This window comes from Rothia nasimurium, assembly GCF_928381415.1.
Taxonomy (GTDB): Bacteria; Actinomycetota; Actinomycetes; order Actinomycetales; family Micrococcaceae; genus Rothia; species Rothia nasimurium_H.
Genome location: NZ_CAKMSF010000003.1, coordinates 55,865 through 169,301, shown reverse-complemented (window position 1 = coordinate 169,301; position 113,437 = coordinate 55,865). Strand labels below are relative to the sequence as shown.

At 61.2% G+C, this 113,437-nt stretch carries 104 protein-coding genes and 1 tRNA gene (2 of these 105 cut by a window edge); 47 read left to right on the top strand and 58 right to left on the bottom strand.

Features of this window, described 5'->3' with window-relative positions:
• Both L7A20_RS04370 and rarD read left to right on the top strand, forming a co-directional pair.
• Nucleotides 1-1,346: the 3' portion of a DUF6882 domain-containing protein gene (locus tag L7A20_RS04370; RefSeq protein ID WP_237222536.1), read on the top strand. 46 nt of this gene lie to the left of the window's left edge; the window shows 1,346 of its 1,392 coding nt (coding positions 47-1,392); its start codon lies beyond the left edge, outside the window; its stop codon occupies nt 1,344-1,346.
• Between the two features lie 144 nt (nt 1,347-1,490).
• Nucleotides 1,491-2,459: an EamA family transporter RarD gene (gene rarD, locus L7A20_RS04365; protein ID WP_237222535.1), complete on the top strand. Its 969-nt coding sequence runs from the start codon at nt 1,491-1,493 to the stop codon at nt 2,457-2,459.
• 110 nt (nt 2,460-2,569) lie between these two features.
• On the opposite strand, the gene L7A20_RS04360 is transcribed toward rarD, so the two are convergent.
• The 3 genes from L7A20_RS04360 to L7A20_RS04350 form a co-directional block, all read right to left on the bottom strand.
• The gene (locus L7A20_RS04360) at nt 2,570-3,331 is read right to left on the bottom strand and encodes an amino acid ABC transporter ATP-binding protein (protein WP_237222534.1); all 762 of its coding nucleotides are present in this window, start codon (nt 3,329-3,331) and stop codon (nt 2,570-2,572) included.
• A gap of 30 nt (nt 3,332-3,361) precedes the next feature.
• On the bottom strand, nt 3,362-4,156 hold the full coding sequence (locus L7A20_RS04355; protein ID WP_237222533.1) for an amino acid ABC transporter permease: 795 nt from the start codon (nt 4,154-4,156) through the stop codon (nt 3,362-3,364).
• Nucleotides 4,157-4,294: 138 nt separating this feature from the next.
• Entirely contained in the window at nt 4,295-5,065 is a 771-nt protein-coding gene (locus tag L7A20_RS04350) for an ABC transporter substrate-binding protein (protein WP_237222532.1), read from the bottom strand.
• Between the two features lie 99 nt (nt 5,066-5,164).
• Here L7A20_RS04350 and L7A20_RS04345 point away from each other — a divergent pair, with 99 nt between their 5' ends.
• From L7A20_RS04345 to L7A20_RS04330, 4 genes are all read left to right on the top strand, one after another.
• Nucleotides 5,165-5,923 (top strand): demethylmenaquinone methyltransferase, encoded by a 759-nt coding sequence (locus L7A20_RS04345; RefSeq protein ID WP_423817424.1) that lies wholly within the window; start codon nt 5,165-5,167, stop codon nt 5,921-5,923.
• A 99-nt stretch (nt 5,924-6,022) separates the two neighbouring features.
• Nucleotides 6,023-7,063, top strand: a complete 1,041-nt coding sequence (locus L7A20_RS04340; RefSeq protein ID WP_237222643.1) for a polyprenyl synthetase family protein — start codon at nt 6,023-6,025, stop codon at nt 7,061-7,063.
• A 141-nt stretch (nt 7,064-7,204) separates the two neighbouring features.
• A complete protein-coding gene (locus L7A20_RS04335; RefSeq protein ID WP_237222531.1) occupies nt 7,205-8,821 on the top strand; it encodes a sodium-dependent transporter in 1,617 nt (538 codons plus the stop codon).
• A 1-nt stretch (nt 8,822) separates the two neighbouring features.
• Entirely contained in the window at nt 8,823-8,987 is a 165-nt protein-coding gene (locus L7A20_RS04330) for a methionine/alanine import family NSS transporter small subunit (protein ID WP_237222530.1), read from the top strand.
• A 210-nt stretch (nt 8,988-9,197) separates the two neighbouring features.
• On the opposite strand, the gene menD is transcribed toward L7A20_RS04330, so the two are convergent.
• Together menD and L7A20_RS04320 are read right to left on the bottom strand one after the other, a co-directional pair.
• Nucleotides 9,198-10,925: a 2-succinyl-5-enolpyruvyl-6-hydroxy-3-cyclohexene-1-carboxylic-acid synthase gene (gene menD, locus L7A20_RS04325; RefSeq protein WP_237222529.1), complete on the bottom strand. Its 1,728-nt coding sequence runs from the start codon at nt 10,923-10,925 to the stop codon at nt 9,198-9,200.
• Nucleotides 10,926-11,024: 99 nt separating this feature from the next.
• On the bottom strand, nt 11,025-12,080 hold the full coding sequence (locus tag L7A20_RS04320) for an o-succinylbenzoate synthase (protein WP_237222528.1): 1,056 nt from the start codon (nt 12,078-12,080) through the stop codon (nt 11,025-11,027).
• A 218-nt stretch (nt 12,081-12,298) separates the two neighbouring features.
• Here L7A20_RS04320 and L7A20_RS04315 point away from each other — a divergent pair, with 218 nt between their 5' ends.
• Complete coding sequence (locus L7A20_RS04315; protein WP_237222527.1) at nt 12,299-13,852, top strand: phosphatase PAP2 family protein; 1,554 nt, start codon at nt 12,299-12,301, stop codon at nt 13,850-13,852.
• A gap of 115 nt (nt 13,853-13,967) precedes the next feature.
• Here the strand turns inward: L7A20_RS04315 and L7A20_RS04310 are convergent, their stop codons facing one another.
• Nucleotides 13,968-14,882, bottom strand: a complete 915-nt coding sequence (locus L7A20_RS04310) for an MBL fold metallo-hydrolase (protein WP_237222526.1) — start codon at nt 14,880-14,882, stop codon at nt 13,968-13,970.
• A 159-nt stretch (nt 14,883-15,041) separates the two neighbouring features.
• Here L7A20_RS04310 and gluQRS point away from each other — a divergent pair, with 159 nt between their 5' ends.
• The 7 genes from gluQRS (at nt 15,042) to L7A20_RS04275 (ending at nt 23,024) form a co-directional block, all read left to right on the top strand.
• Nucleotides 15,042-16,028, top strand: coding sequence for a tRNA glutamyl-Q(34) synthetase GluQRS (gene gluQRS / locus L7A20_RS04305; protein ID WP_237222525.1), 987 nt, complete (start codon nt 15,042-15,044; stop codon nt 16,026-16,028).
• An 8-nt stretch (nt 16,029-16,036) separates the two neighbouring features.
• A complete protein-coding gene (locus L7A20_RS04300) occupies nt 16,037-16,975 on the top strand; it encodes an EamA family transporter (protein WP_237222524.1) in 939 nt (312 codons plus the stop codon).
• Between the two features lie 225 nt (nt 16,976-17,200).
• Nucleotides 17,201-18,700, top strand: a complete 1,500-nt coding sequence (gene putP / locus L7A20_RS04295; protein ID WP_237222523.1) for a sodium/proline symporter PutP — start codon at nt 17,201-17,203, stop codon at nt 18,698-18,700.
• 191 nt (nt 18,701-18,891) lie between these two features.
• Nucleotides 18,892-19,845 (top strand): 1,4-dihydroxy-2-naphthoyl-CoA synthase, encoded by a 954-nt coding sequence (locus L7A20_RS04290; RefSeq protein WP_237184975.1) that lies wholly within the window; start codon nt 18,892-18,894, stop codon nt 19,843-19,845.
• A 235-nt stretch (nt 19,846-20,080) separates the two neighbouring features.
• Nucleotides 20,081-20,335: a type II toxin-antitoxin system Phd/YefM family antitoxin gene (locus L7A20_RS04285; protein ID WP_237222522.1), complete on the top strand. Its 255-nt coding sequence runs from the start codon at nt 20,081-20,083 to the stop codon at nt 20,333-20,335.
• Nucleotides 20,336-20,343: 8 nt separating this feature from the next.
• Complete coding sequence (locus tag L7A20_RS04280) at nt 20,344-20,601, top strand: Txe/YoeB family addiction module toxin (RefSeq protein WP_237222521.1); 258 nt, start codon at nt 20,344-20,346, stop codon at nt 20,599-20,601.
• 218 nt (nt 20,602-20,819) lie between these two features.
• Nucleotides 20,820-23,024, top strand: coding sequence for an acyltransferase family protein (locus L7A20_RS04275; protein ID WP_237222520.1), 2,205 nt, complete (start codon nt 20,820-20,822; stop codon nt 23,022-23,024).
• A gap of 73 nt (nt 23,025-23,097) precedes the next feature.
• Here the strand turns inward: L7A20_RS04275 and L7A20_RS04270 are convergent, their stop codons facing one another.
• Together L7A20_RS04270 and L7A20_RS04265 are read right to left on the bottom strand one after the other, a co-directional pair.
• Nucleotides 23,098-23,325: a hypothetical protein gene (locus L7A20_RS04270; protein ID WP_237199593.1), complete on the bottom strand. Its 228-nt coding sequence runs from the start codon at nt 23,323-23,325 to the stop codon at nt 23,098-23,100.
• A gap of 3 nt (nt 23,326-23,328) precedes the next feature.
• Nucleotides 23,329-23,505 carry a hypothetical protein gene (locus tag L7A20_RS04265; protein WP_237222519.1) on the bottom strand — a complete coding sequence of 59 codons (177 nt, stop codon included), beginning with the start codon at nt 23,503-23,505 and terminating at the stop codon, nt 23,329-23,331.
• A 106-nt stretch (nt 23,506-23,611) separates the two neighbouring features.
• Between L7A20_RS04265 and L7A20_RS04260 the strand changes: the two genes are divergently transcribed.
• Both L7A20_RS04260 and L7A20_RS04255 read left to right on the top strand, forming a co-directional pair.
• A complete protein-coding gene (locus tag L7A20_RS04260; protein ID WP_237222518.1) occupies nt 23,612-24,877 on the top strand; it encodes an AMP-binding protein in 1,266 nt (421 codons plus the stop codon).
• 90 nt (nt 24,878-24,967) lie between these two features.
• Nucleotides 24,968-25,885, top strand: a complete 918-nt coding sequence (locus L7A20_RS04255) for a 1,4-dihydroxy-2-naphthoate polyprenyltransferase (protein ID WP_237222517.1) — start codon at nt 24,968-24,970, stop codon at nt 25,883-25,885.
• Here L7A20_RS04255 and L7A20_RS04250 read toward each other — a convergent pair.
• Nucleotides 25,882-26,166 carry a DUF4229 domain-containing protein gene (locus L7A20_RS04250; protein ID WP_237222516.1) on the bottom strand — a complete coding sequence of 95 codons (285 nt, stop codon included), beginning with the start codon at nt 26,164-26,166 and terminating at the stop codon, nt 25,882-25,884. The two genes, L7A20_RS04255 and L7A20_RS04250, sit on opposite strands and share 4 nt — an antisense overlap.
• Before the next feature lie 118 nt (nt 26,167-26,284).
• Here L7A20_RS04250 and L7A20_RS04245 point away from each other — a divergent pair, with 118 nt between their 5' ends.
• The gene (locus tag L7A20_RS04245) at nt 26,285-26,680 is read left to right on the top strand and encodes a PLD nuclease N-terminal domain-containing protein (RefSeq protein WP_237222515.1); all 396 of its coding nucleotides are present in this window, start codon (nt 26,285-26,287) and stop codon (nt 26,678-26,680) included.
• Between the two features lie 76 nt (nt 26,681-26,756).
• Here the strand turns inward: L7A20_RS04245 and L7A20_RS04240 are convergent, their stop codons facing one another.
• From L7A20_RS04240 to L7A20_RS04185, 12 genes are all read right to left on the bottom strand, one after another.
• Nucleotides 26,757-27,818, bottom strand: coding sequence for a hypothetical protein (locus L7A20_RS04240; RefSeq protein WP_237222514.1), 1,062 nt, complete (start codon nt 27,816-27,818; stop codon nt 26,757-26,759).
• Between the two features lie 37 nt (nt 27,819-27,855).
• The gene (locus L7A20_RS04235) at nt 27,856-28,173 is read right to left on the bottom strand and encodes a PadR family transcriptional regulator (protein ID WP_237185002.1); all 318 of its coding nucleotides are present in this window, start codon (nt 28,171-28,173) and stop codon (nt 27,856-27,858) included.
• 361 nt (nt 28,174-28,534) lie between these two features.
• Nucleotides 28,535-29,626 (bottom strand): c-type cytochrome biogenesis protein CcsB, encoded by a 1,092-nt coding sequence (gene ccsB / locus L7A20_RS04230; protein ID WP_237222513.1) that lies wholly within the window; start codon nt 29,624-29,626, stop codon nt 28,535-28,537.
• Nucleotides 29,627-29,706: 80 nt separating this feature from the next.
• Nucleotides 29,707-31,311, bottom strand: coding sequence for a cytochrome c biogenesis protein ResB (gene resB, locus L7A20_RS04225; RefSeq protein ID WP_237222512.1), 1,605 nt, complete (start codon nt 31,309-31,311; stop codon nt 29,707-29,709).
• Nucleotides 31,312-31,358: 47 nt separating this feature from the next.
• Complete coding sequence (locus L7A20_RS04220; RefSeq protein ID WP_237222511.1) at nt 31,359-32,111, bottom strand: cytochrome c biogenesis CcdA family protein; 753 nt, start codon at nt 32,109-32,111, stop codon at nt 31,359-31,361.
• Nucleotides 32,104-32,712, bottom strand: a complete 609-nt coding sequence (locus tag L7A20_RS04215; RefSeq protein ID WP_237222510.1) for a TlpA family protein disulfide reductase — start codon at nt 32,710-32,712, stop codon at nt 32,104-32,106. Before L7A20_RS04215 ends, L7A20_RS04220 begins: the two co-directional genes overlap by 8 nt.
• Before the next feature lie 49 nt (nt 32,713-32,761).
• Nucleotides 32,762-33,448 carry a histidine phosphatase family protein gene (locus L7A20_RS04210; RefSeq protein WP_237199603.1) on the bottom strand — a complete coding sequence of 229 codons (687 nt, stop codon included), beginning with the start codon at nt 33,446-33,448 and terminating at the stop codon, nt 32,762-32,764.
• 53 nt (nt 33,449-33,501) lie between these two features.
• A complete protein-coding gene (locus L7A20_RS04205; RefSeq protein ID WP_237199604.1) occupies nt 33,502-33,756 on the bottom strand; it encodes a glutaredoxin family protein in 255 nt (84 codons plus the stop codon).
• Nucleotides 33,757-33,872: 116 nt separating this feature from the next.
• Nucleotides 33,873-33,971, bottom strand: a complete 99-nt coding sequence (locus L7A20_RS04200; RefSeq protein WP_005504750.1) for a 30S ribosomal protein bS22 — start codon at nt 33,969-33,971, stop codon at nt 33,873-33,875.
• A gap of 236 nt (nt 33,972-34,207) precedes the next feature.
• The gene (locus L7A20_RS04195) at nt 34,208-35,458 is read right to left on the bottom strand and encodes an FCD domain-containing protein (protein WP_237222509.1); all 1,251 of its coding nucleotides are present in this window, start codon (nt 35,456-35,458) and stop codon (nt 34,208-34,210) included.
• 50 nt (nt 35,459-35,508) lie between these two features.
• Nucleotides 35,509-36,393, bottom strand: a complete 885-nt coding sequence (locus L7A20_RS04190; RefSeq protein WP_237222508.1) for an ArsR/SmtB family transcription factor — start codon at nt 36,391-36,393, stop codon at nt 35,509-35,511.
• 147 nt (nt 36,394-36,540) lie between these two features.
• The gene (locus L7A20_RS04185) at nt 36,541-37,692 is read right to left on the bottom strand and encodes an acetoin utilization protein AcuC (protein ID WP_237222642.1); all 1,152 of its coding nucleotides are present in this window, start codon (nt 37,690-37,692) and stop codon (nt 36,541-36,543) included.
• A 310-nt stretch (nt 37,693-38,002) separates the two neighbouring features.
• On the opposite strand from L7A20_RS04185, the gene L7A20_RS04180 reads away from it, so the two are divergent.
• A complete protein-coding gene (locus L7A20_RS04180; protein WP_237206373.1) occupies nt 38,003-39,352 on the top strand; it encodes a TrkH family potassium uptake protein in 1,350 nt (449 codons plus the stop codon).
• Nucleotides 39,345-40,022 (top strand): potassium channel family protein, encoded by a 678-nt coding sequence (locus L7A20_RS04175; RefSeq protein ID WP_237185019.1) that lies wholly within the window; start codon nt 39,345-39,347, stop codon nt 40,020-40,022. Before L7A20_RS04180 ends, L7A20_RS04175 begins: the two co-directional genes overlap by 8 nt.
• 445 nt (nt 40,023-40,467) lie before the next feature.
• Here L7A20_RS04175 and proC read toward each other — a convergent pair whose 3' ends face one another.
• From proC to L7A20_RS04145, 6 genes are all read right to left on the bottom strand, one after another.
• On the bottom strand, nt 40,468-41,319 hold the full coding sequence (gene proC / locus L7A20_RS04170; RefSeq protein ID WP_423817426.1) for a pyrroline-5-carboxylate reductase: 852 nt from the start codon (nt 41,317-41,319) through the stop codon (nt 40,468-40,470).
• Between the two features lie 195 nt (nt 41,320-41,514).
• Nucleotides 41,515-42,330 (bottom strand): sugar phosphate isomerase/epimerase family protein, encoded by an 816-nt coding sequence (locus L7A20_RS04165; protein WP_237222506.1) that lies wholly within the window; start codon nt 42,328-42,330, stop codon nt 41,515-41,517.
• A 2-nt stretch (nt 42,331-42,332) separates the two neighbouring features.
• On the bottom strand, nt 42,333-43,319 hold the full coding sequence (locus L7A20_RS04160; RefSeq protein ID WP_237222505.1) for a Ppx/GppA phosphatase family protein: 987 nt from the start codon (nt 43,317-43,319) through the stop codon (nt 42,333-42,335).
• A 74-nt stretch (nt 43,320-43,393) separates the two neighbouring features.
• Nucleotides 43,394-46,219: a type I DNA topoisomerase gene (topA, locus tag L7A20_RS04155; protein WP_237222504.1), complete on the bottom strand. Its 2,826-nt coding sequence runs from the start codon at nt 46,217-46,219 to the stop codon at nt 43,394-43,396.
• Between the two features lie 137 nt (nt 46,220-46,356).
• Nucleotides 46,357-46,776 (bottom strand): pyridoxamine 5'-phosphate oxidase family protein, encoded by a 420-nt coding sequence (locus L7A20_RS04150; protein ID WP_237185028.1) that lies wholly within the window; start codon nt 46,774-46,776, stop codon nt 46,357-46,359.
• Nucleotides 46,777-46,785: 9 nt separating this feature from the next.
• Nucleotides 46,786-48,426 (bottom strand): DUF7059 domain-containing protein, encoded by a 1,641-nt coding sequence (locus L7A20_RS04145; protein WP_237222503.1) that lies wholly within the window; start codon nt 48,424-48,426, stop codon nt 46,786-46,788.
• 40 nt (nt 48,427-48,466) lie between these two features.
• On the opposite strand from L7A20_RS04145, the gene L7A20_RS04140 reads away from it, so the two are divergent.
• The 3 genes from L7A20_RS04140 to L7A20_RS04130 are packed head-to-tail and all read left to right on the top strand — an operon-like array spanning nt 48,467 to nt 49,409.
• Nucleotides 48,467-48,784, top strand: coding sequence for a thiamine-binding protein (locus tag L7A20_RS04140; RefSeq protein WP_237185031.1), 318 nt, complete (start codon nt 48,467-48,469; stop codon nt 48,782-48,784).
• Complete coding sequence (locus tag L7A20_RS04135) at nt 48,784-49,224, top strand: pyrimidine dimer DNA glycosylase/endonuclease V (protein ID WP_237185033.1); 441 nt, start codon at nt 48,784-48,786, stop codon at nt 49,222-49,224. Before L7A20_RS04140 ends, L7A20_RS04135 begins: the two co-directional genes overlap by 1 nt.
• A gap of 44 nt (nt 49,225-49,268) precedes the next feature.
• On the top strand, nt 49,269-49,409 hold the full coding sequence (locus tag L7A20_RS04130) for a hypothetical protein (protein WP_237185034.1): 141 nt from the start codon (nt 49,269-49,271) through the stop codon (nt 49,407-49,409).
• Between the two features lie 121 nt (nt 49,410-49,530).
• On the opposite strand, the gene L7A20_RS04125 is transcribed toward L7A20_RS04130, so the two are convergent.
• From L7A20_RS04125 to L7A20_RS04115, 3 genes are read right to left on the bottom strand one after another with little or no spacing between them, the layout of a single operon-like run.
• Nucleotides 49,531-50,064 carry a GyrI-like domain-containing protein gene (locus L7A20_RS04125; RefSeq protein ID WP_237222502.1) on the bottom strand — a complete coding sequence of 178 codons (534 nt, stop codon included), beginning with the start codon at nt 50,062-50,064 and terminating at the stop codon, nt 49,531-49,533.
• The gene (locus tag L7A20_RS04120; protein ID WP_237185037.1) at nt 50,061-50,945 is read right to left on the bottom strand and encodes a rhodanese-related sulfurtransferase; all 885 of its coding nucleotides are present in this window, start codon (nt 50,943-50,945) and stop codon (nt 50,061-50,063) included. The genes L7A20_RS04125 and L7A20_RS04120 overlap by 4 nt, the downstream gene beginning before the upstream one ends.
• A 49-nt stretch (nt 50,946-50,994) precedes the next feature.
• A complete protein-coding gene (locus L7A20_RS04115; RefSeq protein WP_237185039.1) occupies nt 50,995-51,435 on the bottom strand; it encodes a pyridoxamine 5'-phosphate oxidase family protein in 441 nt (146 codons plus the stop codon).
• Between the two features lie 178 nt (nt 51,436-51,613).
• Here L7A20_RS04115 and L7A20_RS04110 point away from each other — a divergent pair, with 178 nt between their 5' ends.
• A complete protein-coding gene (locus tag L7A20_RS04110; RefSeq protein WP_423817425.1) occupies nt 51,614-54,187 on the top strand; it encodes a DEAD/DEAH box helicase in 2,574 nt (857 codons plus the stop codon).
• 30 nt (nt 54,188-54,217) lie between these two features.
• On the opposite strand, the gene L7A20_RS04105 is transcribed toward L7A20_RS04110, so the two are convergent.
• The 6 genes from L7A20_RS04105 to L7A20_RS04080 all read right to left on the bottom strand — a co-directional run bounded on the left by L7A20_RS04105 (nt 54,218) and on the right by L7A20_RS04080 (nt 57,938).
• Nucleotides 54,218-54,592 carry an Rv3654c family TadE-like protein gene (locus L7A20_RS04105; RefSeq protein WP_237185041.1) on the bottom strand — a complete coding sequence of 125 codons (375 nt, stop codon included), beginning with the start codon at nt 54,590-54,592 and terminating at the stop codon, nt 54,218-54,220.
• Nucleotides 54,589-54,969 carry a TadE family type IV pilus minor pilin gene (locus L7A20_RS04100; protein WP_237222501.1) on the bottom strand — a complete coding sequence of 127 codons (381 nt, stop codon included), beginning with the start codon at nt 54,967-54,969 and terminating at the stop codon, nt 54,589-54,591. Before L7A20_RS04100 ends, L7A20_RS04105 begins: the two co-directional genes overlap by 4 nt.
• Before the next feature lie 113 nt (nt 54,970-55,082).
• Entirely contained in the window at nt 55,083-55,295 is a 213-nt protein-coding gene (locus L7A20_RS04095) for a DUF4244 domain-containing protein (protein ID WP_237194936.1), read from the bottom strand.
• A 332-nt stretch (nt 55,296-55,627) separates the two neighbouring features.
• Complete coding sequence (locus L7A20_RS04090; RefSeq protein ID WP_237222500.1) at nt 55,628-56,101, bottom strand: type II secretion system F family protein; 474 nt, start codon at nt 56,099-56,101, stop codon at nt 55,628-55,630.
• On the bottom strand, nt 56,101-56,817 hold the full coding sequence (locus L7A20_RS04085; protein WP_237222499.1) for a type II secretion system F family protein: 717 nt from the start codon (nt 56,815-56,817) through the stop codon (nt 56,101-56,103). Before L7A20_RS04085 ends, L7A20_RS04090 begins: the two co-directional genes overlap by 1 nt.
• A complete protein-coding gene (locus L7A20_RS04080) occupies nt 56,817-57,938 on the bottom strand; it encodes a TadA family conjugal transfer-associated ATPase (RefSeq protein WP_237222498.1) in 1,122 nt (373 codons plus the stop codon). Before L7A20_RS04080 ends, L7A20_RS04085 begins: the two co-directional genes overlap by 1 nt.
• Before the next feature lie 113 nt (nt 57,939-58,051).
• On the opposite strand from L7A20_RS04080, the gene L7A20_RS04075 reads away from it, so the two are divergent.
• A complete protein-coding gene (locus L7A20_RS04075) occupies nt 58,052-59,821 on the top strand; it encodes a bifunctional 3'-5' exonuclease/DNA polymerase (RefSeq protein WP_237222497.1) in 1,770 nt (589 codons plus the stop codon).
• A gap of 1 nt (nt 59,822) precedes the next feature.
• Here L7A20_RS04075 and L7A20_RS04070 read toward each other — a convergent pair whose 3' ends face one another.
• Both L7A20_RS04070 and nth read right to left on the bottom strand, forming a co-directional pair.
• Complete coding sequence (locus tag L7A20_RS04070) at nt 59,823-60,581, bottom strand: NUDIX hydrolase (protein WP_237222496.1); 759 nt, start codon at nt 60,579-60,581, stop codon at nt 59,823-59,825.
• Nucleotides 60,574-61,476, bottom strand: coding sequence for an endonuclease III (nth, locus tag L7A20_RS04065; protein WP_237222495.1), 903 nt, complete (start codon nt 61,474-61,476; stop codon nt 60,574-60,576). Before nth ends, L7A20_RS04070 begins: the two co-directional genes overlap by 8 nt.
• 180 nt (nt 61,477-61,656) lie before the next feature.
• On the opposite strand from nth, the gene acs reads away from it, so the two are divergent.
• The 3 genes from acs (at nt 61,657) to L7A20_RS04050 (ending at nt 65,565) form a co-directional block, all read left to right on the top strand.
• Entirely contained in the window at nt 61,657-63,594 is a 1,938-nt protein-coding gene (acs, locus tag L7A20_RS04060; RefSeq protein WP_237222494.1) for an acetate--CoA ligase, read from the top strand.
• Between the two features lie 222 nt (nt 63,595-63,816).
• Nucleotides 63,817-64,272: a type II 3-dehydroquinate dehydratase gene (gene aroQ, locus L7A20_RS04055; protein ID WP_237222493.1), complete on the top strand. Its 456-nt coding sequence runs from the start codon at nt 63,817-63,819 to the stop codon at nt 64,270-64,272.
• Nucleotides 64,273-64,281: 9 nt separating this feature from the next.
• Nucleotides 64,282-65,565 carry an APC family permease gene (locus tag L7A20_RS04050; protein WP_237222492.1) on the top strand — a complete coding sequence of 428 codons (1,284 nt, stop codon included), beginning with the start codon at nt 64,282-64,284 and terminating at the stop codon, nt 65,563-65,565.
• On the opposite strand, the gene L7A20_RS04045 is transcribed toward L7A20_RS04050, so the two are convergent.
• Nucleotides 65,562-66,734 (bottom strand): MarP family serine protease, encoded by a 1,173-nt coding sequence (locus tag L7A20_RS04045; RefSeq protein WP_237222491.1) that lies wholly within the window; start codon nt 66,732-66,734, stop codon nt 65,562-65,564. The two genes, L7A20_RS04050 and L7A20_RS04045, sit on opposite strands and share 4 nt — an antisense overlap.
• A 369-nt stretch (nt 66,735-67,103) precedes the next feature.
• Here L7A20_RS04045 and L7A20_RS04040 point away from each other — a divergent pair, with 369 nt between their 5' ends.
• Nucleotides 67,104-67,781 (top strand): Crp/Fnr family transcriptional regulator, encoded by a 678-nt coding sequence (locus tag L7A20_RS04040; protein ID WP_083091991.1) that lies wholly within the window; start codon nt 67,104-67,106, stop codon nt 67,779-67,781.
• 110 nt (nt 67,782-67,891) lie between these two features.
• Here L7A20_RS04040 and L7A20_RS04035 read toward each other — a convergent pair whose 3' ends face one another.
• From L7A20_RS04035 to L7A20_RS04020, 4 genes are all read right to left on the bottom strand, one after another.
• Nucleotides 67,892-68,953 (bottom strand): hypothetical protein, encoded by a 1,062-nt coding sequence (locus tag L7A20_RS04035; protein ID WP_237222490.1) that lies wholly within the window; start codon nt 68,951-68,953, stop codon nt 67,892-67,894.
• 2 nt (nt 68,954-68,955) lie between these two features.
• Nucleotides 68,956-69,912: an NUDIX hydrolase gene (locus L7A20_RS04030; protein ID WP_237222489.1), complete on the bottom strand. Its 957-nt coding sequence runs from the start codon at nt 69,910-69,912 to the stop codon at nt 68,956-68,958.
• Nucleotides 69,905-70,381 carry a RidA family protein gene (locus L7A20_RS04025; protein ID WP_237194960.1) on the bottom strand — a complete coding sequence of 159 codons (477 nt, stop codon included), beginning with the start codon at nt 70,379-70,381 and terminating at the stop codon, nt 69,905-69,907. Before L7A20_RS04025 ends, L7A20_RS04030 begins: the two co-directional genes overlap by 8 nt.
• A gap of 83 nt (nt 70,382-70,464) precedes the next feature.
• The gene (locus L7A20_RS04020; protein ID WP_185174154.1) at nt 70,465-70,671 is read right to left on the bottom strand and encodes a DUF4177 domain-containing protein; all 207 of its coding nucleotides are present in this window, start codon (nt 70,669-70,671) and stop codon (nt 70,465-70,467) included.
• Between the two features lie 121 nt (nt 70,672-70,792).
• Here L7A20_RS04020 and L7A20_RS04015 point away from each other — a divergent pair, with 121 nt between their 5' ends.
• The 6 genes from L7A20_RS04015 (at nt 70,793) to L7A20_RS03990 (ending at nt 78,463) form a co-directional block, all read left to right on the top strand.
• Entirely contained in the window at nt 70,793-72,922 is a 2,130-nt protein-coding gene (locus L7A20_RS04015; protein ID WP_237222488.1) for a transglycosylase domain-containing protein, read from the top strand.
• Nucleotides 72,923-72,954: 32 nt separating this feature from the next.
• Nucleotides 72,955-73,884, top strand: a complete 930-nt coding sequence (locus L7A20_RS04010; RefSeq protein WP_409348804.1) for a metallophosphoesterase — start codon at nt 72,955-72,957, stop codon at nt 73,882-73,884.
• A gap of 43 nt (nt 73,885-73,927) precedes the next feature.
• Entirely contained in the window at nt 73,928-75,802 is a 1,875-nt protein-coding gene (locus L7A20_RS04005) for an ABC transporter ATP-binding protein (protein ID WP_237194965.1), read from the top strand.
• The gene (locus tag L7A20_RS04000; RefSeq protein ID WP_237222487.1) at nt 75,799-77,616 is read left to right on the top strand and encodes an ABC transporter ATP-binding protein; all 1,818 of its coding nucleotides are present in this window, start codon (nt 75,799-75,801) and stop codon (nt 77,614-77,616) included. Before L7A20_RS04005 ends, L7A20_RS04000 begins: the two co-directional genes overlap by 4 nt.
• 65 nt (nt 77,617-77,681) lie before the next feature.
• Nucleotides 77,682-77,758 (top strand) — tRNA-Pro (locus L7A20_RS03995).
• A 144-nt stretch (nt 77,759-77,902) separates the two neighbouring features.
• Nucleotides 77,903-78,463 (top strand): NADPH-dependent FMN reductase, encoded by a 561-nt coding sequence (locus tag L7A20_RS03990; protein WP_237222486.1) that lies wholly within the window; start codon nt 77,903-77,905, stop codon nt 78,461-78,463.
• 88 nt (nt 78,464-78,551) lie between these two features.
• Here the strand turns inward: L7A20_RS03990 and L7A20_RS03985 are convergent, their stop codons facing one another.
• Nucleotides 78,552-80,705: an MMPL family transporter gene (locus L7A20_RS03985; RefSeq protein WP_237222485.1), complete on the bottom strand. Its 2,154-nt coding sequence runs from the start codon at nt 80,703-80,705 to the stop codon at nt 78,552-78,554.
• Between the two features lie 9 nt (nt 80,706-80,714).
• Complete coding sequence (locus L7A20_RS03980; protein WP_237222484.1) at nt 80,715-81,728, bottom strand: hypothetical protein; 1,014 nt, start codon at nt 81,726-81,728, stop codon at nt 80,715-80,717.
• Nucleotides 81,729-81,842: 114 nt separating this feature from the next.
• Between L7A20_RS03980 and L7A20_RS03975 the strand changes: the two genes are divergently transcribed.
• Nucleotides 81,843-83,204 (top strand): cation:proton antiporter, encoded by a 1,362-nt coding sequence (locus L7A20_RS03975; protein ID WP_237222483.1) that lies wholly within the window; start codon nt 81,843-81,845, stop codon nt 83,202-83,204.
• Nucleotides 83,205-83,282: 78 nt separating this feature from the next.
• On the opposite strand, the gene L7A20_RS03970 is transcribed toward L7A20_RS03975, so the two are convergent.
• The 3 genes from L7A20_RS03970 to L7A20_RS03960 are packed head-to-tail and all read right to left on the bottom strand — an operon-like array spanning nt 83,283 to nt 86,351.
• Nucleotides 83,283-83,924, bottom strand: a complete 642-nt coding sequence (locus L7A20_RS03970; protein WP_237222482.1) for a LutC/YkgG family protein — start codon at nt 83,922-83,924, stop codon at nt 83,283-83,285.
• Entirely contained in the window at nt 83,924-85,549 is a 1,626-nt protein-coding gene (locus L7A20_RS03965) for a LutB/LldF family L-lactate oxidation iron-sulfur protein (protein WP_237222481.1), read from the bottom strand. The genes L7A20_RS03970 and L7A20_RS03965 overlap by 1 nt, the downstream gene beginning before the upstream one ends.
• 4 nt (nt 85,550-85,553) lie before the next feature.
• Entirely contained in the window at nt 85,554-86,351 is a 798-nt protein-coding gene (locus L7A20_RS03960; protein ID WP_237194982.1) for a (Fe-S)-binding protein, read from the bottom strand.
• Nucleotides 86,352-86,868: 517 nt separating this feature from the next.
• Between L7A20_RS03960 and L7A20_RS03955 the strand changes: the two genes are divergently transcribed.
• Nucleotides 86,869-88,563, top strand: coding sequence for an L-lactate permease (locus L7A20_RS03955; protein ID WP_237222480.1), 1,695 nt, complete (start codon nt 86,869-86,871; stop codon nt 88,561-88,563).
• Nucleotides 88,564-88,686: 123 nt separating this feature from the next.
• A complete protein-coding gene (locus tag L7A20_RS03950; protein WP_237194991.1) occupies nt 88,687-89,445 on the top strand; it encodes a FadR/GntR family transcriptional regulator in 759 nt (252 codons plus the stop codon).
• On the opposite strand, the gene L7A20_RS03945 is transcribed toward L7A20_RS03950, so the two are convergent.
• The 3 genes from L7A20_RS03945 to L7A20_RS03935 all read right to left on the bottom strand — a co-directional run bounded on the left by L7A20_RS03945 (nt 89,442) and on the right by L7A20_RS03935 (nt 92,903).
• Nucleotides 89,442-90,368: a phosphoribosylaminoimidazolesuccinocarboxamide synthase gene (locus L7A20_RS03945; protein WP_135012541.1), complete on the bottom strand. Its 927-nt coding sequence runs from the start codon at nt 90,366-90,368 to the stop codon at nt 89,442-89,444. The genes L7A20_RS03950 and L7A20_RS03945 overlap by 4 nt on opposite strands.
• 85 nt (nt 90,369-90,453) lie before the next feature.
• Nucleotides 90,454-91,734: a phosphoribosylamine--glycine ligase gene (gene purD / locus L7A20_RS03940; RefSeq protein WP_237222479.1), complete on the bottom strand. Its 1,281-nt coding sequence runs from the start codon at nt 91,732-91,734 to the stop codon at nt 90,454-90,456.
• Nucleotides 91,735-91,979: 245 nt separating this feature from the next.
• Nucleotides 91,980-92,903, bottom strand: coding sequence for a DUF559 domain-containing protein (locus L7A20_RS03935; RefSeq protein ID WP_237222478.1), 924 nt, complete (start codon nt 92,901-92,903; stop codon nt 91,980-91,982).
• Nucleotides 92,904-93,252: 349 nt separating this feature from the next.
• On the opposite strand from L7A20_RS03935, the gene L7A20_RS03930 reads away from it, so the two are divergent.
• The 8 genes from L7A20_RS03930 to purM all read left to right on the top strand — a co-directional run bounded on the left by L7A20_RS03930 (nt 93,253) and on the right by purM (nt 103,193).
• Nucleotides 93,253-93,960 (top strand): TetR/AcrR family transcriptional regulator, encoded by a 708-nt coding sequence (locus L7A20_RS03930; protein ID WP_237194998.1) that lies wholly within the window; start codon nt 93,253-93,255, stop codon nt 93,958-93,960.
• Between the two features lie 38 nt (nt 93,961-93,998).
• Nucleotides 93,999-97,046, top strand: coding sequence for an MMPL family transporter (locus tag L7A20_RS03925; RefSeq protein ID WP_237222477.1), 3,048 nt, complete (start codon nt 93,999-94,001; stop codon nt 97,044-97,046).
• 149 nt (nt 97,047-97,195) lie between these two features.
• Nucleotides 97,196-98,194: an asparaginase gene (locus L7A20_RS03920; RefSeq protein WP_237222476.1), complete on the top strand. Its 999-nt coding sequence runs from the start codon at nt 97,196-97,198 to the stop codon at nt 98,192-98,194.
• Nucleotides 98,194-98,589 (top strand): sterol carrier family protein, encoded by a 396-nt coding sequence (locus tag L7A20_RS03915; protein WP_237222475.1) that lies wholly within the window; start codon nt 98,194-98,196, stop codon nt 98,587-98,589. Before L7A20_RS03920 ends, L7A20_RS03915 begins: the two co-directional genes overlap by 1 nt.
• A 91-nt stretch (nt 98,590-98,680) precedes the next feature.
• Nucleotides 98,681-99,769, top strand: a complete 1,089-nt coding sequence (locus L7A20_RS03910) for an Abi family protein (RefSeq protein WP_237222474.1) — start codon at nt 98,681-98,683, stop codon at nt 99,767-99,769.
• Between the two features lie 26 nt (nt 99,770-99,795).
• On the top strand, nt 99,796-100,167 hold the full coding sequence (locus tag L7A20_RS03905) for a hypothetical protein (protein ID WP_237222473.1): 372 nt from the start codon (nt 99,796-99,798) through the stop codon (nt 100,165-100,167).
• Nucleotides 100,168-100,322: 155 nt separating this feature from the next.
• A complete protein-coding gene (purF, locus tag L7A20_RS03900; RefSeq protein WP_237222472.1) occupies nt 100,323-102,050 on the top strand; it encodes an amidophosphoribosyltransferase in 1,728 nt (575 codons plus the stop codon).
• Nucleotides 102,051-103,193, top strand: a complete 1,143-nt coding sequence (purM, locus tag L7A20_RS03895; protein ID WP_237222471.1) for a phosphoribosylformylglycinamidine cyclo-ligase — start codon at nt 102,051-102,053, stop codon at nt 103,191-103,193.
• A gap of 79 nt (nt 103,194-103,272) precedes the next feature.
• Here purM and L7A20_RS03890 read toward each other — a convergent pair whose 3' ends face one another.
• From L7A20_RS03890 to clpB, 7 genes are all read right to left on the bottom strand, one after another.
• Nucleotides 103,273-104,511 (bottom strand): bifunctional glycosyltransferase family 2/GtrA family protein, encoded by a 1,239-nt coding sequence (locus L7A20_RS03890; RefSeq protein WP_237222470.1) that lies wholly within the window; start codon nt 104,509-104,511, stop codon nt 103,273-103,275.
• Nucleotides 104,512-104,516: 5 nt separating this feature from the next.
• Nucleotides 104,517-105,548 carry a phosphodiester glycosidase family protein gene (locus L7A20_RS03885; protein WP_237222469.1) on the bottom strand — a complete coding sequence of 344 codons (1,032 nt, stop codon included), beginning with the start codon at nt 105,546-105,548 and terminating at the stop codon, nt 104,517-104,519.
• A 200-nt stretch (nt 105,549-105,748) separates the two neighbouring features.
• On the bottom strand, nt 105,749-106,087 hold the full coding sequence (locus L7A20_RS03880) for an endonuclease domain-containing protein (RefSeq protein WP_237185106.1): 339 nt from the start codon (nt 106,085-106,087) through the stop codon (nt 105,749-105,751).
• Between the two features lie 960 nt (nt 106,088-107,047).
• Nucleotides 107,048-107,254, bottom strand: coding sequence for a DUF3073 domain-containing protein (locus L7A20_RS03875; protein ID WP_237206020.1), 207 nt, complete (start codon nt 107,252-107,254; stop codon nt 107,048-107,050).
• Nucleotides 107,255-107,571: 317 nt separating this feature from the next.
• Nucleotides 107,572-107,895, bottom strand: coding sequence for a carbohydrate-binding domain-containing protein (locus L7A20_RS03870; protein WP_237222468.1), 324 nt, complete (start codon nt 107,893-107,895; stop codon nt 107,572-107,574).
• 471 nt (nt 107,896-108,366) lie between these two features.
• Nucleotides 108,367-109,299, bottom strand: a complete 933-nt coding sequence (locus L7A20_RS03865; RefSeq protein ID WP_237222640.1) for a Sir2 family NAD-dependent protein deacetylase — start codon at nt 109,297-109,299, stop codon at nt 108,367-108,369.
• 165 nt (nt 109,300-109,464) lie between these two features.
• Nucleotides 109,465-112,053, bottom strand: a complete 2,589-nt coding sequence (gene clpB / locus L7A20_RS03860) for an ATP-dependent chaperone ClpB (RefSeq protein ID WP_237222467.1) — start codon at nt 112,051-112,053, stop codon at nt 109,465-109,467.
• A gap of 221 nt (nt 112,054-112,274) precedes the next feature.
• Here clpB and L7A20_RS03855 point away from each other — a divergent pair, with 221 nt between their 5' ends.
• Entirely contained in the window at nt 112,275-113,117 is an 843-nt protein-coding gene (locus L7A20_RS03855) for a hypothetical protein (protein WP_237222466.1), read from the top strand.
• 35 nt (nt 113,118-113,152) lie between these two features.
• A protein-coding gene (locus L7A20_RS03850; RefSeq protein ID WP_237222465.1) for a glutamine amidotransferase crosses the window boundary here: on the top strand, nt 113,153-113,437 show its beginning. The gene runs 432 nt beyond the window's last position; the window shows 285 of its 717 coding nt (coding positions 1-285); its start codon is at nt 113,153-113,155; its stop codon lies off the right edge, out of view.

Below are 113,437 nucleotides of genomic sequence, written 5' to 3'. Positions count from 1 at the left end.
CCACCGAGTACCAGGCCCGTCTTGCTGAAATCAGCGGCGGCGCAGAATGGACGGTGGATTTCTCTGCACCGTCATTCACCCTCCAGTCTGATGCTTCCGTAAGCCTCACCCCCTACCTGCTGGGCACCGAATCTGAGAACCGCGGTTCCTGGATTTGGTCGTGGCAGGAGCTCGGTCACTTCCCCGACCGCGTCGTTTCGGCAGCAATCCAGGCGCGTGAAGGCGGAGCGAAGCACAGCATCTCTGAGCTCACCACCGATGAGCTCCCCCTCGACTCGGGTCTGGCCCGCAAACTGACCCTGGCCTCCAAGGCGCTGACCGGCGTCTACGCCCACTACCCCGTGACTGCCGGGGCAGGCGTCCGTGCCTGGATTCTGCTCGATGGCAGCCAGCTTGAACTTGAGGCTCCCACCGTCAACCGTATGGGCCAGGTGATGGCGCAGGCCCTGCAGACCGGCACCGCCGTGAACCACCTGCGCGCCGTAGATTCCTACGCCAAGCTGCGCGGTGCCCACATTGCCTGGGACACCGAGGCAACCGCCGTCATCACCGCTTCGGACGGCGCCCTGCGCCTCTGGTTCGACAACGGCAAGATCTCGGGTATCGAGGCTGCTGAGCCCCAGGCTGGGGCCGACGAGCTGGCTCGCCTGGCTCAGAGCGCCCGCGACCTGCGCGAACAGCTTGCTGCTGAGCGTCAGGGCATCGAAGCAGTAGCAGCCCAGGAGGCCGCTGCCCAGGTCGCAGCCCGCGAAGAGGCTAACCGCCTGGCCGCTGAAGAAGCTGCCCGCGAAGACGAAGCCCGCGCCGAAGCTGCCCGCGCAGCCGAGGCTGAAGCTCTGGCCGCTGAACAGGCCGCCATCGAAGCTCGCGAGGCTGAAATTGCTGCCGCTGAAGAGCGCGCTGCAGCTGAAGCAGCTGAGGCCGAGCGTCTCGAGAAGGAACGCGCCGAGCAGGCAGCTCGCGAGGAAGAGGTCGAAGGTACCATCACTACCGACCGCGTCTACCCCAACGCCGAGCAGCCCTACGACCGCGAGCCTGCCGAGGACGCCCGCCCCGGCCGCGTCACCACCAGCGCTATCGCCGACGAGGACATCGTGCGCGATGAGCATACTCAGGTAGAAGAGCCCGCAGCGTCCTCTATTGCCGCCGAGCAGGTTATCGAAGAAGCTGAGACCGATCAGGCTCCTGCCGGTTACGAGCAGGTTGATGAACCTGCCCGCCCTGCCTCAGAGATTCGCCTGGCTGGCCAGGCCCCCGACCTTGAGGCTGAGCGCGCAGAAGCTGCGACCAAGCCCAAGCCTAAGGAAGAAAAGAAGGGCTTCTTCAGCCGCTTCTTCGGCCTCTAGGCCCTCGCATAGAGCACCTGTCAGTGGCTACCCGGTCTACCGGGTAGCCACTTTCTCGTAGCGCCACCGGCCCGCCTCGCTGCAGGCCGCAGGCGCCCACCACTCCAAGCACCCACCACCGAGAGAAGCACGAGGAAGACAGCGGTGAGCACAGCCAAAAACGAGCAGGTAGTAGGCGGCCTCTACGCCTTTTTCTGCTACCTGATCTGGGGGCTCTTCCCCCTCTACTTCATGCTGACAGCACCAGCCACTCCCCTAGAAATTGTGGCGGGCCGGGTACTCTTTTCGCTGGTCTTCTGTTTAGCCCTGCTCCCGCTCACCCGGCAGGTCAAAAACCTGCTGACGGTGCTAGGCAACCTGCGCCAGGTCGGCCTTCTACTGGTCGCTAGCTTGCTTATCTTCGGCAACTGGCTGCTCTACGTCATTGCCACCACCAGTAACAACGTCATGGAAGCCTCCCTGGGCTACTACATCAACCCCATTGTCTCGGTCGCCCTAGGCGTCGTCTTCCTGGGTGAGCGCCTGCGCCCCCTCCAGTGGGCCGGTATCGGTGTTGCTGCGCTCGCGGTGCTGGTGATGGTGGTCTTTTACGGCTCAGTCCCTTGGCTGGGCCTGGGGTTGGCTTTCACTTTCGGCTTCTACGGGCTGGTCAAGAAACGGATTGGGGCGGTGCCGGCCCTGGTCTCTTTGACCATGGAGACCCTGCTCCTAACCCCGCTGGCAGCTGTGCTGATGTGGTACTTTGCGCACAGCGGTCAGCTTACCCTGCTGACAGAAGGCCCGGCCCATTTCTGGATTCTGGTAGCCAGCGGCGTCCTCACGGCAGTGCCCCTGCTTCTCTTTGCGGGAGCCGCTGCCCGCGTCCCGCTCTCTGTGCTGGGCATGGTGCAGTATGTTGGCCCTACCCTGCAATTCCTCGTTGCCCTGTTCGTGACCCAGGAACACCTCTCAGCAGGCCGCTGGGCAGGCTTCGTGCTGGTGTGGGTCGCCGCGGCCTTCTTCATCACCGACTCCCTGCTCACCCAGCGCAGGGTACGTGCCCAGCAGCCGTCCGCCGAGGTCCCTTCTCCCGATACCAACACAGGTATGCTGCCCCAGATCAAGAACGACTAGGCAAGGCCCAAGTCGGCTGAGACAGCTCCACAGAAAAACAAGCACATAAAAGCAGCCCAGGCCCGCAATCAAGGGGTCTGGGCTGCTTTTATGCTCTGGCGGTGCTGAACCTACTGGGCGGTGGGGTTGAGCACGCGGGAGAGGAAGAGCTGGGTGCGCTCGTGCTGGGGGTTGCCGATGACGGCGTCGGAGGGGCCCTCTTCGACGACCACGCCGCCGTCCATGAAGACCACGCGGTCAGCCACATCGCGGGCGAAAGCCATCTCGTGGGTTACCACGATCATGGTCATACCCTCGGCAGCAAGCTGGCGCATGATGGAGAGCACGTCGCCCACGGTCTCGGGGTCAAGAGCACTGGTGGGCTCGTCAAAGAGCATGAGGGCGGGGTTCATGGAGAGAGCGCGGGCGATAGCGACGCGCTGCTGCTGGCCACCGGAGAGCTGGTCGGGGTGGCGGGCTGCCTTATCGGCCAGGCCTACCTTTTCGAGGTTGGCCAGGGCGATTTCTTTAGCTTCGGCCTTAGAGCGCTTGAGCACCTTGACCTGGGCAACGGTGCAGTTTTCGAGCACGGTCAGGTGGGGGAAGAGGTTGAACTGCTGAAAAACCATACCCACGGAGCGGCGCATGGCGTCGATATCAACATCGGGGTCGGTCACCGAGTGACCGGCCACCTCGATGCTGCCGGAGTTAGGGGTTTCGAGCAGGTTGACGCAGCGGAGCAGGGTGGACTTGCCCGAGCCGGAGGGGCCGATCAGGCAGACGACCTCGCCGGGGGCTACCGACATGTCGATGCCCTTGAGCACTTCGACGTCGCCGTAGGACTTATACAGGTTGGTGATGGTGACGGACGCTGGTGCGGTCTGGAGAGTCATGGCTGGTTCTTCCTGGGGTAGGTGGGTGCTTTACTTGCGGGAGCGGGCCTTGGCGCGCTTTTCGAAGTGGCGGGCGAGGAAGCCCAGCGGGACAGTGATAATCAGGTAGCAGGCGCCTGCCAGGACGAGCGGGGTGAGGCCCGCACCGGAGCCCGAGATGCCCTCACGGCCGAACTTGGTCAGTTCGTACTGGGCTACCGACATACCGAGCAGGTAGACCAGGGAGGAGTCCTTGGTGAGCAGGATAATCTCGTTGGTGAGCGGGGGCAGGACGATGCGGAAGGCCTGGGGGATGATAACGGTGACCATGGCCCGGGTGTGGCTCATACCCAGGGAGCGGGCGGCCTCGTACTGGCCCTTGGGCACAGCTTCAAGACCGGCACGCAGGACCTCACCGATGTAGGCCGCTGAGACCATGCCCAGGGCTAGCATAACGGTGACGTAGTTGTTCAGGCGCAGGCCAAAGGCCAGGGGAATACCGTAGCCGAAGGCAATGAAGACCAGAAGGGCGGGCAGGCCGCGGAAAAGCTCAATGTAGATGGAGGCTAACCAGCGATAGGGGGCAACTGAGGAAATCTTCATCAGGGCCAGCAGGACACCGCCAGCTAGACCCACCACGAAGCCCAGAGCCGTATAAATCAGGGTGTTCTTGAGGGCTACTGTGATGATGTTGGGAAACTGCTGAGCAATAATCTCGGGGTTGAAGGCCTTATCGCGCAGGGTGCCCCAGTCGGCCAGCACAATGACAAGAAGTGCGATGATGGCCAGCAGGGCGTACTGAGCGTAGCGGGCGTAGGTTTGTTTCTGCCGGGTCGACAGGGCCATGGGTGGTTTTCCTTTGCTTGTGCCGGTTGCCCGGGCATAGGTCTTCGAGAACTAGATGAACGGGGAAGGGGTAGGCTGCGCCTGCGCTAGCCTACCCCCGTTGGTGAGCTTGGGTTTATGCTAACCCTCTGGGCCCGATTACTGGGATACGCCCAGGTACTTCTCGCGCAGATCTGCCAGGCGGCCGTCCTCTTCCATCTTCTGGAGGGTGGCGTTGGCTGAATCCAGCAGGGCGGTGTTCTCGGTTGCTACGGCACCGGCAATCTGCTCGCCGGTCTCGATTTCCTGGACCACGGAGAGGGAGGAGTCTGAGGTCAGCATTTCAGAAAGAACAGTGATGTTACCGACGATGGCATCGACCTGGCCGGTCTGAACTGCCTGGAGCAGCAGGCCGTTGTCCTCGTACTGAACGGTGTTGGCGCCAGCTTCCTGGGAGTACTTTTCACCGCTGGTTGCCTGCTGAACACCGATGTTGCGACCAGAGAGGTCAGCATCGCTCTTGATGTCGGAGCCAGCGGGAACGAGGATCGCCAGGTTGTCATCGACGTAGGAGTCGGTGAAGTTCATGACGGTCTTGCGCTCATCGGTGATGGTGATACCAGAGAGGGCAATGTCGCACTGGTTCGATGAAAGAGCTACGCCCGATTGGATGCCCTCGAAGCTGGTGGTGAACATTTCGGCTTCGACGCCCAGGTCTGAGGCGATAGCTGCTGCGATGTCGGCATCCAGACCAACGATCTTGCCGTCTTCTTCGTATTCGAAAGGAGCGTAGGGAGGGTTGGTGCAGACAGTCAGCTTGCCCTCTGAAACCAGGGAAACCCCTGACTCGGTGGTAGCGCCGGTTCCGGAAGAACCGCAAGCGGTGAGCATCAGAGCAGCGGCTGCAAGTGCGAAGGGGGCCTTCTTCATGGTGTACCTCGTATCTAAAACTGTGTAGGTGCGATGTGCTTTGAGCTTTATTCTGCCCCGCTATGCGTAAAAATGCAAACCTATGCATGAATATTCATTATGAATTTTTCACACGCCCCCAAGGTGAGCTTTAGCGGCAAACATGACAAAATAGGCAGGGTGAACCGAGCAGACCTTAACAAAAAGACCACCGACATCTCATCCATGTTCGATCAGGTAGCCGAACGCTACGACCTGATGAACGGCATTATGTCGCTGGGCCAGCACATTTACTGGCGTAAACAGACCGTCGCCGCTGTGGACGCCCGCCCCGGCCAGAAGGTGCTTGACGTCGCCGCCGGAACCGGCACCTCGTCCGAACCCTTTGCCGACGCCGGTGTTAAGGTCATCGCCGCTGACCTCTCCGAGGGCATGCTGGCCGTAGGCCGCCGCCGCCGCCCCGACATCGAGTTCGTCCAGGCAGACGTCACCGCCCTCCCCTTTGCTGACGAAGAGTTTGACGCCGTCACTATGAGCTACGGCCTGCGCAACGTCGCCGACTACCCCCAGGCCCTGCGCGAGCTCTACCGCGTGACCAAGCCCGGCGGACGCATCGTCATCAACGAGTTCTCCACCCCCACCTTCGCCCCCTTCCGCGCCATCTACCGCAACTACATCATGAAGCTGATTCCACCGATTGCGCGCAAGGTCTCTTCTAACCCCGAAAGCTACGAATACCTGGCTGAGTCCATCCTGGCCTGGCCCGCCCAGGACGAGCTGGCCCGCCACTTCACCGAAGCAGGCTGGCAGAACGTTCAGTACAAGAACCTGACCGGCGGCATCGTAGCCCTGCACCGCGCTTATAAGCCCGAGCAGTAAACCCGGTAGACTTACACCAGCAGCTTGCCGCGGCTCTGGGCCGCAACCACCCACCGAAGAAATGTGAAAGACACCGTGACTGAACCCACCAGCTCCCCTATGAGCGTTGAAGCGCTCATGCCCGAAGCTGACTTCAACCTGCCCAAGGGGTTTGAACTCATTGCGCAGGACGCTGAACTCGGCCCCAAGATTCTTGAGGCCCTTTCTGAGGTTGAGCAGCGCCTAGAACGCGCGGTTGCCCAGACCAATCACCTGGCAGACGTAGCCTCCCGCCACCTGCTTTCTGCCGGTGGCAAGCGGGTGCGCCCCCTGCTCACCCTGCTGGCTGCTGAGGCCGGTGGTGGCATCAACGACCGGGTCATTGACGCGGCTGTTGTCGTTGAGCTGACTCACCTGGCCACCCTCTACCACGACGACGTTATGGACGACGCCCCCAAGCGCCGCGGTGTAGATACCGCCCAGAACATCTGGGGCAACTCGGTCGCTATTCTGACCGGCGACCTCATCTTCTCCCGCGCCTCCCTGATTGTTTCCGAACTGGGTGGCCGCGCTCTAGCTGTTCAGGCCCAGACCTTTGAACGCCTGGTACTGGGTCAGCTCTTTGAAACCACCGGCCCCGAGAAAAACGAAGACATTCTTAGCCACTACATTAAGGTCATCGAGGGCAAGACCGGCTCCCTCATCGCGGCAGCAGGCTCCTACGGCACTATCCTGTCTGACTCCCCCGAGGCAACCGTGCAGATGCTGGCCCGCTACGGCGAGCTGGTAGGCGTAGCCTTCCAGCTGGCCGACGACGTCATCGACGTCACCAGCTCGGGTGCGGCATCCGGCAAGACCCCCGGCACCGACCTGCGCGAGGGCGTCCCCACCCTGCCCACCATCCTGCTCGACCGGGCTGCCGCAACCGGCGACCTGGAAGCCCAGCACGTCCAGCAGCTGATTCAGGGCGATCTCACCAGCGACGAGGCTCTAGCCGAAGCCGTTGCAGCGCTTTCGGCCCACCCGGTCACCGCAGAAGCCTGGGAGATTGCCTATCAGTGGGCTGATGACGCTATCGCAGCCATCGAGCCCCTGCCCGACTCAGTGGTCAAGGAAGCCCTCAAGTCCTTCGCTCACGCCGTCGTCCACCGCGACGCCTAGAGCTAATCCCGGCGGGAAAACCGCCGGGATTTTTTTACCCAATTTTCTATCCACTATTTGAGATTTATTTATCACTTGCTAGCCTGAACCCACATACTACAAAAGATTCATTCACACTTAGCCCTGCGGAGGACTACTCACATGAGTTCAAACCCCACCTCGGCGCCCAAGAAACGCGAAGGCTTCTCAAGCCGCAAGGTCTTCATCTTTGCAGCTATCGGTTCAGCCGTTGGCCTCGGTAACATCTGGCGCTTCCCCTACGTCGCCTACGATAACGGCGGCGGCGCCTTCATGATCCCTTACCTGGTCGCCCTGCTGACCGCGGGTCTGCCCTTCCTCTTCTTTGACTACGTCATCGGTCACCGCGCCCGCGCGTCCTCTCCCCTGGCCTTCCGCCGCCTGAACCGCAAAACCGAGTTTATCGGCTGGTGGCATATGGGCATCAACTTCATCATCGCTATCTACTACGCAGCGATCCTCGCCTGGGCCGCCCGCTACTTCATCTACTCCTTCACCCATGCCTGGGGTGACGACCCGCAGACCTTCTTCTTCGCGGACGTCCTGCAGCTGGCTGACCCGGTCGCTCTCACCTTCGACTTCGTGCCCGGCATCCTCTACCCCCTGATCGGTATCTGGGTACTGCTGGCCCTCATCATGTCCCTGGGCGTACAGAAGGGCGTGGGCCTGGCTAACGTCTTCTTCATCCCCGTGCTGGTCATCATGTTCCTGGTTATGGTCGGCTACTCCCTGACCCTGGACGGTGCGATGACCGGCCTCGATGCCCTCTTCACCCCCGACTGGGCCGCTCTGACCGAGCCCGGCGTTTGGGTTGCAGCCTACGGCCAGATTTTCTTCTCCCTGTCCATCGGCTTCGGCATCATGATCACCTACGCCTCCTACCTGAAGAACAAGACCAACCTGACCGGATCCGGCGCGGTTGTGGGCTTCGCTAACTCCTCCTTCGAGCTGCTGGCCGGTATTGGCGTCTTCGCAGCCCTGGGCTTCATGGCAACCGCCGCTGGCACCCAGGTCTCCGAGGTCGCAACCTCAGGTATTGGCCTGGCCTTCATCGCCTTCCCCACCATCATCTCCCAGGCCCCCGGCGGCACCCTGATCGGTGTACTCTTCTTCGGCTCCCTGCTCTTTGCAGGCTTCACCTCCATGATCTCCATCGTTGAGGTAATCGTTGCCGGTGTTGAAGACAAGTTCAACCTGGGCCGTGTACGCTCCACCCTGCTGGTTATCGCTCCCATCGCGGTGATCTCCACCCTGCTCATGGCCACCACCTCCGGCCTCTACGTCCTGGATATCCTGGATAACTTCGTCAACCAGTTCGGCATCCTCGCCGCAGGCCTGGTCTCCATCTTCGTGGTTGCCTACCTGCTGCGCGCCCTGCCAATCTTCCGGGACCACCTCAACGAGCGTTCCTCCTGGAAGATGGGCAAGCTCTGGATGATCCTGCTGGCAGGCGTCACCCCCCTCATCCTGGGCTACTCCCTGATCAACACCTTCATCGGCCTGATCAACGAACCCTACGAGGGCTACCCCGACCAGATGCTCAACATCTTCGGCTGGGGCATGGTCATCGCCCTGCTGGTCGTAGCTATCATCATCTCCATGCTGCCCTGGTCTAAGACCTCCCGTGCAGCGCTGACTCCCCCGGCTCCCCCGGTTGCAGGCGGCAAGGTCGTCCACGGCCACGTAGACGCTACCGCCCAGTCGGCAGCCCAGTCAGCCACCGAAAAGGAAGGTGCCTAGCATGAGCTCCATCGCCATCGTTATGCTGATTGTTTCCATCGCCCTCATCTGGGGAGGCCTGGGCCTGGCCCTGGTTCAACTCTCCCGCAACCCCGACGAGTCGGGTAGCGAGGTAGAGACCGACGAGACCGCAGTTCCCTGGGCCTCCGAAACCGCCCAGAAGTAACCGGCTCTCCGCAGAGAAAAGCCCCTCCACACGCAGGTGTGGAGGGGCTTTTGCGTTAAGATTCAGCGCAGACGGGCGCCCGCAGGCTCGTAGCGAAGCTGCTGGCACCGGGGCTGGCGTGAATCGCTTGTGAGCGTCAGCGAACCAGCGAGAGGGTCGGCAGCGAGCATGAGCCTGCGGGCACCCGAGCCACGCCACTGCTAGAAGACCCTACGGCCGCACCACTCTGACGCTGATTCCGTTCTCGCCCCAGGCTGCTGCGAGTTCTTCGAGCTGGGCGGTGTGCGGGGTGGTGAAGAAGCGGCGGACGGCCGGGGCAAATTTCTCGTGCTGGGCTAGGTGGCCGTGCTCCAGGGTGGAGAAGATACCTCCTCCGCGGTCATCGTACACCCATACCTCGACCTGGGGTTTGCGCTCTAGCGGGCCGATGTTGAGAGATCCGGTGTCGTGGAGGAAAGTCAGGTCGCCTAGGAGTACTCGGACTGGGCGGTTGAGGGCCAGGGAGATGCCGGATGCGGTAGCGATGGTTCCGTCGATACCGGCGAGCCCGCGGTTGGCAAAGACCAGGGGGGAAGCTGCCAGGGAGGGGGCGATAAGGTCTAGATCGCGGATGAGATTAGATGACCCTACGACCAGTACCGAGTCATCATCAAGACATTCGTTCCAGGCTCTTTCGGCAAGGGCATAGCCTGCAGTGCGGTCGGCAGATTCAGCCCCGGGGTGATCGCCGGTTGTGTAGGTTCCTGCGTTGTAATCAGCTACTTGCTGGTTCAGGGCATGGGCCAGTTCTTGCCCGGCGTCGTTCCAGGAGCCTGCCCAGTCGTTCCCCTCTCGGGTGGTGGCTCTCTGGCTGGTGCCTGCGAAGTCGGCCAGTTCAACCAGGGTTGTCACTTCGTGTACATCTAGGGCTCCGGGTTCGTACCAGGGGGCAGGATGCGGCGTGTAGATGGCCCGCTTCACGGCTGGGTTGGCGAGAAGGGTGGCGATCGGGCGGGAGAGGGTGGGGTGACCGAAGATAACGGCCCGCTCAATCTGCCGCCCCAGGTCACCTGCTAGCACCTGCCGGTAGACGGGCACAGCCAGGGGCGAGAAGCGGGCATTCGATGAGGGCTCAGCCAGCAGGGGCAGACCCTGCTGCTGGGCGAAAGCCTGGGCGATGGGTCCTGCACCATCACCGGCAATGACGACGGTGCGGCGGGCGGTACCGGCGCCGTCCGTCCGCCTGGCTCCCTCGGTGGTGCCTGCGCGTAGCCAGCTAGCTGCGCTGGGGTCGGCGGGAGGTAGCGGGGTTGCAGGTGCCGGTGGGTTCTCAGCCAGTGAGCGCGCCCAGCGTTCTAAAATCTGCTGGTCAAGGGGGCTGGGGATGAGCGGGGTGTCAAGGGCCAGGTTAATCTGGACGGGGCCCTGCGGGGTGCTTGCGGGGGCATCCCAGTTGTCTGTTGAACGCCCGGTCAGGGCAGCGAGCGCCGCGTTGAGCTGGGCGCTCTGGGGGTCAGCGGGGTCGGCCGCGTAGTTTTCTAGGGTGCAGGACGCCCGGGTGTGGGCCGACGCTATATTGCGCTGGTCGGTGGTTTGGTTGGCCCCGGTGCCCTGGAGCCGGGCAGGGCGGTCGGCTGAGAGCAGGGCCAGGGGGACGCCAGCGTGGTAGGCCTCCATGAGGGCAGGTAGGCATTCGCCCACAGCGGTACCGCTGGTGGTGACCATGCCAACCGGCTGGCCACTGGCCTTGGCCAGTCCCAAGGCGGTGAAGGCGGCACTGCGCTCGTCGATACGCACGTGGGCCTCTAGTACCCCAGCCTGGTCTAGGGCTGCTAGGGCGTAGGCCAGGGGGGCGGAGCGTGAGCCCGGGGCTAGCACGACATGGCGCATGCCTGCCCGTACCAGGGTGTCGAGCACAGAAATTGCGGTCACGAATGAGGGGGAAGGTGCATCAGTCACCCCACCAGTTTACTCGCTGCGCTCAGCGCTGGGGCCAGGCCGGTTTTCCGCCAAGACCTTCTAGGAGGCAGGGCAGGCTTCGGTGGGCTAGGGCGGGCCCTAAGCTGCCGCCTGGTCTAATAGGCGGTAGCAGGCCTCGATACGGCGGTGCCACCAGGCGGTGCGTTCGGGGCTGGCTGCTGCCTCTTCGAGGAGCCGGGGGTCAGGGGCGATATCGCGCAGGGGCAGGTAGCCGTCTCGGGCTACGAGGGGGCTGGGGGTGACGTCCTGAGCCAGGAGGGAGACCGTGCCCAGCCCGCACCCGTAGGGCAACTGGGGCAGGGCAGCGGCTAGAGCCGCGCCGGTACGAATACCCACCGAACTTTCAAGAGCCGATGAGACAACCGCAGGTAGGGCGGCCTGCTCCACTAGCTCTAGGGCCCGTCTGACTCCTCCCAGGGGTGCGGCCTTAATAATCATCAGGTCAGCTGCTCCCAGGCGGGCGACCCGTAACGGGTCATCGGCCTTACGCACTGCCTCATCGGCGGCGATCAGTAGAGGGTTACCCCGGGCTCGCAGTGCCTCGCGTACCCGGGCCAGGCCCTCGATACCCGGCACAGGCTGCTCAGCGTAGAGCAGGTCGTAGTCGGATAGCTCATTGAGGGCGCGGACGGCCTGGGCCTCGGTCCAGCCGCCGTTCGCATCAATCTTCAGTCTGGCGTCTGGGCAGGCCGCGCGGACGGCCGCTACCCGGGCCAGGTCCTGGGCCAGGGATTCTTCAAAGGGCAGCCCGGCCTCAGCCACCTTGATTTTGATTTCCCGCACCTGCCCCTGGTAGCGGGCTAGCACGTCCTCTACCGCCTGAGCAGGCACCGCGGGCACCGTAGCATTGAGCGGAATGCTGGTACGCAGCGGTTGCGGGTAGGGCAGCCAGGCCGCCTCGATAGCGCAGGCTAGCCAAGCGGACGCCTCCACGGGCTCATATTCGAGGAAGGGGGCAAACTCGCCCCATCCTTCCGGCCCCTGAATCAGAGCGGTTTCACGTAGGCTGACACCGCGGAACTTCACCCGCATCGGCAGGGCTACTACACGGGTCGCCGACAAGATTTCTTCAAGCGGGGGCAGGGGAACGTTAAGGGGCAGGGGAACGTTAAGGGGCAGGGCGCTAGCTGTCATGTCTTCTAATCTACTCTTCTACCGCTTCTGCGGGGCTGTGTTCAGGTGCTCGCGCAACATTAGGGGTTCTCTCAGGAAAGTCCCATGTGAGTTTGTCACAATGGCAATGCAGGCTGAGCCTGTTCATCTCTAGCAGGGTCTAGGGCTGAAATAAGAGGCACGGCTTGGTAGGCTCGTTGACGTGTCTACACGCAGCAGAAAGGTCTTTAGGGATAACTGTGAGTTTTGAGAAGCGCGATTCTAACGCTGTTTCTGGCGCACCCGACGATGCCACCGAGGTGCTCATACCCCAGGCCTACGACGATCGCACGGTTGCTCTTCCCCTTCGCCCCGGTGAGGACGCTACAGAGGTACTTCCGACTTCCCAGGCCCGAGCTACTTTTACGGACGATGACGCCACCGTAGTTCTTGCTGCCTCTACTCGCCCCCTGCCTGCACCTGGGGCTGCATCTAAATCCGCTTCAGAAGCTGGCTCCGACCCTACCCAGCTCCTAGAAACCCAGCCTTCATCCCGGGCAGCTTTCCATTCGGAGCCCCAGGGTGAGGCTATCAAGGCCAAGCTCCAGGCTGGTGCCGCTAGTAGCCTTGCAGCTGCTAAGACCGGTTTTGCTGCCGCCCAGACCGCAGCTCAAGAGGCAGCCCATAGAGTCAAGAAGGAACGCGCCGCCCGCGCCGCGGCCAAAGCCCGCGCCCAGGCTGCAGCCCCGCGTCCGGAGGCCGTCACCGCCCACCGGGTGCCCCAGGCCACCTATGGTGCCACTGCTGCCAGTACGCAAGGACGCCCCCGCCCCGGCTACCCGGCGCAGGCCCAGCCGGGCTACGGCCGTCCGCCCTACCAGCAGGCCCACTCGGGTGAGGACTCCCCCTCAGGCCGCTTGCATATGCTGACTCCCTCCCATATTCGGCAGACCCGACCCTCGCTCTGGACACTTATCCAGCACTTCTTTGCAGCAGGAACCCTCTTCTGCCTTCTGGTTGCGGCCTTTGTTTTCTTTATTACGACTCCAACCGGCCAGGAGCTCGATGAGATTTCCTTTCAGGAATTCTCCTACCAGTTCATGACCTACACCCAGCAGACCTCTACCCTGCTGGACTTTATCCCCACAGCTGCCGGTATTACCGCTGCTATTGGTCTCTTATTTGTGCTGCTGTGGAAGCACCGCTTTGTGCCTGCCCTGGTCGGCATCGCGATTGCTGCGGGGGCTAATCTGACGACCCAGCTGCTGAAGAACTACATCATCGTCAAGCCCAATCTGGGTATTCAAGAAGCGCTGGGTAACTCGGCGCCCTCCGGCCATACCACCTTTGCTGCGGCTGCAGGTCTGGCCCTCTTCCTAGCCTCCCCCAAGCGTTTCCGCCCCACCGTAGCGCTCATCAGCATGGTCTTTACGGTAGCGGCCGGTTACTCCACCGTAGTCAACGGCTGGCACAGGCCCGCCGATGTGGTCACCGCGATTCTAGTTACCGGGCTCTGGGGCGTACTAGGTCTGGTTATTCTGCGCTTCATGCGCTCCGAAGAACTCGATATGAGCGACACCCAGCGATCAGGACTGATTCTGGTTCCCCTGCTTTCTATCTCGGGATTCTTCTCGGGTTTCTGCGCTCTGGCCCTCTACTGGGTGACCTACACCAACCCGATTCCCGGCTCTGCCTTTATGGCAGCCATCTGCCTCATCGGGGCGGTAGCGGCGCTGACCACCAGCACCCAGGTGGCCCTCTTGCGCCCCCAAAATAAGAAGCGCAGCGCCTACCGCAGGGTCTGGGCCTACTAGTAGCAACCGCCTGGCCCCAAAGGCGAAGAATTTCAAAGACAAAGGGTTGCCCAGCTCAACGCTGGGCAACCCTTTTACTCGTCTACGAGCGGGAGCCTGACGGGTAGGAGGAAACCTAGCCCTGCCCCAGGGTGATGGGACCGGTGAGGCCGGACGCTGCATCCCCCTCGAAGGTGACGGTGGAGAGCCCCTGCCCCTCAGCCTCACGGGCTTCAAGCTTCATTAGGCGGTCAAGCAGAATACGGGTGGACCCGCCCGAATAGGGCAGCTGGTACATGGAGGCTGTGGTGGCCCCCTTGACCTTCTTCAGGGCAGAGTCAGCAATTTTCTGCACGGCATCTTCCATGGTGTCGGCCATGCGCTCGATAAAGGTGCTCTCTACCGGGGTGCCGTGACCGGGAACGAAGATACGGTAGCGGTCTAGCCCTGCCAGAGTTCGCAGGGTGCTGACCCAGAGTTCGGGGTAAGAATCGTCAAAAGCGGGGTCTGAGCCCTGCTCGATGATGTCACCGGCAAAGAGCACGTCGTCGACACCCACCAGCACGTCTCCGTCGGTGTGGGCCAGGCCCAGGTACATGAGGGTCACGGCCCGTTGTCCCAGCTCTACTCGGGTAAAGGCCGGGCGGGTGCCGTCACCGGGCAGAAAACGGGTGGGGACCACAAGCTCGGTGTTGGGGCCCTGCTGGTGGGCCATCTCAGGTTCTAGGACTTCAACGTAAAGACGCTGACGGTCACCGTAGCTTTCAATGGCCCGGGCAGCGCGGGGGTGGGCCCAGATATCGGTCACCCCGTCGGCTGCGAACACGGCATTGCCCATAAAGCGGTCGAAGTGCGCGTGGGTGTTGACCGCGACCAGGGGCAGGTCGGTGACCCGGCGGACCGCTCTTAGAATCTCAGCGCCCTGACGGGGCCCGGCACCGGTATCAATCACCATAGCCTTCTCTGCGCCCACGATCAGGCCGGAGTTAAGACGGTAGTTATCCGTTGAGATCTGATAGATACCATCGGCAATTTCAAGAGTTCTAGCCATACTCTCTAAGGTACTGGACTCAGGCAGGTGAGCAGCCTGTTTAAACCCCACTTGCGGGGTTATTTCTTGCCACACTGCACTTTTTGACAGCTCTCTGCCTACTCAGCGCAACCTTCTGTCATATTGCAAAAGCCTGTGAGCTACTAGACTAGAGGGGTGATGTCTTCTACTTCCGCCCCCGTTTCGCCCCCGTCCGCTCCTCTGCCCTGCGGCCGCTATGCGCCTTCCCCCTCGGGTGATCTGCACCTGGGCAACCTGCGCACCGCCCTACTGGCCTGGATGATGGCCCGTACCGCGGGAGGCCGTTTTGTGATGCGGGTGGAGGATTTAGACCGGGTCAAGAAGGGGGCAGCAGAGCGCCAGCTGGCCGACCTTGCTGCCCTGGGCATCGACTGGGACGGGGAGGTGCTCTACCAGTCCACCCGCCTAGCTGCCTATGCGGACGCCCTCGCCCGCCTGCGCGAGGCAGGGCTGGTTTACGAGTGCTACTGCACCCGCAAAGAAATTCAGGAGGCCTCCAGCGCCCCCCACGGGGCGCCGGGCGCCTACCCCGGCACCTGCCGTAACCTCACCGCAGCAGAACGTGCCGAGCGCAGGCAGCTGCGGCCGGCGTCCTTGCGCCTGAAAGCCCAGGTGAGCGAATGGACTGTCACCGACCGTTTCGCCGGGGAATACACCGACGCGGTCGACGACTTTGTACTGGTGCGGGCCGACGGGGTCTACGCCTATAACCTGGTCTGCGTAGTCGATGACGACTACCAGGGAGTTACCGAGGTAGTGCGCGGCGATGACCTGCTGCCCTCCGCACCCCGCCAGGCCTACCTGGCCCAGCTCTTGGGGCTGCCTGTACCCACCTATGCCCATGTGCCCCTAGCCCTGAACACCGAGGGCAAGCGCCTGGCTAAACGGGACGGGGCCGTGACCCTCGCCGAGCTCACCGCCGCCGGGGTCAGCACCGACCACATCATGCGCATGATTGCTGCCTCTATTCCGCTGCCCCCGCTCACCGGGGCGAGCGCTGGCGAAAGCGGCCCCCACCTGCCCGAAACCGCCGCTGAGATGCTCTCTGTCTTCAGCCCAGACCGTATCAAGCAGGCCCCCTGGACGGTGGTAGACCCGCTGCTTGAAAGCACCTGCGGGCTTTAGGAGGTGCTGTGAACCTCGCTGACCGCATACCGGCCGAACGCCGGGGCACCGCTGCCCTGCTTCTGATCCTCACTGGCTCCCTGGGTATTCAGATTTCAGCTGCGATTGTCTCGGTGCTCTTTACCAGCGTTGGCCCCACCCAGGTCGCCGCCCTGCGTGCTCTGATTGCCGCTGTGGTCCTGTGGGCGCTGGTGCGCCCTAACCCCCTTGCCCTGCGGCGGCGGGACCTTCCCCAGGTGCTGGTCTACGGGCTGGTGCTGACCCTGATGAGCGTCTGTTTCTACAACGCGGTGCACCATATTCCTTTGGGCGTGGCGGTGACCTTTGAATATCTGGGTGCCTTTGTGGTGGCTCTGCTCGGTGTGCGGCGCCTGCGCGACGGGCTCATTGCCTTTTTCGCCCTGGCCGGGGTTGTGATGATTGCAGGGCCTACCCTCGCGGGGGACGCCCACCCCATCGGCTTTATCTGGGCCCTCGGGTCAGCCGCCTCAATGGCCGGCTACACCATCTTCTCGGCCCGCATGGGTTCAGCGTCCGCCGCAACCAGCGGCCTGCGCGGCACCACCATGTCCCTGGCTTTTTCGGCTCTCATCCAGCTTCCCCTATCGGTGCCCGCCATGGCGGGGCTGGATGCGGACGACTGGTTCAAGCTGGCTCTCTCCGCCATCGTGGGCGTAGCCCTGGCCTATTCTGCCGATAACATCGCCGGGCAGCTGACCAGCGCCGCCGTCATCGGGGTACTTTTCTCCATCGACCCCGTCGTAGGGGCCATCGTGGGCACCTTCATGCTGGGTGAAGTGCTCTCTGTCTGGTCTTACCTGGGCATTGTGCTCATCGCTGCCTCCGGTGCCTACATCGTCTGGCGTACCAACAGGTCAGCCATCGCGGTAACCCTGCATACATCAGCCCTACCCGTGATAGATCCGCGCACTCAGGGGCACTCTTAAGAAAAGCTCACCGTTTTTGTACGAAGATTCTAAATAGCTTCAGGCGGCGAGATAGTCTCACCCAGACCCTCAGGGTGTAAGCTAACGCACAGACCAAAACGTGTGCCTCAGCAAATACCTCAAGTAATCTAAACAGGATACTTTAGAGAAACTGCATATAAGGGAAGGTGCGCCGACGCACCCACCCCAGCCCGCACGCCCTCGCCTACAACCCAAGGGGAGCTCATGAGCAACACCACCTACCAGCTGATAGCCCTGGCTATCTACTTCGCCGCCATGGTCGGCATCGGCATCTGGGCCAAGTCCAAGAACAACAACCTCGACGACTACGTGCTCGGCGGGCGCTCCCTCTCCCCCACCGCAGCGGCCCTCTCAGCGGGTGCCTCGGACATGTCGGGCTGGCTCCTCATGGGCCTACCCGGCGCCCTCTACATCACCGGCCTGGCTGAAGCCTGGATTGCCATCGGCCTAACTGCCGGTGCCTGGCTCAACTGGAAGTTCGTGGCCCCCCGCCTGCGCGCCTACACCGAGGTCTCCCGCAACTCGGTGACCGTCCCCTCCTTCTTCCACAACCGCCTGCGCGACCCCCGCGGTATCATCCGCATTTTTGCCGCCCTGGTCATCCTAATTTTCTTCACCTTCTACGTCTCTTCCGGCATGGTGGCCGGTGGCGTCTTCTTCCAGTCCTCCTTCGGCGGTAACTACCACACCGGCATGCTGCTGGTCGCCGGCATCACCGTCGCCTACACCCTCTTCGGCGGCTTCCTGGGTGCAACCTACACCGACGTCGTCCAGGGCCTGCTCATGCTCACCGCTCTGATTGTTCTGCCGATTATGGCCCTGGTTTACGTCGGCGGCTTCTCCGGCCTTGAAACCACTATCGAGTCCGTCAACCCCACCGCCCTCTCCTTCTTTGCGGGCACCACCGTGTTGGGCATTCTTTCCTCAGCTGCCTGGGGTCTGGGCTACTTCGGCCAGCCCCACATCATCGTGCGCTTCATGGGCCTGCGCTCAGCCCAGGACGCTACCGCAGGTCGCCGCATCGGCATCACCTGGATGATTGCCACCCTGGTCGGTGCCATGAGCGCCGGTCTTATCGGCATCGCCTACTTTGCCCGCCACCCTGAAGCCACCCTGACCGACACCACCAATGCTGAGTCAGTCTTCCTGGATATGTCCCAGATTCTGCTCCACCCCCTGCTGGCCGGGTTCGTACTGGCAGCGGTACTGGCAGCTATTATGTCGACCCTTTCCTCCCAGCTGATTGTCTGCTCATCTGCCCTAGCTGAAGACCTCTACAAGCTCACCAGCGGCGGCAAGGAACTCTCAGACGCCAAGGGCCTCTGGCTGGGCCGCGCGGGCGTGCTGATTGTCTCTGTCATCGCAGGTCTGCTGGCCTGGAACCCCGACTCATCCGTGCTCTCCCTGGTCTCCTTCGCCTGGGCTGGATTCGGTGCCGCCTTTGGCCCGATCGTGATTCTCTCCCTCTACTGGCGCAAGCTCACCGCCGCCGGTGCTGTAGCGGGCATGGTTGCGGGCACCATCACTGTCTTTGTCTGGGGCTACAACGAGGTTCTCTCGGGCTACATGTACGAGATCGTGCCCGGCTTCCTGGTCAATCTGCTCTTTGCCTACCTGGTATCGGTTGCCACCTACAAGGGTGACTCCGCCGCTACCCGCGAGATCAACGAAGAATTCGACCGCGCCGTGAAGCTCTCCCGCTAGCAGCTTCGTCTGGGTCAGGACGCCGCACCCCACTCCCCTGCCTGCGGGCAGGGGCACTGGGGGCGGCGTCCGTCCTTTTCTACGCGGAATGTCGTCGAAAGTTTCATCTGCGCGTGCATTGAACGCGCAGATGAAACTTTCAATTACAGACAAGGAATCAGCCCGGGGTACCCCTGGGTAGACTGGTGGCTATGACTAACGAACTTCCTGCCAAGGTTTCTGACATTTTCGATCCCCACCAGTGGCGCCTGGTTGAGGGCTTTGAGGACCTAACCGATATCACCTACCACCGCCAGGTGGAACGCAACGAGGCCGGTGAGATTCTGCGGGATCTGCCAACCGTGCGCATCGCTTTTGACCGGCCCGAGGTGCGCAACGCCTTCCGCCCGCACACCGTCGATGAGCTCTACCGGGTGCTGGATCACGCCCGCATGACTTCCAACGTGGGCACCGTGCTGCTGACCGGCAACGGCCCCTCTGCCAAGGACGGCGGCTGGGCCTTCTGCTCCGGCGGCGACCAGCGTATTCGCGGCCGCGACGGCTACCGCTACGCCGAGGGTGAGACCCGCGATTCGATTGACCCGGCCCGCGCAGGCCGCCTGCACATTCTGGAGGTGCAGCGCCTGATTCGTACCATGCCCAAGGTGGTTATTGCCCTGGTGTCGGGCTGGGCGGCCGGTGGCGGCCACTCCCTGCACGTGGTGGCTGATCTGACCATTGCCTCTGAGGAGTACGGCAAGTTCAAGCAGACCGATGCAACCGTGGGGTCCTTTGACGCCGGCTACGGCTCAGCCCTACTGGCCCGCCAGGTAGGCCAGAAGTTTGCCCGCGAGATTTTCTTCCTGGCTAAGGAATACGACGCTCAGCGCATGTACGAGATGGGCGCTGTGAATGACGTGGTGCCCCACGCCGAGCTAGAGACCAAGGGCCTGGAGTACGCGGCCCACATTGCCCGCCAGTCACCACAGGCGATTCGTATGCTCAAGTTCGCTTTCAACCTTCCGGACGACGGCATGGTCGGCCAGCAGGTCTTTGCCGGCGAGGCCACCCGCATGGCCTACATGACCGACGAAGCCGTCGAGGGCCGTGACGCCTTCCTTGAGAAGCGCGACCCCAACTGGGAGAACTACCCCTACTACTTCTAGCCGCCCACCGGCGTCCGCGCGCCCGGCTCAGAGCCGCGCAGACTAAGTGCCCATCAGACTCTCGTACTGCCCACCTTCCCTATGGACAGTACGAGAGTCTGATGGGCTTTCTTCTCTGTCTGAGCAAAAAATAAGACGATACTTCCCCTGCGGTGTGCGGTATTCCAAAGGAAAAAATATTAGCTCTTGAAGATACCGCCTCTCAAGCGTACAGTTTTCTGTACAGGAGGTTCTGATGAAAACTATGACCTACACCGAGTCCCGCGCCAACTACGCCCAGGTACTCGATATCGCGGTAGAAGACCTTGAAGAAGTCGTCATCACCAGGGCAGGGCGCGAACCTGCCGTCATTCTTTCACTTGCCGAATACGAATCGCTCAAAGAGACCGCTCATCTCTTACGTTCGCCCGCCAATGCTCGAAAGCTTTTAGATTCAATTGACGAGCTTGAGTCCGGTAGGGGCTCCAACCAGGCTCTTATCGAAGAATAAGGTCTGAGATGGAGCTGGTGTGGAGCAGTCAGGCCTGGGAAGATTACCTGTGGTGGCAAAGGCAAGATCGCAAGGTTCTCAAAAGAATCAATACCCTACTCAAAGATATCCAACGCAACGGTAACGAAGGCATTGGCAAGCCAGAGGCCCTGCGCAACAACCTCTCCGGCTACTGGTCCCGCAGAATTACCGAAGAGCACCGTCTGGTCTACAAAATCGTGGGCAACTCTGTGCGTATTGCAGCGGTGAGGTACCACTACGAGTAGACGCCGCAGCCAAAAGAAGAAAAACTGAGGTTCCACCAGACTCTCGCACTGCCCACCTTCACTGTGGACAGTACGAGAGTCTGGTGGGCATCTGTTGGAGCCTTGCCCCATAGACGCTCCACAGCGAATTGCGTATGTCCCTTCCGCATTCACCCTGCTGCGATGGTTTAGAGTTGATAAGCAGTTATCACCACCACACATTTTCTTTAAAGAGATTCATGGCCGCCGCATCCCGCCCAACTAAAAATTTCAGAAGCGATATACAAGCTCTAAGAGCTATCGCCGTCCTTCTCGTTATTGGCAACCACTTCTGGCCGAACTTCATCACCGGCGGATATATCGGGGTAGATATATTCTTCGTCATCTCGGGCTACCTCATCACGCTTCATCTTCTCAAAGAGCTCAGACAACGCAATACCGTCAGTTTTAAACACTTTTACGCGAACCGGGCTCGACGCCTGCTCCCGGCCGCGATCTTCGTCGGTGCAGTTTCTTTCATCGCAACGCTGGCACTTGCACCTGTAAGTTATTGGGGTCGCACCGCCTGGGACTTCTTCGCGGCGAGCGCCTATTTTCACAACTGGAATCTGTATGCCTCTGCAACAGACTATTTCGCCCAAGACAGCAACCCTACGGTGTTTCAACACTACTGGTCCCTGTCAGTTGAAGAGCAGTTCTATCTCATCTGGCCGATAGCGCTTACGCTGCTATTTCTAGGAGCTTTCAAGGTAAAAACATTCCTTGGGGGCAACTCACGCTTGCAGAACCTGGTGTTAGGTTCAGGTGTTTTCACGTTACTTATTCTGTCTCTAGCATTCGCTCAAAGCCAGGTAGCATCTGGTCAGGCTGGGGCATATTTCAATACATTTACTCGCGTCTGGGAGTTTATGGTAGGCGCTCTGGTCGCTCTTCTCTCCCCGCTGTTTTTCTCGCTCAACAAGGCCTTCGATAATAGCTTCTACCCCAAGCTTCTCCGCAACCTAGCTCAGCTTGCAGCCTACCTCGTACTTCTGAGCTCAGCCTTTCTCTACACGGAAGAAAGCGAAGTACCCGGTTTAAGTACGCTAGCTGCGGTTCTTGCCGCTGCTGCCGTTATTGCAACAGGGCCGTTCACCTTTATGCCTTGGTTACGGTTTCTTGTTGAGGGGCGCCCTACGCAGTCCATCGGGGATATGTCGTATTCCCTGTATCTCTGGCACTGGCCTGTGGCCGTCCTTCTGCCCTTTGCCCTCGGCCACGCTGCCGAGTGGTGGACCTATATTGTGGTGCTTCCGCTTGTCTTTCTGCTGGCCTTCACGACGCAGAAGTTCATTGAAAACACCTTTCGTTTCAAGTTTAAGCCCCTCTTTGCCCCAAAAACTGTTTTCATCTCGGTTATCGCTACGTTAGCTCTTATTGGCACGAGTTCTGCAGCAACCCATTTCTATGCCCAGCAGTACTCTGCCCGTCAACAGGCGGAAATCCAGGCAAGTATGAACCAGGTCGCGGGTTCTGCGTCAGATACCAAAACATCGGGTGAAGAAAAAGAGACAGCAGAGATTAGCTGTGTTGGGGGTATGGCCCTTGTAAACACTGAGCACTGCAAGGAGGCCTTCACAGCAGAGCCTGTAATCGCTGCTGGCTCAGAAAGCGAAGCACCGTGGATACCGCTTGACCAAGAATGTGAAGTTCTTGAATCAACTGAGGTCCCCAACGGCGGGTCAAGGGTCAAGATTCACTGCAACTACGCTGCGGAATCGGCAGACCCCACGAAGGTCTGGTTTATCGGTGACTCACATATTGATCACTGGCGCCCAGCGGTTTACCCTATTGCCCGCGAAAAACAGTGGGATATGACGTTCTTTAGTCACTCAGGTTGCTCCCTCTGGGAGACTCCCCTGACCTACTGGCTTGCTCCTGGACGCCAGGTGCCCGTTGCCCAGACATTTTCAGATACCTGCCCCAAGTGGCCCGGCCGTGTCCTCAACGAGGTAACTCAGGAGAAGCCAGATTTAATTGTTATCGGTAACTACTCCAGTAGCCAGGGCCTTGAAAACGGTAGCGGCGCTCCCCAAGAAAAGCAGTATGCGAAAGCAATGAAACCCTGGATTGATCGTTGGCAGGCGCAGGGCAGCAAGGTGGTTGTTGTTCGTGATGTTCCTACCGCGGGTTCTTCAGTTGGCCCCGATTGCGTATCGTATTCAGGCACGCAGTGCGTAGCATCCGCCGGTACTGTCTTATGGCCAGATCCCCAATTTGAGGCAGCCCGCTCTTTGAACATCCCCACCATCGATATGACCGACTACCTCTGCCCCGACAATTCATGTCACGGGGTAATTGGCGGAATTCCGGTCTATTTCGACACCAACCATCTATCGAAGAGTTACAGCATGTCTCTGTCGGCCCCGCTGAGTGAGAAGCTAGACGAAGCGCTTAAAGAATAAATATAAGTAGGATGCCCCGCCCCACCTTTTCCACGGAAGGCAGGGCGGGGCGTCCTTACATTCGACCTAAAGTCTAGGCCTCAGGGCCTGCCATACGGCGGGCAGCCTTGCGGTTGTCAATGGCGCGTTCTTCGAACTCCAGCTCGATGATGCGCAGCTTATTCTTGCGGTGCCAGGTTAGCAGCACGTTAACCAGAAAGACCAAGAAAACCAACATAAAGACCAGGTAGGCCAGGCCAATCACAGAAAGAACGGCCTCCCCGGCAGTGGGCACCAGCGGGTTAGTAGCAAGTACAGTCATGGGTTAGGCTCCCTTGTCGATGTTGCCTGTGGCACTCTCATCCAGGCCCAGGCGCTTACGAATCACCCGGATCTCGGTCTTATTTTTCTTATGGAACCCCAGGAGCACTACAAAAAAGAGCACCAGCAGGGCCAGATAAAGTAGCAGAATCGCGATTTCTGCACCGGTTACTTCAAGCATGGGTTGGCTCCTATCTCGACCTTGAGAAGCAGAAGGTGTTACCTACAAGATTACCAAGTAGGCATACTATCTGGCAATAATCACCAGGCGTAGACTAAAAAGAGCCATGACACTAGATTCCCTTACCCCACTCCCCGCGCCTGCCCTGCCCGGGCCGGGCAGCGTCGTCCGCGTCGGAGCAGATCAGCCCACCAGCCCCACCCAGCAGGTCACCGAAGCCCTGTACACCTTCAGCACCTGCTTTACAGAGCTAGAGAGAGGGCAGGACGCACCCGCCCTGGTGGTCACAACCAGCGGCTCCACCGGTGCCCCCAAACAGACGGTGCTCTCTACCTCGGCTTTACGTGCGTCGGCTCAGGGTACAGAGGCAGCGACCGGGACAAGCAGCGCCCAGTGGCTCCTGGCCCTGCCCCTGCAGTACGTTGCCGGGGCGCAGGTGGTGGCGAGGTCTGCCCTGGCAGGTACCGTCCCCGTCCTGACCGATTCAGTCAGCGAGGGCACCCGCTTCACCGCCCAGGATTTCGTCAGCTCCGCCAAAAAACTCTCAGCCCCGCACCGGCTGGTCTCCCTGGTACCCACCCAGTTACACCGCCTGCTGGAAACCCCGGAAGGGCCCCTCCGCACCGAAACCCTCGATGCGCTGCGCTCTTTCTCCGCGATTCTTCTGGGCGGCGCCCCGGCCAGCGCCGACCTCATCAGCACCGCCCGCGACCTGGCACTGCCGGTGGTTCGCACCTACGGCTCGGCTGAAACCGCAGGCGGCTGCGTCTATGAAGGTAAGCCGCTGCCGGGCGTCCGCGTGCAGATAGAATCTGAAGCCACCGATCCCGAAGCTCCCGGGCGTATCTGGCTGGGTGGGCCCACTATTGCCAGCGGCTACGCCAAGGACCCGCAGCGCACCGCCGCCCACTTTTTCGTCGATAACAATGGCACCCGCTGGTACCGTACCGACGATTTAGGCACCCTTGATTCGCTGACCGGCTCCCTCACCGTCACCGGGCGGGCCGATGATGTGCTGATCTCCGGAGGCGTCAAAACCAGCGCGGCAGCGGTAGCCACCGCCCTCGAAAGCCACCCGGACGTACGCGAAGCCCTGGTTGCCGGGGTTCCGGACGCCCGCTGGGGCACCGCCATCACCGCAGCTATCACCCCGGTAGCCGGCAGAAACATCCAGCCCGGCGAGCTTACGGACGCCCTCCCCCGCCTGGTAGCAGAAAAGCTGGGGGCAGCGTCCGCACCTAAACTCATTGAAGTGCTACCGGAGTTCCCCACCCTGCCCACGGGCAAGCCCGACCGGCGGGCGGTTCAGGCCCTCCTAACAGCGGCCTGGCAGACCCAGCAGGGCAGCCGGGGCACATCACGCGGCAGCTAGCGGGCACCGACCGCTAAAAAGTGAGAGAATAGTGTGTATTTGTGGTGGCACAACGCCAGGTAAACATTTGGGCTGATAAGGAGCAAGGCAGTGGCAACGGTTGCACAGTGGATTGAGGGGGCGCGCCTACGCACGCTCCCCCTGGCGGCAGCTCCTATTATTGCGGGGTCTGCGGCGGCCTACGAGGTGCACCAGTTCAAGCCCGTCCGCGCCCTATTGGCTTTCTTGGTGGCCTTCTTCTTGCAGGTGGGCGTCAACTACGCCAACGACTACTCCGACGGCATTAAGGGCACGGACGAGGTGCGCGTAGGGCCCCTTCGTCTGGTCGGATCGGGCGTGGCCAAGCCCTCCCACGTGAAGGTGGCGGCCTTTATCTGCTTTGGTCTGGCGGGGGTCAGCGGACTGGCCCTGATTATGCTCTCCCAGCAGTGGTGGTTCCTGGCCATCGGTGCCTCGGCTGTGCTGGCGGCCTGGGGTTACACCGGCGGCAAGCGCCCCTACGGTTACATGGGCCTGGGCGATATTTTCGTCTTTATCTACTTTGGCCTGGTCGCCACCCTCGGCACCATGTTTACCCAGAGCAACCAGCTGACCCTAGCTTCCTGGGTCTTTGCGGTTGCTCTCGGACTGTTCTCCTGCGCCCTGCTCATGGCTAACAACGTGCGCGATATCCCCACCGATATTGAAGCGGGCAAGAAAACCCTGGCAGTGCGCCTAGGTGACCGGGCATCGCGCATCACCTACGCCGCCGAGATGGGCCTGGGCCTGGGTCTGACCGCCCTGCTAGTACCCCATAACCCCTGGTATGCCCTGGTCTTTATTCTAATTGGGCCGGTCGTTCATTCAGCCCTGGTGGTACTCTCAGGGGCTCTGGGCCGCAACCTCATTCCGGTGCTCAAGCAGGCTGGCATTATTGCGCTAATTTACTCGCTTCTGGTGGCTCTTGCCGTGGTCCTGCACCCGCTCGAAATCTTTGCTGAGCGGGCTACCGTCTTTACCGGCTATTAAAGACCCTGGCTACGTCGGGCCGCTTCGTCTAGCTCGTCTTCAAACGCCTGATTTTCATCTTCAACCCTTGTTTTCTTGGGCTTGTTCTTGCGGCAGATCATGCGGTTAAAGTCGGCTGCTGCGGCGTCGTGTAGGCGGGGGAAGGCCAGGTAGCAGATGGCGAAGCCAATGATGGCGCCGAAAATAATGGCCAGAATGAAGCCCACGCCAAAATAGTAGGAAGCAAAAAAGGCGGCGGCTGAAAACAGCAGGCGGAGCAGGGAATACTTCAGAAAATTCACCCCCTCATTCTACCAACCTGCTGGTGGTGCCTAATAGGAGGCGGGCGCGTCCGCTCATCTAGCACGCTGTGAGCGCACAAAGCGGGGTGGGCGGGCCTGTTCATGGAAAAATGGGGGTATGGGTAGAGCTATTTTGATTATTGGCGGCGCCGCTCTTCTGCTAGGCGTGTGGATTTATTCGATTCTGGACGCCGCCCAGACCGACCGTTTGCGCGTTCGCACCCTGCCCAAGGGGGCCTGGCTTGCTGTGCTGGTGCTCTTTCCGCTGCTGGGGTCGGTGCTCTGGTTTTGGTTGGGCCGCCCCCGCGGGTCACGCCACGGGTCTTTTGGGGCCCCTGTTACCAAGCCGCCGGTGGCTCCCGACGATGACCCTGAGTTTTTGAAGTTCTTGGAGGCCCGGGCCCGGCGCGAGCGCCAGGACGCCGAGTGGCAGGAACGCAAGAAGCGTAAGGACGCCGGTGGGCAGGGCTCTGCCCAGGGCGAGGAGGCCACCGAGCCGGACGACGAGTCCTAGTTTTTTCGAACTCCACGTTTTGTCACGAACCCCACGGTTTACAGGTGAGGCTCGTGACAAAACGTGGGGTTCGCTCTTATTTCTTAGCCTGGCGGTAGGTTCGGTAGTTCTTACAGAGCTCTAGAACCAAAACGCAGGCCACAAAGATAAAAAGGGGCAAACGCCAACTTAGGCTGGCCGAATCTGGAGTAGCCCACAGCCCATAACCCCAGAAACCAAGACAAGCGATCATCATGAGGGAATAGAGGTAGAGCCGGTAGGGCTTGACCTTCTTTTGTTCTGAGAGGGAACGGGCATAGGCTACCGGGTGACCGAATTCTTCCAGGTAGCTACTGCCGCTTTCGCGGGCATGTTCTTTGACCCGGGAGACTTCTTCCCGTACACGGGCATCCGAAATATCGCCCCGCTTCCAGAGCTCCTGTTTGAATCGTGCAAGCCAGGTTTCGGGCTGACTGTAGTTATCGGTGCCTTCCATCACGTGAGTAGACCCCTTGGGAAGAGCAAGTGCAGCCAAGCCTCCTAGCAGAGCAGAGCCTGCTGCTACAGGCAGATGAAACCAGGCAGGAAAAGTTGCCGTCACAACCTCGTAGGACCAGAACAGCAGGAAAGCTATACCGCATGCGAGAACAAGAACAATCAGAGCCGATACCGCAACACCTGATGTAAAACCGAGCTTAGACCGAAGCCGCTGGAAGAGGGCAGTTGAAAATATGACGGCAAATCCTAGGAAGGCTGGGAGTAGGTAGAAGGCCACCGGCTGGGAGCTCGGCCTATCGCTGGGTAGTACGCTGACCACCCAGAAAAACAGGCTAAAGGCGGCGCTCCCAAAGAAACCTGAGATGATTCCCGTTCTTAGGGTCAACGGTTCGTCCTCGGAAAAAGCCTGGGTCCTCTTTTCGCGCCAGGTGGTGATTTTTTCTGCGGCCCATTCCTGAGGGCTACCGTAGAGGTTCGTGGCGCTTTCGCCGCTTTCTGCGACCTGTCTAATGACGCGGTTGATGGCGCTTTCGCTGGTGACTGCTTTGACACCGTTTGTAGCGAGGGTCGCAAAGGCAGTTTGTACCCAGTCTGTGTCTGCCGGGTTGTCGCTGGCTTCTTCGATTGCGACGGTCAGGCGTTCGTAGGGGTTGTTTGCCATGTCTCCTCCTTGAGTCATATAGAAACGTCTGGTGGGTTTAGGCTCCGAGGGCGCTAGTGAGCCGGACCAGGGTAGCTCGTTCGTCGGCGAGCTGGCGGGCGCCTGCGTCCGTCAGCCGGTACTGACGGCGGGCAGGCCCGCTCTCCCCTTCCGTCCAGCTGGTGGTGACGTACCCGGCTTCTTCGAGCTTGGAGAGAGCCGGGTAGAGGGAGCCGCCGCGCAGGCGTCCGTAGCCCATCTCTTCCAGGCGGGTAGCCAGGCCATAGCCGTGCAGGTTTTCTTGAGCCAGGCAGGCCAGGACGGCGGTGGGCAAGGTTGCCCGCACCAGGGCCGGCGGGTAGGTGGTGGGGTTCATGAGCACCTCCTTCTGTATCTAAGTACAACATCTACCTAGATAGGTTTCAAGACTTTTGTCAATTATTACCAAACAGCACCTACGCAGAAGCCCCCGCACACAATGTGCGGGGGCTTCTTTGAACCTGTGGGAGAACGCTTTATAGAAGCTGGTTAACCAAAGCAATTAGGCGACTCAGGCTCGCAGCGAAGCTGCTGGCTCGGGGCTGGCGTGAATCGCTGGTGATGAGCACCGAGATTCCGAGCGTGCGAGGAAAACAAATCTCGGTGCGAATCTGGCGAGCTTGCGAGCCAGCTCGTGAACCAGCGAGAGGGTCGGCAGCGAGCGCGAGCCTGGGGAGCCATAATGAGGGGTATAAATCCTAGAGACCCGAGTAGGAGTGCAGGCCCGAGAAGTAGACGTTGACCACGGTGAAGTTGAAGATGATGCAGAGGTAGCCTGCGATGGAGAGCCAGGCGCTGGGCGGGCCCGACCAGCCGCGGGTGGCACGAGCGTGTAGATAGGCGGCATAGACCACCCAGATGATGAAGGTCCAGACTTCCTTGGTGTCCCAGCCCCAGTAACGGCCCCAGGCCTTTTCTGCCCAGATAGCACCGGCGCCCAGGGTGAAGGTCCACATGGCAAAGCCCACGGTGTTGAGGCGGAAGGAGAAGTTTTCCAGGGCGGTGGATGAGGGGATCAGACGCATGAAGCCCAGGCGCACCAGGGAGCTGTCGGTGCCCTCGATGATCTGACGTTCGCGGGCGGTCTGCACCAGCTGCAGGACTGCCATGGCGAAGGTGATGGTGAAGATGGCGGAAGCCAGCACCGCGATGGATACGTGAATCACTAGCCAGTAGGACTGGAGAGCGGGCACCAGCTGACCTACGGGGGTGGGGTAGGCGATGGTGGCTGCGGTCATCATGGTCAGGGCCAGGCCAGATACCAGGGTCCCCACAAAGCGCAGGTCGCGGAAGATCAGGAAGCCCAGGTAAACCACAACCACGAGCAGGGCGCCGGTGGTGCAGAATTCGTACATGTTACCCCAGGGCACGCGGTTAGCGGCAAAGGCGCGGGAGAGCACACCGGCTAGGTGAATCAGGCAGCCCAGGGCCAGAATGACCACACCGGCGCGGGCGGCGGGTCGGCGTTCGCCGCTACCGTAGCGCATCTCTGAGTCGGCGACGTGACCGGCGATCTTGGCGGCTGCTGATTTCTTGTAGCCCATGCCGCGTTCGCCGGTGCCCTGCTCGGTGCCGCTAATGCGAGCTGAGCGGGCGTTCTTGACGGCTGCGCCCGCGCCCACGAGTTCCTTTTCAGGTTCGGGGGCATTGGCTGCTTCTAGGCGCTTGGTGGTGCGGGAGTGGGCGGCGACGTCCCAGGCGAAGGCGACGAAGGCAACCATGTATGTGATGGCTGCTAGGTACATGAAGAGTTCGCTCCAGCGGGCGAGCTCTATGTTGACTTCTGACATGGTGTTCTCACTTCACAGGTTGAGGTAGGGCGCGGACGCCGGTGCCCGGCCGGGTTGCCCCGGGGCGGGCGGTGGGTAGGTTAGGCTTCATCAAATTCTAGTCCCCACCGCTCTGCGAAGAGGTCGGTGAGTTTGTCGGCTTCGGTGGCGAGGCGGGGGTCTTCGCCGCGGGCCAGGAGGCCGTATTCGACAGTGAGCACGCGGTCTGCCCCGGTGCCGCTTTCGGTGGCTCGTACCCAGACGCGGCGGCGGGCGACAAAGACCGAGATCAGCAGGCCGCCAAAGAGTAGGGTTGCTGAGACCAGGGCGATCGGACGGCCGGGGTCTGACCTGATCTCAATGCCAGCGTAGCGCTTAACACCCAGGAATTCGATAGTTCCGTGACCATCGGGCAGGGTGGCGGTGTTGTTGCTGGCATCGAGCACAATACCGTTACCGGCGGCCATGGTGTTGAGCGGGGTCAGGCTATCAACGTCGAGTACGTATACGTTCTGGGGCACGCCGTTATCAAGCCCGAGGTCGCCCGCGTAGCTTTGGAGCACCAGCATGGGGTTGAGCAGGTCTGAGTCGATAGAGGTGGGGGCGCTACCGGTGGTGCGTTCGCCGGTGGGCAGGAACATGCCGACGAAGCCCAGCTGGTCGGGGTGGGCGTCCGGAACCTTCAGCACGATAGATGAGAGGTAGCTACGACCCGAGGGTAGGCCCACCACGGGCCCCTCGTAGGCAACAGAGCCGTCGGTGTTGGTGATACGGACAACCGGCGAGTAACCGTTACCCAGCAGGTAGATAGAGGTTCCCTCAAAGTAGATGGGTTCATTGACTCTGAGGGTCTGCTCACGCTGCTCACCGTCTGCATTGGTGAGGGTGAAGTCAGCTTCGTAGTTGATATCTGACCCGTAGGTGGGTGAGCCTTCCTGGCGGTCGTATTCGACGGTCAGGTTGTTGAGGGTGGCTGAGTAGGGTGCTAACCAGTCGGGGTTGTAGTTGGTACCGGGGCTGAAGGAGTCATAGGCGACCAGGGAATTGACGAAGGTTTCGTCCTCTGTCACCACACGCTGGCCGCTGTACCCAAAGAGGGAGCCTACAGCCACAGCGATGAGCACCCCAATCATGGCCAGGTGGAAGAGAATATTGCCCAGTTCACGCAGATAGCCGCGCTCGGCGGCCACGTTGACAACACCCGGGGCTTCTTGGCGCACCTCGATGCGGTAGCGGCGCTTTTTCAGGACGGCAGCGGCCTCCTCGATAGCGCGCGCAGCTGTTAGTTCCCCGGCACCGGCGTCCACGGGGATGGTCAGGGTGCGGTGCTGGGGTAGGCGGGAGAAGTTCTTGGGGGTTCGGGCGGGCCCTGAGCGCATGGCCTGATAGTGCTTGGTAGCGCGGGGAATGACGCAGCCAATCAGGGACACAAAAAGCAGAATATAGATAGCCGCAAACCAGACCGACGAGAAGACATCAAAGAGCTGGAGCTTATCAGCGATAGGGCCCCAGGTGGGGTGCACCTCAATGTAGTCGGCTACAGCGGCGGGGTCCTGAATACGCTGGGGAAAGACCGAACCGGGCACAGCGGCGACCGCCAGCATGAGCAGCAGGAAGAGGGCGGTGTTCATCTTGGTCAGCTGCGTCCATGCCCAGCGGAGCATTTCCAGCGGGCCTAGGGCCGGGGCGTCCTGATTCTCTGCCATGTTTTCCTTGCTATTTTCGGTTCGGTGCGTATGTGTTGTGTGGTGTGTTAGATGGGAAGTTCGTAGACCGGCATGGTTGCCTGGAACCAGGACATCATCTGGGTCCAGACGCCGGTGGCCAGTAGCAGCCCGATGATGATCAGCATGATGCCGCCCAGCCGCTGAAGGAGTAGCCTGTGACGGCGCGCCCAGCCCATGGTGTTCACTCCGCGGGCTACGCCCAGGGCTACCAGCAAGAAGGGGACACCCAGCCCTAAGCAGTAAGCCAAGGTCAGCAGAATGGCCTTACTGTTATCGGAACCGCCGGTATAGACCAGGGTCTGTACGGCTGCAAAGGTGGGGCCGATGCAGGGAGCCCAGCCCAGGCCAAAGGTGATCCCCAGAATGGGGGCACCCCAGAGACCGGCCGGAGGTTTGGCCTCAATTTTGCGGTCGCGCTGGAAGAAATCAAAGCGCCCCATGAAGACCAGCCCCATGAGAATTACCAGCAGACCCAGCACCAGGTCTACCCAGCCCTGGCCGCGGAGCCAGGGGGCGGCTCCCAGCTGGGCCAGCACCACAGACATGAGCACAAAAATAAAGGAGAAGCCCAGCACGAAGAGGCCGATGCCGGTCACCATGCGCAGGTTGCGGCGGCGGGGGCTCATCTCTCCCCCCGATAGGCCGGTCACGTAGCCCAGGTAGCCCGGCACCAGCGGCAGCACGCAGGGGGAGGCAAACGAGACCAGGCCCGCCAGTGCCGCAAGGGGCAGGGCGAGCCAGAGGGAGCCGTCGAGAACGATATTACCGAAACTAGGCACTGACCTGGTCTTCGAGCAGAGTGCCCAGCACAGACTTGTCGATTTGCCCCAGAATACGGGCCGCTACGCGCCCTTCAGCATCGAGGACGACCGTGGTCGGCACCGCCTGAGCCGGCACGTACTTGCTCATGGCAAGGAGCACCTTGCCGGTCACGTCCCGGAAAGAGGGGTAGGGCACCTCAAAGTTCTTTTCGAAGGCCTCAGCGGTACCCTTTTCATCGCGGACGTTGGCCCCGTAAAAGGCCACCTTCTCGCCGAAGCTTGCGTGCAGTTCGTTGAGCCAGGGGGCTTCAACACGGCAGGGGGCACAGCCGGCGTACCAGAAGTTGAGCAGCACGGGCTTACCGCGCAGATCCGCAGCTGAGACGACGGTGCCGTCAAAGAGCTCACTTTCAAATTCAACGGGTTCGCCACGCTCACCGGCGGCGTATTCAGTGACGCTGCCGTCACCGGCAATGTAGCCCTTGGAATCACCGGCATCTGCCTGAGCCGCTAGTGAATCCTGGCTTGAGGAACAGGCCGAGAGCAGACCAACAGTTCCCAGAGCGGCGATGCTCAGGGCCTGCTTGCGGCTCACACGGGTGGGGAAAGAAGTAGACATGAATTACAGGTCTTTCAGATCAGGTAGTGTGCGCTTGCAGTCGGTGCCATTATGACCCCGGTAACTGAATAACACCTGAATAGAGCTCGGCAGCAGGCTCAACATAGGAGAGTTTTGGCTTGCCAGGGGCAAAAATATTGGGGAAGGTAAAACTTGTAATGGAAGCTAAATTGCACTGGCGGCTGCGCGGATCATGCGGCAGCGCCCCACCCTCCACAGAGGTACGAGCCATCCAGATAGGCAGCTGGTGCGAGACGATAATTGCCTCAGCACCATCCCCGCCCTTCTCATAGGCGGTGCGGGCGGCGTCCTTAATAGCCTCAGCCATACGCGTTACCTGATCCCGGTAGGGTTCACCCCAGGACGGACGCAGGGGGTTGAGCAGGTGCTTCCAGTGGCGGGGGTTGCCCAGCAGCTCCTGCTTATTCACGTGCAGACCCTCAAAATAGTTCCCGGCCTCAATCACGCGCTCATCGGGCTGGGCGACCAGGCCCAGCAGTTCCTCGATGGGGGCAGCCGACTCGCGAGTGCGGGTAAGCGGGGAGCAGACCAGGTGCACGATGTTGGCACCGGCATCCGCGCGGCGCTTAAACTCTTCGGCAGACAAGCGCACCATCTTCTGCCCCGTCTCAGACAGGTGGTAATTGGGCAGACGCCCATACACAATACGGTCGGGGTTATGCACCTCGCCGTGGCGCATCAGGTGCACGGTGACAGTTGCCGAAGAAGTATTCATATCTCTAGTCTCTCAAACCTAGTCAGTAAGCGCTAACCAGCAACCCCGCCGGTTTACTCCGCCAGTTTCTTCTCAATAATCTTCGCCAGACGCTTGGCATTAACCTGCCAGAAGTCCTTAACCTCACCGTCAACCCGCAGCACCGGGATCTCGGTGCGGTGACGCTCCAACAGGTCGGGGTGCTCTTCAACGTTGATTTCTGTGTAGGTCAGCCCGTAGCCGCCTGTCACCCGACCGGTCGTCTCCCGGGCAGCTTCGCACAGGTGGCAGCCGGGCTTAGTCAGCAGTTCAATCAGTGGTGTAGCCATTGCTCCACTCTAACCCGCCGCTCCCCCGCGAGGCGAGCGGGCCCGTCCGCCCCGAAAGTCCGGTGATACAGCGCGAGCCCCGCACCGAGACAGGTGCGGGGCTCGCGGTGAAGAATTTACTTCTTGTTGCGGCGCTGGTGGCGAGTCTTGCGGAGAAGCTTGCGGTGCTTCTTCTTAGACATACGCTTGCGGCGCTTCTTGATAACTGAACCCATTGGATTCACCTCACTTATTAAATAGTGGTCGATACCCGGCCGACAGCAATCGCCCGAGGGCGGTAGGTCGGTAGCTATCCGGGCGCTATACCGGTATAAACGCTCCAAAGCACGCATAAAGGGCATAGCAATACCCTCGGCGTGAAAAAACGCTCTCTCCCAAGCCTACAGGCAAACAGGGCTTTTCGCCGACTGTTCACCGGCAAGTGAGAGCATTTTCTCGTTTTATCTACCCTCTAGCGGTCACTGGTGGCGTATTCGTAGCCCTCGCGCAGGGCCGCTGCGGCATCTTCACCCGAATCTTCTTCCACTGCCCTGGCAGGTTCTGCAGCGTGGGGGTCGCGAACCCTTCCAGCCTCCTGCTGGGCAGGGGCGCTTTTGCGGAAGCCAAAGTAGCCAGCCACGTCAAAACGCTTTTTAGCGGGCTGGTTTCTGGCGCCCTGCGGGGCTGCAGCTTCACCGGCGTCACGGGCAGTTTCTTCCCTTGTACCCTCCAACTGGGGAGCCTCGCTGGCCGCGGGCCCCTCCGGCTTCTTGGGGGCTGCTGCACCGGGGTCAGCGCTGGCGGTAGCGCTAGCGGCGCGGACGACCGGGCTCACCGTCCCTCGCCTGCGGCGGGTTGTGCTCCCGGTAGGGGGCTGAACGCTTGCAGGGGCGGCGTCCATAGGCTGGATGCTGGTGAGGGCTTCAAACAGATCAGGCTCAATGGGCCCGCCCCAGGTATCGGGCACCAGTTCCTGGGTCTCAACCTCGATGGGTTCAAGGTTGATGCTGCCCGCTTCCCTAGTCGGGGTCTCAAAATCGACCGGGTGCCCGGCCTCAGCAAAGCGCTCTTGCAGGTTGGCTCTGAGCAGGGTCTGGGCGAGGGCAGCGTCGCCAGATCGGGCGGCATCGACGATAGCCCGATACTCCATACGCAGGCGCGAGGCGGTAGCGCTCCATAGGGGAACCTGGCTGACCAGCTCGAAGCGGGCCTCAATCATGGCGTCACGCAGGGTCGCCAAGAGGGCAGAAATCAGGGCGTTGCCAGAGAGTCTTCCGAGTTGGATGTGGAAATCCGCTTCGAGCTCGTGAAAGTCGCTCAGGCTGGTAGCGTCGTCCTGCATGGCATCCACAATGCGGTCTAGCTCTTCAAAGGCCGACTGGTCGTAGTCGGGCCCTGTGAGGGCATGGTTTTCAAGCAGCAGGCAGGTTGCCAGCAGATCCTGGCGGGGCGAGAGGGAGCTAGCCAGATAGAGGCTAACGGCTGGCCCCGCCGAGGCCGCCGGTTCCCGCACCAGCTGGGCGATAATGCTCTTTTTCCGCCCCTCGTAGAGCCTGAGCACCCCGATTTCTTCGCAGTGCTTGAGGCTCTCCCGCATGTGGTTCTGACTGATACCCACCTCACGGGCCAGCACCCTGTCGTCGGGCAGGTTATCGCCCAGGTGCAGGGTCTGGTTAATCAGTTCGTTCTCAATCCAGTCGAGAAGCTGCTGATGGTGTGCCATACAGTCTTACAGTGTCCTTTGAAATAGCAGGGGGTGAGAGGGCAAAAAATCTAGCGGGAGCTACGGCGGCCCCAGCGGGTGAGCTTGGCCAAGAGACCTCGTTCGTCGCTGGCCTCCTCGGCACCCTGCCTATGGGCCTGGTCCTCGCTCGCCTTAGCCCGAGCCTCAGCATCGGCTACAACCTGGCGGGCAGCTGCCAGGGAATCCTCGTGCTCAGTTACCGCCGCAGTGGGCTCTACTTCTGCTGCTTCTGCCTCACCGGTTTCTACGGCCTGTACCTGCGATACCAGGCTCTTCCGGTTTTCTTGAGCCGCTACAGCCTTGAGGGCCGTTTCCTGGGCCATCACTTGTTCGGGGGTGGGCACCTTGAAGCTAATCGGCCCTTCGCCCTTTGCATCCAGGCTCAGGTTCTGGGCAAGCTGGCGCACCTGCTCGCTCACAGCGTCCTGCTGGTCCACGATGCCCTGTTCTACCTCAGCGACAAGGTCGCCCTCATCTGCTACCCGGTTTTCAAGCACGGGGGTAAAGGGGGTTAGCGGAGTGAAAGTAATACCGGCGGTGTTGGGGTGGGGCACGTCCACGGCCGGAGCGGACGCCTTGTCCTGCTGCTCAGGAGCAGACTGGGTAGCGGTCGAGCTTTCTCCGGCCTCCTCTGCCTGTAATTCTTCGAGGGCAGGGGCGGCCAGCAGCCCCTCCGCCCAGGCTGTAACGGTGGTCAAAGGCGTGGGGGTAATGGAGTAGAACCGCTTTTGGCCTACGGCTTCGGTTTCGACCAGACCGGCGGTGCGTAGTACCTTGAGGTGCTTAGATACGGTGGGCTGGCTGACGCCCAGTTCCTCGACCAGTTCGCCAACGGCTAGTCGTTCGACGGCTAGTGCCTGGAGGATGTGTCGCCGCGTGGGGTCGGCGATAACAGCAAATACGTCGTCTTTCATACTGACATCTTTACACATATATACCCACAATTGCATGTTTGACCAGCAGAAATGGGGACACTCTTCGTCTATGCCCAGCTAGCACTCAGGCTGAAAGCCAACGTACAGGGCCATCTGCCGGGCCCGATGACCCGCCCCTATACCGGCCTAGTCATACCAGGGATCAAGCCCCCAGAGGGGGAATACTTCCTTGCGGGTGGCCATAATGCTGCGGTCTACGCTGCTGGCCGGGTCGTAGCCAACCTCCCAGGAGTACCACCAGAGGTCCACGGGATCCCCCATCATAGTGGGCACCTTAGTCCCGTACTTTTCAAGCATATAAGCCTGCCACGATTCCGGCGTCGGCATATTTACGTCGAGGGGCTGACCGGCCGCCACCGCAATAAGGTGGCTCCAGGAGCGGGGCACAGCGTTGTAGATGGAGTAGCCCCCTCCCCCGGTGGCAATCCAGCGACCCTCACAGAGCTCGTCCGCCAGCAAGGAGATATGGGCGGCAATTTCCCGCTGCCCGTTAATGCTGATGTTCAGGTGCGACATGTCATCGGCCAGATGGGAGTCGCAGCCGTGCTGGCTGACAATCACCTCGGGCTGAAACTGTCGCAGAAGGCTAGGGACCACCGCGTCAAAGGCTCGTAGCCACCCTGAATCTGTGGTGCTTTCGGGCATGGCGATGTTAACCGAGGTTCCGGCAGCCACCCCTTCGGGCCCCACCTCGTTAGCGAAACCGGTACCGGGGAAGAGGGTCATGCCGCTCTCGTGCAGGGAAATGGTCATCACCCGGGGGTCGTCCCAGAAGATACTTTGCGTGCCGTCCCCGTGGTGGGCGTCCACATCGATATAGACGACCCGCTGCACCCCCGCTTCAAGCAGGCGGGCTATACCCACGGCGCAGTCGTTATAGATACAAAAGCCGCTGGCGTGATCGCGTGAGGCATGGTGCATGCCCCCACCGAAGTTAACGGCGTGCTTGACCTTACCGCTCAAGATAGCTTCGGCAGCCTGGTAGGTGCCCCCGGCGAGTCGGGCGGACGCCTCGTGCACCCCCTCAAACCCGGGGGTATCTTCGGTACCCAGCCCACAGCTGGCGATGGTCAGTGTGGGGTCGGCACTGATTTTTTGCACCGCGTCAATATAGGGGTAGTCATGGGCCAGCATGAGCTGGTGCACGGTGGCGATTTCAGGTTCTTCAAGCTCTACCTGCGGGAGGTCAAAAATCCCAAGGTCCCGCGCTAGGGAGGCTGTTGCGTCCAACCGCGAGGGGTGCATGGGGTGGTAGTCGCCAAAATAGTAGTTGGCCATGGCAGGGGTCCAGAGCACACGCACATCGGTGGGCGTCAGGCTGTCGATGATAGCCACCAGCACTACCTCCTTTGGTAAGTTGAGTCACACTTACCATTAAACACATAAAAACTCTGCGGGCACCACACCCCGCTTGTATGACACGCAGACTACGCTAGAGACGGCAGAAGAAAGCGAGGTGAAGAACATGGGCAAAATTGTGCGCAAGGTCCAGGAGCGCAAGCGAGTTCTGGACGCCATGGAACAGGGGCAGCTGGAATACCAGCAGCTCCTTCAAATTGTTAAGTTTTCGGCAACCTTCCAGGCCCGCATGGCCCACCTGCGCGACCTGGTAGACCGCCTCTTTGGATCGTCATCCTCGCGTATTGCTATTGCGGCCTTCTTGCTGGTCATTATTTTCTTCTCGCTTATGCTCTACACCCCCTGGGCCTCACGCGATGGCCAGCAGGTGGAGTTTCACCACGCTGTTTTTACGGCGACTAGCGCCGTGACTGTCACCGGTCTCACCACGGTTTCCACCGCCGAACAGTGGACTTTCTTTGGCCAGCTCATGATTCTCTTAGGTTCGCAGATTGGTGGCCTCGGCACGCTCACCCTCACCTCCATCCTGGCGCTGGCGGTGGGGCGCAAGCTGGGGTTGCGCTCCAAAATTATCGCCCAGGAATCCCTCAATATCGGACGCCTGGGTGAGGTTGGCTCAGTGCTCCGCACCGTGGCCTTCACCTCCATCGCCATTGAGGCCCTGATCGCCTTCACGCTTATCCCCCGCTTCCTGGTGCTGGGGGAGCCCCTCTGGCAGGCAGTCTGGCACGGCGTCTTCTATGCGGTCTCATCCTTCAACAACGCGGGCTTCACCCCCCACTCAGACGGCATTGTGCCCTACGGCCACGACCTCTGGATTCTCTTCCCCATCGCCCTGGGCGTCATGGTGGGCTCGCTCGGCTTCCCCGTCATTCTGGTGCTGCGCAACAACCTGCGCTTTAGCAAGTGGAACCTCAACGCCAAGCTCACCATCATCGGCACGCTGGTACTCTTCTTCCTGGGCTCCTTTGCCTGGGGCGCCCTAGAGTGGGGCAACGACCGCACCATCGGCACCATGGGCGCAGACGATAAAATCCTCAACGCCGCCTTTGCCTCGATTATGACCCGCTCCGGCGGCTTCAACCTAGTCGACATGGCAGATATCCACCCCGTCACCATGCTGCTCACCGACGTACTCATGTTCATCGGCGGCGGCTCCGCATCCACCGCAGGCGGCATCAAAATCACCACCATCACCGTGGTCTTCCTGGCGATCCTGGCAGAAGCACGCGGCGACCAGTTCGTCGTGGCTTTCAACCGCACCATTCCCGATGCTGTCCTCCGTATCGCTATCTCCGTGATTATGATGAGCTTCGTGTTTGTACTGGCAGGCACCACCGCTATTATGCTCATCAGCCAGGTCGGCCTCGACAGGGCTCTCTTTGAAGTCATCTCGGCCTATGCCACCTGCGGCCTGTCTACCGGGCTCTCGGCCGAGCTGCCACCGTCCGGAACCTATATTCTCTCCACCCTCATGCTGATCGGCCGTATCGGCACCATTACCATAGCTACCGGCCTGGCCATGCGCTCCCGCCGCCGCCTCTACAAATTCCCCGAAGAAAGGCCCATCATTGGCTAGAAAAGATTTCCGCCCCGCCCATAGTGCCCCCGTGCTGGTGATTGGCCTAGGACGCTTTGGTTCGGCTACCGCTGCCCAGCTCGTTCGCCAGAACAAGGAAGTGCTGGTCGTTGAGAAAGATCCGGTGCTGGTGCAGAAATGGTCGGGCGACCTCACCTACGTGGTTGAGGCAGATGCCACCGACATGAATGCCCTGCGCCAGTTGGGGGCCCAGGACTTTACCGCCGCCGTGGTGGGTGTGGGTACCTCCGTGGAGGCCTCGGTGCTCATTACCGCCAACCTGGTGGACCTGGGCATCGAACGTATTTGGGCTAAAGCTATCACACCTTCCCATGGCAAGATTCTCTCCCGTATTGGAGCACACCGGGTTGTTTACCCGGAGTCGGATGCGGGGGTGCGAGCAGCCCACCTAGTCTCAGGGCGACTACTGGACTTCATCGAGTTCGATGACGACTTTGCCATCGTCAAGATGTACCCTCCCAAGGAGACCCACGGCTTTACCCTGTCTGAGTCTGATGTGCGGTCTAAATACGGGGTGACCATCGTGGGAGTGAAATCGCCGGGTGAAGAAATTACCTATGCGACGCCCGATACCCGGGTTTCTTCTCGCGATTTATTGATTGTCTCTGGCCAGGTGGACCTGATTGAAAGGTTTGCTGCACGCCCCTAACAGGTTTATACCTACAAGAAAGCCCTGACCACACCCTATACTCGCCTGAGCATGGAAACCGCTCAGGTGTCTTCCGAAATAATTCGTCTTTTTTTGATTTTCAGGGTGCATAAACTTAAAAACTGGCATATAGTTATAACTACCTCTAAAGGTGCGAGTGATTACTGAACGGTCCGCGAACCCGTTCAAGTAGCTCAAGGCCTGAAGATTCCCAGATGGTTCCCCCTAATCCCATCTACTTCAGGTTGCGAGCCTTCTCTTGAAGCCGGATCCCTACCGGCAGAAGAGAAAGCTGAAGGCCAGTCCGATTCCCTACGGACTGGCCTTTAGTGTATCCAGACTGCTTTTGTTTGCAAGGAAAAGCAGGCTGCTTACCTCAGCCCCATCAGGGGTTTTGGTAACACAGCCTGCTTTTACAGATCCTCTTTTTTAGACTAGGCCTGTACTATTTTTCGGAGCTGAACTCTTCGGTCATTTCCTCGTTCCGAGCTAGGCAGGCCCGCATAGCGGTCTCCGTCAGTTCAAAAAGGCCACCATCAATATAGGCGGTAATTGCCCTATCGGTTGTACCCTTGGGGCTGGTAACCGCCTTGCGGAGATCCTGGGGGTTGGGGTCAGCATCCAGCAGATAGCCCGCGCCCGCCACCGTAGCAGCAGCCAGTTCAGTAGCAGTCTTTTCGTCGAGACCCAGCTTTACGCCCGCAGCGGCCATGGTTTCTGCTAGTAAGAAGGCGTAGGCAGGGCCTGAGCCAGATACAGCGGTCACCGCCCCCATCTGCTCTTCCTCAACCTCAATCACCCGGCCTGCTGCCCCCAGAACCGAAGCAGCGGCCTCCTTCAGTTCCTCGGTCACGGTTTGTCCCACCGAGATAGCAAGCACCCCCTTGCCCACCCGCGAAGGAGTATTGGGCATGCAACGGATTGCCGGCTGTCCCTCGGGCAGGGCCCGTTGCAGGGCTTCTAGGGTAATACCGGCAGCAACCGACACCACTACGGTCTTCTCGCCCAGAGCCGGTGAAATTTCGCGGGCAAGATCAAGAATGGCGTAGGGCTTGACGCCCAGCAGCACCACGTCGGCCCCTTCAGCGGCTTTAAGGTTAGCCTGCGCGTCATCCTCACCGGCAAGAATGGTTACGCCCTGAGCCCCCTCCCCCAGTTTCTCACGCAGGGTAGAGATGCTGGCGTGGGAGCCAACGGTCGCGCGCACAGAGGTAGGGTCGGTACCCGCAGCGAGCAGACCCGAGGCAATCGCTCCGTTCATGGAGCCGGTTCCGATAAAAGCAACGGTAGTCATGATGTTCTCCTTCGAATATGACACGTACGATAACGCGGCCCAGGCTCGTGCTCGCTGCCGACCCTCTCACCTGGTTCGCTAGCGCTCACAAGGTGATTCACGCCAGCCCCGAGCCAGCAGCTTCGCTACGAGCCTGGGCCGCGAATTCTCCTGATACGCACCGAGATTGTTTCCTCACAGGCTCCACAATCTCAGCACTTATCGAGCTAGGTGGGTGCGAGCGAACTGCAGGGTCTCGTAGAGCATGTCATCGCGGGCCCCTGCTCCCTTGGCCTTGCGGGTTGATACTTCAGCGCAGACAACGCCGTCAAAATCGCTAGCTGCGATGTACTGCAGGGTCTCGGCGACGGGCTGGGTGCCGTGGCCGGGTACCAGGTGTTCGTCCATGACTTTATCCCCCGATCCATCTGTCAGATGCACGTGCCCCAGGCGGGAGCCGATGCGTTTGACGGCTTCTAGGGAGTCGTCACCGGCTGCGGCTGCGTGGGAGAAGTCCCAGGTCATCCAGTCGTAGTCGAAGCGGGAGGGGTCCCAGTGAGGGGCGTACATCTCTATCGCGTGGCCTTTGACTGACCAGGGGTACATGTTCTCTACCGCGATTTTGACGTTCTCAAGTTCAGATATTTCCCGCACGCCCGCCACGAAGTTCTTGGCGTAGAGCTTCTGCCAGCGGAAGGGCGGGTGGGCGACGATGACGTCCGCCCCCACAGCCTTGGTCATTTTGGCTGCCATCTGCATCTTGTTCCAGGCCCGGCCCCAGACCTGCTGGGTTAGGAGCAGGGTGGGGGCGTGAATGGCGGAGATGGGAATCTGGTATTTCTGGATCAGGTCGAGCAGGTCGTGGGGCTCTTGGGAGAGGGCCGAGTGGGTGATCATGACTTCCACGCTGTCGTAGCCCAGGTCTACGGCGGTTGAGAAGGTTTCGGGTACGCCGAGCGGGAAGAGGCAGGAGGTAGAAAGCGCCACCGGTACGGGTTTGCGGGCGGACGGGCTCTTGGGTGCGTCGGTGCTCATGGCTAGTCCTGCACGAATTCGGCGAGGGAGCGGGGGTCGATCATGGCTTCGGGCCCCTGCTGGGAGAGGTAGTTCATACGTCGTAGTACCAGGCCCTCGCGCAGGGCCCAGGGGGAAACGCGCATGCGGTCTACGCCGAAGACGGCCATGGCGGTTTCTGCCGCGATAGCCCCGGCTAGCATCTGTTCGGCACGGACGTCTGAGACTCCGGGCAGGCCGGCACGTTCTTCGGGGGGCATAGCTTCCAGGCGGCGGGTCCAGAGTTTGAGGTCTTCGAGTGACATTTCGCGCTTGACGAAGGGACCTGCCGAGTAGGGGGCTGCCCCGCAGATACGGGCGAGGGAGCGGAAGGTTTTGGAGGTGCCCACGACCATGTGGGGCTGCCCGTAGGCCAGCAGGGTTTCGGCAACGGGTTCTAGGGTTTCGCGCACGTACTTGCGGAGTTTTTTGATTTCCTTGGGGGACGGCACGGGGGCGCTGAACCAGTCGCCGGTTAGGCGGGTGGCACCCAGCGGCACGGAGATTGCGTCGTCGGGGTAGGCGTCCATGCCGGTGGAGAACTCGAAAGAGCCGCCGCCGATGTCGAAGTTGAGAATGCGGCCGGCGCCCCAGCCCTGCCAGTGGCGCACGGCGTGGTAGGTGATGGCGGCTTCCTGGTCGCCGGTGATTTCGGTGAGGTTGACGCCGGTCTGGTTCTGCACGTGCTGCAGCACCTCGGGGCCGTTCTTGGATTCACGAATGGCGCTGGTGGCAAAGGCTAAGAGGTCTTCCGCCCCGTGCTCAATCGCGTAGAGTACTGCGGACTTCACGAAGGCGGTGAGGCGGTCGCGACCCTCATCGGTGATGTTGCCGTCCGCGTCGATGTAGCGGACGAGCTGTAGGGGCTCCTTGTGGGCTGCGGTGTAGGCTTCGGGGCGGGAGCCTAGCTGCCCCTCAATCAGAAGCAGGTGGCCGGTATTTGAGCCAATATCGAGCACGCCTAGACGCATGGGTCCCCCTTGAGTGGTGACAAAAAGTTTTCCTGCCTACCAGTGTACAAGGATGGGACCCATGCGATAACCGGCTACTCGCCCGCTTTCTGAGCGGTGCTCTTCTTGGTCGTAGTCTTCTTGGCTGTGGTTTTTTTAGCCGTGGTTTTCTTGGCCGCCGGCTTCTTGGCGGCGGTCTTGCGCTTAACCGGGCCCTTAGCTCGTTTCTCAGCGAGCAGCTCAACCGCGCGGGTGTGGGTCAGGGACTCGATGGTTTCGCTGCGGGGCACCGTAATGTTGGTGACGCCGTCGGTGATGTAGGGGCCGAAACGGCCGTCCTTCACCACGATTTTCTTTTCAGAGACCGGGTCTACGCCGAGCTCAGCCAGCGGGGGCTTGGCGGCGCCGCGTCCGCGCTGCTTGGGCTGGGAGTAAATCTCCAGGGCCTGCTCCAGGGTGATAGAGAAAATCTGATCCTCGGTCTCCAGAGAGCGGGAGTCGGTGCCCTTCTTCAGATAGGGGCCGAAACGACCGTTCTGGGCAGTAATTTCGGTGCCCTCGGCATCGGTACCGACCACGCGGGGCAGGGCCATAATCTTGAGGGCGTCGTCCAGGGTGACGGTTGCCAGGTCCATAGACTTGAAGAGGGAGCCGGTGCGGGGCTTTTCAGCCTTGGGCTTCTTCTTGGGCTTGGGCTTGCCGTTCTTGTAGTACTCGGTGGGCTGGGCGTCCATCCAGGCGGCGATTTCTTCCTCGGTCATCTCGGGGATAACCTCGGTGACGTAGGGGCCAAAACGGCCGTCACGGGCCACAATGGTGCGGCCGGTGGCCGGGTCAACGCCGAGTTCACGGCCGTCGTTCTTACCGGCTTCCAGCAGTTCAGCGACCTTTTCTTCGGTCAGCTCATCGGGAGCCAGGTCAGCCGGTACATTGGCGCGGATGGGGTCCTTGATTTCGCCGGTTTCGGTATCGATTTCGCCGCCGGTCTCAAGGTAGGGGCCGAACTTACCCACGCGCAGGTTCACGCCGGGAGCGACCTCTACAGAGTTGATCGCGCGGGCGTCGATGTCACCCAGGTTGTCAACAATGGGCTTGAGACCGCGCTTGTCTCCCCCACCGAAGTAGAAGTGAGACAGCCACTCGGGGCGGGCCTCTTCACCGCGGGCAATGCGGTCAAGATCTTCTTCCATTTCGGCGGTGAACTCGTAGTCCACGTACTTGGCGAAGTGCTCTTCGAGCAGGCGGACGACCGAGAAAGCGGTCCAGGAGGGCACCAGGGAGCCGGAGCGGTTATTGACGTAGCCGCGGTCCATGATGGTCGAGATGACGGCTGCGTAGGTTGAGGGGCGGCCAATGCCGAGCTCGTCCATAGCCTTGACCAGGGATGCCTCGGTGTAGCGGGGCGGGGGTGAGGTTTCGTGGCGGGCAGCTTCGATATCGCTACCGCGCAGGGAGTCGCCTTCTGCCAGGTTGGGTAGGCGCTTGTCGTCCTTGCCGTCCTTGGCCTCGCCCTTGCCCTCTTCGCCGCGCAGGGCGTCCTTGCCTTCTTCGTAGGCGGCGAGGAAGCCGCGGAAGGTAATGACGGTGCCGGACGCTGCGAACTCGGCATCCCGGCCGTCGGCGGCGGTTGCCCCCAGGCGGACGGAGGCGGTGGAGCCCTTGGCGTCAGCCATCTGGGAGGCGACGGTGCGCTTCCAAATCAGCTCGTAGAGGCGGAATTCGTCGATGCTTAGCGCACTCTTGACCTCGGCGGGGGTACGGAAGGAATCCCCCGCAGGGCGGATCGCTTCGTGGGCTTCCTGGGCGTTCTTGGACTTGGAGGTGTAGACGCGCGGGGAGGCGGGCACAAAGTCGGCACCGTACAGTTCAGCTGCCTGCTTGCGGGCAGCCTGGGTCGCCTGGTCAGACAGGGCAACCGAGTCGGTTCGCATGTAGGTGATGTAACCGTTCTCGTAAAGGCGCTGGGCCACCTGCATGGTGGAGCGGGACGAGAAGCGGAGCTTACGGGCGGCCTCCTGCTGCAGGGTTGAGGTGGTGAAGGGGGCAGCGGGGCGGCGGGTGTAGGGCTTAGTGTCGACCGAGCGGACGGCGAACGCGGCGGACGCCAGCGCGGACGCCAGGGAGCTGGCGGCGGCTTCGTCCAGGTGGGCAACCTTGCCGCGGGCGCTGGTCTTGAGGGTGCCGTCGTCGGCAAAATCCTTGCCAGTGGCCACGCGGGCACCGTCAACGGCAGAAAGCTTGGCGGTGAAGGATTCGGAGGCAGAGGTGGTGAAGGTACCGGTGAGGTCCCAGTAGGTGGCTGAGCGGAAGGCCATGCGTTCGCGCTCGCGCTCTACGACCAGGCGGGTTGCCACAGACTGCACGCGCCCGGCTGAAAGGCCGCGGGAGACCTTGCGCCAGAGCACCGGTGAGAGCTCGTAACCGTAGATACGGTCGAGCACACGGCGGGTTTCCTGGGCGTCCACCAGGTTGTTATCGATGTCGCGCAGTTCGTTGAAGCCGCGCTGGATCGCTTCTTTGGTGATTTCGGGGAAGGTCAGACGGTAGACGGGCACCTTGGGCTTGAGCACCTGCAGCAGGTGCCAGGCAATGGCTTCACCTTCGCGGTCACCATCGGTTGCCAGGTAGAGGGCATCGGACTCTTTGAGCAGGCGCTTGAGCTCGGTGACCTTCTTTTTCTTATCGGGGTTGACCACGTAGTAGGGCTCGAAGCCTTCTTCTACGTTGACCGCAAACTTGCCGACGGGGCTCTTTTTGAGCTCATCGGGCAACTCAGAGGGCTGGGGAAGGTCGCGAATATGCCCCATGGAGGATTCAACGATGAAGGCATCGCCCAGGTACCCGCTGATGGTTTTCACCTTCGAGGGGGATTCCACGATCAGCAGTGACTTGCCGTGCTCGGTGGTTGCCTTAGTGGGCACTGAGGGCTCCTTGGGGTCGGTTTTTCGCGTGTATGCACAACAATAGCCGACTTACGGGGCTTCGTGTCTACTTAGACCGCTGTGACCTTAGAGCGCGGGTGTGCGGGGCCAGCGCCGACGCTGGCCCCCTTAGCCCCTTAAAGCTCGTCGGCAGGTTCTGCCCCGATTTCGAACTCGCGCCCGCTGACGCTCACCGGCTCTACCTCAACCCAGTTGGTCTTGTAGGTCGGTGAGTAGGTGCGCAGGCCCAGGGCTTCAACCGCGTCGAGGTCGGCTTCGCTGGTGAGCCAGTGGGCGTTGCCGTGCACGACAACGGAGCGGGCTGTACCGTCGATGACCTCGTCAATTTCGAAGGCGGCCTTGCGGCTGATGACGACTTCTGAGAGCTTCTGGCCGGCTGCGGTGCGGAAGTAGATTTTCTTCTCGTGCACCACAAAGTTGACGGGGTAGATATCTACCTCCCCGCCAACAGCCAGGGCCAGGCGGCCGAACTCGTGGGCAGCTAGCAGCTCCCAGCAGCGGTCTTCAGACAGGGTTTTAATAGGATTCTCTACCATGGCCCCAGTCTAGTCGCCCTGGTCAATCCGCAAAAAGCCCTTTTCGAGCAGTTCGCGCATGTTACTGATTAATACTTGTCTGGGTTCTTCGGTCTCCCAGCCCAGCAGGGCAGCTAGGGCACCGACGATTTGACCGGCGGTCAGTTCCCCGTCGCAGGCAGAGACGAAGCCGGAGGTCTCTGTAGTTTCTAGGATGGTGCGGCGCAGCCCGGCACCTGCACGCAGCAGAATCACGGAGGGGTGCTCAGCGCCGGGAGTGGAGTGGCGTTCTTCGGTGACGTCGCCCGCTACCACCAGGTGCTGCTCGAGCAGCTGTTCATCGGTCAGGGCCGTCACCCGGTCATAGTGCTCCACCGCCTCGGTGATGAAGGGGGCGATGGGCTGCTGGATGGGGTAGGTAATTTCTTCGAAGCGGTGCAGGCGCTCCCCTGCGGACGCCGGGTTCGGCTTGCGTAGCCAGATCATGCCAAAGCCGATGGAGCCGACCCCGCGGGAGGCAAAGTCGCGCAGGTAGGCGGTGTAGGCGGCCTCAAAGTGGGCAGGGTCGCGGTTTTCGCTGGCGTCGCGCAGCCAGGTTTCGGCGTACTGTTCTGGTTCGAGCACCTCGCGCTGGATGAACCAGGCTTCGGTTTCCTCCCCCACCCAGGCGCGGGGGCGGTCTGCCCAGTCGACGGGGCCGTCCTGCCCGTCAACGGGAATTTCCCAGTTACCCAGCATCTGGGCGCGCCCGCCGGGGGCGAGCACAGTGGGTAGCTGCTGTACCAGGGTTGAGACGATACCGTCCCCTGCCATGCCGCCGTCGCGGTAGGTGAACTGGTCTTCGGGGCTCTCGTGGTCGCTACGCGGGGTGATCACGAAGGGCGGGTTAGAGACCACCAGGTCGAAGGTTTCACCGGCGACCGGTTCGAGCAGGGAACCTAAGCGCAGGCTCACGCGCTCTTCGAGGTTGGTCGCATCAAGGTTCAGGGCGGACGCGTTGAGCAGCAGGTTGAAGCGGGTAAAGGCCAGGGCGCGCTCGGAAATATCGGTAGCGGTCACGTGGCGGGTGTGGGCCAGCAGGTGGAAGACCTGGATGCCGCAGCCGGTGCCCAGATCGAGGGCCCGGTCTACGGGGGTTCGCTCGGTAAGCTGGGCCAGGGTAAGGGAGGCATGGCCGATACCCAGCACATGGTCCTTGCGCAGGACGCCGGGGCGCTGGTGGGCGCCCAAATCGCTGGCCACAAAGAGTTCGGTTCCATCGTCGGCGGCGTGCGGCCGCAGGTCTACGGCAGCCTGTACCAGGCCGTCCTCGGCGGGCTCCGCCAGCCCCAAATCCAGCAGCAGGTCCAGGCTACCTGCCCCCAGTGCGTCCTCAAGGTCCCCACCGGGCAGGGCGGTGCCAAAGAGGAAGAAGCGCACCAGCTGGGCCAGATTCCGCTGGGCGGTGGTAAAGGTTTCTGATGTGGCCTCCTGCCCCAGAATCTGGCTCACTCGGTAAAGGCCGGGCACCACCTGGTCGCGGGTCATGGCCTCAAAAGCGCGGGACCCTAGTAGCTCCTCGATACCGTCGTAGGTGTAGTTGAGCTCGGTCAGGGCAGCGTGCAGGCGGGTGAGGGCGGCAGTATCGGCGCTGACGGGGGCACCGGGAACACGAGAAAAATCAGAAGTCATCACGCTCTCTATTTAACCGTATGAGCGGTACGGTAGAGACATGTTATTTGCATTCTCTGTAGCCCCCACCGGCGGCGGAGACCCGTCCGGGTCCGTACACGACGCCGTTGCAGAAGCCGTCCAGATCATCCGCGATTCGGGCCTGCCCCACCGCACTGACGCCATGTTTACCACCATCGAAGGTGACTGGGACGAGTGCATGGCCGTCATCAAAGCCGCCACCGAAGCCGTTGGAAAGTACGGCAACAGGGTCTCCCTTGTGCTCAAAGCCGATATTCGCCCAGGTCACGACTCAGGCGAACTCACCGGCAAACTCGACCGCCTCGAAGAAGCCATCGCCCGCAGAGCTGAAGGCTAATGCGTATCTGGTCGGTGCACCCCTCCCTGCTCGATGCCAAGGGGCTAGTGGCCTGCTGGCGTGAGACCCTGCTTGCCCAGAAAGTGCTCCAGGGGCTCACCCAGGGCTACACCAACCACCCCCAGCTGAACCGTTTCAAAGCCTCTAGTGACCCCCTGGCCTACATCTGCACCTACCTGCACGGGCTGGCTGATGAGGCTGATAGACGGGGCTATAACTTCAACCGCAGTTTGCTGGTGCTCCCTGCTCAACCTGAGTTGTCACCGCTACCAGTTACCGACGGCCAGCTAGACTACGAAATCTCATTTTTGGCAGAAAAAGTAAAAGCCCGCTCCCCACAGTGGTATGACCAGTATTTTTCCACGTCACCCACTAAAGTCACCCACCCGCTCTTCACCGTCGTACCCGGCCCCATCGAAAACTGGGAAAAGGTCAAATAGTAATCAAGGTGATTTTTTCTAGAGGTCTGGGTTATATTTACCTTATGGCAAATGCAGAAAAAATTGCCGAACTGGAAAAGTCCATCGCTGACTGGAAGGAAAAGGCCGCTAACGGTGGCCCCGCCTTCATCGCAGAGATTATCGAGAAGCTTGAGGCCGAACTGGCCGTAGAGCAGAACTCCTAAAGATTTTTCCCTTCGGTATTACCACACCAGTTCAACCGTTATCCAGGGGCGCGCAAGCGCACATACTTTAGAGAGAAATACCTCCCGCATATCGCACTGCGGGAGGTATTTTATTGTTTCTTTAAGCGGCCTGCGGGCTCGTTACAGCCTGCCAGAGATACATACGGTAGTTCTCGTCGGTGATTTCGCCGGGCCCGTACACTTCTAGGCAGACGCCGGTAGGCTCCAGCCCCTTCGAGGGGATAAAGGTGCTGGCCAGGTGGTTGAAGCCCGCCTTAATATGGGCAGGGGGGACGCCCGGGGTAATGGCCCCCTGCACCAGGACGGTAGCGTACATAGCAGCCGGTACCATCACGCCGGTCAGCCCAAGGGCCGCAACGTCCTTAATACCGCCGGGCACAATGAAACCCGCCGTGTAGGTAAAATCGGTATCGTCGGCGTCCGGCATGACAACGCCCACCTTCTGCAGCTTTTCTACCGCAGCCAGGCGCTGGGCGGCCAGGTCGCCCTCACCCGACTCAAGTGTGCTGTAGAGGCGCTCCCACCAGGAGCCGAAGTCGCTCTCTTCTGTCGCCGGGTCGGTGACACCGGCGACCATGAAGGTGCCATACTCAATCAGAGCTGTTTCGTAAGCCGGGGTCTTCTGCTCACTCATGCTGACGCTGCCGCAGCCTCGCGCTCGGCCTCTGCTTTAGCCTGGCAGTCGGGGCACAGGAGCACTAGGTCGCGCACGCCGTCGACATCTAGGTTGACGAAGGTATTTGCCTTAGCACCGCAGTGTTCGCACTCGCCGATTGTGACGGTGTCGGGTGAGAAGTTCATGTGCTGGCGTTTGTCGAAGATGTAGAGTGAACCTTCCCAGAGGCCGGAGTCGCCGTACTTTTCGCCGTAGCGCACGATGCCGCCGTCAATCTGGTAGATCTCTTTGAAGCCGCGGTTCTTCATCAGGGCCGAAAGAATTTCGCAGCGGATACCGCCGGTACAGTAGGTGATGACGGGCTTGTCTTTGAGGTCATCGTACTTGCCCGATTCGATTTCTTGAATGAAATCGTGGGTGGTGCGCACATCGGGCACAATAGCGTTCTTGAACTTGCCGATTTTTGCTTCGAAGGCATTGCGGCCGTCGAAGAAGACGACCTCGTCGCCGCGCTCTTCAACCAGCTTGTTGACTTCTTCGGGCTTCAGGTGCACGCCGCCGCCCACCACACCGTTTTCATCGACGATGAGTTCATCGGGGGTACCGAAGGCGACAATCTCGTCGCGGGCCTTTACCGAGAGGCGGGGGAAGTCGCTAGCGCTGCCGTCAGACCACTTGAGTTCGAGCTTTTCGAAGCCCGGGTACTGGCGGGTAGTTTTGCCGTACTGTTTCAGGGCGTTGATGTCGCCGCCCAGGGTACCGTTGATGCCGTGCTTAGAGATCAGGATGCGGCCGGTCAGGCCCAGCTTCTCGCAGAGAGCACGCTGCCACAGCATCACAGCCTTGGGGTCGGTCACAGGGGCAAAGCAGTAGTAGAGGATAATTTTTTCTTGAGACACACCCCTATTTTAGACCTTATGCCCCTCGGTGGGGCGGCGACTGGCGTTCCTAGCCCAGGCGGAAGCGGCGCCCGGTCATTTTCTGCGGGGTCAGCTCCACAAACTCCAGCTTCTCGGTATCGAGCCAGGGCTCAAGGTTGAGCTTGCCAACGTAGTCAATGTCGCGGGTTTCGGTCAGCAGGCGGGCTGTGGCAAAGACATTGACCGAGTAGGCGTGACTGCCCTCTGCCCGGTCGAACTGCACGGTTACTTTCTCGTTCATCAAAAGCTGGGTAAGTTTGCTGCCGGAGGCGGTGCGGAAGAAAATGCGAACCCCGTCGGTCACAATGTTGAGCGGGGTGATGTGCACGTAGCCATCCTCGCCTACCGTGCCCAGACGGGCAAACCGGGTGCCCTCAATCAGCTCCCAAATCTGCTCTTCGGTGAGGACCGTGACCACAGGCTCCTGCTCGGTGGTCTTCTTACCCTGAATGTTCATTGGAATACTCATACAGCCCATTATCCCACCCCTTATAGTGCAGGTCACAGATAACGGGGGCAGAAAGAGCAAATATTTACGCGCGCTCTCGCGGTGCCATAATAGACGGGTGCCTACCGATGCCCTTCCCCCGCGCTCACACCCAGCCGGAGCCCCGTCCACTCGCGCTCCCCAGCCCGGTGAGCTGGCCGTGGTGCTCGACCAGTTGGGGCTGGCGTCCTTACCTGAGCAGGTCACCCATGTGCGCACTCTACCTGCCCGGCGCGCTGAAACTGCCCCCTGGCCGTCCTGGGCCCACCCGCGGGTGGTTGAGGCCTACCAGAACCTAGGGGTCGCCGAGCCCTATCTACACCAGGTGCAGGCGGCAACGGCCGCGCACGACTCCCCCGGCAACCGGCACGTCATTCTGGCAACGGGAACCGCCTCGGGTAAGTCCCTGGCCTACCAGCTACCCGCCCTTGACGCTATCTACCGGGGCGAATTCGAGGCCCAGGCTAGCGGCTTTGATTCTGGGCGGGCAACGGCCCTCTATCTCTCCCCTACCAAGGCCCTGGCGGCAGACCAGCTGGCCTCCCTGCGCAACTTAGGACTTCCCGGGCTCGTGGCTGAGAGCTACGACGGCGATACCCCGCAGGCCGACCGCCGCTTTATTCGCGAGCGCGCCAACTTCATTCTGGCTAACCCGGATATGCTGCACCACGCTATCTTGCCCAATCATGCCCGGTGGGCTGGGTTTTTGCGCAAGCTCAAGTATGTGATTGTGGATGAGGCCCACGGCTACCGGGGCGTCTTTGGGGCCCATGTTTCTCTGCTGATGAGGCGGTTACGGCGGGTGTGCCGCTACTACGGTGCTACCCCGGTGTTTATTGGGGCATCTGCTACCAGCGCTGAGCCTGCTGAGTCTTTTGCCCGGCTGATTGGGTCGCGGCCCACCGCGGTTACCGCGGTAACTGAGAGTACCGCTCCGCGCGGTGCTACCCATGTACTGCTGTGGGAGCCGGAGTTTACCGATGCGGCTGCGGTCAATGACAAGCTTTCTGCCCACGCCAACGGGGTGAGTGTTCGGCCCGGTGCCCAGGGTAGTGGCGCGGGTGAGAACGGGGCGCCGGTGCGTAAGTCGGTCATTACCCAGAGCGCTGAGATGCTCACTGACCTGGTGGTGAACCGTACCCGCACGATTTCCTTTATTAAGTCCCGTCGCGGGGCTGAAGCTATCGCGCAGACCGCTGGCCGCTATCTCGATGAGGTTGAGCCCGGCCTTTCTGCCCGTATCGCAGCCTATCGGGCGGGCTACCTGCCCGAGGAGCGGCGGGCCCTTGAGGCCAGCCTGCGCCGGGGTGAGATTCTGGGCGTAGCCTCGACCAACGCCCTGGAGCTGGGTATTGATATTGCGGGGCTGGATGCCGTGCTGGTGGGCGGATGGCCTGGCACGCGGGCGTCCTTCTACCAGCAAATAGGACGAGCGGGCAGGGCAGGGCAGGACGCTTTTGCCGTCCTGATTGCCAGCGAAGACCCCCTCGATACCTACCTGGTGCACCACCCCGAAGATATCTTTGACCGGCCGGTTGAAAAAACCGTTTTCGACCCTGAGAACCCCTATGTGCTTAGTCCGCATCTGTGTGCTGCGGCAGCTGAGATTCCCCTGCGCCGGGAGGAGCTCATGGTCTTTGGGCGCACCACCGAGGCGCTGTTGGGCCGCCTGGTGGAGCAGGGCTACCTGAGACAGCGGGCTACCGGCTGGTTCTGGACCCACCCCGAGTCTGCCAGTGACTTTGTGAACCTGCGCGGGGGTGGTTCTCCCCTGCAGATTATTGACTGCGAAACGGGTGCTGTAATTGGCAGTATGGACGACGGCCACGCCCACTCCCAGGGGCACCCCGGCGCTATTTACACTCACCAGGGCAAGACCTATGTGGTGGAAGATCTTGATGAGGACAACAAGGTTATTGCGGTCTCGGCAGTGAGCCCCGATTATTACACCCAGTCCCGTGATATCACCGAAGTGACCGTGCTGGGTGCTGAGGAAACGCGGCAGCAGGGGCAGGTGTCGTTGAACTATGGCAGGGTGCGGGTTCGTTCCCAGGTGGTGGGCTACCAGCGGAAGTCCCTGGTGGGCCAGCAGGTTCTGGGTGATGAGCCGCTTGACCTTGCCCCGCAGGAGTTGCAGACCAGGGCTATCTGGTGGGCTATGCCAGCTACCCTGTTGCACGCTGCGGGTATTCATGAGAGGGATATCCCCGGGGCCCTGCATGCCGCTGAGCACGCCGCTATCGGTCTGCTCCCCCTGGTAGCTACCTGCGACCGGTGGGATATCGGTGGTTTATCGACCGCCTTTCATATCGATACCGAACAGCCCACGATTTTCGTCTACGACGGCCACCCTGGCGGGGCTGGCTTTGCCGAGCGGGGCTTTGAGCAGGTGGGGCACTGGCTGCGGGCCACTCTCGATACGATTTTGGCCTGCGAGTGCGAGCTGGGCTGCCCCTCGTGTGTGCAGTCCCCCAAGTGCGGTAACCGGAACGAGCCCCTGCACAAGGCGGGCGCCGCCCGGCTTTTAGCTGCCCTGCTCGTTGAGGCCGATGAACTCACCGATGAAGAGCGCAGAAGACTGCTCAAGCCTTTAGGCCCGGCGGTTGAAAGCCCGGTAGCTGGGGAAACAGGAGCCGAGGGTTACGCAGCGGGTAGCCGAGTGGAGGGCGAGCCTACCCCGGTGGGTGTAGCTGAGTCTTTGACCGGCTTCGCCGCTACCGACGACCCCTTCTAGCCTTGCTATAGCGAGCGGGGCTGGCCTCGGTTATGAGGAATCAGGTGGCCCAGCCCGGGATATGCCCTCAGCGGGACCAAGGAAAGCGAAGGGGCCGGTGATATCAACGAGGGTGCGGACGTCCACCGTCCCGCCCAACCCGGCGGGCTGGCCGCAGCCACCCAACCGGGCCCCGTTGGACTGGGCAATGCGCTCGGCGACCGCACAGGGTTCTCCGGGGGCAAGGCCGCGGGCTACGTCCGCTGCGGCAAGAGCCGCTAGATCCGCTGCTGCCGCTGCCCGGTGCTGCGCGGTAATGACCCCAATGAGCCCGGCACAGGTAGCCCCGAGAATAAGAAGAGCGCAGACCAGGCCCACCGTGGCAACGGTGCTGCTTCCTCGTTCCCACTCAACTTCGCGATTCATGGGTCAGCGCTCCCGGTGGTGGCGCTGTATTCGGTGAGGGCCCGTGCATCGGCGGTAAGCGTCCAGCCGCTGACCTTTCCCACAACTCCCGGAGCTTGTCTGCTCACCGTTACGACCGTCATGTCGTCATCCTGAACCAGGGTGACGGTAGCTGCGGGGTCTATCTCCTGCACGATGCGGGTTACGGTCTCGGCTGTTTCCCCGCGGGCTGCTGCCCGGGCTCCCAGGCGAGCGCCCTCTTCCAGTTTGAGCTGTACGATACCGGTTGCGGCAGCTCCCAGCACCAGGGCCAGAACAAACACAAGGGCAGGGAGTATCACCGCAAACTCGGCAGTGCTTGACCCTCTCTCATCTTCTGGTGCGGCTAGTATCTGCACGGTATCACCACCTTATCTTGGGCTGAGGGTTCCAGGGTTTTCAGGTATCGATTACGGATTTTCCTGTCTCTGTGCCCGGGCGGTTCAGCCCGGGCACAGAGACAGAAGGCGGTCTACGCGCCGGTTGAGAGGGCTGTTTGCACCAGCCCCAGCAGCATCTGGCGGACTTCTTCAGATTTGAGGATGACCACGAGTAGGCCAGCAAAGCCTACGGCCGCCAGCATGACGATTCCGTACTCGGCGGTCGTAGCGCCCGCTTCGGGGTCATCGAGACCGGCCTGAAAGACCTGGCCTTCTACAGGTGATGTGGGGTGAGTGTTCGACACGGTTTCCTCCTTGATATGGTGTTCCTCGGCGGCCTTGCCGAGGCGCTGTGTTCTTTCGGGTGAACTCGGGTGAAGACGGGGTAAGGGGCGGGTTGAGGTAGTGAGAAAGACGCCGGGGCCTTCACCCGAGGTACCTGTAGCTTTCCAGTTGCCCGAGATAGCGTAAAGAGTAGTGTTACCTGTGGATAAGGGCAGCGGGCCTGCTCTCCTGTCTTTTCAGGGAGCAAAACTCCCGACCCCCTCGTCAGCGGTGCAGCCGTGACACCTTTATGACGCCCCTGCGCCCTCCACTGGGTACCTGTGGACAACCTGTCCGTACCACCTGCCCGCTTCTAAAAAAGCGCCGGAAACAGGGCAATGAGAACGGGAACCACTCCCAGGCAGATAAAGGACGGCAGCGAGCAAGCTCCCAGCGGCACCACCAGTTTGACGCTCAAACGGGCAGCCGCTTTCTCATAGGCCCGTTGCCGGTGGCGGCGCTGCCGCTGGGCCAGTACCCTCACCAGTTGGGCGCTCGGTGCACCCGTGCTCAGCGTCAGCCCCAGCGCCTCATACAGGCCTACGAGCCCCGGGGCAACCGGTTGCTCCCAGGCGTCCGCCCAGCTCTGCCCCTGATAGAGGCGCTCAACCACAACGGTCAGTTCTGCCTCGTATCTTCCCTCTTCAAGCTGCCCCAGCTGGTGCAGCACCGCAGGGATCGAAAGCCCTGCCGCGAGCATGGTGGCCGCCATATCCAGGTAGAGGGCAGCATCTAGTTCAGGAGCGGACGCCCGAGGCTGCTTCCCCGCTCTCGGTAAAGCCAGCATCACTGCCCCTCTTCCGCGCGACGAATCAGGCGGGCCGTCCAGCGGTTGCCGCACCAGGCCAGTGCCAACCCCAGGCACCCAACAAGAGCCCCGGGAACTGACCCTAGAAGCACCCCTAAGGGATCCGTACCCATCAGGATTCCCAGCCCCAACCCCACAAAAGGCAGCCAGGAAAGGATTCGCCCGGTAGCCCGCGGCCCGCTCAAAGCCGTCTCCCGCTGCTGGCGCAGGTCAATTTCCGTCTCCAGGTAGCGGGCTAGGTGCTCAAACACCTGGGCGAGAGAGGCGCCCGTCCGCTCCCCCACCTGCCAGCAGGCTGCCACCCTGGCGGCTCCCTGCCTCACGCTCTCGCGCAGCTCAGCCTGCCCGGCAGCCTGCAGATACACACCGGCTAGGGGCAGGCCCTTCTGGGCTTGGGCGCTCGAGGTCTCAAAGAGCTGGGCCATCTGGGCACGGGCACTTTCGAGGCCCTGCTGCTGGCGCGCGGACGGTCGCAGCTTTCCCGCAGCTGCAAGCAGGCCGGATTTCTGTTCGGTGCGCTCCTCGCGTTCTAGGCCCACCAGATAGGCCGCTACGTGGGTGCAGGCCTGCGCCGGAGAGCACCCCGCGCGCAGCAGGGCGGCAAGACGCCAGATGGCGTCGGGCCATAGCTCCAGCTCTTCTAAGCCCACTGATTCGCTGCGGACCCCAAGACTTTTCAGACTATCAACCGGCATCAGGCACCGACCCCCGTACTCTGAGACAGCCCGGCTGCCTGCTGGAGCTCTTCACCACCGGGGTGCCAGCGCAGGTAGGTGCCGCGGCGGCGCGGCTCCACGGTACAGACCGGCTCAACGGCAAGGTTGTGCCCGCCTACCAGCCGATAAACCCCGCGTACTATACGGCGCTTGCCCTCGCGTTCAAGGTGCACAATATAATCCAGCGCCGTCGCAGCTTGCAGGGCCACAGCCTCGCTACTCACCCCCGCGAGAGCCCCCATAGCGTAGAGCCGGGCAGGCACAGACCCTGCGGAGTTAGCGTGCACCGTGGTGCCGCTTCCGGAGTGGCCGGTGTTCATGGCCGTCAGCATATCCATGACCTCAGCTCCGCGGCACTCGCCCACCACCAGCCGGCTGGGCCGCATACGAAGGGCCTGCCGAATCAGCTCGGCAAGCCCCACCTCGCCCTGCCCCTCGGCGTTAGCAGCCCGGGCCTGCAGGCTCACGGTATGCGAGTGATCTAGCTGTAGTTCAGAGGTATCTTCTACCAGCAGTAGCCGCTCACCGGCGTCCGCCTCCTGCAACAGGGCACCCAGCAGGGTGGTCTTGCCGGCCCCAGTTCCCCCGCTGACCAGCAGATTAGCCCGCGAGCGCACCAGCTGCCGCAGCACCTGTTCCAGGTCGCGCCCCATCATGCCGCGCTCTTGTAGTTGCCGTAAGGACGGGCGCTGGGCCGGTTGAAGGCGCAGGGACAGCAGGGTGCCGGAGCGGCTCAGGGGTGGGAGCAGGGCGTGGATGCGGATTCCCTGCTGGGTTTGGACGTCGGCAGCCGGGTAGGCGTCGTCCAGACGGCCACCTGCCGATAGGATCAGCCGGGTGGCAAGTGCCCGGACGGCTTCATCGTCGGGGAAGGTAATAGCAGCCCGGTGCAGGGTACCTGCGGCCTCGTACCAGACGTCCTGGGGGCCGTTGACGAAAATATCGGTCAGCCCTTCTCGGCTCACCAGGGGTGTGAGCGGGCCCAGGTCGGTCTCGGCCGGTTCTACCGCTAAGAGCGGCACATCATCGGGTAGGTCTGTAGGGGTCGGCTCAAAGAAACGGCGCCGCGACCGGCGCACACGCATCTCAGTATCGGGCATGGCTACCTTTCAGGGTAGGCCCCTGCCCCGGTATCTTTCTCTTGTCTCTCTTTATGCCACAGAAGAAGTGCCGTGTCTAGCCCTGTGAACAGCGCAAACGGCATAATAGAAAGATGTACATCGTGCTTGGCCCAGCGACCTCCCCCAGCGATACGCCCCTGTGGGAGGCCATTACGCTGAATGACACCGGCTCAGGCACCCACCGCACTTTCCCCTTCGCTAAGCTCCCCGACTTTGTGCGCGCGGTAGAGGCCCAAAACCCGCACCGGGTGATCCGCTGGGCCTGGGCGGACGCCCGCGAGCTCATGCCCGCCCTGCTGGCAGCTGGCGTCTCACCGGCGTCCTGCCACGACCTGCGCCTTGCCCAGCGAATCCTGCTCACCGCCGCCACCCGCGCCCAAAACCGGCTGCCCTACACCCCCACCATCGACCTCACCCCCGAACCCGCGCCCCCGGCAGGAGTGCTACCGGCCAGACGGCAAATCGAGGGACAAACCTCCCTCTTTGATGACCTGGGCCCAGCCTCCCCCAAACAGCACGAGGCAACCGGGTCAACCGCGTCCGCCCTGCTCACCGAACTCCGCGCCCAGCTAGAAGCCGTCGCCGCCTGCCCAGCCCCCGCTCGGCTCTCCCTCCTACTCGCCGCAGAATCCCAGGGCGCCCTCATCGCAGCCGAAATGAAGCACCACGGCATGCCCTGGAACCGCACCATCCACGAAAAAATCCTCGAACATGCCCTCGGTCCTCGCCCCGCAGGCTACGACCGCCCCTACAAGATGGAGCGCCTCGCCGCCCGCATCCGCGAAGAACTCGGCGCCCCCAACCTCAACCCCGACTCGCCCCAAGAAGTCCTCAAAGCCCTCCAGGCAGCCGGGCACTCAGTCACCTCCACCCGCAAGTGGGAACTCACCGAATGGGCCAACGCCGTCCCCCACCTTCGCGAAGAACGCTGGCAGCTCGTCCGCCCCCTGCTCGACTACAAACACCTCGCCCGCCTCTACACCGCCAACGGCTGGAACTGGCTCGACACCTGGGTAACCAACAACCGCTTCCACCCCACCTACGAAGTCGGCTCCGCCGCCACCGGCCGCTGGGGCGGGCACGGCGGCGGCGCCATGCAAATCCCCAAGGACGTCCGCCCCGCCATCCGCGCCGAAGAAGGCATGATGCTCACCGTCGCAGACGCCGCCCAAATCGAACCCCGCATCCTTGCCGTCATGAGCGGTGACCGGGCCCTCGCCGTTGCCGGACGCGGCACCGACCTCTACCTGGGTATCGCCGAAATCGGCGAGCGCACCGGAAGCGTCCTCAAGGACCGCTCCCACGCCAAAATCGCCCTACTGGCTGCCATGTACGGAGCCACCACCGGCGAAGGCGGGCAGCTCATGCCCCACCTCAAAAAAATGTTCCCAGCCGCCATCGGCCTCACCGAACGTGCCGCCGACGTAGGCCTCCGCGGCGGGCAGGTCACCACCTACCTGGGGCGCACCTCCCCAGCCCCCTCCCACGCCTGGTTCCAAGCCCAACGCAACCAGGTCACCGCAGCCGACGAACGCGCCGCCCGCTCAGCCGCCCGCGCTCACAGCCGCTTCACCCGCAACTTCGTCATCCAGGGAACAGCCGCCGAATGGGCCATCATCTGGATGGCCCAAATCCGCAAACGCCTCCGCACCGAACGCCGCTTCGGCAAACGTATGCAAACCCGCCTGGTCTACTTCCTCCACGACGAAATCATGCTCTACGGGCCCATCGGCGAATCAGCCCGCGCCGCCGAAATTGTGCGCGAATCAGCGCAAGCCGCCGCCGAACTCATCTTCGGCCCCACCGACGTCGAATTCCCCGTCACCGTGGTCACTACCGACGACTACTCGCAGGCTAAGTAGGCTAAGTCCCGACCTCCCGGGTGCGCTTCTTATCCCAGGGTTCTTCCCAGCCCAGCTCTTCAAAGACTCGGGAAAGCAGGTTGCCGGTAAATCCCCAGATGGTAAAGGGGGCGAAGTCACCGGTCACCTCAAAAGCCGGGGACTTATGCCTGGTCCGGCCGCGAGTCACCGTCATGGTCAGCCGGTTAGCCGGGTTCAGCAAGTCTGCCACCGGTACGCGCACCACCAGGGTTGACTCGTTCCGGTCTACTGCCGCCACAGGGGTCGGTAGGTCCCACCAGCCCAGCACGGGAGTCACCCGGTAGTTACTCACCGGCAAATCAACCGCCGGGAGCTGGCCCAGCAGGCGCACCCCCTCAGCCTGCAGGCCAGTCTCTTCCACAGCCTCCCGCAGGGCAGCTACCTGCTGGACGGTTCGGCCGGTACGGGCCGCCTCGTCGTAGTCCTCAGGGTCGATCCGCCCACCGGGTAGGGCAGGCTGACCGGCATGGTGACGCAAGGCATCCGACCGCACCAGCACTAACAGGTCAAGGTCCGAAGCAACCGTGCCGCACCCGGTATTCTGCGCCGGAGCCTCATCAAGCACCCCCATCAACACCAGCACAGCGGCCTCTTTAACGGTGCCCGGGTCCATCTGCCCAATCGGCCACGAGTCCTCGGGGCGCACAACGCTCGGGGCCCGCTCCGCCAACTCTTGCAGGGCCACTAGGGCTGGGTGCTGCCTCGCTATCTCTTCCCCGAACATCTCTTCCCTAGGCACTGAGCGTCCACCCCTCTTCCCGCAGCTGGCGACGGGTAGCGCCCTGCACAAAACGCAGGTGCAGGCGCTCACGCCCCGGGGCCATCTCGTACTTGAGCAGTTTCTCTGCCGCCACCGGGTCGGTTTCACCGGCACCGTAAGCCGGGCAAAGGTCGGCAACGGGGCAAGCCCCGCAGGCCGGTTTTTGGGCGTGACAGATGCGGCGGCCGTGGTAGACCAGGCGGTGGGAAAGCTGCGTCCAGTCCTTGGGTTCAAAAAGCTCGGCGACGTCGCGTTCGACCTTAACGGGGTCCTCTTCAGTGGTAAAGCCAAAGCGGCGGGCGAGTCGGCCGAAGTGGGTATCGACGGTAATGCCCGGCTTGCCAAAGGCGTTACCCAGCACCACGAAAGCGGTTTTTCGCCCCACGCCGGGGAGCTTCACCAGTTCCTCAAGCCTGCCCGGTACCTGCCCGCGGTGATCTGCCACCAGCTGGGCTGCCAGGTTCACGATTGCTTTGGCCTTGGAGCGGTAGAAGCCCAGGGGCCGCACAATGTCTTCCACGTCTTCGATTCGGGCGGACGCCAACGCCGCCGCATCGGGGTAGCGGGCAAAAAGTTCGGGGGTGGTGGCGTTGACGCGCACGTCGGTGGTTTGGGCCGAAAGGACGGTAGCCACCAGGAGCTCGAAGGGGTTATCGAAGTCGAGTTCAGCTACCGCGTAGGGGTAGGTTTCCCCCAAGATACGGTTGATTTTGCGGGCGCGACGGGTCAGCGCTAGAGGGCTCTCGGTTTCGCCGCGAGCTGCTGCGCGGGCGTACTTTCGGGCGGACGCTCGCGCCTTGGGCTCGGGTACAGAGCGGGTTTCGAGTTGGGCGAGCTCGTCAGGGCTAAGAGGTACATCGGCATGTAGGGGCATATACCCAAGCCTACCGCCGCCCGTCTTTGCGGTACCCGGGTTAGCTGCCACCGGCGTCCTGATTTCGCGTAACACGAACGCACAAATTTGTGACTAGCGCTACAGGGTGCGCTAAGGTGAGAAAAAGTCCATTTGTGGCGTACATCAATGACGCGCCGCACAAAAAAAGGAAGGCACACCATGACCGACACCCAGGACGTCTTCGCCCCCAGCGCCGAGTTCTCAGCCCAGGCCAATGCCCAGCCCGGCATCTATGAAGAAGCTAAAGAAAAAGGCACTGAATTTTGGGCAGAACAGGCCCGCACCCTCCTTACCTGGTACAAGCCCTTCACCGAAACCCTCGACTGGTCCAACCCGCCCTTCGCCAAGTGGTTTGCCGACGGCGAGCTCAACGCCTGCTACAACGCTGTAGACCGCCACGTCGAAGCTGGCAAGGGCGACCGCACCGCGATCCTCTTTGAGGGCGAGCCCGGCGATACCAAGTCCTACACCTACGCAGAGCTCAAGGACGAGGTCTCCCGCGTAGCCAACGGCATCGAATCCCTGGGTGTTTCTAAGGGCGACCGCGTTGCTATCTACATGCCCATGATTGCCGAAGCTGTTATCGCCATGCTGGCTTGCGCCCGCATCGGCGCTGTGCACTCCGTCGTCTTCGGCGGCTTCTCAGCCGATGCCCTGCTCTCCCGCATCGAGGACGGCGAGGCCAAGCTGGTTATCACCGCCGACGGCTCCTTCCGCCGTGGCAAGCCCTCCATGCTCAAGCCCGCCGTCGACACTGCCCTGGCCAAGGGTGGCTCTTCGGTCGAAAAGGTTCTGGTCGTCAAGCGCAACGGCGAAGATATCAACTGGGTTGAGGGCCGCGACGTCTGGTGGCACGAGCTGGTTGCCGAGCAGTCCACCGAGCACGAGCCCTCCCGTCAGAACGCCGAAGACCCCCTCTTCATCCTCTACACCTCCGGCACCACCGGTAAGCCCAAGGGTATTCTGCACACCACCGGCGGCTACCTCACCCAGGGTGCTTTCACCCACAAGAACATCTTCGACCTCAAGCCCGAGACCGACATCTACTGGTGCACCGCAGACGTCGGCTGGGTCACCGGCCACTCCTACGTCGCCTACGGCCCCCTGGTCAACGGCTCCACCCAGGTCATCTACGAAGGCACCCCCGATGCCCCGCACCGCGGCCGCTTCTGGGAAATCGTGCAGAAGTACGGGGTGACCATCATGTACACCTCCCCCACCGCTATTCGCACCATGATGAAGTGGGGCGAGGACATCCCCGCCCAGTACGACCTGTCCACCCTGCGCGTACTCGGCACCGTGGGCGAAGCCATCAACCCCGAAGCCTGGCGCTGGTTCCACCGCGTCATCGGCGGCGGCAAGTGCCCCATCGTCGATACCTGGTGGCAGACCGAGACCGGCGCGATTATGGTCTCCCAGCTGCCCGGTATCACCGCGGCCAAGCCCGGCAGCGCCCAGCAGCCCATCCCCGGCATCACCATCGACGTGGTGGACGACCTGGGCGAGTCCCTGCCCAACGAGCAGTCCGGCTTCCTGACCATCCGCGAGCCCTGGCCCTCCATGCTCCGCACCATCTGGGGCGACGACGACCGCTTCGTCGACACCTACTGGTCCCGCTTCGAAAACATGTACTTCGCCGGTGACGGCGCCAAGCGCGACGCCGACGGCGACCTCTGGGTTCTGGGCCGCGTGGACGACGTCATGAACGTCTCCGGCCACCGCCTCTCCACCCCCGAGATTGAATCAGCCCTGGTCTCCCACCCCGCGGTCGCCGAAGCAGCGGTTGTTGGTGCAGCCGACGAAACCACCGGCCAGGCCGTCATGGCCTTCGTCATCCTCAACGACGAAGCTAAGGCAGCAGGGCACGACGAGACCGAGCTGGCAGAGCAGATTCGTGCTCACGTGGGCGTCGAAATCTCCCCGATTGCCAAGCCCAAGCGCGTGCTGATTGTGGATGATTTGCCCAAGACCCGCTCCGGCAAAATCATGCGCCGTCTGCTCAAGGACGTCGCCGAAGACCGCCCGGTCGGCGACACCACCACCCTGGCAGATCCCACCGTCATGGAAGCTATCGAGGCTAACTTCAAGAAGGGTTAGCAGCGCGATATAACAGGATGTGGGGCATGCGTGCCCGCCGACTAACCTTCTTGCTGGCTCGCAAGCTCGCAAGCAATTCATGCCAGCCCCAGCCAGTCGGCTTTGGCACGCATGCCCCACATCTATCGAAGTTAGTGTTCTTTGATTAAACGCCCGCCCCAGTGTGCTCCATCTATGGCTGCAAGCTGGAGGCGGGCGTTTTCGTGTGAAAAACTAGAACCTATGGCAACACCACACACTGCACCACGACATATCTCCGTGATTAACGGCCCCAACCTCAACCTACTTGGCGTGCGCAAACCCGAGATTTACGGGCGCACCACCCTAGCCGACATCGAAGCCACCCTGCGCGCCCAAGCCGCCGAGCTGGGCTACGAGATCAGCTTCATGCAGTCCAACCACGAGGGCGACCTCATCGACGCAATCCAGGCAGCCCGTACCGCGTCCGCCGGTATCATCATCAACCCGGCCGCCTACACCCACACCTCTGTGGCCCTGCACGACGCCCTCGAAGCGGCCGAATTGCCGGTTGTCGAAGTGCACCTCTCTAACGTGCACAAGCGGGAGCCCTTCCGCCACCACTCCTACGTCTCACCACAGGCGACCGCCGTGATTGCAGGTGCAGGTGCCCAGGGCTACGAGCTGGCGCTCTCCTTCCTAGCCCGCCACCTGGGCTAGTTCGGCACGATGGCTACCCAACCTCGGGCACAGCTGACCCTCACCGACGCCGTCTACATCGGTGCCGGGTCCATGATTGGGGCCGGTCTCTTTGTTGCCTTCTCACCGGCAGCGGCAGCAGCGGGGAACTGGCTGTTGCTCTCCCTAGCCCTAGCTGCTTTTCTCGCCTTCGCTAATGCCACCTCTTCGGCCCAGCTGGCTGCCCAGCACCCCGAATCAGGCGGCACCTACATCTACGGCAGCCGCCAGCTCGGCCATGTCTGGGGCTTTGCAGCGGGGTGGTGCTTCGTCATCGGTAAAACTGCCAGCTGCGCCGCTATGGCCATGACCTTTGCCGCTTATCTGGCACCGGGTTATGAAAAGCTCCTGGCTATCGCCGCAGTTGCCGCCCTCACCGCTGTCAATTACAGGGGCATCACCCGTACCGCAGCCCTCACTAAAATCCTGGTCACTGTGGTGCTCCTGGCTCTGGCCGTCTTTTTCGGTGCGGTTCTGCTCGGGGTAGCTCCGGCCCCCGCAGCGATTGCTGCCAGCGCAGGGAGCGGGGCGGGAGCGTCCGCCACGCCCACTAGCCCGGCGGCAACTATCTACGGGGTGATGCAGGGTGCTGGTCTGCTCTTCTTTGCCTTCGCAGGCTACGCCCGTATTGCCACCATGGGGTCAGAGGTCAAAGACCCCGCCCGCACCATTCCGCGGGCTATCATCATTGCCCTGACGCTGGTGGGCACCCTGTACCTGCTAGTTGCCCTCGCGCTCATCCACCAGCTAGGTTATGCGGGTCTAGCGGGAACCTCCGCCCCGCTGGCTGCAGCGGTAGGATCGTCCGCACCCCTGAGCGCCCTCATGGGTATCGCTGCTTCCATCGGTGCACTCGGGGCGTTGCTGGCCCTCATCACCGGCATCGGCCGCACAGGTCACGCCATGGCTACCCACCGCGACCTGCCCACCTACTTTGCGCACCTGCACCCGGTCTACGGGGTGCCCTACCGGCTAGAAATCACCGTAGCCGTGGCTGTGACCGTCCTGATTCTCTTCTTTGATGTGCGCGGCGCTATCGGCTTTTCGTCCTTCGGCGTATTGCTCTACTACTGTGTAGCCAACCTGGCAGCCTATACCCAGACCGGCTCCTACCGCCGTTACCCCCGCGCCCTGCAGATTGCTGGGGCAGCTGGCTGCTGCTTGGTGGTGGGGACGCTGCCGCCCGCCTCCATCGCTGGCGGGCTACTTCTGCTGGGGGTGGGGATAGCGGTTTATCTTCTGTACGCCCGCCCCGCCCAGATCGCCCAGCCTTAGCTGGGCACGCACTGGCCGGTAGCGACCTCGGGTGAGGCTGCGCTGACCTGAGCCAGGGCCTCAAGAATATGCGCCGCCGGGACGGCATAGCCGGTCTGGCTCTGGGTTGACTTAGCAAAGACCATAGCCATGACCTGCCCGTCCTCGGTGAGCACAGGCCCGCCGGAGTTACCCTGCTGCACCTGAGCAGCAAGCTGATAGACCAGACGAGAGGGGTTAGTTTCACCTGTTTGTGAATTGATGGTTTGGGTGTAACCCAACCCCTGAACTATTGCAGCCCGGCTCGTGAAGGGGCCGCCACCGGGGTAGCCCATGAAGGCAACTTCGGTTCCCGAAGCGACCTCGGTCTGGTTGACGGCCAGGGGGGTGAGGTCAAGATCAGGGGCGCTGATAATCGCGATATCGCGTTCGGTGTCGTAGTAGACCACATCGCCTGTTGCGGCTTGGCCATCGCGGCTGAGCAGGGTGGGGGTGCTTACGCCTGCCACCACGTGGGCGTTGGTGACCACCAGGCCGCCGTCCACCACGAAGCCCGAGCCTTCAGATGTGTAATTACAGGCCTGAGCTGATCCCACCACCTGCACCACCGACCAGCCGGCCTCGTCCAGGGCCGCCGTTTGCAAGGTGCCCAGAGGGGCAGATTGCTCGGGGTAAAGCAGCTGGGAGATTTCAGGAAGGCCAGTGGCCTGCACGATTTGGCCGCGGATCTCGGTGACCTTCTCTTGGGCGGAGGCCGGGGTCATCTGCATCATCCAACTGATGACCTTAGAGTCTGCGGTCAAAGCGGTAACAGAGGGAATACCCAGGGGGCGGACGACCAGCACCACCGTGACAATCACGAGCGAAGCCAGCACCATGTTGACTAATCCACCGGCAAGCCGCTCCAGACCTCGCAGGGGCGTGCGGTCGCTTGCCCTGCGGATAGCACTGCCCAGGGTCATACCCAGAGTCTGTCCCAAAACCAGGCAGGCAAGTACCGTACCCAGCCCGGCCAGCAGGTACCACCGTGCATCAACCTGGTCAATGACCCAAGGGGTGGCGTAAATAGCTGCAACCGCACCCAGCACAAACCCAACAAAGGTACCCAGGGTGACAAAGAGCCCCTGCCGTACACCGGCTAAGAAGTAGAGGGCAATAATAGCAATAATGACCCAGTCAAGAACGGTCATGATTCTCCATTCAACGGGGAAGGCCAAACGGGCTAGGCTCCGCCCTATGCCGCCTCAGTAAAAACCGAGCGGACGCGGGGAGCTCTGCCGGGACTCAGCCCTCACAGGAATACCACAGCCTACACGTCCAACCTGAAAAAATAGGCGGAAACTCAGGAAAAATTCTCGGTGAAGGGACTAAGCTCTAGGCGCTTTGGGTATCGAAAGCATCAAATATCCTGTAGGCTCTTATTAGTTGAATATGTCACAGATAAAAGTGCTGTGTGATGGACTAGGCAAAGACTATGCTTAGAAGTCTGCCCGCCCTGTGTGTACAGGGCACTGCACTCGAATCGCCCTTTAGATCCACATCAGGAGTAAAAGAGAACCATGGATATTGAAGTACTACGCCGTGCTCCGCTGTTCGCTTCACTCGACGACGAAGCCTTTGCAGCGCTAACCGAAGACATCACCGAAGTCGACCTTTCACGCGGCGCTACCCTCTTCTACGAAGGTGACCAGGGCGACCAGCTCTACTTCGTCATCTCAGGCAAGATGAAGCTGGGTCGCACCGCTTCCGATGGCCGCGAGAACCTGGTAGCTATCATGGGCCCCGGCGAAATCTTCGGCGAAATGGCCCTGTTCGACCCCTCACCCCGCTCAACCAGCGCAACCGCTGTCTCTGAGACCCGCCTGGCAGGTGTCAAGCACGAGTCCCTGCGTAAGGCTATGGAGAAGTCCCCCAACATCTCCGCTCAGGTTCTGCAGGCTCTGGCCCGCCGTCTGCGCCGCACCAACGAGAACCTGGCTGACCTGGTCTTCTCAGACGTTCCCGGTCGCGTTGCCAAGGCCCTGCTTGACCTGGCTGACCGCTTCGGCCGTCCCGCCACCGACGGTGTGCTGGTTGCCCACGAACTGACCCAGGAAGAGCTGGCCCAGCTGGTTGGCGCTTCCCGTGAGACCGTCAACAAGGCTCTGGCCGAGTTCGTTTCCCGCGGCTGGATCCGCCTGGAAGCTCGCGCTGTGGTCATCCTCGACCTGCAGCGTCTGCGCCAGCGCTCCCGCTAAGGTGGGGCGGGCGTCCTGCCTGCTCTCAACACTCTAAAACCGGGTGGTCAGCTCTAGCTGACCACCCGGTTTTTTGCACCTGCCCGGGGGCAGGGGGCGGACGCCGGCCGTTAGCGGGTCTGCCAGGTGAGGCCATCGGGTGAGGTGATGAGGGTGGTGCTACTTGAGGGAACCCAGGCCGGGTAGCCGACTTCGAGGGTGTAGGTTCCGTTGGTGTAGTGGGCCTCTAGCAGGTAGGAGGCGGCTGGGTCTAGCTCGTGGGTAGTCCAGGTGAGCCCGTTATCTGCGCTGGTCAGCAGTGTGGCTCCTTCGGCACGGGCTTGGCAGTAGACCAGAACGGTCTCACTGAGGCGCTGGTGACCGCAGAGCTCTAGGGATTTGGCTCCAACCGTAGAGATTTTTCCGCCCATAAGCCAGTGACCCCGGTCGGTGTAGGTTGCGGCGTAGATGTCGTTGCTGTTGGCCAGAACCAGACCGAAGGTTCCGCTCTCGTCGATGTCGGTGACGTTTTCAGCCTCAACCGGGGTAAGCGGAGCGGGAGTGTAGGGCTGGTCGGTGGGCTCGGGGGCAGACGTGGGGGCATCCGCGGGCACCTGGACGTCGGCCAGGTTGCCCGGTGGGGTTGAGGTACCCCCGGGGTCGTGGCTTTTGGGCCAGCAGTCAGAGGTTCCCCCAAGGTCACGAGCAAAGATGAGGTTGACCTGTTGCGCCTCCCTGCAATAGTCACGGTCTAGGCCCACGGGGAACTGGTAGTAGATTTTCCCCTCATCTTCATAGCGAATCCAACCGGTACTAAAGACCAGAACGATGAAGAAAAGAAAAGTCATCATCAGGGCAAAAGCACTTACCAGCAAGAGCAGAAGTCCTTGGGCGAACCAGGTGGTTAGCAAGACCAGGGTGCTGCTTCTGGCCCCGTCTGACTGGGGGATTTTTCCCAGGCTCTTGAGGATATAGGCGGTTCCACACACCAGTAAAGTAAGGGCCGCCAGGTAAGAGAGCCCCAGGCAGACCAAGCCTAGCCCTGGGATAAGTTGTAGCCCCAAGGCGCCCAGCCCCAAGCGTCCACCGATAATAGTAACCAGTAGCAGACAGGCCCCCAGGGTCGCCCATCTGGTAAGTCTCTGCGACAGCGAGATGGGTGCTGAACTGGGGGCCTGATGCTTGCGGGGCACGGCTAGACCTTTTTCTCCTGCACCGCCAGGTAGCAGGTGCCAGCGGCGTCCTGCTTGACCTCGGGCAGGTAGAGAGAAACCTGACGCCGTTTAGCCAGAAAGGCTACCGCCCCTGATGAGGCGGCCAGCTGTTCAAGCAGGTACATGACGCCGGGGGTCACCAGCTCCTGGAAGGGCACCCCAACGGTGTCGTCCTGCCCGATTTCGTTGCCGAGTTCCATACTCATGGGGTGGGCAACCAGCTCACGCACGCTGACCCAGCGCCCCCAAATTCCCTTCCCGGCGAGCAGGGAGGGGTTCTGCCCCACCGGCACCGCGCAGGTGAAATAGTGAATGTCGTAGCGCTTGTGGAAGAAGCCCGGGGACTGCCAGCGGGCTAGGGGCTTGAGCAGGTCGGCGCGGATTTTGAGGTCGCGGCGTTCCAGGTAGTCAGCAAAGGTTTTATCCTGCTGGGCTACGGCCAGGCGGGAGGCCATGCACTCGTGCCCGCTGGTGAGCTCGATGGTCGAGAGCTCGCCGCTGCCAGCTAAGAGCACGCCGGTCTCTTCAAAGAGCTCACGCACCGCAGTGACCACGGCAGCGTTAGCTGCTCCCAGGTCGTCCTCGCTAAAAGCTTTAGCCCAGTAGTCGCCGCTGGGGCCGACCCAGCCGATAGGGGCGGCGTCCTCGGGCACACCAAGACCGCCGGGGAAGGCAACCCGGCCCATGGGCGATTTCACGCGGTAGGTCATAAAGGTTTCAGGCCCAGAAACACCATCGCGCACAAAAACAACCGCGGCGGCGGGCTTAGCCGCACGCGGTGTACAGCTCCCCTCATTGAGCCAGGTGCGGGCGGAGTCCTGCTGACTTGAGGGGATAGGGTGGGTTTTGGGAGCCGGAGCCGCCGCCGAAACATAGGGGGCGGACGCCGGCGGCGGCACCCGCTTGAGGGCGCCGGTATACATGGGTTGGCTAGGCATATTCCACGATGATTTCAACTTCTACCGGGGAGTCCAGCGGTAGTACCGGCACGCCAACGGCTGAGCGGGCGTGCACGCCTGCCTCGCCAAAGACCTCGCCCAGAAGCAGGGAGGCTCCGTTGATGACGGCGGGCTGGCCGGTGAAGGAGGGATCTGATGAAACGAAGCCGACCACCTTGACCACGCGGGTAACGCGGTCAAGATCGCCGATAACGGACTTGACGGCAGCCAGGGCGTTCAGAGCTGAGAGGCTAGCCAGCTTCTGGGCGGTCTCGGGGTCTACAAAGCCTTCGGCACCGGAGTCTGATACCTTACCGGTGGCGGGCAGCTCGCCCTTAACGAAAGGCAGCTGGCCCGAGGTGTAGACGTAGTTACCGCTGGTGACGGCAGGAACATAGGCGGCTACCGGGGCTGCCAGATCGGGCAGGTCGTAGCCAAGTTCTTTGAGGCGGTCTTCAATCTTTGACACGGTATACCTTCTTGAAAAGCAATGTTTTAGGGGCAAAAACCGGGCTCAAGGCCTAAGCCTGAACCCGGTTCTGGTCTGATTATTTAGTTGCTAGCCTTCTTGCGCTTGAAGTAGGCGATTGGATTGCCCTGAGTGGGAGCAACCATGTTCCCAGCGGGGGTAGCACCGCTGGGAGCGGGGGCACCGGGGAGCACGGTAACGAGCTCCCAGCCGTCTTCACCCCAGTTATCGAGGATCTGCTTGGTTGCGTGAATCATCAGGGGCACTGTTGCGTATTCCCATTTTTCCATAGCACCAAGCCTAGACCACCGGGGCTAAAAAGACGACTCCCACACCGCTCACAGGTTTTTCATGGGCTGCTGTGACATGCACTCCGGTGCATTTTCCGCCCTGAGCCGATAAACTGATGCAATGGCTTCTTCAAAGAATGTGCGAAAGAGGCGCCGCAGCCCCGGCGACCTTGTTCAGTTTATTGCGCTGAGCATCATTGCTGGTTTCATTGCGGCGCTGATTATGGTGCCACCGACGACTGCTGTCAGCGCATCTATTAATGCGTCTATGAACTGGTTCAAGAGTCTACCCGCGACCCTGAGCGACGGGCCCCGCTCCCAGCCGTCCGTTATCTACGCCAATGACGGCAAAACTGAGCTGGCTTCTTACTACGCTCAGAACCGCACCGATGTGGCGCTGGACGATATTTCCCAGCACATGAAAGATGCGATTCTTTCATCTGAAGACCGCAACTTCTACGAGCACGGTGCAGTCTCCCCCATGGGTATCGCCCGAGCTTTGGTCAACAACATCATTAACCCGAACGCCCGTCAGGGCGCCTCAACCCTAACCCAGCAGTACGTTAATAACCTGCTCATTGACGCTGCTGAACAGTCGGGCGAAGAGGCTTCCACTTTGGGGGCCAACAAGGACTACCTTGACAAGGTCAAGGAAATCAAGCTGGCCATTTCGATGGAACAGAACCTCTCTAAAGACGAGATTCTCGAGGGTTACCTCAACATCATTAACATGGGCGGCTCCAACTACGGCGTAGAGGCAGCAGCCTACTACTACTGGGGTATCTCAGCTTCAGAGCTCAGCATCTCCCAGTCGGCCATTTTGGCGGGCATGGTGGTCTCCCCCAACATGTACCGCCCCGATGTCAACCCCCAGCTGGCGAAGGAACGCCGTGACGTTGTGCTGGGCACTATGTACCGTGACGGCAAGATTACCGAAGACGAGTATTCAGATGCCCTCAACGAGGACATTGAACTCGACATTCACACCACCCCCATGGGTTGCTCTACCGCCGGTGACTTTGCACATTTCTGCTACTACGCTGTTACGGACTTCCTGAACGACGAAACCTACGGCGCAACCGAGGACGATCGCACCAACGCCCTCTACCGCGGCGGCTACAAGATCATTACCACCATTGACCCTGACGCCCAGAAGGACGCCAAGACCCAGGTTGAAGCCACTCAGCCTTCCACCAACAACCCCGACCGTGTCAGTGCCTCTCTCGTTTCAGTTGCTCCCGGCACCGGCAAGATTATTGCCATGGCCCAGAACTCCGGCTACGGCCCCTCTGATACAAGCGACTTTGCGGATAACTACTTCAACTTCAACGTGAGTGTCTCCCACGGTGGTACAGCAGGCTTCCAGCCCGGTTCAACCTTCAAGGCCGTGTTTCTGGCCCAGTGGATTAAGGACGGCAAGGGCGTCAACGCCACCATTGATGGCACTTCCCTCAGCTACCCCAAGAGCTTCCAGTGGCCTGCTAAATGCGAGGAGGGCGGCTTCGTTACCTCCGAAGACGCTGATGGCTACGTCTTCACCAACTCTGAAGGCGGCAGCCAGAGCTGGGGTACCGTGGCCTACGGCCTGAAGAACTCCATTAACTCCTACGCCATTAAGATGGCGTCGGTGACCGATGCCTGTGCCCTCAACGACCTACGGGCCAAGCTCCGCATCACCGACGGTAACGGGGCAGACCCCTATTCCATCACCCGCCCCGCCTACCTGCTGGGTGGTTGGCCCCATGGTACCACCCCGCTGATTATGGCTTCGGCCTACGCCACTTTTGCCAGCGGCGGCACCTACTGCGAGCCTGTTTCGCTGGAGAAGGTCAGCAAGGGCGATACCGAGGTCAAGACCTATGAGTCCACCTGTGAGCGCGTACTTGAAGAGGACGTTGCCAACGGCGTGAACTACGTACTCAAGCAGGTTCTGGTGGACGGCTCGGGTTACCAGCGCGGTATTGGCCTGACCGATGCGTCCGCCGCTAAAACCGGTACCACCGATAACTCTGCCCAGACCTGGACCGTAGGGTACACGCGCGGCCTTTCCACCGCATCATGGGTGGGCAGCATGGAAAACACCTCTCGCCCCCTCAACGGCCTTTCCATCAACGGTAGAGTTCTGGACTACGTGGACGGTGCCACCTACGCAGCTGCCCAGTGGCAGAAGTTCATGCAGGCCCAGGCTAAGAACTACAACACCGATAAGTTCGATACCCCCTCGAACACGGTTCTTGGTACTAACCAGTAAGGACTCCCTTGAATTCTCAGAATTCTCGTGGCGTGGCGGCTTCAGCTGGCACCCTGGCTCAGACCCTTTCAGGGGTTCTGGCAGCGGGTGCCGTAGCTGGGGCCGCCACGGCCGCTTATGCCCACTTTATTGAGCTCAATAACTTCCAGGTGCGCCGGGAAACCCTGCCGATTCTGCCGGCAGGTAGCCCCGATTTTAAGATTCTGCATATCTCGGATATGCATATGATTCCGGGGCAGGCCCAGAAAACCGCCTTTATGCATTCTCTAGCCGAGCTAGAGCCTGATCTGGTCATCAATACCGGCGATAACCTCTCCCATCTCGATGGCCTTCCCGCCCTACTAGAGGCCCTGGACCCCCTGCTGGATTTCCCGGGTGTCTATGTGCCCGGCTCTAACTGCTACTTTGCTCCGGTGCCCAAGAACCCGGCCCGCTACCTCTGGAAGAAGAACACCGGGGACGAGGCCAACGACCAAACCCGCGCGGTACTCCCCACCCAGGTGATGCACGATGCCTTCGATGCCCGCGGCTGGGTAGGGCTGATTAACCGCTATGAGACGCTCACCCTCGGAGGGCTGCGCCTAGAATTCTCCGGGGTGGACGACCCCCACCTGGAGTACGACCGCCACCCCGGTTTCTCCCCCACAGCTTTCAGCGCGGAGCCGGGCCCGAGCGTCCGCCTGGGTGTCTGCCACGCCCCCTACCTGCGCACCCTGGACCGGTTTGCGGACGACGGCGCCCAGGCTATCTTCGCGGGCCACACCCACGGTGGGCAGGTGTGCCTCCCGGGTGGGCGGGCCCTAGTGTCCAACTGTGACCTACCCCCGGCCCGGGCTAAGGGCCTCTCCTACCAGGGGGACGTACCTGTGCAGGTAACGGCTGGCCTGGGCACCTCACGCTATGCCCAGGTGCGACTCTTCTGCCCACCCGAGGCTGTACTGGTGACGCTGACGGCCCGGTAACCTATCTGGTTTTTGCAGGAATGCAAATGTAAGATAGATTACTATGGCTTCTCGACTACTGCGCGTCTCCCCCATACCCACGCCTCCCCCTGTGCCCTACGGTGCCCGCACAGAGCAGGACATCACCCTCTGGCAGTACTCCCGTCCTATTCGCGCGCGCTGGGTCTGCGGGCTTTTCGTAGCACTCACCGCAGCCATTATCGCTATCTCCATCCCCCAGGTGCTGGGCTGGATTGTCGATGCCATGCTGACCGACCAGCCCACCGTAGGAGCGGTCTGGGCAGGCGGCGCCCTGGTCTTTGCGCTGGGTCTAGCCCAATCTGCCCTTTTCTTCCTGCGTAGGCAGCTGGTTATTGAACCCGCCAGCACGGTAGAAAACACCATGCGCATCGACCTCTTCGACCGTCTACTGCGCTCCCCCGTGGCCTTCCACGACCGCTGGCCCTCGGGCCAACTCCTGACCCGTGCCATGAGTGATTTGGGCACTATCCGCCGCTGGACCGCCTTCGGCCTGATCCAAATCATTACCGTAGCCGTCCAGGTAACCGTCGGTAGTTTCTACATGTTTACCGGCTCCTGGCAGCTGGGGCTGGTCTTCCTGGCCAGCATGCCGCTGACCCTCTTCTGCGTCTGGCGGTTTGTACTGACCTTCCGCACCCTGACCCGCAAGGCCCAAGAACGTACCGGTGACCTGGCAACAACCGTCGAAGAATCGGTGCAGGGCTTACGCGTGCTCAAGGCGCTAGGGCGAGGCCCGCATGCCCTGGCCGGGTTCCGCCAAGAAGCCCAAGAACTACTAGACCTTGAAGTTGCGCGAGGCCGGGCCATGGGGCGGGTCCGTATGCAGACCACCCTCATTAGCGGAGCCTCCCTCTGCCTGGCTCTGCTCTGGGGGCTGCACCTGGTCAGTACGGACGTCATGACCGTCGGTGCCCTCACCAGCTATTTCGCAACCGCCACCATCCTGTTTACCCAGGTGGAGCGCTCGGGCATGCTGATTTCCATGTATCTGGCATCGAGTGTTTCGATGGACCGCCACCGCCAGGTCATGGTGGGCGAGGCCGGTGAAGATATCGACATTCTGCCTGCCCACCGCGAGCGCCCCAACGCAGCTGCTGCCCGCCTCGATTTTAAGGACGTCACCTTCAGCTACGGGGAGCAGGAGCAGCAGGTGCTCACCGGCTTTACTCTGCAGGTGCGCCCGGGAGAGATTATTGCCCTGGTCGGTTCGACCGGGTCGGGTAAATCTACCGTCCTTCAGCTGGTACAGAGGCTCTATGAGCCGACTGCGGGCAGCATCAGCCTGAACGGTCGCGATATCGCCTCCCTTCCCCTACCTGATCTCCGTTCCCAGGTGGCAATTGCCTTTGAAGACCCCCTGCTGTTTTCGGCGAGCGTGCGCGATAACGTCCTGCTGGGGCTAGACCGCAGCGAACTCACCCTGGCTGAGGAAGAAGCCATTCTGACCCGCGCCCTGACCGTGGCTGCCGCTGACTATGTGTACCAGCTCCCTGATGGAATCGATACCGTCATCGGCGAAGAAGGCATGAGCCTATCTGGCGGCCAGCGCCAGCGTCTCTCGCTAGCGCGCGCTATCGCCGCGAGCCCGGCCGTCCTTCTACTCGATGATCCGCTCTCTGCCCTCGATGTGACGACAGAAGAAAAGGTGGTGGGTCTGCTCAAGCAGGAGCTGACCGAGACCACCACCCTGCTCACGGCCCACCGGCCCTCTACAGTGGCCCTGGCAGACCGAGTGGTGCTCTTGCAGCAGGGGCAGGTAGCTGCAGTGGGCGCCCACACCGAACTGCTCAGCAACCCCATGTACCGTGACCTCATGAGCACAGATACCCAGCTCACCCCCGTAAGGCCGACGGATGCCGGTGAAGTGGAGAGCAAGATGCAGGAGGGCGGGCGATGAGCCAGAGAATTACCGATTCAGAAGATAAGATTCAGCTCTCTAAGAGCGAGGCTAAGGCCGTTCGCCGCCGGTCGGTGGCGCTCTTACTCGATGTGCTGCGCCCGGTGCGGGGCCACCTGCTCTTCACCCTTTTTCTGGTGATCCTAGCAACGGCCCTGACCACGGCGATGCCCTGGCTCATTTCTACGGCCATCAACGATGCCCTAGAACCCCTGCTGGCGGGAGACAGCAGCTACGCGGTGACGCTGGCAGCCCTCTATGTAGCGGCAGCGGTCGTGGCCGGTTTAGCGACCTACACCAATATTCTGCTCACCTACAAGATTTCCCAGAAGGTACTCTTTGACCTGCGCCAGCGTATGTTTGAGCACGCCCAAAAACTCTCGGTAGGCTTCCACGATACCTACACCTCGGGTCGTGTAATCTCCCGCCTCACCAGTGACCTCGATACGATTCGGCAGTTCCTCGACTCGGGGCTTTCTGAGCTTGCAGCCATGCTGCTCTCTATCTCCTTTACCATCGTGGCCCTCTGCCTCATGGACTGGCGAGCTGGCCTCGCCCTACTGGTGATGATGTTCCCCGTCGCCTGGCTCACCGCCTGGTTCCGCCGCGAATCTGAGCTGGCCTACCGAGCCCAGCGGGTGGCGTCCGCCCGCATCATCTCCCGCTTTGCCGAGACCTTCACAGGCCTACGCGCCGTCAAGGCCTTCCGCGCCGAGGCAAGCTCGCGCGCAGCCTACGCGGACGCCGCCGAGGACTACCGAGTGCGCGTCATGCAGTCCATTAAGGTGCACGGCACCTACATGCCAGCCCTACAGGCCCTGGGTAACACCTTCGTGGCCATTGTGCTGGTCATTGGCGGTTACTCCATTCTGGGCGGCTCCATGCAGGCCGGAACCCTGCTGGCCCTGGTCATCTACGCCAACCGGGTCTTTGAACCCATCTTCATGCTCTCGGACTACTACAACATGTTCCAGTCAGCGGTCTCTGCCCTCGAAAAAGTCTCGGGCTTTCTCGCTGAAGAGCCCGAAGTTGCCGAGCCCGAGCGTCCGGCCCAGCGCGAGACCCCAGCAACGGGGCACCTGGTCTTTGATGAGGTTGAGTTCGAGTACGTGAGCGGACGCCCCGCCCTACACCGCCTGAATCTCGATATTCCTGCGGGTCAGCGCCTAGCCCTGGTGGGTGAAACAGGTGCTGGTAAGTCAACCATTGCCAAGCTCATCGCCCGCTTCTACGACGTCACCCACGGACAGCTGACCCTCGACGGGGTAGACCTGCGGGATCTCTCCGATGAGCAGCTACGCCGGGAGGTTGTCATGGTCACCCAGGAGGCCTATCTCTTCAAGGGCACCGTGGCTGACAACATCCGCCTGGGCAACCCGGCCGCCAGTGACGAAGAGGTCTTTGAGGCAGCCCGAAAGGTCGGGGCTTACGACTTCATCATGAGCCTGCCCCAGGGCTTTGACACCAACCTGTCAAAGCGCGGCGGGCGGGTTTCTGCCGGGCAGCGTCAGCTCATCTCTTTTGCCCGCGCTTTCCTGGCCGACCCGGCCGTCCTGATTCTCGATGAAGCCACCGCCTCTCTCGATATCCCCACCGAAAAACTGGTTCAGCGGGGTCTGGAGTCCCTGCTGGCCGGGCGCACCTCCGTGGTGATCGCCCACCGCCTCTCGACGGTGCTTACTGCCGACCGGGTGCTGGTGGTGTCGGACGGGCGTGTGGTAGAGGACGGTTCCCCTGCGGCCCTGGTGGAGGCCGGCGGACGCTTTGCCGCCATGGCCCAGGCCTGGGAAGAGAACAACAGCACCGAGGGCTAAATCGGGGTGATTTGGCAGGCTTAAGACCACCGCGCTATACTTGAGAGGTTGTTATACGCAACAATCGGGATGTGGCGCAGCTTGGTAGCGCGCGTCGTTCGGGACGACGAGGCCGCAGGTTCAAATCCTGTCATCCCGACCAAGCATAACCGCCCCTGGATCTAGCCGGGGGCGGTTTTTTGTTGCCCGCTTTGCCCTCGTAGGGTCACACAGCGTCATAAATACTTGCATTGTAAAGTTTACCGGGTGTAAGCTGAAGAAAAATGCAGAAGTGAAAGGACGTCCCGTGTCACAGAAAATTCTCGTTATCTCAGGCTCTGACCGCGACGGCTCCTTCAACACCCAGCTGGCAGAGCAGCTCGTTGAAGCCCTTGAAAACGAAGGGCAGAGCGCCGAGGTCTACGACTTCTCAGCCGTCCCCCTGCTCAGCCAGAACTCCGAGTTCCCCGCCCCCGCTTCCGTCGAGAAGCTTCGCGCCGACATCGCTAACGCGGCCGGTCTGATTCTGGTCTCCCCCGAGTACAACGGCTCCTACCCCGCCCGTCTCAAGAACCTGATTGACTGGGCCTCACGCGCCGTCATCGCGGGTGACAACACCACCCCCACCGTCCTTAACGGCAAGAAGGTCGGTGTAGCTTCGGTTGCTAACTCAACCTACGGCAAGTTTGTGCGCGAGAACCTGCGCAACCTGGTTCCCTACGTCCGCGCTGACCTGATGGAGGGCGAGGGCCTGGGCATCCGTATCCCCGGTGAAGCCTGGGGCACCGGCAAGCTGGAGCTAGAAGAAGAGCAGCAGAAGAACGTTGATCAGTTCGTTGCTGACTACCTGAAGTTCCTGGCCGACTAATCACCTGAACTTAAAAAATTGGGGCCTCCCTGGCACACAGGGAGGCCCTTTTGCATGGGTTTCAGCAGTTCAGCTCAGCGAGCTAGATTCAGCGGAAAAGCTTCGAGGGCCACCAGATTTTCTTACCGATATCTTCCACGAGGGCGGGGATCAGCAGGGCCCTCACCACGGTGGCGTCGAGCAGCACGCCGAAGGCCACAATGAAGGCGAGCTGAGCCAGGAAGATCAGCGGGATGACGCCCAGGGCGGCGAAGGTTGCCGCAAGCACGATACCGGCTGAGGTAATCACACCACCCGTTGCCACCAGCGCCGTCCGCAGGCCCTGTTCGGTCCCCTGATGCAGGGCTTCTTCCCGCACGCGGGTCATCAAGAAGATGGTGTAGTCGATACCCAGGGCTACCAGGAATACGAAACCGTAGAGAGGTACAGTGGGGTCGGCGCCGGGGAAGTTGAACACGTGGTTAAAGACCAGGGCCGAAACGCCCAGGGCAGTGAGGTACGACAGTACCGTGGCAGCCACCAGCATCAGCGGGGCCAGAATTGAGCGCAGCAGAACCATCAGAATCAGGGTGATAACAACAAGTACCACCGGGATGATGAGGGTGCGGTCGCGTTGGGCGCTATCGATGGTATCGAGGGCGGACGCGGTCGTCCCGCCAGCCAGCGAGCCAGGAGCTGCGCTGGCAAGGCTCTCGCGCATCTGGCGCGCGGTCTCTTCTGCCTGCGGTGAGTCGGCGGGGTCAGCCAGGGTCACCTGGAGCATGACTCGGCCGTCCACCTCGGTGGGGGCAATACCGGCAAAAATCGGCGGCACTGACTCAGCAGAAGCACCCACCGGCACAGTACCAGCGGGTGACTCCTGGGCGACCGCGACAATGGAGCTCACCCCATCGAGCCCGTCAAGGGCAGCCACTGCGGTATCTTGCTCAGCAGCAGGCACAATTACATTTGCCGGGGAGCCTGAGCCACCGGGGAAGTGTTCAGCCAGCACGTTCTGGCCATCCCGTGCCTGAGACTGCCCCAGCACCAGGTCAGATTGGCGCACCCCATTGGCCTGGAAAGTCGCAGAAAAGCCGGCGAAGATAGCCAGCACCAGAGCCGTAACCAGCCAGACTGTGCGGGGCTTGCCCGACACGAAAGCCACAATTTTTGCCCAGAAGCCGGCTGAGGCGTCCTTAACCTCAGCGGAATAGCGGGGGCGGGCAGGCCAGAAGGCTACCCTACCCAGCAGGGCCAGGACGGCGGGCAGAAAGGTCAGTGAGGCCAGCATAGACAGCACGATGCCGGTAGCTGCCACGGGCCCCAGGGCCTTGTTCGACGACAGCTCAGAAAGCAGCAGGCACAGCAGACCCGCAATCACCGTACCGCCAGAGGCCAGAATCGGCTCAAGGGACCCGCGCCAGGCAACCCGGGTTGCCTCCCAGCGCGAGAGGTGCTGGGTGAGGGCCTCACGGTAGCGGGCTACGTAAAGCAGGGAATAATCAGTGGCGGCGCCGACCACCAGAATCAGCAGGATTCCCTGCACCTGGCCGTTGATCATGACCCAGCCGGCATTCGCCATGTGCCAAATAACGAAGATGGCACCCGAGAGGGCAACCATCGAACTGGTCAGCACGATGATGGGCAGCAGGGGTGAGCGGTAGACCACCAGCAGAATTACGAAAACCACAATCAGGGCAACTGCCAGCAGGATGCCGTCGATACCGCCAAATGCCTCAACTAGGTCGGCCGAGAAGCCAGCCGGGCCGGTCACGTAGCCGGTGAGGCCGTCGGGGGCCTGGGTTATCTCGGCGCGGATTCCATCAACGACCTCTCGGGTCTCATCGGCGGTGGAGATGGGCAGAATGAGCTCCGCTGCCCGACCGTCCTCTGAGTAAATGACGGGCGAGCTTTCACCGGTGAAAGTGCCGGACTCCGCCAGCTGGCCGGTGAGCCCCTCTAGGTAGGTGCGGTGGGCATCGGTGAGGGAACCGTCAGCTTCAAAGACAAGAATGGCGGGCACCGCATCGGTACCCAGGAAATCGCCCTGCTGCTCTACCACCTGGGTAGATTCGGCAGAAGCGGGCAAAAAGTCAGTCTGGGAATTGGTCGAGACCTCGGAGATTTTGCCGAAGTAGGGCCCGCCGATACCTGCCACGGCGAGCCAGGCCAGGGTCAGCAGGGCAGCCAGAACTACCCGAACCCAGGTGCGAGAAGAGGAGCCGGCCCTGGTGGAGCCGGCTTCCGAAGAAGAAGTATGCATACTGAGAGTCTAGCCCCTGCCAGAGACCCAGGCTAAGGGAGTCTCAAGCGGGCCACGCCGCAAGAAGGTCTGACCGAGCAGGCGCTGCCAGGTCCAGGCAAAGAGCAGGGCACCTAAAATCAGGCCGAACATCATGGCCCAGGAGTTATCAGAGGCAGGCAGGCCGTAGGTCGGAGCATAGTTAGCGTACAGGGCCAGTACGGCAATCTGGAGCACGTAGAGGGAAAGGGTCATACGCCCAGCTCCCACCAGGGCACCGGCCAGGTGCTCCCGCCCGGCTAGAGCGCGCGCCAGCAGGCAGCACCAGCCCACGGTCGCCAGGCAGGCTGCCAGGCTAAAGGCAATCTCAAGCCGGCTGGAGGTGTAGGGAAGGAGCTCTGCAACAGCAAAACAGGAGTACCAGAAGAGACCGCCGGTCGCCAGGCTCCCCAGCAGGGCCAGGGCTACATCACCCCAGACGCCCCAGCGTTCGATAAGGAAGGCGATTACCGCACCGATGCAGGCGTAGGTCAGCAGGGTAAAGACCTGGTAGTTCTGACCGGTGAACATCCACTCGTAGAGGTAGGCAGTGTAGCTGCCGTCGAGAGATGCCTGCATAGCCTGGGGCTGGAAGTAGGTCCGGGCGGACGCCGCAAACCACCAGCTGCCCACGGCCAGGAGGGCCAGGGCCCAGGAGGGCAGGAAGACAAGAGGCGCCATGAGCAGGCTCAGCAGCCCCAGATGCTCCAGTACGATATCGACCGGGGCGCCCCAGGTACCGATGTAGAGCCCCACAGCAACCAGAACAATGGCCCGCACTACCGACGAGGCGAAAAGGGCGGGGAAGCTCATACGCTGAGATGAGAAGAAGGCGCCCGCCCCCAAGAGGAAGGCGAAGAGCGGGGCTGTTAGAAATTCGCTCAGGTGCAGCACCCCACCGGGGCCACCGCCGGGAGCTCCATGGGCAATAAACATGCTGATTAGGGCAGCACAGCGAGCCAGGTCAATACCGATAACACGGCCTGCGTTTTTTAGGTCGGTCACGCAATACTCCTCAATAAATACCTGCTTTAGCCTAACACTGCCCCGCCGCCCTGCGCGGTCAGGGGAAGCCATGGCACACTGGTTAGGTTGCCCCTCATCTCTCTGAAAGTCACTATGAGCACTCACTCCACCGACGTCGTCCTTCTGGCCGCCGGTTCATCGGCGACCAGCGAGTATATTTCTATCTTCTGGATTACCGCTGCGGCGCTTTTAGCACCCCTGGCGTCAGCCCTGGTGAAGAAGAAAATCCCTGATGTTGTCTTCCTGATTATCTTCGGCGTTCTGATCGGTCCGCAGGTTCTAGGGCTTGCCAGCACCGACGGTGGGGTGGCCCTGGTCAAAGACCTGGGTCTGGGGTTGCTCTTTTTGCTGGCTGGTTACGAAATTAACGCCGGAGCCCTGCGCGGACGCCAGGGGGCTTTCGCTGTGGGGTCCTGGCTGGTGAGCTTCACCCTCGGCCTGGTTCTGGCGATGAGCCTCTCCCAGTTTTCGGGGTCTTTCTCGACCTACGCGGTCGTCGGCATTGCCCTAAGTTCCACCGCCCTGGGCACCCTGCTGCCCCTGCTCAAAAGCCACGGTAAGGCGGGCACGAAAGTCGGCGACGGGGTGATGGTGCACGGGGCTATCGGCGAGGTGCTCCCTATCTTTGCGATGTCCCTGCTGCTCTCGTCGCACGCCCCCTGGGTTGCGGTGCTGATTCTGCTGGCCTTTATGGTCATTGCGGTTATTTCAGCGGTTGTGCCCCACCGCCTCTTCGAGCATATTCCTGGCCTGCGCCGCACCATGGCAGCTGAGGCTAACACCACCAGCCAGACCATGCTCCGCCTGGCCATGTTCCTTCTGGCTACCCTCATGATGGTCGCCGCGGTCTTTGAGCTCGATGTGGTGCTCGGCGCTTTTGCCGCCGGCATTATCCTGCGCTCCCTTACCCCCGAGGGCGCCTTTGAGCCCTTCTCCAAGCGTCTTGAAGCCCTGGGCTTTTCCTTCCTCATTCCCCTCTTCTTCGTGAGCTCGGGTATGGGCATCAAGGTGTCGGTCATCTGGGAGCAGCCGCTGCTTCTTGCCGGTATTGTGCTCGGTATTCTGGTGGTGCGCGGCCTGCCGGTCTTTACCGCTGAAAAGTTCTTCGATACCGGTTCGGGGCTCACCACCGTGCAGGAAAAGCTCCAGCTGGGGCTCTACTCTGCGGCGGGCCTGCCCATCATTGTGGCTGTCACCGAGGTGGCGCTGGCCAACGACCTGCTTAGCGAACAGAACGCTTCCCTGCTGGTGGCAGGTGGGGCGCTGACCGTCCTTCTCTTCCCCCTGTGGGCCTCGGCCATCGGGGCGGTGGGGCGTAAGGACGCCGATTCCCACCCGGGTGCCTCTGGCCGCTCAAGCTCACGGCAGCGCCGTAGCGCTAAGAAACTAGAGCGGGCCGCCGCGGTGCGGGCGGCAACGGGCGCTCTTCCCGTCATCAAGCGTCCGAATTCCTAGCTCCCCCATGGAGTACCCAGCAAAAGGGCCCCCTTGCCTGAGCAAGGGGGCCCTTTCTAGCACAGAGCGGGTATCAGCCTACTTGAGGATGATGACGTCCAGGGTACGGGGGCCGTGCACGCCTTCAACGCGGATTAGCTCGATGTCTGAGGTCGCTGAGGGGCCTGAGATCCAGGTGATGGGCTTGTCGAAGTTCAGACGGGCCACGGTCTCGGGGATTAGCTCGACGATGGTATCGACGGGAACCACGCAGATGTGGTGGTCGGGTACCAGGGTGATGGCGCGGCGGCCTTCGGTCTCGGTGCTGTTCAGGGCGATAGTGCCGGTCTCAGCGCAGGAGACGGTTGAAGAGGTGACAACCGCGTCGATGGCGTCAAGTTCGCGCACGGAGAGGGCTCCGGGCTTGTTGGCGTTGCCGGAGTCAACCACGCGGGAGCGGGCTGTGGTGTCTTCGGGCAGCCACTCGGTCTTGAGGCCGGTGGGCACCACGTAGCGGGAGGACTTGCCGAGCAGCTCGCCCACGCGGGCGGCGATGGTCTCTTCGGTCTCGTGGTAGACGTTAGCCTTGTAGTCGATCAGGCGGTCGACCAGCATCTCGATGACTTCCTCGGCGCCCTTGTCGCTTTCGCGGCGGTAGGAGCGGACGGGCTCAGCCGGCTGGGGGTTATCCCAGAGGGAGGCGCGGATGCGGCCCAGGATTTCTGCTTTTGCATCAGACATTAGTTGGCCTCCTTGGGGGCGATGGGGTTAGCGGTCTCAGCGTTGGCGTGGGCCTCGGCAATCTTGGCCTGGTTAGCGGCAATGATGGCCTGCAGGTCAACGCGTTCGCCGCCTACACGCTTGGGGGCAGAGCCGCGCTCCTTCTTCCACTCGTTGCGGAAGGAGGTCTTGGGGGGTGCCGGGATATCGCGGTATTCGGTCCAGCCGCCGACGATACCGGGCAGCTTGGTAATCTTGCCCTTCTTGCCGGTAATCAGCTTGGAGGCGGGCAGACCCTTGGTGGCCAGGGCCATGAGGGCACCTGAGCTGAAGAGCTTCTTGGCGCCGAACATCATGGCGTCCATCTGCACGTGGCGTTCCTTCTTGCCACCTTCGAACTCGCCCTGGGCCTTTTCGTGATCAACGGCCTTGCCGCGCAGGTGAACCAGCACATCGGGGATATTGATCTTGACGGGGCAGGCCTCGTAGCAGGCGCCGCAGAGGGAGGATGCGTAGGGCAGGGTGGAGTTGTACTGGTTCTCGATACCGCCCAGCTGGGGGGAGAGAATTGCGCCGATGGGGCCGGGGTAGGTGGAGCCGTAGGCGTGGCCACCTGCGCGTTCGTAGACGGGGCAGACGTTCATGCAGGCTGAACAGCGGATGCAGTGCAGGGCCTGGCGACCAACCTGGTCGGCCAGGGCTGCGGTGCGGCCGTTATCCATCAGGATGACGTGCAGGTTCTGGGGGCCGTCGCCGGGGGTCACACCGGTCCACATGGAGGTGTAGGGGTTCATGCGCTCACCGGTGGACGAGCGGGGCAGCAGCTGGGTGAAGACCTCGAGGTCCTGCAGGGTCGGCAGCAGCTTTTCGATGCCCATGAAGGTAATCAGGGTATCGGGCAGGGTCAGGCACATACGGCCGTTACCCTCAGATTCAACGATGGTCATGGTGCCGGTTTCGGCGATGCCGAAGTTGACGCCTGAGATGGCGACCTTGTTGGTCAGGAACTTCTCGCGCAGGCGGAAGCGGGAGGCTTCTGCCAGTTCTGCCGGGTCGTTGGTGAGGTTGGGGTTGACGCCCTCAATCTTCTTGAGGAAGATATCGCGAATCTCGGTGCGGTTGCGGTGAATTGCGGGCACCAGGATGTGGGAGGGGCGGTCGTTGTCGCCCAGCTGGACGATTTCTTCTGCCAGGTCGGTTTCAATAGCCTGGATGCCATGCTCTTCGAGGAACTCGTTGAGGCCGGTTTCGGCGGTGGCCATTGACTTAATCTTGTTGACCTCGGTGACGCCTTCAGCCTGGATCAGCTTGAGGGCGATTTCGTTGGCCTCGTGGGCGTCGCGGGCCCAGTGTACGTGGCCGCCGCGGGCGGTGAAGTTCTTTTCGAACTCTTCGAGGTAGGTGTCAAGGTTGGCCATGACCTTCTGCTTGATCATGGAACCTGCGGTGCGCAGATCCTGCCAGTCGGGCAGTTCTGAGATAACGGCGGCGCGCTTGTTACGAATCTTGTGGGTAGCAAAGCCCAGGTTGGCGCGCAGCTGCTCGTTCTGGAGTTCCTTCTCTGCGTATTCGGGGAAGGGCTCGAATTCGAAGATATTGCCGACGCCGTGGCGGACCTTGGGCATGCCGAGTGCGGTGGTTGACATGGCTTTACTTACCTCCTGCGGTAACAGCTACGGGGCCGGTGACCTTGAGCGGGTTTTCCTTGGTGGATGCAAGAATCTCGGCGAAGTGTACGGTCTGTACGGGTGAGTTCTTGCGGGAGAGAGCGCCGCCGATGTTCATCAGGCAGGATGAGTCGCCGCCGGTGCAGACCGATGCACCGGTTGCTTCAATGTTCTCTACCTTGTCGGCAACCATGGCGCCGGAGGTGTCTGCGTTCTTAAAGGAGAAGGTTCCACCGAAGCCGCAGCACTGGTCAAGGCCGTCAATCTGGGTGTATTCCAGGCCCTCAACGGTGCGGATCAGGTCTTCCTGGCGGGTGCCCAGACCCAGCAGGCGCATACCGTGGCAGGATGAGTGGTAGGTGACCTTCTCGGGGAAGTAGGAGCCCAGCTGTTCTGCTGCGTTGGTAATGCCGCAGACGTCGATGAGGAACTGGGAGAGCTCGAAGGAGCGGGCAGCCAGTGAGGCGGCAGCGCGGGCGGTGGCGTTGTCGCCTGCTCGCTCTGCAATCATGGGCTGCTGGTGACCGAGGGAGGCGACGCAGGAGCCTGAGGGCGCAACGATTGCGTCGAAGTCCCATTCTTCAAAGGCCTGTACGTGGGTTTTGACGATGGGGTAGGCGTCGTCGAAGTAGCCCGAGTTGACGTGCATCTGGGAGCAGCAGGTCTGGCCCTGCGGGAAGACGACCTCGTGGCCGAGACGCTCCAGGATGTCAACGGTAGCCTTAGCTACCTTGGGGTACATTGCGTCGACGATGCACGTTGAAAACAGTGCGACACGCATGTTGGTTCTCTCTTCTTCTGTGCGGCATGGGTAGCCCGCGTTTTCCTCACCGGTTCAGGGGCGCGGACGCCGGTGGCCGGGTGGGAGAGGAAGGGCGGGCGGGGTGCCTGTTAGATTCTTTTCCTACTCCCTCATTTAACACGATGGGGTCGGTGTTTCGATACTTTAAATAGGGCATATTTTCTTATGCAAATAATCTAACGGTCTGACCACACAAAGAAAGCTGAAAGAACCCCGCTCCTCCACCGCGGGCGTCCGCACACCCCAAGAACCACACAAGCAGGCGCATGCCAACACAAGAGCGCACCCAAAAACCCCGAAAAACCCACAAAACCACAGGGGCGAAAAAAATACCGCAAATAGATGCGGCCACAGCTTGGCGAAAGTGAACTGCCTCATGTAACGTAGACCTCGAAAAGCAATGGTCTGACCACAGGAGGTTAGGCCTCATATTTTTTGGCTCAGCGCCCCACAGATGTGACGCCCAGCCATACCACACATCACTAAGGAGAATACGGTGGAAAATACCTATACCGCTGTAACCGACGCCGTAGGAGGAAGCCTCGCGCTCAGCGCCCTGGTCTCCACCCTGCCGCTGTTGGCATTCTTTATCATGCTGCTCGGCTTCAAAGCCCGCGCACACGTCGCCGGTCTCGTATCGCTGATCGTTGCAATCCTCGTCGCCATCTTCGGCTTCGGCATGCCCTGGGACCTCGCCGGCATGTCAGCCTTCCGCGGCGGCATCTACGGCCTCTTCCCCATCGTCTGGGTCATCCTCATGGCCATCTGGTTCTACGAAGTCACCGTCCTCTCAGGCCGCTTCGAAGACCTGCGCCGCACCTTCGACCTCATCGGCGGCGGTGACCTGCGCATCCAGGCCATCCTCATCGCCTTCTGCTTCGGCGGCCTCCTTGAAGCCCTCGCTGGCTTCGGCGCCCCCGTTGCTATTACCGCAACCATGATCCTGGCCCTCGGCGTCAAGCCCCTCAAGGCTGCCACCACCGTCCTCATCGCCAACACCGCACCCGTTGCCTTCGGCGCTGTCGCTATCCCCATCACCACCGCCGGTGAAGTGGGCGGCAAGGACGCCACCGTCATCGCAGCTCTCGTCGGCCACCAGGCCCCCTTCATCGCCTTCTTCGTGCCCTTCATCCTGCTCTGGATCCTCGACGGCGTCAAGGGCCTCAAGGACGCCTGGATGCACGCAGCCGTCATCGGCGCCTCCTTCTCTATCGCCCAGTGGTGGGCCTCTGCGCACTTCGTCTACCAGCTCACCGACGTCGTAGCCTGCATCGTCTCCATCGCAGCAGCCGTTGTCTTCATGCGCTTCGTCAAGCCCCGCGGTGTTGAAGGCGTGCGCGAACGCTACGGCATCACCGCCCCCCTCGAAGTTGAGCACCTGCCCGGCCGCCGCATCTGGATGGCCCTTATGCCCTACCTGGTCGTTGTCATCATCTTCGGCCTGGCTAACCTCTACACCCCGCTCGTCGACTGGCTCAAGACCACCGCCATCAAGTTCGAGATGCCCCTGCTCAAGGACCGTCTGCTCACCGCTTCAGGCGACCCGGTCAACTCCGTCTACTCCTGGGCATGGCTCGGTAACCCCGGCACCTACCTGCTGATCTCAGGTCTACTCGTTGCCATCCTGTACTCCATCTTCAACGAAAACGGCAAGTACAAGATCTCTATCGCTGACGCCGTCAAGGAAATCGGTACCGTCGCCTACAAGATGCGCTGGACCGCCGTTACCATCGCCCTCGTTCTGGCCCTGGCCTTCGTCATGAACTACTCCGGCCAGACCGTTGCCATCGGCGAATACGTCGCCTCCCTCGGCGTCGCCTACGCCTTCCTGGCACCCGTCCTCGGCTGGGTCGGCACCGCCGTCACCGGCTCCGACACCTCAGCCAACGCCCTCTTCTCCAAGCTCCAGGTCACCGCCGCTGAGCACCTGCAAGAAGGCGGCATGACCGGCGCCCACCCCGAACTCATGCTGGCTGCTAACACCACCGGTGGTGTCGTCGGCAAGATGATCTCACCCCAGTCCCTCGCCATCGCGGCCACCTCGGTCAACATGGAAGGCAAGGAGTCCGAAATCTTCAAGGCAGTTCTCGGCTGGTCCTTCATCCTGCTGCTGGCTGTCTGTGCCCTGGTCTTCCTCCAGGCCACCGTCCTCTCCGGCCTGCTGGTTGAGCCCTACCTCACCGGCCACTAATCACCAGCCTCGCCCTATGAGTTAGGCAGACAAGGGCGGTGCAGTCCCACGTAACACACGTTGGAACTGCACCGCCCTTCCCTATACCTTGTCTATGTACCTACCCCACTTGAAAGACAGCGCGTGAAAGAAAAAGAGCCCACCTACACCGCCCTGCTCGAGTCAATAGAGCACCGGCTGCGCCACGGCCAGCTGCGCGTGGGCGACCGGCTACCCGGTGAGCGTTCTCTCGCCGAAGAGTACGGCATTTCCCGTGCCTCGGTGCGCGAAGCCCTGCGCATTCTCTCCGCGGTGGGCCTCATTCGGTCGGGGGTGGGCTCAGGCCCCAAGGCCGGCGCTGTCGTGGTCTCAGAACCCTCGGACGCCCTCGGCTGGGCTCTACGTATGCACATCGCCACCCGCACCCTGCCGGTAGCAGATATCGTGAGCACCCGCGTCCTGCTCGAAGGCGAAGCCGCCGCCCGGGCAGCCGATGTAGCCCAGAAACCCGAACACGCCGCGTCCCTAGCAACCGCCCGGCAGTACCTCGACGAAATGGACCACGCAGATATTAGCGACGACCGCTTCCACTTCTGCGACACCCGCTTCCACTACGAAATATCGTCCCTCGGCGGGAACATCGTGATGGACACCGTCATCGACTCCCTGCACCTAGCCACCGTAGGCTACGTACAGGAAGCCGTGCCCTACCTCGACAACTGGGAAGCAACCAAACGGGAACTCCAGGACCAGCACCGGGCCATCTACGCGGCAGTTATTGCCGGAGATGCAGAACGTGCCCAGCGAACAGTCGCTGAGCACATTCGATGGTTCTACGCCCTCTCAGAAATTGGTGCTGCCCATTATGAGTACCACCAGAAGGTGCGCGATGGGCAGGTCTAGGCCTCGAACTTCTGACCGGTTAGACGCTCGTAGGCCTCAACGTAGCGGGCACGGGTCTTCTCTACGACCTCGGCAGGGAGCTCAGGCACAGGGCCGGTGCCGTCCCAGCCCGACTCCTCGCTCTTGAGCCAGTCACGCACGTACTGCTTATCGAAAGAAGCCTGGGCACGGCCGGGCTCGTAGTCGTTGGCATCCCAGAAACGCGATGAATCGGGGGTCAGCACCTCATCGCCCAGGGTGATTTCACCGCGGTAGGAGTCGGTACCGAACTCAATCTTGGTGTCGGCCAGAATGATGCCGCGCTCACGCGCAATCTTCTCGGCGGTCTCGTAGACATAGAGAGTCAGTTCCTGCAGGCGGTCGGCGATAGCCTCCCCCACCTCAGCGTCGAGCTCTTCACGGGTGATGGGCTCGTCATGCTCCCCCACCTCTGCCTTGCCCGTGGGCGTGAAGAGGGCAGGTTCCAGGCGGGATCCATCTACCAGACCGGCGGGCAGCTCAAACTCGTTGACCTTACCGGTCTTACGGTAAGAAGCCAGGCCGGAGCCGGTCAGGTAACCGCGTACAATGCACTCAACAGGGAACATGTTCAGAGACTTACAGATCATGGCGCGGCCAGCCACCACCTCGGGCACGTCGGTAGACAGCACATGGTTGGGCACACCCTTAAGCTGCTCAAACCACCAGAGGGACATCTGAGTCAGAATCTTGCCCTTATCGGGAATCTCGGTGGGAAGCACCTGGTCAAAGGCGCTGATACGGTCGGTGGCAACCACCATCACGGAGCCGGCACGCAGTTCGGCGTCGTCCTTCACGTTCAGGCCGGTGACGTCCTGGGTGTCCTCGTCGGGGATGTAGAGGTCACGGACCTTGCCGGAATACACGTGCTTCCAGCCGGGAATGTCTACGGGGGTATGGCTCATGATTTTCTCCTGGGGGTGTGCAGGTGGGCTGTGAGGTGATAGAAAAGTGACTGCCCACGCGGGTGCGGTTGGCAGTCACAGGAAGCTAGTTCTGGGTGGGAATCTGAATGCGATTCTCGGCCGCAGCGAGCGCAATGTCTGAACGGTACTGGGCACCCTTCCAGGCAATGTCGCGCACGCCGGCGTAGGCAGCCTCGCGGGCTTCGGTGAGGTTCTCGCCCAGGGCGACGACAGCCAGCACACGGCCACCGGCGGTGACAATCTCTTCACCATCAAGGGCGGTACCTGCGTGGTCAACGTGCACGTTCTCGCGCTGGTTGGCGGCGTCCAGGCCGGTGATGGCATCGCCCTTGCGGGGAGTGTCGGGGTAGTTCTCTGCTGCCATGACCACGTCAACGGCGGTGCGGGGGTCCCAGTCAAGAGCAAGGTCGGCGGGCAGTTCGCCCTTGGCCGCTGCCAGAAGGACGCCGCCGAGCGGGGTGCGCAGGCGGGCCAGAACGGCCTGGGTTTCGGGGTCACCAAAGCGGGCGTTGAATTCGATCACGCGGATGCCGCGGGAGGTAGCTGCCAGGCCACAGTAGAGCACGCCCACAAAGGGGGTACCGCGGCGAGCCATTTCGTCAACGGTGGGCTGGGCTACGCGCTCAATGACCTCTTCGACGAAACCTTCGGGCAGCCAGGGCAGGGGGGTGTAGGCGCCCATGCCACCGGTGTTGGGGCCTTCATCATTATCGAAGATACGCTTGAAGTCCTGGGCGGGCGAGAGGGGCAGGCAGGTGCTGCCGTCGGAGATCACGAAGAGGGAGACTTCGGGGCCATCGAGGTATTCTTCGATGACCACGGTGCCACCGGCGGCGAAGCAGGCTTCGGCGTGGGCCAGGGCAGCGTCGAAGTCTTCGGTGACCACAACACCCTTACCGGCGGCCAGGCCGTCGTCCTTAACCACGTAGGGGGCGCCAAAGGTAGCAAGGGCGGCTTCTGCTTCTTCACGGTTAGTGGCAACCTTGGCCATGGCGGTGGGTACATTGGCGCTGGCCATGACCTCCTTGGCAAAAGCCTTGGAGCCTTCGAGTAGGGCCGCAGGCTTAGAGGGGCCAAAGACAGGGAAACCTGCATCGCGCAGGGTATCTGAAACACCGGCAACGAGGGGCGCTTCGGGCCCGATGACGACCAGGTCAGCGGCCAGCTCGGTGGCTAGCGTAAGGGCTGCCTCGGGGTTATTTGCATCGATAGCGTGCACGGGGACGTCCTGGGCGATACCCGCGTTGCCGGGGGCTGAGTGCACCTCGGTAACGGCTAGATCTTTCAGGAGTGCTCGGATAATTGCGTGTTCACGACCGCCGGGGCCCAGTACCAAAACCTTCATTCTTTTAGGCTACCGGCAAGGTCACGATTTGATGAAGTTTTTACCGCAGTTTGAGCGGTTTTTGCCGATTGATTTTTGCGGACGCCCGCCCCGGCACGCCCGCTCGGGGCTGGTAGGCGCGTATCGGCGTCCGCACCGCGATGCCCCCACTCAACTCACGTCATCCATCGCCTTTCCGCATTTATTCTGATTTACCCGCAACTAGTTGCGGTGTTTTCAGAATAAATGCGGAGAGGTCTCGATAATCACTGTTCCAATTTCCTCACTCCACCATGCATGAGGCGCTGAATCACGACCTGCGGCCTGTTCATAAGGTCGTCCCAGGTGGCTCGAACGACCGTCCAGCCCATAAGTTCAAGCGAACGTTGGCGCAGGGCATCCCTGCGTAGCTGCTCCTCTGCCGGGCGGTAGGCACCGTAGTACTTATGCAGGCCGTCGACCTCTAACAGAAGTTTCAGCGCTTCCCAGGCGAAATCTGAACGGTGCACCCTGCCATCGTGCGCTCTTATTTCCAGCTGCTGACGAGGACGTTCGAGTTTGGACTGCACGATTCTAAGCATTGCCAGCGATTCGAGAGGGGACTCGGTCAAAGCGCTCATCGACTCAGCAATCAGGGAAAAACTGCTCGTTCCATAACCGCGAGCGCCCATGAGCCGGGCATGGACATCGCGATAACCTACATGGGCGCGGTGCAGAAAATAGTCTGTAACTGCCAGGGCCTGAACTACAGGTAAGGTTCGAGCACAGTCGAGAATCGTGGTCAGTGGGTCTGTGACTGAAAAACCAGCTACCGTACGAGCCAGCTCGCACACGTCCGAACGGGAGCTGTGGTACCTAGCCTGGCTATGGTGCCGGTGGTTAGAGCGGGGAAGAGACAGCTCAACCTTGGCGGGCAGCCCGAAGAGCGGAGCACCCCACATCAGCGCAGCAGATGCGTGACTGAGTACCGCCTGCCGATGAGACATCGCGAGCGCTATTGTCACAGCGATACACCGCTCTTCGGGCGTGAACTGCCGACCTTCTGCAGCTGAAACATAGACACCCCGCGTCAGCCTAATAAGTTCACCCCGCCGGTGCATAGCGCCGATGAGGTTTTTACCCAGCCCTTCAAAGTTGAGCTGTTGAGATGTTTTGACTTTTGAGGTAACCCGTTCAATTCTGTCGTGCATGGGACTACTGTCGCAGAGCGGCGGTGGGCACTCAAGCACTATTTTCGAACCTGTGGAAAACTGAAGTTCACCCTTGTCAAGGCGTGTACCGAACCTGTGGAAAAAACTGCAACAGAAGGTCACAGTCGAAACCGCTCAACTTCTATATCCCACTATCTCCCCGCATTTATTCTGATTTACCCGCAACTAGTTGCGGTGTTTTCAGAATAAATGCGGAAGGCTTGCGCCAGTCACGCCCAGCACCCAACGCCCCACGTCCGCGCCAGTCACGCCCAGCAACCCGCAACCGTGCCCAACCCCACACCCCAACTATTTGCAGTTCCTGCAATATTGCAGTTACTGTAAATACATGCTGAAACACACCCCTCCCCTCGACCGGCGCAGGGCCCGCTCGACGGCGTCCAAACAAAAAATTGCCGCAGCCGCCGAACACCTTGTGCTCACCAGCGGGCGAGCAGGCCTGACAGCCTCGGCCCTCGCAGAGCAGGCAGGGGTCTCTGAACGCACCGTCTTCAACCACTTCAAAAAACTCGAAGACGCCCTGACCTACCAGCTCTCAACCCACCTCGAACCCTGTATCGACGAGCCTCCCTTTCCCCGGGGAGTCGCCATCGAAGACCTCCCACAGGCCCTGGTGCAGCACTTCCACGAGGCAGTAGAAACCGAACGGGTGCAGCAGGATCTCGTCCGCTTTGTCACCCTGGGCGCAGCACTGGTTGAGGAAGAGTTTGACCTGGTAGCCCGCGAAGTCACCCTCACCCTGGGCGATATCTGCAACGCCCTCTGTAGCGAAATTGATCAGCTCTACCCCGACCTATCACTCGACCAGTCACTAGCCCTTGGTCTCTTCGCCTACAACCTGCTGATGGGTTACGTTTTCGCCTTTGTGCGGTTCGCTCAAGAACTTGAAGAGAACATTTTTGAAGAGCCCACCAAGCAGCTGGTTATCGAACCCCAGATGTTCGTGCCCCATATCCACGCTTATATCAACCAGGTAGCAGCCGGAACCCCGGTATTTGCCGCTGACGGCAGCGTTACCTCCCACCAGACCGTTTAAGAGAAAACACAACCACACGAAAGGGAAACCGGCAGGCCATGTCTGAGTTCCTCTATAAAGTCGGTAGCTTTGCAGCTCGCCGTGCCTGGGCCGTTATCGGCATCTGGGCGCTGGTGATTGCTCTAGCTGGCGGCGCCTATGCCTCTTTTAAGGGCGATTTGACCGATTCCATTACTATTCCTGGCACCGAGGCGCAGCTAGTGCAGGAAGAGCTGACCGATACCTTCAACCTGAATCTCAATGCCGGTACCGGTTCTGCCATTGTGCAGACCGAGGACGGCTCACCCTTCACCGATGCGCAGAAGGCTGCTGTGGCGAGCGCCGTTGCTGAGACCGAGACCGTTGAGGGCGTTGATAGCGTCACCGACCCCTTTGCTGTAGCTCAGCAGCTTGCAGACGGCCAGGTGCAGCTTGAGGCGGGTCAGGCTGAGGTGAGCGGGGGCGAGCAGCAGCTTGCGGACGGCCAGGCGCAGCTTGATGGCGCTAAGAACCAGCTGGATTCGGGGCAGGCTGAGCTTGATTCCCGCAGGGCTGAGCTTGAGTCTGGTCAGCAGCAGCTCGATGAGGGCTATGCCCAGCTTGAGGACGCCCAGAATCAGCTGAACGAGGCCCGTAGCCGCCTTGAGGGTGAGGGTGCTCCGCCGGAAGCTTTTGGTGAGCTTAACGGCCAGCAGGCCCAGCTTGATGCCCAGCGGGCTCAGCTGGACGCTACCGCTGAGCAGCTCAATCAGGGCCGCACCCAGCTGGAAGAGGCCCAGGCCCAGCTCGATCAGGGTCGCGCCGATTATGAAGCCGGTCTTGCCCAGCTTGAAGATTCCCGTTCCCAGTTAGAGAGCGGCAAGAGCACTATCGAGCAGAATGCTGCGCTGCTGCAGATGTCTGAGAGCGGTGTTGCAATTTCTGATGATAACTCCACCGCTATTATCTCTGTTACCTTCGATGCTGAGACCGGTTCTATCCCTGTAGAAACTCTCGAAGAAACCCAGCAAAAACTCAACGTGCTGTCCGATAGCGGCCTGACCGTCACCTACGACCAGTACATGCAGGGTGTTGAGCCTGCGATGAATGCGACCGCTGAGGCTATCGGTATCGGCATTGCCTTTATCGTCCTCTTCCTGATGCTGGGCACCCTGGTCGCTGCCGGGCTGCCGATTATCATGGCCGTAATTGGCGTGGGAACCTCGGCTCTGGCCGTCCTGTCGCTCTCGAGCGTCATCGAGATGACCTCCACTACTCCCACCCTGGGCACCATGCTGGGCTTGGCTGTGGGTATCGACTACACCCTCTTCATTCTGAACCGCCACCGCACTAACCTGGCTAAGGGAATGAACGTGAAGGAGTCCATCGCCCTGGCCACCGGCACCTCCGGCGGCGCGGTCTTCTTCGCCGGGGCCACCGTTATCATCGCCTTGCTGGGTCTGAACGTCGTGGGCATCCCCTTCCTGGGCGTGATGGGTAACGCCGGTGCCTTTGCGGTTGCTGTTGCTGTGGCGGTAGCCACCACCCTCTCCCCCGCCGTGATGTCTCTGCTGGGTGAGCGCGTCCTGAGCAAAAAGCAGCGGGCGAAAATTGCGGCTGGCGCTCAGGCTGCCAGCGAGGACGACGCCCAGGCGGCTTCCATTCGGGCAGAAGCTAAGCAGGCGGCGGCTGACCACGAGGAGGCCCACCGCGGCTGGATCGGCCTGATCCTGAAGAAGCCGATTGCCACCGTTGCCGCTGTGGTTCTGGCGCTGGGTGCTGTCGCCCTGCCGGTGACCGATATGCGTTTGGGTCTGCCGACCGGTGCCTCTCAAACCACGGATTCAGCTGCCTACATCTCGTACACCACGATTGCCGACAAGTTTGGTGAGGGGCAGAACGGCCCCATCGTGGTAGCAGCCCGCCTGCCCGAGGGAACCACCGAGGAACAGGCTAAGGCTCTGCAGGTTGAGGTGGGCCAGGACCTTCTGGATCAGAGCGACGTTTCAGCCGTCATTCCCGCCATGATCTCTGACGATAACTCCGCCCTGCTCTACCAGGTGATTCCCGACGAGGGCCCCAATGCCCAGTCAACCACCGACCTGGTGCACGCCCTGCGTGATATGACCGTCTCAACCGAGAACGGTGAGGTGACCTTCGGCGTCACCGGTCAGACCGCAATGGCCGTTGATATTGCCCAGAACCTGGCTGAGGTTCTGCCGGTGTACGTTGCGCTGGTCATGGGCCTGTCGCTGCTGGTTCTGATTCTGGTTTTCCGCTCCATTCTGGTGCCGGTCACCGCGACCCTGGGCTTCCTCTTCTCCCTACTGGCAGCGCTCGGTGCGACCACGGCTGTATTCCAGTGGGGCTGGGTTGCTGAGCTCTTCAACGTTTCAACCCCCGGCCCGCTGCTTGCCTTCCTGCCAATTCTGGCTGTGGGTATTCTCTTCGGCTTGGCCATGGACTACCAGCTCTTCCTGGTCTCGGGCATGCGAGAGGCCTACTCGCACGGTCGCGGGGCTAAGACCTCGGTTGTGGTGGGCTACCATCACGGCGCCCGCGTGGTCACCGCTGCGGCGCTGATTATGGCCGGTGTCTTTATCGGCTTCGTCTTCTCCGGCGACCCCATGATTGCCTCCATCGGCTTCGTGCTGGCGGTCGGCGTTCTGCTGGACGCCTTCGTCGTGCGCATGACCCTGATTCCGGCGCTCATGTACCTGCTGGGTGAAAAGGCATGGTGGCTCCCCGCCTGGCTCGACCGCCTGCTCCCTGACCTGGACGTTGAAGGCACCAAGCTCGAAGCTCAGGCCCACGAGGAAGAGGCTGCCCCGGCACCTACTGCAACCCCCGCACCTACTGAAGCGCGGACGTCCGCCCCGGCGGAAGACGCTCGGCACGAAGTGGCTGCCCCGGCACCCACTCAGCAACTGGCGTCCGCGTCGGAGCGTCCGGTCAGCCCCACCCAGGTTGTGGCGGTTGAGTCCACGCGTGCTCTGGCCCAGGCCGCTGTGGTTGCTGCCGATCAGGCTCTAGCAGCGGCAGACGAGGCCCAGGATGAGGCGCAGCGAGCTGCCCGCGCAGCCCGCGAGGCGCTCAAGGCTCTTTCTGAGCAGCAGAAAGAGCAGTAGCGAGGACGCCGCACCCGGCTCATCTCGCAAGGCCAGTCGGTAGATGCCCGCACTTATTCTGAAAAACCCGCAACTAGTTGCGGATGAATCAGAATAAGTGCGGGCATCGCTCGTTTCAGCAACCAGGGCTACCCAGTAAACTGGTGGGCATGCAGACTTTTACCGCGCAGCAGGCAGCAGAGCTGGCAGTCGTCACCCGTGGTGACTTTATCGAGTCCCGCCATGTGGGGTCGCTGGTCGTACTGGCGCCCGACGGTTCTACCGCCTTGAGCCTGGGGACCCCCGAGGCTCTAATCTATGCCCGTTCGGCGCTCAAACCCTTGCAGGCTATTGCGTCGATGAACGCGGGGGCTGAGTTGCAGGGGGCCCAGATTGCGCTGGCTGCCGGTTCTCATACCGGTTCTTTTGAGCATATGAAGGTTGCCCAGTCGGTGCTGGCTGAGGCCGGGCTGACCGCCGATGCGCTACTCTGCCCTCCTGCTTGGCCTGCTGATGAGCCCAGTTACCACGCCCTGGTAAGGGCCGGCCACGACAAGCAGCGTCTGGCTTTTAACTGTTCCGGTAAGCACGCGGCCTTTCTGTGGGGCTGTGTGAAGTCGGGCTGGTCGACAGATAACTACACCGACCCGCACCACCCCCTGCAGGAGCTGGTACTTCGGACTATTGAGGAGTTCACGGGTGAAACTCCCCAGCATGTGACTGTCGATGGCTGCGGTGCCCCTGTTGCTGCTACCTCGCTGGTGGGCCTTGCCCGGGCCTATTCCACCCTGGGCTCGGCGGTTGAGAACATCAGAGCTGATGCCCGCGCAGCCACCGTCGCAACGGCCATGGTGGACTACCCCGAGTACGTCCACGCCACCGGCGGCTCCGATACGGTGCTGGCTGAGACCCTCGACGCTGTGGTCAAGCGCGGGGCTGAGGGCGTGCTGGCTATTGGGTTGCGCTCTGGCGCATCGGTGGCGCTGAAGATGCTTGACGGCTCTAACAGGGCTGCTTCCCTGGTGGCGGTGCGGGCGCTCCAGGCCGCCGGTTTTCTTGAGGGCGGGGTCGCTGACCGCGCGGTTACAGCCACGACTTTCCCCATCACCGGTGGCGGGCAGCCAGTGGGTTCTATCGAGCCCGGTGCGGCTTTTGAGGGGCTGCTCTAATGGCGATTCGCCGCAAGATTTCCGAGGCGGACGGCTTCGCTGCCGTTACTCAGGTACGGAAGGTTTTTGAGGGGGCAGAGAATGAGGACGCCCGCGCGGCGGCTTTTGCTGCCCTGTCGCGCGGGGTGCGGGCGGCATCCGTCCGTTTTCTGCTCGAGGAGCTGGCGACCCTTGCCCCTGGCAATTCGGTGGAGGTGCGTGTGCCGCCTTTTGGGGTGACCCAGTGTATTGCCGGGCCGCGCCATACCCGCGGTACTCCGCCCAATGTGGTTGAAACCGATGCGTTCACCTGGTGCGCTATCACCCTGGGTTATGCCAGCTGGCAGGAATCAGCGGCCGCTATTTCAGCTTCTGGGCTGCGCGCTGATTTGAGCGACTACCTACCGCTTCTATAAAAATAAAAGCCCCGGGAGCTTACTCAAGGCAGAGGCCACACCGGGGCGTTCATACTCATGGTACCATGACCACATGCCTAACAAAAATGAGATGGACATTACAAAAATATTGGAACTCCTTTCTGAGCCCCGTCTCTCACCTTATAGGGCGCAAACAGCTTCAGCTCCCGAAGCACTGGAACTTTACACCTGGATTCACCGCATGGCGAGCACTTGTTTTGAGCTGATTGCCTACCTCGAAGTAGGAGTGCGCAATTCCATCGATAATGCGCTCAGAGAACACTACGAGCATAGCCCTTCAAGTATTCCTTGGATTTTTTCCCAGCCTCTCATCAATCATCAAATCGCTGAAATGATAGCAACAGGGCGGAATCGGCTCCCTGAAGTACATCAAAATAACCGGGAGCAGATTTCAGCATCTCTTTCTTTTGGCTTCTGGTCTGGACTGCTGGGAAGCAAATACGATGAGCTATGGAAAAAGTGCCTGCATAAAGCATTTCCGTACGCCTACCAAGGGAAGCGTAAATCTGTCGCTGTAGAGCTAGAAGCTGTAAGAAAATTTAGAAATAGGATCGCCCACCACGATTCTCTGCTTAATACAGACATTCTCTTTGAAGCTACAAGAATCTTTAAGTTGGCTGGTTATATAGACCCGCAGTTCGAGAACTGGATGCGATCTGTATCGAGAGTTCATACTATCTACGCAGAGAAGCCCGTAAACTCAGAAGACACCGTTGTGGTAGCAGGGAAGGACGCCTGGCCTCTCTACTGCGACCACCATATCTACGTGTGCCAGGCCGGGAGATCCTTCAAGGACGTCAAATATATAGCCTTTTACTCGGAGAAAGAGATTAAGCCTGAAGTAGCACGAATCAAATTTAAACGTGATGATGTGCCCTGGTCTGAAGAACACGCAGAGCAGCTCACAGCAAGCAACAACCGAAATGAACGCAAACTTGGTAACGCTATCTTGGCTGCCCGCGCTGCAGGTTGGGAAGGTGGTCGTTACCAGGTTTTTATCCTTTCATCACCCGACGAAAAACCTCCCCACGGTGAGCATAGAACCCTTAACCATCCCATTAAACACGAGCGTCACGGTCGCGGAAGCGCATATACACAAAGTCAAAGATATACGTCTCTCCATGCTTTAGAGTTGGCACAGACAACAGACGATTTATAAATCTAGCCTTGGTAAGGTTAGTAGTTATGAGCATTCTGTCGAGATTCCGCCGCCCCACTGAACCTGCTGCTCCTCTCACCGAGGCAGACAAACAGGCAGCCCCCGGCCAGCACTTCGCTCCGGCTTCCGCGCCCGACCGCGCCAATCTCACCGTGCGCCGTGCCCCCTCTCTCCCTGCCTTTGCAGTTACAGGGCTGCTCATTGGCCTGATTGTCGCGTTTGTGGTCACTGCCTTAGGCCCGGAGAACCCCAACTACACCTTCGGTGCAATTTACGGCGTGATGGCGGTTCTCTTTGGCACCCTGTGCACCGCAGCTGCCATCGTGGTAGCCCTGATTCTCGATAAGCGCTCCACCAAGCACACCACCACCTACCAAGCCGTCAGCAGCCAAGACTAGCCAAAGCCCACCCGTGAGAAAAATGCTCACACGGTGGGCTTTACTTATCAGCAGCGCATCGGGCAGGTACACTTGATATGTTCGCTCGCTCACGTGCGCTACCTCATGCTGCACAGCGAGATAACCACCCCACGACAAGAGACGGAAAACCTGCTTTGGCTCGTCCTGACGGAAAACTCTCCTTCGACCTTGACCCTGTTGATCACGGCCCTAAAGACGAATGCGGTGTCTTTGGTGTATGGGCTCCCGGCGAAGATATCGCCAAGCTCACCTACTACGGCCTCTACGCCCTGCAGCACCGCGGCCAGGAGTCAGCCGGTATCGCCACCAGCGACGGCAAACACCTGAACGTCTACAAGGACATCGGCCTGGTCTCCCAGGTTTTTGACGAGGTCACCCTCAACTCCATGACCGGCCATATGGCCATCGGCCACTGCCGCTACTCCACCACCGGCGGCAACATCTGGCAGAACGCCCAGCCGACCCTGGGCGATACCCCCCACGGCACCCTGGCTCTGGCCCACAATGGCAACCTGGTTAACTCAGCAGACCTCTACGACCGCCTGCTGGCTAAGAACGGCGGCAAGCGCCCCGAACGCGGCGAGCTGGCTCAGGGTAATACGACCGATACCGCCCTGGTCACTGCCCTACTGAAAGACCACGACTTTGACAGCCTGGAAGAGGCTGCCCTCGATTTGCTCCCCACCCTTTCAGGTGCCTTCTGCCTGGTTTTCATGGACGAGCACACCCTGTACGCCGCGCGTGACCCCCAGGGCGTGCGTCCGCTGGTCTTGGGCCGTCTTGACCGCGGCTGGGTTATCGCCTCAGAAACCGCTGCCCTCGATATCGTCGGTGCGTCCTTCGTGCGCGAGGTAGAGCCCGGTGAGTTCATCACCATCGACGAGGACGGCCTGCGCTCCCAGCGATTCGCCGAAGCCAAACCCGCCGGTTGCGTCTTTGAGTACGTGTACCTGGCCCGACCCGATACCACGATTTCGGGCCGCAGTGTCTACGAATCCCGTGTTGAGATGGGGCGTCAGCTGGCCCGTGAGCACCATGTAGAGGCTGACCTGGTCATGCCCACGCCCGAGTCCGGCACCCCGGCGGCGATCGGTTACGCCGAGGAATCCGGCATTCCCTTCGGCAACGGCCTGGTGAAGAACGCCTATGTGGGCCGTACCTTCATTCAGCCTTCACAGACCATCCGCCAGCTGGGCATTAGGCTCAAGCTCAACCCCCTGCGCTCGGTGGTCGAGGGTAAGCGCCTGGTCGTGATTGACGACTCTATCGTTCGCGGCAACACCCAGCGGGCCCTGGTGCGCATGCTGCGAGAGGCCGGCGCAAAAGAGGTCCACGTACGGATTTCGTCACCGCCGGTCAAGTGGCCCTGCTTCTACGGCATCGACTTTGCCTCGCGCTCCGAGCTGATCGCTAACGGCCTGACTATTGAAGAGATCGGTAAGTCGCTGGGCGCAGACTCCCTGGGCTTCATCTCAGAAGAGGGCATGATTGCCGCTACCGAGCAGCCCCGCGAGCGTCTGTGCACCGCCTGCTTTACCGGTAAGTACCCCATCGAGCTGCCCAGCGAAGACCGCCGCGGCAAGTCCATCTTTGATGATTCCAAGGGGGGCCCGCTGGCCGGTACCGCGGCTGAGGTGACGGTGGAGCGTCCTGTTGCCCATAAGCCTTCTAAGGCCAAGGCGGTGTCTATCGAAACCCGCCCCGGCACCGAGGCGCTGGAGCACAAGTTTGATGGTGCCCCGGTGGCGTCATCGGGCACCGGCTCTTGTGAGCCTGGCCCCGATTCAGACCTTGAAGATTTAGTCCTTCCCCAAGATACGATTCCTGCCGATTCTACCGGCACTGACCGAGAGGCCCGCTAAATGAGCGAGAACCAGAACGCAGTTACCTACGCTTCGGCTGGTGTAGATGTTGAGGCGGGCGACCGCGCTGTTGAGCTGATGAAGGACGCCGTCAAGGCAACTCACGGGGCCGGTGTGGTTGGCGGTGTGGGCGGCTTTGCTGGCCTCTTTGACCTGTCTGTGCTCAAGGATTACCGTAAGCCCTACCTGGCGACCTCCACCGATGGTGTGGGCACCAAGGTGGCAATTGCCCAGAAGCTCGATATCCACCACACCATTGGCCATGACCTGGTGGGTATGGTGGTCGACGATATCGTGGTAACCGGTGCCCGCCCCCTCTTTATGACCGACTACATTGCCACCGGCAAGGTGGTGCCCGAGCGCATTGCCGATATTGTGCGCGGTGTGGCTGAGGGCTGTTCCCTGGCTGGTACCGCCCTGGTGGGCGGTGAAACCGCTGAGCACCCCGGCCTGCTGGCTGAGGACGAGTACGACGTGGCAGGTGCCGCTACCGGCATCGTTGAGGCTGACGAGCTGCTGGGGCCCGACCGCGTGCGTGAGGGCGATGTGCTGATTGCTATGGCCTCCAGCGGTATTCACTCCAACGGCTACTCCCTGGTGCGCAAGGTGCTCTCGGTTGCTGGCTGGGAGTACGAGCGTGAGGTGGCTGAGCTGGGCCGTACCCTGGGCGAGGAGCTGCTAGAGCCCACCCGCATTTACACCGCTGACTGCCTAGATTTGATTGAGGCTTTCCCCGTGAACGGTGAGGACGGCCAGACCGGTTCGGGCGTACGCGGCTTCTCGCATGTGACCGGTGGCGGTCTGGCCGCTAACCTGGCCCGCGTGCTGCCGGTAGGTACCGTGGGTGTGGTGGAGCGTTCGACCTGGGAGATTCCGGCAATTTTCAAGCTGATTGGTGAGCTGGGTTCTGTGCCCCAGGCTGACCTGGAACGCACCCTCAACCTGGGTGTGGGCATGATTGCTGTGGTTGACCCGTCGGTTGCTGATGCGGCCGTTGAGCGCCTGAATCAGCGCGGTCTGCCCTCCTGGGTACTGGGTACCGTGCAGAAGGATTCTGGCGAGCACAAGGCCAACCCCGATTATGTGCAGGGCGCTAAGGGCGTGGACGGCGGCGCTGCGGTGCTGCTGGGGGCCTACAAGTAGGTTTTACAGAAACACATAAATGGTGGTGGCCCCGGTCTTTTTGACCGGGCCCACCACCATTTTTCGTACCTGTTGGGTCTTAGGCAACCTTAAACGGGGCTTGCGGCCCATTTATCTGCTCTCCTGATGCAGCCGAGGTGAGGGCCGCGTCCGTCCTCTTATGCTGTTCTGTCCGGCTGTTTTTCTGTTCAGCCTGCTGTTGATCTGCAAAAACCCAGCGGCGCTGCGCCGCAAAGCTCACCGGGATAAGTACCAGCTCAACGAGTACCTTAGCCACCAAAAGGGGTAGCCCCACCCAGGTGAGGGTTTCAAGTAGGGCCGTATTAGTTGCCAGAATCGCCACAGCCAGTACCGCATAGCGTCCCAGGGAGTGGTGGGTCTGCGGGCGGGGCCCACCATCGTGCATGACGATACGGTTAAGAGCGAAGTTACACAGGGCCGAGGTCACGCGAGCCCCCACCACCGCCAGGAGCAGGGGCGCACCCAGGGCAACCAGCACCATCAGGGCCACCGTATCAATGATGAAGCCCGAGAAGCTTGCCGCCAGGAAGGCCAGCAGCGGCGCGTAAATCCGCAGGGAGTCCCGGACCGGGTTGAAGTGGCTGGTGGGGTTACCCGGCTCGTAAACCTTAGTAATCGGCACCTGGGTCAGTTGAACCCCAAAGCGCGAGGCCCGCAGCAGCATATTGAACTCATACTCGTAGCGGTCACCGGGCAGATCGAGCGCCCAGGGCAGAATCTGCGGGGTCAGCCCGCGCAGGCCGGTCTGGGTATCAGCCAGTTTCTGCCCGGTCGACAAGCCAAACAGGGCGGCGGTCAGGGCGTTGCCCACCCGGGAGCGCAGCTGCACCCGGGTCTCGGGGGCGGTGGGGTCGGCAATGGTTCGCACGCCCATCACCAGGGTTTTTTGCCCGGCGGACGCCTGCGCCGCCGCTTCCCTACCCACGGCCAGGATATCGGCGGGCAGGTGCTGGCCGTCAGCGTCCGCGGTCACGATAACCTCACCGGGTGCCTCAGCCTGAGCCCAGGTGATTCCCGCCCGCAGCGCTGCACCCTTACCACCGTTAGCGGGCAGGTGCAGCACAGTCACCGATACCAGCCCAGACCGGGCAAAACGACGCTCGACCGAAGGCGCAGGGGCTAGCCGGGCACCCAGCTGTTCGACCTGCTCAAAGACAGGAGCGAAGTCTGAGCCGGAGCCGTCGTTGACCACCGACACGCGGGCACTGGTACCCTCGGCGTGAGCACGGGCGTCTATATCGTCGATAAGACGCACTAGGGAGGTATCGGGCTTGTAGGCGGGAATCAGAATCAGCATGGCGTTTAGGCTCCTGCGATGTAGAGAATGTCGCTGGTTTCGCGTTCTTCGCCCTTACCGAGCGGGTTGTTGACCAGTGAGTCGTTGAAAATCATGACCGATGAGCCGCCACCGTCGATGTTGTAGGCGGTGGTGCAGCCAGCGTCGATCATCATCTGGGCCAGTTCGGTCATGGTGGCACCGCGAGAGTAGCCTTCTGAGCGGCCGTCGACCACCATGAAGAGCAGGTGGTTGGTGCCAATGACGCCCACCGCGGTGCGGGGCTGCTCGCCCTGGATGGAGTGGTTACCGAAGTTGGTGTCGACTTCGACGTCCTCGATGCCGTCAAGGATTGCGCCGTTCTCTACCAGTGCCGGGCCGAAGGAGAGAGTGTTGAGCACGCCCTCATCAACGAGTGCCTGGGCGGTGGTGGCGGTTTCGTCGTAGATTTTGACGCTGCCGTCAGCGTAGAAGGCTAGACCGGTGCGGGCAGGAGAGTCGCGGTAAACCACGCCGTTACGCACCACAATGCCGGTTTCGCGGAAGCCGTAGTAGTCGCCGTTGATAGCCCAGATAGCATTGTGAGCCGCTGCCATTTCGCTGGGGTTCTGCACGATGTTCAGGCCGAACTGGTTGTTGGCGAAGGCCGAGCGCAGGATGCTCGCCGACCCCAGCTTAACCTCCGCGGTATAGGCAGTGATCTGGTCGCTGGTGCCCTCGTTGAGCACGATGGTATTCAGGGCGATAGAGCCGTTATCTGCGGTGACGCCGGTGTCGGTTACCTGCATGTTGGTCAGTTCGGTGTCGGACGCCGCGGCGCTTGTGGTGCTGTTCGAGGCAGCCTGGGCCTCGTAGGCGGCTACGTCTGCGATTTCAGTGTGGTCACGCAGGTAGCGGTTGTAAGCCCAGCCGCTACCCAAACCTGCAGTGCCCAAGAGGCCCAGGCCGCCGATGAGGGCGGTACGTCGAGTGGTTTTGGATTTGACCCAGCTGGTCTTCTGCTCTGCCTGGGTCTGCTGCGGGTTTTGTTCGATGTTCTGGTCTGCGCTGTTGTTCATACCTTCAACTATGGGCGGCTAACCCATGACGAAGGCTTGTCTAACCTATGCCCCAGCTGTGACTGCAACTGAGCGTACCTAGCCGAGCACGGACGTCCGCACCCACCGCTAACCCTTCTCTAGCTGTGGCGCTAACCGCCAAATGTGGTGACGCCACCGCCACATTTGGCAGTAGCCACAACATGTTGCGCCCACGCCCATCAGCGGACGCCCTTATCCACCAGATTCTTTCGCACAAGCTCAGGGTTATTCATCAGGTCGCTCCACCTAACACGCACAAAACGATAGCCTCGCAGCTCAAGGTCACGCTGACGAATAACCTCCTTCTGAAGCACATGATCCGGCTGCCCATAAGCTCCCGAATACTTCACGTCTCCATCGACCTCCAGGATGACCTTGGCATCCTCCCACAAAAAATCAGGACGATAGTACCGCTGCCCCACCCAAATAACTTTCTGTTCCTCAGGCCGAGACAGACCCCACGACATCACCAGATACCGTGCAACCGTCTCTGCAGGCGACTCAGATTTTTCGCTCATATACTCAGCTATCTTTTGACGCTGTTTCGAATACCTACCGCTGCTTTTGAGCAGGGCACTCCGCAGCTCGGCAGCTGGCACCAAACGGTGGTGCAGAAAATAGTCCGCAACGCACAAAGCACTCAAAAAAGGAAGACTCTGGCAGCAGTCAAGTATCGTCTGAAGAGGCGTAGTCACAGCTAGCCCCTGATTCAGTACTGCCTGGTCACAGATCTCTTTGCGCGACCTACTCACATGTACACCCGGTTTTGACCGCACAGCAGAAGAAGCGCTGCTCACCCACATTTTCGCGGGTGCTTCTAATAAAGGTGCTCCCCACCAAAGAGCTGCAGATGAATGACTCAGCACATACTGAGGGTGCGTCTTCATAAACGCCACATGCTGAGCCATAAACCGGTGACGGCCGTCCCAGCTCTGCCACGTCTGCACCGGCGTATAGGCATTGGTCGCGATCTTATACAGTAGACCCCGTCGACACCGCCGAGAAATTTCGGACGAGCTGATACCTTCGTCTTTCAGCTCCGATGAGGTTTTGATCTGATCGTATATCCTGCTCATACCCACTACCTTGACCACCAGACCTCGCGTTTTCTAGAGGGGGCGGTAAATCTGTGGATAACTTCAGCTATTTTTTGCTCTTATCAGCCTGTATGTCGTAGCGGCCTCGCTATGTGTTAAGAATCGTCCACAGGGCTTGACAGCTTTGCAAGTATCGGCGCTGCTCCAGGAGCCGCGAAGACAGACGACTCTGCGCGACGCGCCTAGCCGAGCACGGACGTCCGCGCCTACACCGCTAACCCTTTTCTAACTGTGGCACTGACCGCCAAGTGTGGCGGCGCCACCGCCACATTTGGCGGTAGCCACAACATGTTGCGCCCCCGCCCATACAAAAGCCCGCCACCGGCGGGCGGTGGCGGGCTAGAAAAAGAGACGGGAAGAACCCGCGTGGTGCTACGCGGGTTACTTCTCCTGATAATCGTCGGCGTACTTATCTGCGTATTCTGCGTAGTCGTCCTCGTCATCGTACTGATAACCAGACGTCTTAGGCTGAGAGCTGGTGCTCTTGCTCAGTTCGCGTTCGAGTGCAGTGTAGTCGGTGTCGGGGCTGAAGTACTTCATCTCCCGAGCCTGCCGAGTTGCTTTAGCCTTCTGACGGCCGCGCCCCATGGCGAGACCCCCTCTTTATCGCTCGTATCTGGCCACCCGCGTGCGCGCAGGGGTGTGCCAGAAAAACTTTCAGTCTTTTCTGTATCTAAGGGTACATGTTTTTGCGCGTCTTTGCTTGCCTGTTCGCCACATGAGATGTAAGAAACTGCTAAAAACCACAAAAATATAGAGAACGGTCGTTTTATTTCACATAGAGCCTCTCCCGGCAAAGAGAAGCTCCGCATCACCAGACCAGAAAGAGGTGACGCGGAGCGGTAAGGCAGCCGGCGAAGGTCTAGGCTGCGAGTGTCGTTATCGCCGGCTGAGTTTATGGGGCTTTAGGGGCGGCCACCGGGTGCCATACCACCCATGCCACCTGCGGCAGCACCGGAGATTGCGTTAGCGGTACCGGCCTCTGAGCCGTTGACACTGATGGTGAGGCCGTCGCCGCTGGCGATGCCGTCGCCGTAGTTACCGGTGACATTCAGGGTACCTTCACCGGCCAGGGTCAGGTCGGTGCGGGCGTAGAGGCCGTCGACGATGCACTTGCGGTCAACGCGGGTCTGCATGGCTGCTTTGGCGTTCAGCTCGTCCAGGCTGATGCCGGGCCAGTGGGCCGGGGCCAGGGTGGCGGTGTTCTGGGTGAAGGCTGTAGCAGTCATGGCGGTCTTTCTGTCGTGCTCTGTTCGGACTGTTGTTAACAGTCTGGTGGGCGAAGCTATGTTTAAGCTGTGGTGAACTTAGCTTGAACTTATGCATGCCAAACTTTTTTATTTCCCCTTGTCAAAAGGTAAAAATAAGGACGCCCACCCCGGCTTCCTTGCCCCTGGCAAGTAAAGCGGGTGCGGGCGTCCTGCTCGCTCACTGACCCCTAGCGCACGCTGGTAAGGGAGCCGGTGGCGAGTGACGTACATGCCGCACAGAATCAGGATGGCGACGAGGTCGAGGGCGGCTGCTGTGATGATGGTGTTCACGGGGTTCTCCGAGGGGTGTATCTGGTCTTGTTTTGCTTGATAACCAGTGTTCTCTCAGAGTCTGTGTTTAGCCTGTGTTGTACTTAGCCTTCACTTATGGGCACCTACAGACATCCCCTTTAGTGCCTTTTACCTGGTGAAACTCACAGAAGAAAAACTTTAGACGCCTTCGTGCGGGGCTGTAACGGCATAAAGGGCGTCGGTGACGTCGGCGCGCCAGAGATAGGTGGCACGCGCGTCCGCCCGGCCCGGGCCCTGGTTGATGACGGCGATGGGCTTGCCCGCGCGGGCGAAGTCGAGGGCGATTTTGTAGGAGCTCATCACGGCCAGGGATGAGCCGAGCACCAGCAGGGAGCGTGCCTGCTCCCCCAGTTCTTTCACGGCCTGCTTGCGGGCAGGTGGAACGGGTTCGCCGAAGTAGACCACTGCGGGTTTGAGCTTGGTTGAGCCGCAGGCCAGGCAGCCGACCATCTGAAAATCCTGGATGAAGCGGGCGTCGATGTCGGCGTCCCCATCGGGGTTGACCTGCAGGGTGGTGCTGGCGAGGCGTTCGAGGTAGCCGGGGTTGGCGGCTTCGATGCGGGAGTCAAGAGAGGTGCGCCCCTCGTCCGCCCCGCAGTCTAGGCACTCGATGCGGGAAAGATCCCCGTGCAGGGTAACGACTGTACGGGAGCCGGCTGCGGTGTGCAGGCCGTCCACGTTTTGGGTAATCAGCCCGGCAAGGCACCCCTGGGCTTCGAGGTCTGCGAGCAGGTAGTGAGCGGTGTTGGGGCGGGCCCGGTTCATCTGCCGCCAGCCCACGAAGGAGCGGGCCCAGTAGCGCTGCCGCGCCACCTCGTCGAAACGGAATTCCTGGTAGGTCATGGGCCGGTGGTTGCGCAGGGACCCGGCGGGGCCGCGGTAGTCAGGGATCCCTGAGCCTGTGGAAATTCCTGCCCCGGTGAGCACCAGAACCTGCCCGTCACGCAGGAGCTGCAGGACGCCGTCCGCCGCTACCTGCGGGTCGGTGGGCTGGGCTGTTTCAGCCACCACCCGGTCGATGGAGCGCAGGGCGGCCGCGTGGGTGGCGGCGATATCGGCGTGTGCGGTGATGGACGCGGACGCCCCGGCAAAGCGGGTATCGAGCGTGTTGGGTACGGGGCGGGGCTGGGACTGGTTCACTCTTCCAGTTTAAAAGACAAAGACCCTATCGCTTCTCTCTTGACCCCGAGATAATCCGTAGGGTCAAGAGAGAAACAATAGGGTTATTCCCGGCTTTTATTCGGCGGTGACGACCAGCCCGTCGACGGTGACGTCGGGGTTGACGTCCACGCGTACGGTGTCGCCGTCCTTGATGGCACCGGCCAGGATTCCCTTGGCCAGGCGGTCGCCGATTTCGCGTTGCACGAGGCGGCGGAGCGGACGCGCACCGTAAGCCGGGTCGTAGCCGGCAAGACCCAGCCACTCGGTGGCGGCGGCGGTAACCTCCAGGGTTAGGCGGCGGTCTTCCAGTCGGCGGGCCATCGAGGCAATTTGCAGGCCCACGATGGAGGCCAGGTCATCGGCTGAGAGGGGCTCGAACATGATGACCTCATCCAGGCGGTTGAGGAACTCCGGCTTGAAGCTGGCGTTCACGGTGGTCATGACCGCGCTCTTGCGGGCTTCGTCGTCGAGATTCTGGTCAATCAGGAACTGGGAGCCCAGGTTAGAGGTCAGGATCAGGATGACGTTGCGGAAGTCCACGGTACGTCCCTGCCCGTCGGTTAGGCGTCCGTCGTCGAGTACCTGGAGCAGGATATCGAAGACCTCGGGGTGGGCTTTTTCAACCTCGTCGAGGAGCACGACCGAGTAGGGGCGGCGGCGTACAGCTTCGGTGAGCTGGCCACCCTCTTCGTAGCCGACGTACCCGGGAGGGGCACCGACCAGGCGGGCAACAGCGTGCTTTTCGGCGTATTCGCTCATGTCGATACGTACCAGGGCACGTTCGTCGTCGAACTGGAACTCAGCCAGGGCCTTGGCGAGCTCGGTTTTACCGACGCCGGTGGGGCCGAGGAAGAGGAAGGAGCCGATAGGACGGTCGGGGTCGGCGATGCCTGCGCGGGAGCGGCGCACGGCATCGGCCACGGCGGTGACGGCCTTCTTCTGGCCGATCAGGCGCTTGCCCAGTTCGTCTTCCATGTGCAGGAGCTTCTCAGACTCGCCCTGGAGCATGCGCCCGGCGGGGATGCCGGTCCAGGATGAGATTACCTCGGCGATGTCGTCGGCGGTCACTTCTTCAGAGACCATGGACTCTTCGGACGCGGTGTTCTCAGCCTGCTGGGCTGCGGCAAGTTCGGCTTCGAGGGCGGGGATTTCGCCGTAGAGCACGCGGGAGGCTTCAGCCAGGTTGCCTTCGCGCTGGGCGACTTCTGCCTTGGAGCGCAGCTCGTCGATCTGGGTTTTGAGGTCACCGACGCGGTTAAGACCGGCCTTTTCAGCTTCCCAACGGGCGTTGAGGGCGTCCAGCTCTTCCTTCTTGTCGGCCATATCTGCGCGCAGGGCGGCCAGACGTTCGACGGAAGCGGGGTCGGTCTCGTTGGCCAGGGCCAGTTCTTCCATGGTCAGGCGGTCAACGGCGCGGCGCAGGGCGTCGATTTCTTCGGGGGCCGAGTCGATTTCCATGCGCAGGCGGGAGGCGGCCTCATCGATCAGGTCGATGGCCTTGTCGGGCAGCTGACGCGAGGGAATGTAGCGGTTCGACAGATTGGCGGCAGCCACCAGGGCGGAGTCTGCGATAGCAACCTTGTGGTGGGCCTCGTAGCGTTCCTTGAGGCCGCGCAGAATACCGATGGTGTCATCGACGCTGGGTTCACCCACGTAGACCTGCTGGAAGCGGCGCTCCAGGGCGGCGTCCTTTTCGATGTTTTCGCGGTATTCATCGAGGGTGGTCGCGCCAATCAGGCGCAGCTCGCCGCGCGCCAGCATGGGCTTGAGCATGTTGCCGGCGTCCATGGACCCTTCGGAGGCACCTGCTCCAACGACGGTGTGGATTTCGTCGATGAAGGTGACGATTTGCCCTTCGGACTTCTTGATGTCTTCCAGCACCGCCTTGAGGCGTTCTTCGAACTCGCCGCGGTACTTGGCACCGGCGACCATTGCACCCAGGTCGAGGGAGATCAGGGTCTTACCGCGCAGGGATTCGGGCACGTCCCCCGAGACCATGCGCTGGGCCAGGCCCTCAACGACGGCGGTTTTACCGACGCCGGGTTCGCCGATGAGCACGGGGTTGTTCTTGGTGCGGCGGGAGAGCACCTGGATGACGCGGCGGATTTCGCTATCTCGCCCAATGACGGGGTCAAGTTTTCCTTCGCGGGCAACGGCGGTTAGGTCGGTGCCGTACTGTTCTAGGGCGCCGAAGGTGCCTTCGGGGTCGGGGGTGGTCACGGTGCGGTCTCCTCTCACGGTTGGGATGGTGTCTTCAATGGTCTTTTCGGTGGCCCCGGCCTGCTGTAGGGCGCGGGCGGTGGCGTCGTTCCCCGCTGCGAGCGCCAGCAGCAGGATTTCGGTGGAGATGTAGGCGTCCCCGAACTTGGCTGCCTTGGCTTGCGCGGTTTGGATGGCGGTTAGGACGGCGCGGCTCGGCTGGGCCTGGGCGGCTGAGGCACCCTGCACCTTAGGGAGTTTAGAAATCTCGGTGGACGCTGCCAGGGAGATGGCATCAACGTCGAGACCTGCGGTTTTAAGGACGGCCACTGCTACTCCCTCGCGCTGGTCCATGAGGGCCTTGAGTAGGTGGGAGGTGTCTAGGGTGGGGTTGCCCGCGGTTTGGGCATTCATGTTGGCTGCCGAGAGCGCTTCTTGGCTCTTGGTTGTAAATTGTGCGTTCATTGTTCTCCTTTACCTTTTGCGTAGGTAGTTCGTTCATACTTGAGTGTACTCCACTCAGCTTTAACTTGAGTCTACTACACTCAACTTATTTACACTAGATGTTTACAAGAACTTTTTCACACCCAGCATTGGCCAGCCGTTGACCTGCCTAATATTTCTGAACTAGATTTAAACAGGAAGTCCGCTTCACGTTGCCAACTACCAACCGATGGAGGACTCCCATGTTTTCTTCACATCCGCCGTCCTACCTCTACGCCCCGCACCGGCTCTATTGGGGCACCTTCCTCTTCACTGCCATCGCCACCCTGGCAGCGCCCCTCTACCTCCTCTTTTCTCCGGCCTATCTCACGATTATCGGCCCTATTTTTGCGGGCCTTGTGGCCCTACAGTTACCCGCGGCCCTCATCTTCTACCTCATTGCCAGTCGGGTGCTACGAACACTCACCCCATCAACCGAAGCCGGGGAAGACCGTCCTATCAAATCCACCTACGGCTGGGTAGCCCTCGCTACGTCCGCCTTACTCGGCCTCCTTGCCGTCGCCTATGCCCTCCCTGCCCTAGCCGAACAGCATCTCGGCTGGACATTTTCAGCCCCCTTCTACGGCATCACCGAACACTTCGTCGACCGCTATGCCCTCTGGCTAGGGCTGTTCTCGCTTAGCCTGACGCTCACACCGCTCATCATGCTCACAGCCCTGGCCCGCTCTCTACCTCAGGTTCTCGGCATGAAAGCCCTTACCCCGCTCTTTCTGGCCTTCTTCGCTCCGCTCTATTTCCTCCAGTGGGGCCTGAGCGGGGTCGCCATGAGCTGGGTTATCGCAGCTGCCCTGCTGGTTCTAGCCCGCTACCCGATGGGGCTACCACTGTTCCTAGCAGTGGGTGCCTACGCTGCCACCCACATAGCCCTGCTAGTAGCCTCCCCATCCAGCGAAGCCGCCCTTGCCTTCGGCGTAGAGCTCCCCTTCATGCCCCTTCTCATAGCGGCCTTACTGGTTGCCCTTCTCTTGGCAGGCGGGCAGAGTCTTGCGTCCAGCGGTTATAAGGTAGGCCCCTCCCTCAGGTAAGCTATCTGTCAATCGCTTCACATACAGGGAGAACCATGACCCGCACCGCCTACGCTATTCGCCACGTCGCCTTTGAAGATTTAGGCATCTTTGAAGATTTACTGACCGAACGCGGTTTTACCGTCGAATACCGTGACGCAGGCATTGACGCCCTCAACACCCCCGAGGTGCGCGAGGCGGATTTGCTGGTTATTCTGGGCGCTCCCATCAGCGTGAACGACACCCAGGACTACCCCTTCCTCTTTGAAGAAGTAGAACTCATCAGGGCGCGTATCGCCGCACAGAAACCAGTCCTGGGCATCTGCCTGGGCGCCCAGCAG

Coding starts and splice junctions, on each gene's coding strand:
- L7A20_RS04360 (WP_237222534.1), bottom strand. CDS start 3,331: ATGACTCTCCAGACCGCACCAGCGTCCGTCACCATCACCAACCTGTAT.
- L7A20_RS04355 (WP_237222533.1), bottom strand. CDS start 4,156: ATGGCCCTGTCGACCCGGCAGAAACAAACCTACGCCCGCTACGCTCAG.
- L7A20_RS04350 (WP_237222532.1), bottom strand. CDS start 5,065: ATGAAGAAGGCCCCCTTCGCACTTGCAGCCGCTGCTCTGATGCTCACC.
- L7A20_RS04345 (WP_423817424.1), top strand. CDS start 5,165: ATGAATTTTTCACACGCCCCCAAGGTGAGCTTTAGCGGCAAACATGAC.
- L7A20_RS04340 (WP_237222643.1), top strand. CDS start 6,023: ATGAGCGTTGAAGCGCTCATGCCCGAAGCTGACTTCAACCTGCCCAAG.
- L7A20_RS04335 (WP_237222531.1), top strand. CDS start 7,205: ATGAGTTCAAACCCCACCTCGGCGCCCAAGAAACGCGAAGGCTTCTCA.
- L7A20_RS04330 (WP_237222530.1), top strand. CDS start 8,823: ATGAGCTCCATCGCCATCGTTATGCTGATTGTTTCCATCGCCCTCATC.
- L7A20_RS04320 (WP_237222528.1), bottom strand. CDS start 12,080: ATGACAGCTAGCGCCCTGCCCCTTAACGTTCCCCTGCCCCTTAACGTT.
- L7A20_RS04310 (WP_237222526.1), bottom strand. CDS start 14,882: ATGGCTAGAACTCTTGAAATTGCCGATGGTATCTATCAGATCTCAACG.
- gluQRS (WP_237222525.1), top strand. CDS start 15,042: ATGTCTTCTACTTCCGCCCCCGTTTCGCCCCCGTCCGCTCCTCTGCCC.
- putP (WP_237222523.1), top strand. CDS start 17,201: ATGAGCAACACCACCTACCAGCTGATAGCCCTGGCTATCTACTTCGCC.
- L7A20_RS04290 (WP_237184975.1), top strand. CDS start 18,892: ATGACTAACGAACTTCCTGCCAAGGTTTCTGACATTTTCGATCCCCAC.
- L7A20_RS04285 (WP_237222522.1), top strand. CDS start 20,081: ATGAAAACTATGACCTACACCGAGTCCCGCGCCAACTACGCCCAGGTA.
- L7A20_RS04280 (WP_237222521.1), top strand. CDS start 20,344: ATGGAGCTGGTGTGGAGCAGTCAGGCCTGGGAAGATTACCTGTGGTGG.
- L7A20_RS04275 (WP_237222520.1), top strand. CDS start 20,820: ATGGCCGCCGCATCCCGCCCAACTAAAAATTTCAGAAGCGATATACAA.
- L7A20_RS04270 (WP_237199593.1), bottom strand. CDS start 23,325: ATGACTGTACTTGCTACTAACCCGCTGGTGCCCACTGCCGGGGAGGCC.
- L7A20_RS04265 (WP_237222519.1), bottom strand. CDS start 23,505: ATGCTTGAAGTAACCGGTGCAGAAATCGCGATTCTGCTACTTTATCTG.
- L7A20_RS04260 (WP_237222518.1), top strand. CDS start 23,612: ATGACACTAGATTCCCTTACCCCACTCCCCGCGCCTGCCCTGCCCGGG.
- L7A20_RS04245 (WP_237222515.1), top strand. CDS start 26,285: ATGGGTAGAGCTATTTTGATTATTGGCGGCGCCGCTCTTCTGCTAGGC.
- L7A20_RS04240 (WP_237222514.1), bottom strand. CDS start 27,818: ATGGCAAACAACCCCTACGAACGCCTGACCGTCGCAATCGAAGAAGCC.
- L7A20_RS04235 (WP_237185002.1), bottom strand. CDS start 28,173: ATGAACCCCACCACCTACCCGCCGGCCCTGGTGCGGGCAACCTTGCCC.
- ccsB (WP_237222513.1), bottom strand. CDS start 29,626: ATGTCAGAAGTCAACATAGAGCTCGCCCGCTGGAGCGAACTCTTCATG.
- resB (WP_237222512.1), bottom strand. CDS start 31,311: ATGGCAGAGAATCAGGACGCCCCGGCCCTAGGCCCGCTGGAAATGCTC.
- L7A20_RS04215 (WP_237222510.1), bottom strand. CDS start 32,712: ATGTCTACTTCTTTCCCCACCCGTGTGAGCCGCAAGCAGGCCCTGAGC.
- L7A20_RS04210 (WP_237199603.1), bottom strand. CDS start 33,448: ATGAATACTTCTTCGGCAACTGTCACCGTGCACCTGATGCGCCACGGC.
- L7A20_RS04205 (WP_237199604.1), bottom strand. CDS start 33,756: ATGGCTACACCACTGATTGAACTGCTGACTAAGCCCGGCTGCCACCTG.
- L7A20_RS04200 (WP_005504750.1), bottom strand. CDS start 33,971: ATGGGTTCAGTTATCAAGAAGCGCCGCAAGCGTATGTCTAAGAAGAAG.
- L7A20_RS04195 (WP_237222509.1), bottom strand. CDS start 35,458: ATGGCACACCATCAGCAGCTTCTCGACTGGATTGAGAACGAACTGATT.
- L7A20_RS04190 (WP_237222508.1), bottom strand. CDS start 36,393: ATGAAAGACGACGTATTTGCTGTTATCGCCGACCCCACGCGGCGACAC.
- L7A20_RS04185 (WP_237222642.1), bottom strand. CDS start 37,692: ATGGCCAACTACTATTTTGGCGACTACCACCCCATGCACCCCTCGCGG.
- L7A20_RS04180 (WP_237206373.1), top strand. CDS start 38,003: ATGGCCCACCTGCGCGACCTGGTAGACCGCCTCTTTGGATCGTCATCC.
- L7A20_RS04165 (WP_237222506.1), bottom strand. CDS start 42,330: ATGAGCACCGACGCACCCAAGAGCCCGTCCGCCCGCAAACCCGTACCG.
- L7A20_RS04160 (WP_237222505.1), bottom strand. CDS start 43,319: ATGCGTCTAGGCGTGCTCGATATTGGCTCAAATACCGGCCACCTGCTT.
- L7A20_RS04150 (WP_237185028.1), bottom strand. CDS start 46,776: ATGGTAGAGAATCCTATTAAAACCCTGTCTGAAGACCGCTGCTGGGAG.
- L7A20_RS04145 (WP_237222503.1), bottom strand. CDS start 48,426: ATGACTTCTGATTTTTCTCGTGTTCCCGGTGCCCCCGTCAGCGCCGAT.
- L7A20_RS04140 (WP_237185031.1), top strand. CDS start 48,467: ATGTTATTTGCATTCTCTGTAGCCCCCACCGGCGGCGGAGACCCGTCC.
- L7A20_RS04135 (WP_237185033.1), top strand. CDS start 48,784: ATGCGTATCTGGTCGGTGCACCCCTCCCTGCTCGATGCCAAGGGGCTA.
- L7A20_RS04130 (WP_237185034.1), top strand. CDS start 49,269: ATGGCAAATGCAGAAAAAATTGCCGAACTGGAAAAGTCCATCGCTGAC.
- L7A20_RS04125 (WP_237222502.1), bottom strand. CDS start 50,064: ATGAGTGAGCAGAAGACCCCGGCTTACGAAACAGCTCTGATTGAGTAT.
- L7A20_RS04115 (WP_237185039.1), bottom strand. CDS start 51,435: ATGAGTATTCCAATGAACATTCAGGGTAAGAAGACCACCGAGCAGGAG.
- L7A20_RS04105 (WP_237185041.1), bottom strand. CDS start 54,592: ATGAATCGCGAAGTTGAGTGGGAACGAGGAAGCAGCACCGTTGCCACG.
- L7A20_RS04090 (WP_237222500.1), bottom strand. CDS start 56,101: ATGCTGGCTTTACCGAGAGCGGGGAAGCAGCCTCGGGCGTCCGCTCCT.
- L7A20_RS04085 (WP_237222499.1), bottom strand. CDS start 56,817: ATGCCGGTTGATAGTCTGAAAAGTCTTGGGGTCCGCAGCGAATCAGTG.
- L7A20_RS04080 (WP_237222498.1), bottom strand. CDS start 57,938: ATGCCCGATACTGAGATGCGTGTGCGCCGGTCGCGGCGCCGTTTCTTT.
- L7A20_RS04075 (WP_237222497.1), top strand. CDS start 58,052: ATGTACATCGTGCTTGGCCCAGCGACCTCCCCCAGCGATACGCCCCTG.
- nth (WP_237222495.1), bottom strand. CDS start 61,476: ATGCCCCTACATGCCGATGTACCTCTTAGCCCTGACGAGCTCGCCCAA.
- acs (WP_237222494.1), top strand. CDS start 61,657: ATGACCGACACCCAGGACGTCTTCGCCCCCAGCGCCGAGTTCTCAGCC.
- aroQ (WP_237222493.1), top strand. CDS start 63,817: ATGGCAACACCACACACTGCACCACGACATATCTCCGTGATTAACGGC.
- L7A20_RS04050 (WP_237222492.1), top strand. CDS start 64,282: ATGGCTACCCAACCTCGGGCACAGCTGACCCTCACCGACGCCGTCTAC.
- L7A20_RS04045 (WP_237222491.1), bottom strand. CDS start 66,734: ATGACCGTTCTTGACTGGGTCATTATTGCTATTATTGCCCTCTACTTC.
- L7A20_RS04040 (WP_083091991.1), top strand. CDS start 67,104: ATGGATATTGAAGTACTACGCCGTGCTCCGCTGTTCGCTTCACTCGAC.
- L7A20_RS04030 (WP_237222489.1), bottom strand. CDS start 69,912: ATGCCTAGCCAACCCATGTATACCGGCGCCCTCAAGCGGGTGCCGCCG.
- L7A20_RS04020 (WP_185174154.1), bottom strand. CDS start 70,671: ATGGAAAAATGGGAATACGCAACAGTGCCCCTGATGATTCACGCAACC.
- L7A20_RS04015 (WP_237222488.1), top strand. CDS start 70,793: ATGGCTTCTTCAAAGAATGTGCGAAAGAGGCGCCGCAGCCCCGGCGAC.
- L7A20_RS04005 (WP_237194965.1), top strand. CDS start 73,928: ATGGCTTCTCGACTACTGCGCGTCTCCCCCATACCCACGCCTCCCCCT.
- L7A20_RS04000 (WP_237222487.1), top strand. CDS start 75,799: ATGAGCCAGAGAATTACCGATTCAGAAGATAAGATTCAGCTCTCTAAG.
- L7A20_RS03985 (WP_237222485.1), bottom strand. CDS start 80,705: ATGCATACTTCTTCTTCGGAAGCCGGCTCCACCAGGGCCGGCTCCTCT.
- L7A20_RS03975 (WP_237222483.1), top strand. CDS start 81,843: ATGAGCACTCACTCCACCGACGTCGTCCTTCTGGCCGCCGGTTCATCG.
- L7A20_RS03970 (WP_237222482.1), bottom strand. CDS start 83,924: ATGTCTGATGCAAAAGCAGAAATCCTGGGCCGCATCCGCGCCTCCCTC.
- L7A20_RS03965 (WP_237222481.1), bottom strand. CDS start 85,549: ATGTCAACCACCGCACTCGGCATGCCCAAGGTCCGCCACGGCGTCGGC.
- L7A20_RS03960 (WP_237194982.1), bottom strand. CDS start 86,351: ATGCGTGTCGCACTGTTTTCAACGTGCATCGTCGACGCAATGTACCCC.
- L7A20_RS03945 (WP_135012541.1), bottom strand. CDS start 90,368: ATGAGCCATACCCCCGTAGACATTCCCGGCTGGAAGCACGTGTATTCC.
- purD (WP_237222479.1), bottom strand. CDS start 91,734: ATGAAGGTTTTGGTACTGGGCCCCGGCGGTCGTGAACACGCAATTATC.
- L7A20_RS03935 (WP_237222478.1), bottom strand. CDS start 92,903: ATGCACGACAGAATTGAACGGGTTACCTCAAAAGTCAAAACATCTCAA.
- L7A20_RS03930 (WP_237194998.1), top strand. CDS start 93,253: ATGCTGAAACACACCCCTCCCCTCGACCGGCGCAGGGCCCGCTCGACG.
- L7A20_RS03925 (WP_237222477.1), top strand. CDS start 93,999: ATGTCTGAGTTCCTCTATAAAGTCGGTAGCTTTGCAGCTCGCCGTGCC.
- L7A20_RS03920 (WP_237222476.1), top strand. CDS start 97,196: ATGCAGACTTTTACCGCGCAGCAGGCAGCAGAGCTGGCAGTCGTCACC.
- L7A20_RS03915 (WP_237222475.1), top strand. CDS start 98,194: ATGGCGATTCGCCGCAAGATTTCCGAGGCGGACGGCTTCGCTGCCGTT.
- L7A20_RS03910 (WP_237222474.1), top strand. CDS start 98,681: ATGGACATTACAAAAATATTGGAACTCCTTTCTGAGCCCCGTCTCTCA.
- L7A20_RS03905 (WP_237222473.1), top strand. CDS start 99,796: ATGAGCATTCTGTCGAGATTCCGCCGCCCCACTGAACCTGCTGCTCCT.
- purM (WP_237222471.1), top strand. CDS start 102,051: ATGAGCGAGAACCAGAACGCAGTTACCTACGCTTCGGCTGGTGTAGAT.
- L7A20_RS03890 (WP_237222470.1), bottom strand. CDS start 104,511: ATGCTGATTCTGATTCCCGCCTACAAGCCCGATACCTCCCTAGTGCGT.
- L7A20_RS03885 (WP_237222469.1), bottom strand. CDS start 105,548: ATGAACAACAGCGCAGACCAGAACATCGAACAAAACCCGCAGCAGACC.
- L7A20_RS03880 (WP_237185106.1), bottom strand. CDS start 106,087: ATGAGCGAAAAATCTGAGTCGCCTGCAGAGACGGTTGCACGGTATCTG.
- L7A20_RS03875 (WP_237206020.1), bottom strand. CDS start 107,254: ATGGGGCGCGGCCGTCAGAAGGCTAAAGCAACTCGGCAGGCTCGGGAG.
- L7A20_RS03870 (WP_237222468.1), bottom strand. CDS start 107,895: ATGACTGCTACAGCCTTCACCCAGAACACCGCCACCCTGGCCCCGGCC.
- clpB (WP_237222467.1), bottom strand. CDS start 112,053: ATGAACGCACAATTTACAACCAAGAGCCAAGAAGCGCTCTCGGCAGCC.
- L7A20_RS03855 (WP_237222466.1), top strand. CDS start 112,275: ATGTTTTCTTCACATCCGCCGTCCTACCTCTACGCCCCGCACCGGCTC.